Below are 115,343 nucleotides of genomic sequence, written 5' to 3' on the forward strand. Positions count from 1 at the left end.
ACCGGCGTCAGCGTCGCCGACTAAGCAAACTACTAACAGAAACTCACTGCCCTTTACCAAGGGCGGTGAGTATCACCGTTCCAGAAATTCGTTTTGTTAGCAGATGTATCCAAAAAAAACGGGGCAAAAAAAGCCTCATACAACCAGAGCCAGACCAAAAAAACTGGCAACTATAAAGTAGTAAAGGGAGCTTCAATCGTGAGAAAAGTCAGTACCGCAGCAGTCGCTTTGTCTATTGCTTCATTGAGCGCAATGGTCCAGGCAGAACCCGTCAGTCAGGCATTTGTGCCAACTCAACTGAGCTCGAAAAGTGCACAGGGTGAGGCGGGTGGTTTCATTGAGGATTCACACCTGACCGGTACGACTCGCAACTGGTATGCCAACGAACTGCGTCGCAGGGATAGCGAATACACTTACCAGAAGGACGGCGTTACCAAAACGACCCCGCGTCGTATCAACTGGCAACAAGGCACCATCGTCAACTACACCTCCGGTTTCACCCAGGGCGTTGTTGGCTTCTCCACTGAGCTGGCACTGTACAACGCGATTGCACTGGACCGGGATCAGGATCACTTCATCAGAAGCTCCAACCGTACTCTGGCTGACAGCGACGGTGACGCAGTGGGTCAATGGAGCAAGGCAGGTCTTGCCAACATCACAGCGCGTGTTTCCAACACCACGCTGACCGCAGGCCGCCAGTCAGTGAACACGCCCGTACTGGCGTTCATCGGTAACCGCGCATTGCCATCGAGCTTCAACGGTGTGACGCTGAAAAGCGACGAGTTCAACAACCTGTCCTTCCAGGCGGGTAGCTACGACCGCGTATCGCCTCGTATGGAACAGAGCATGACCAAGTTCAGCTCTTCATACGCCAGTAACGGTGCGACGGCAGATCGTGTTGACATGGCAGGCGTGGACTACAAACCGTTCGAGAGCCTGACCACCAGTCTGTATGCGTCCAACGTTGAAGACTTCTGGCACCAGTACTACTTCGCGTTCACCCATGAACTGGGCGACACCGACGTACTGGGCCTGAGCTCTAACCTGAACTACTACAAAACCAAAGATTCCGGCAGCCGCAAACTGGGCCCGATCGACAACGACACCTACAGTCTGTCGTTCACCGCGACTCACAAAGCGCACAGCTTTAGCGTTGCTTACCAGGATGTAAACGGCGACGAATACTTCGACTACGTCAACGAAACCAACGCCATCTTCCTGGCCAACTCCCTGCTGTCGGACTTCAACGGCCCGAACGAGAAATCCCTGCAGCTGAGCTATGTGTTGAACATGGCTGAATACGGCGTACCAGGCTTGAAGTTCAACATCTACCAGGCTCGCGGCTGGGACATCGACGGTACCAAATACAAAGGCACTGCTTATAGCGACGTGCTGGGTATGGACGGCGAAACCCACTATGAGTACGGCATCGGCACTTCGTACGCTGTACAGTCCGGCCCACTCAAGGCCACCGCGATCCGCGCGACCTACACTACGCACCGCGCCAGCGAAAATCAGGCTGATGGCAACATCAACGAATTCCGCCTGGTAACCACGATTCCATTCAACATCCTGTAATTCGTGACCTGACCGATCCGCCGTGGGGGCCAACACCGCGGCGGATCGGTCTTTGACGCTCAATCAACGGAGGTTTCCCATTGAAACTGCTATCGCTACGCAACTCTATCGCCCTGGCACTGTTCAGCGCGGCACTGAGCGTCTCGGCCAAGCCTTTGGTGGTGTGCACCGAAGCCAGCCCTGAAGGCTTCGATATCGTTCAATACACCACCGCTGTCACGGCTGATGCCACGGCAGAAACATTCCTCGACAAACTGGTCGGCTTCAAGCCCGGCACCACCGAGACTGAACCCAACCTCGCTGAAAGCTGGGACGTCAGTGACGACGGCCTGACCTACACGTTCCACCTGCGCAAAGGCGTCAAGTTCCAGACCACCGAGTATTTCAAACCAAGCCGCGAGATGAACGCCGATGACGTCCTTTGGAGCTTTCAGCGTCAGCTGGACCCGAAGCACCCATGGCATGAAAAATCTCTGACCGGTTACCCGTATTTCGAAAGCATGGGCTTCAATGACCTGCTTAAAAGCATTGAAAAAGTCGACGACCACACCGTCAAATTCACCCTGACGCGTCCTGAGTCGCCGTTCCTGCGTGACCTGGCCATGCCGTTCACCTCGATCTACTCCGCCGAGTACGCCGACCAGTTGCTCAAAGCCGGCAAAACCGCCGAACTGAACAGCAAGCCCATCGGCACAGGCCCGTTCATCCTGACTCGCTATGCCAAAGACGCTCAAGTTCGCTATAAAGCCAACCCGGATTACTGGAAGGGTGCAGTGCCCAGTGAAGCGCTGATTTTTGCGATCACACTGGACAGCAATGTGCGCCTGCAAAAGCTCAAGGCCAACGAGTGTCAGGTCGCGCTTTATCCAAAACCGGACGACATCGCAACCATCAAGGCTGACCCCAAGCTCAAGATCGACGAGATGGAAGCCATGATGACCAGCTACATCGCCATCAACACGACGCATAAGTACCTGAACGATGTGCGTGTGCGTGAAGCGATCAATCTGGCGTTCGACAAAAAGGCTTACATAAAGGCGCTGTTTGGTGAAGGCAAAGCAACTGAAGGGGTAAACCCGTATCCTCCAACCCTGCTCGGCTATGCCCACGACATCAAAAATCCGACACATGATCTGGAAAAAGCACGGGCACTGCTTAAAGAAGCAGGCGTGCCGGAAGGTCAGGAGTTCAGCCTGTTCCTGCGTAATGGCGGTGCAGTGACCAACCCGAACCCCGCGCTCGGTGCACAGATGCTGCAGGCAGACCTGGCGAAAATCGGGCTCAAGCTGAATCTTCGAGTGATGGAATGGGGCGAAATGCTAAAACGTGCCAAAGCAGGTGAACACGACATGGTGTTTGCAGGCTGGGCTGGCGACAATGGCGACCCGGATAACTTCCTGACACCCAACCTGAGTTGCGAAGCAGCGAAGAATGGTGAAAATTACGCCCGCTGGTGCAACAAGGCGTTTGAAGAAGCAATCTCCAAGGCCCGGGAAAAGACCGATCCAGCTGAACGGGCTGCGCTTTATGAACAAGCTCAGCAAATATTTGCCAAAGACGTGCCTTGGCTAAGCCTGGCTTATCCAAAACTGTTTACTGCAATGCGTAGCAACGTCGAAGGCTACCAAATTAGCCCGCTGACCAATAACAACTTCGCCACTACCAGGGTGAAGTAGAAAAATAATCCGGCGGGCTCTAACCAGAGCCCCGCTGGAATACGCCTAACCGGCTGATGAGGTACACACAAAGATGTTTAGTTTTATCGCCCGCCGAGTGGGGTTGTTGATACCCACGTTTTTCGGCATCACCTTGCTGACCTTTGCCTTGATCCGCCTGATTCCGGGCGACCCGGTTGAAGTCATGATGGGTGAACGCCGGGTCGATCCGGAAATGCACGCCCAGGCCATGGAACGTCTTGGCCTTAACAAACCCCTGTATGCGCAATACATCGACTACGTCGGCAAGCTCGCCCAAGGCGATCTCGGCGAATCTTTGCGCACGCGGACCAGCGTGTGGACCGAGTTCACCGCACTGTTCCCGGCCACTCTGGAACTGTCGATTGCAGCGCTGATCTTCGCGGGCATTCTCGGTCTGCTGGCCGGTGTCATCGCGGCGCTCAAACGGGGCTCGTTATTCGATCACGGGGTGATGGGTATTTCCCTGGCAGGCTATTCGATGCCGATCTTCTGGTGGGGCCTGATCCTGATCATGTTTTTCTCGGTGACGCTGGGCTGGACGCCGGTCTCCGGGCGTATCGACCTGCTGTATGACATCCCGCCAAGAACCGGTTTCATGCTGATCGATACATTGCTCAGTGATGAAGAAGGCGCCTTCCTTGATGCCCTGCATCACCTGATTCTGCCCGCCATCGTGCTCGGCACCATCCCGCTGGCGGTGATCGCGCGGATGACCCGTTCTTCGATGCTCGAAGTACTGCGTGAAGACTACGTACGGACCGCTCGTGCCAAGGGCCTGTCGCCTGCGCGCGTGGTGTTCGTTCATGGCCTGCGTAACGCGCTGATCCCGGTACTGACCGTGTTCGGCCTGCAAGTCGGCGCCCTGCTCGCCGGTGCGGTACTGACCGAAACGATCTTCTCCTGGCCGGGTATCGGCAAGTGGCTGATCGAGGCGATCGGTGCCCGTGACTACCCAGTGGTGCAAAACGGCATTCTGCTGATCGCCTGCCTGGTGATCCTGGTCAACTTCGTGGTGGACATCCTCTACGGCTTTGCCAACCCACGCATCCGTCACCAGCGCTGAGATCCTTACCTATGAGCACACCTACTCCTTCGGTAGCAGTCGATCAAAGCCTGCTTTACCCCTCGCCGTACAAAGAATTCTGGCAAGCCTTTGCAAAAAACAAAGGCGCTGTTGCTGGCCTGATGTTCATGACCCTGATCGTGTTCTGCGCGTTGTTCGCCCCTTGGGTCGCGCCGCATGACCCGAGCGAGCAATACCGCGACTTCCTGCTGACCCCTCCGGTCTGGCTTGAAGGCGGTCAATGGCAATTCCTGCTGGGCACCGACGAACTGGGCCGTGACCTGCTGTCGCGTCTGATCGAAGGTTCGCGCCTGTCGCTGCTGATCGGTTTGTCGTCGGTGGTGATGTCGTTGATTCCGGGCATTCTCATGGGCCTGATCGCCGGGTTCTTCCCGCGCATTCTCGGCCCGTCGATCATGCGCCTGATGGACATCATGCTCGCCCTGCCTTCGCTGCTGCTGGCTGTGGCGATTGTCGCTATCCTCGGCCCTGGCCTGATCAACACCGTGATCGCTATCGCCATTGTGTCGCTGCCTTCGTACGTTCGTCTGACCCGCGCTGCGGTGATGGGCGAACTGAACCGCGATTACGTGACGGCTGCACGTCTGGCTGGCGCTACCCTGCCGCGCCTGATGTTCATCACCGTGCTGCCAAACTGCATGGCGCCGCTGATCGTGCAGGCGACCTTGAGTTTCTCCTCGGCAATCCTCGACGCTGCAGCGTTGGGCTTCCTCGGTTTGGGCGTACAACCGCCAACACCTGAGTGGGGCACCATGCTTGCTTCGGCACGGGACTACATCGAACGCGCCTGGTGGGTAGTGAGCCTGCCGGGTCTGACCATTTTGCTCAGCGTGCTGGCAATTAACCTGATGGGCGACGGGCTGCGCGATGCGCTGGACCCGAAACTCAAAAATGCCGCCTGAGGAGATTCGCATGTCACTTCTGGAAATCAAGAATCTCAACGTCCGCTTCGGCGACTCAAGCGCTGTACCGGTTGTCGACGGTCTATCGTTGAGCGTCGAGAAAGGCGAAGTCATGGCCATCGTCGGCGAGTCGGGTTCGGGTAAATCCGTGACCATGATGGCGTTGATGGGCCTCATCGATCACCCTGGTGTGATCACCGCTGACTCACTGAACTTCGACGGCCATGAGCTGCTCAAGCTCAACTCCCGGCAGCGTCGCAAGATCATCGGCAAAGACCTGGCGATGGTCTTCCAGGACCCGATGACCGCGCTGAACCCCAGCTACACCGTGGGCTTCCAGATCGAAGAGGTTCTGCGTCAGCACTTGAACCTGTCTGGCAAAGCGGCGCGTCAACGTGCCCTTGAACTGCTGCAGAAAGTTGAAATCCCGGGCGCGGCATCGCGTCTCAATGCGTACCCGCATCAACTGTCGGGCGGCATGAGCCAGCGTGTGGCGATTGCCATGGCGATTGCGGGCGAACCTAAACTGCTGATCGCTGACGAACCCACCACCGCGCTGGACGTCACCATTCAGGCGCAGATCATGGACCTGCTGCTGAGCCTGCAAAAAGAGCAGGACATGGCGCTGGTGCTGATTACTCACGACCTGGCGGTTGTGGCTGAAACCGCACAGCGTGTCTGCGTGATGTACGCAGGCCAGGCCGTTGAAGTGGGTCAGGTACCGGGCTTGTTCGACGTGCCGGGACACCCCTACAGCGAAGCCCTGCTGGCGGCGATTCCGGAGCACAGTATGGGCGCCGAACGTCTGGCGACATTGCCGGGCATGGTTCCAGGCCGTTATGACCGCCCGCAAGGCTGCCTGCTTTCGCCGCGCTGCCCTTACGTGCAGGACAAATGCCGCACCCAGCGCCCAGGGCTTGATCCGAAAGCTCACAGCCTGGCGCGTTGCTTCTATCCGCTGAATCAGGAGGTGGCGTAATGAGCGTCGTTCTTACCGCCCGCGACCTTACCCGTCACTACGAAGTCTCCCGCGGCCTGTTCAAGGGTCACGCACTGGTGCGCGCCCTTAACGGCGTGTCTTTCGAACTTGAGGCAGGCAAGACTCTGGCTGTGGTCGGCGAGTCCGGCTGCGGCAAGTCGACCCTGGCCCGCGCCTTGACCCTGATTGAAGAGCCGTCTTCCGGCTCGTTGAAAATCGCCGGTCAGGAAGTCAACGGCGCCACCAAGGATCAACGCAAGCAACTGCGCAAAGACGTGCAGATGGTTTTCCAGAGCCCTTATGCGTCGCTCAATCCACGGCAGAAAATCGGTGATCAGCTCGGCGAGCCGTTACTGATCAATACCAATCTGTCTGCCAAGGAACGTCGCGAGAAAGTGCAGGCGATGATGGCTCAGGTCGGTTTGCGCCCTGAGCACTATCAGCGCTATCCGCACATGTTCTCCGGTGGCCAGCGCCAGCGTATTGCCCTGGCTCGCGCCATGATGCTGCAACCGAAAGTACTGGTGGCAGACGAACCGACTTCCGCGCTGGACGTGTCGATTCAGGCACAGGTGCTGAACCTGTTCATGGACCTGCAGCAGGAGTTCAACACCGCTTACGTGTTCATCTCCCACAACCTGTCGGTGGTGCGTCACGTCGCTGATACGGTGCTGGTGATGTACCTGGGTCGCCCGGCGGAAATGGGTCCCAAGGAAGAGATCTATAACCGTCCACTGCACCCGTACACCCAGGCATTGTTGTCGGCGACCCCGACGATTCACCCGGACCCGCTGAAGCCGAAGATCAAGATCGTCGGTGAACTGCCCAACCCGCTCAACCCGCCAAGCGGCTGCGCCTTCCACAAGCGCTGCCCGTACGCGACCGAGCGATGCTCCACCGAAGAACCGGCCCTGCGTCTGGTCGACAACCGTCAGGTTGCCTGCCATTACGCTGAGCAGTTTGTGGCGGCGTAGGTAGAGCCTCGCTCCAACAGGTGACGGTGAATCCTGTGGGAGCGGTGCTTGCCCGCGATAAGGCTGGACGCGGTTCACTTTAGATCTCGTCCAGCCTTATCGCGGGCAAGCACCGCTCCCACAATAAACCGTACTCCAACTCAGTATCTGCGGCTCAATAAACATCCCTTCGATACCGGCCTTCCTCAATCAACTCCCCCACCATCTGCGCGCCAAGGATTTCGATCAACGCGGCGTCCACGCCTGCCGCCATGCCTTCCAGGCTGCCGCAGATGTAAATCGATGCACCCTCAGCCAGCCACGCTTTTAACTCGTCAGCGGCTTGCAGCAAGCGATCCTGCACATAAATTTTTTCTGCCTGATCACGGGAGAACGCCAGGTCCAGCCGCGTGAGTTGCCCTGCTTCCAGCCACGCCTGTAATTCGTCGCCGCAATGAAAGTCATAGGCCTGATGACGCTCGCCAAACAGCAGCCAGTTACGCACTTGCCCCTGCGCAATGCGCGCCCTGAGCAAGCTGCGCAATCCGGCCAGGCCGGTTCCGTTGCCCAACAAAATCAACGGGCGCGGCTCGGCGGGCAAATGGAAGCTACTATTGCGCCGAACCCGCAGGCTGACTGAGTCATCGAGCGCTACATGCTCGGTCAACCAGCCAGAAGCCAGCCCGAGGCTGCCATCGGGATGCAGCTCCTGACGCACGATCAACTCCAGCACGCCATCCTCGACAATCGACGCGATGGAGTATTCGCGCGGAGCCAACGGCACCAGCGCATCAATCAATGCTTGAGCATGCAGCCCTACCAGATGCGCACGGTGGTGAGGCAATTGACGACTGGCCAGCGCCACCTCGATGGGCTCCTCCAGCCCGCCGACACTCACCGGGGAGTTCACCACAATGCCCAACCCGGTGAGAAAGTCCTCTACGGCCTGCCGACTGTTGCGTGGCATCACCTCCACCAGATCACCGGCCGCCCATGCCATTGAAGAGGGAGGCGTCAGACCGAGCAAAAACACCTTCGAACCGCTGCTGCCCGGATTGAGCAGTTCGCGCTGCGAGAGAACCCAGTTGTCATAAGCGGGCGCCTGCCAGAGAACCGCAGGCGTGCTGCCGGTCAACTGCCCCAACTGTTGCTGCCAATGCTGCAGGGCGACCGGGTCGGCACTGTCCACTTCAACGGGGGCGAACAGCGACTGACCGCCCTGCTGTTGCAGCCAGTCCTGCAAGCGATGGGCAAACGCGCAGAAGTGCTGATACTGGCGATCACCAAGACCCAGCACCGCGTAATTGAGATTGTTCAGCGACAAGCCGCTGCCCAGCAGTTTGCGCTCGAACCCCCGGGCGCTGTCCGGTGCTTCGCCATCGCCAAAGGTACTGACGACAAACAGCGCGTTGCGGCTCTGGCTCAGATCCTGTTCGGTTACGTCAGCCAGGCGCTGAACGTTCACCGGCATTCCCGCAGCCTGCAATTGCCCCGCCGTCTGCCAGGCCAACTGTTCGGCAAACCCGCTCTGGCTGGCAAAACCAATCAGCCATGCAGGCCCTTCAATGTTGCTGGCAACCCCCGCACGGGCGTTGCGCACATCGCGTTTCTTGCGCCGACGGTCCAGATACAGCAGCCAGCCCGTGATGAAGAACAGCGGCATCATCAGCGATGCGACGGTCATGATGATGCGCCCTGGCAGGCCGAAGTAACTGCCAACGTGCAGGCTGTAATTGCTGACCAGCAACTGCGCGCCGAAGCTCTTCTCGGCATAGCGGGACACCGCACTGATGTCGCCGGTGGCAGGGTCGAGGGTGATCTGGTTGAGCGCCCGAGGATGGGGCGAATCCTTGAGCAGATAGAAGATCGTCGCGGGCTGACCAGCCGTGTTGGGCAGGCGGATATTGTACGAGGCCAAGCCTGGGCCAGCCGCCGACTGAATGCTGCTCCAGATCGCAACGTAATCCGCCTTCGGGGCCGGCTCGCTTTTACCGACAGGACGCATACCCCCGCCCCGTCGCTGCTCGCCGATGGGCGCATCGCCCAGCAAGGCGTGCATGCCATTACTGAACCAGTCGTAAGACCAGTTCAAGCCGGTGACGGCGAACAACAGATAGAACAGCAGGCACCAGGTGCCAAACACTGAATGCAGGTCCCAGTTGAAACTGCGACCCTTCTTGGCCCAGTCCATGGTCAGCCAGATGCGCCAGTTCAGGGCCTTGCGCGGCCAGCGCAGATAGAGCCCGGACAGACAGAAGAAAATCAGAATCAGCGTGCAGGCAGCGGTCACCTGCTTGCCGTATTCACCCATGGCCAGAAAGCGGTGCAGTCTCAGTACAAAATCAAAAAAACCGGCACCGGCGGCGTCGCCCGTGACTTCACCGGTGTACGGGTTGAAATTGCGCATCGGCCCGCGCCGCTCGCCGGGTGGCGGAGTGAAATACACCTGTGCAGCTTTTTCACCCACGACCTGTACCCGCAAGATCGCCACGGTAAGCCCCGTTTCGGCTTCCAGTTTGCGCACCAGCTCTACCGGTGGCAAAGGTGTGCCACGCGCCTCGACGATCAACGCGTCAGGGTTGATCCATTCAAGAATCTCATCCTCGAACGAATAAAGAGCCCCGGTTATACCCATCAACGCCAGCACCAGCCCGGCCGTGATACCGAAGAACCAGTGAACTTGAAACAGAATCTTCGTCAGCACCCTTACGACCTCATGGACCCGCAATGCGGCGCATTATGCCTGTAAACGACAAAAATTCTCATTCGCTATTCGACTGAGGGTGAGAACGTCGCATAGCGGCCCTCCCTTTTCCGCTTTGCCCTGGTCACTAACTGCAAAGGATATGCCGCTCTTATCGTGAACTATTTCAGGCTTTTTCAAGGTCTATTGAAAATGCCCCGAAAACTATAAGCCCTCTCCGTAAAAGTAATTCTCCTACATTCACGGACTACTTTTCCACTTTGACAGTAACGCGACATCCACCCTAATCTCAAAGCGTGCAAAAGGATTTATACATCGCGCACAAAAATACTTATTAGAGGCACCTACTTGTAACTGAACATCATTAAAGGATTAATGATATGTCAATTTATGAAAACCTCCCTGTCAGTACTGACACGGTTGTCGATGAAGCCGCCCGGGCTCCTATTTTACTGTTCGACTACTCTGCAGCTAATCATAATGATTCCGCGCGAGAGCCAGGGCTCTTTCTCACCAAGGAGCAACTCAAGAACATTAAACGTTACGAGATTGCCGGGCTGGCCTTGCCCGTCGAACTCAACAACGTCATCCATTATCTGGGGTATGCGACCGGCGCGGGTAAAGGGCTTGAAGCGGTAGACTTCCAAAAGACCTTCACGTTGATCCATAACCATGCCAGCAGCTGGAACCCGCTGCGGGTCGATCTTATATCTGTAGGGCAGAAACTGGAGGTATTTGCGGGCGAAATGCAAAGCCATGGAAGATCCATGGAAGAAGTTGTCACAGATATCAGGGCGCTTGACAGGCTCGATGAGTACAACATTAAAACCCTCGAAGATGTCCGCAAGCTTGAAGTCAGCATGGGCCATAAATTTCCTGGAATAGCCCTCGACGACTGGGATAAAGAAGCCGTTAGCGACTTCGGCTATATCCTCGATAAAATTCTTGACAGCGTAAAGCAGCAGGAGGCCGAAGCGAACAGTATCAAGGTTCGTCTTGATACGTTCGCCATCATATTGGCTGAGCAGGTACGTCCAGCACTCCAGTTAAAACTTCGACTGATAGATAACTCTACCTTGTCCGACGATATCAAAGCGCTTAACGTCATCATCAATCGCCGTGCCACCCATATTGATGACAAGGTAAAAGAGTACAAAGATCTGGTTAAACAGGCGATAGGTTCCGCAGGCTCTTTTAATATTGTAGGTCTCGCCATGTCGATCTACACCGGTGTAGACGCTGAAAGAGTTCGTAAAGAGCGTGACAGACTTCGGGCCGAACAAGCTCGCGATATCGCTGAGATGCAGACCAAAAATCGTATTCTGGGTTCGCTCAACAAAGTACGCCTCGACTTGCAAGATCTCGATCTGATCGTCATTGATGCCGACATCGCCACTAAAAACCTTGTCACCGTCTGGAACAGATTGTCCATCTTTATCAAGCAGTCCTCGGACAGGGTTGATGAGATAGATGATGCACTTTCAGTTCGCAGGTTCATTGGTGCGTTCCGTTTGGTCGTCGATCCTTGGGATGCGATTAAAAAAGATGCAGGTCTTCTATTAGCCGTGTTCGCCGAAGCGGACAAAGAGTTCAGAGCAGAATATCAAAGCCAGCCCAACCGTCTGGGCAGTGGAGCATAAACATGAATGTCACCTTCGAACCAACCGACTACCTGCAATCAGAAGCCCTCGATCTGACCGCTCTTCGACAGTCCAAGCAATCCTGCAACGACAAGATGATCGACATCGAAGTGTTTTATACCCAAACTTCTTATTTACCAAGCCTGTACGACAAGTTCAACCGTTTGAATTCAACGCTGAACCAAAGTCATGTCCGACTGCGCGACGTTACTCAGCGGCTGCAACATAATCTGGATTCGCAAGCCAGAATCATAGGTGGCTATCTGACGGAATTCGAGGAATCTTCCGATGACACCGAGCGCCTGGAAATTCTTGCCGATGTGGCCAGGGAATTGAACACCGTTCTAAAAACCACCCGCAGCGAAGCCAGTATTCTGGCCTCCTCGCTGCTTTCAATCAGTGAACCGTTCGAGCGCACCTCTACCTTGCGTAATCTCTTGGGGTTCGATACCGAGCTGGAACGCCTGCCCTTGGAAATACAGGAGATCGAAGCCAGCCAGGCGAAGGTTGAGGCTGAGCGCGCCACCTTAACGGCAGCGATCAATGCAATCGAAAGCAAAGGCTTTGGCGAAATTGCCCAAGACGCCATCCTGACCGGCGAAAAGGTTGCTGCACTGGGTCCTACCCCACCCCAAGCGGCCGCGATAGCACTGGCGCTGGATCTGCTCAAGCAGTCCCTTGACAAGCTGGATGCCAGCCTGAATTACATGGGTTTGATCCGCCTGCGAGATGTACTGCGCGACCGCAGCAAAGAGTACGCCACCACCCTACGCGGCAAACAACTGGATCTTGGCGCCGCAGGACGTCGCATCAGCATGATTCAGGCCGTGCACGCCTTTGATGATGAACTCCTGGCCTACAAACGCGAATACAGCAAAGTGGTTGAGACCGTTCGGGCTTACGAGGCCCGATTCAACCGCATGTCCACGGTGGACGAAGGTGTAGCGCACGATTTTATTGCTGAAACAACAGCACTGACTAGTTACTTGCGGCCAATACGCTAAGTCAAGTCAGCGACAGCGTTCGTCGCATTCTACAATAGCAATCGCAGGGGCGGTTTTGAACGCTCCTGCACGACGCCATCACTACCAGAAAGCTGATGATAACGCTGTTTATCACCCCAGCCCTTGGGCGACTAAATGATGAATTACTTTACTGCGCTAGATGTTAATCAACTCGACAACTACGCGTTCTTTTCAGATAAGCTCCCCACCTCGCTGCTTCTATCCAGAACCACGCTCAACTTGGGGTTTACTGTAGATTCGCGTCAGTACACATTGTTTGAATTAGACAAACTGATTAACCGGGCCAAGGCGGATGCGAATACCTGGCGCGGCACCCTGGACGCTTTTACATCGCTACATAAGGAGCTTCAGCTTTTTATTGATGAGTTCATACTCATTTCTCAGCAGGCACTAGAGGCCCCAGGCACACCCGATACCGCCAGACTTTTCGAGCTTGCCACTTCCAAAACGTTTCAACTCACAAAAGCGTTCAATCAGCAGCAGGGGACCGCGATACACCTTGCAACAGGAACTTACACTGTACTGCCACGACTGATCGACTATACGTACAGTAATATTTACCTCTTTGCACAACGCGAAAATATGCTTTCAAACGCCACTTCGATCAAGGTCGGCCCTGCATGGGGACGTATATCTGGCAGCATCAGCGTTGCGCCAAACCCCACTTCAGCCTACCGCTATGCACAGGCAATGAAGTTTATCGACGCCTACCTAAGAGAATACGCACTCAGTCACATGGCCTATAGCAATCTGACCGCACATCTCACAGGCTTGAAAGAGATGACAGCTCATTGTGTCTGGCAGTCACTACAACTGAGAACCATCACCAAAGCTTCCCGCCTCAAGGCCAGTGTCGGCATTCTGCTGGTCTCGCTAAGAGAAATACAACGTACATCCGCTGAGGCCATTTCGTTGTTTCAAAAGCGGAGATAACTTCTCGCATAAAAAAGCCCGTGACTCGTCACGGGCTTTTTATGCGCATCAGATCAATCAGACGTAGAACGATTTCAGCGGCGGGAAGCCATTGAATTCTACGGCGCTGTAGCTGGTGGTGTAAGCACCGGTGGACAGCCAGTACAGGCGGTCACCGATGGCCAGGTTCAGCGGCAGGCCATACTTGTAGTTCTCGTACATGATGTCGGCGCTGTCGCAGGTTGGGCCGGCGATAACCACTTCTTCCATCTCACCTTTCTTCTCGGTCCAGATCGGGAACTTGATGGCTTCGTCCATGGTTTCGATCAGGCCGGAGAACTTGCCCACATCCGTGTACACCCAACGCTCTACTGCGGTGCGGGATTTACGCGAGACCAGCACCACTTCGCTGACCAGAATACCGGCGTTGGCGATCAGCGAACGACCCGGTTCCAGGATGATTTCCGGCAGGTCATCACCGAAATCTTCTTTCAGGTAGCGAATGATTTCTTCAGCGTAGGTTTCCAGGCTGTTGGTGCGGGTGATGTAGTTAGCCGGGAAGCCGCCGCCCATGTTGATCAGCTTGAGGACGATGCCGTCTTCTTCTTTCAGACGTTCGAAGATCACTTTGACCTTGGCAATCGCTGCGTCCCAGACGCTGATGTCGCGCTGTTGCGAACCGACGTGGAACGAGAGGCCGTAAGGCACCAGGCCCAGATCACGCGCCAGGATCAGCAGATCCATGGCCATGTCGGTCTGGCAGCCGAATTTACGCGACAGCGGCCAGTCAGCCGTGGTCGAGCCTTCGGTCAGGATACGCACGTAGACTTTCGAACCCGGCGCTGCCTTGGCGATGTTGCGCAGGTCGGCTTCGGAGTCGGTGGAGAACAGACGCACGCCCTTCTCGTAGAAGTAGCGGATGTCCTTGGATTTCTTGATGGTGTTGCCATAGCTGATGCGGTCTGGAGTGACGCCGCGGTCCATGACCTTGTCCAGCTCATAGATCGACGCGATGTCGAAGCTTGAACCTTTGTCCTTGAGCAGATCGATGATCTCGACCGCCGGGTTGGCTTTGACGGCGTAGTACACCTTGGCGAATTCGAAACCTGCGCGCAGGTCATCGTAAGCCTGGCTGATCATCGCGGTATCGATAACCACGAACGGGGTTTCTTGCTTGTCGGCAAACGCCTTCATTTTGTTGAAGGTGTCGCGCTGGAAATAGTCTTCGACCTGGATCGGCATGCGGAAACTCCTACTGGCAAACTGCATTAATCAATGGGTGCAAATGAACGCCCTCCGTATCCCCACTTTGGTTCGCCTACTTCCCAAGGCATGTCCGCCGAAAGCAAAAAAGGCCATCTGGAGGTCGCCTCCCGTGGCCTTGCTGTCTCGTCGTCAGTACTTGAGCCGGATGGATCGTTTCCAGCTTGGACGTTCGGCGCGAACTTTAGGACCTGAGGGGTTAGAGATCAACAAAAAATGTCGCATTTGCAGACGTTTCTGCCGGATCGACACGTATGCCCCATTGTAGTAACGGACCCGTGTGACAGCTTGATGTTCATTTTTGAGGTAAATGGGTGGCAGACAGAGGGTGATGGGTTGCCTGGATCCCGTGGGAGCGAATTCATTCGCGAAGGGGCCCGACCGGAAACGAAGCATTGCCTGACCCACCGCTTTCGCGAATAAATTCGCTCCCACAGGGATCTCGGTGGCAGTTGGGCAAAGAGCAGCCTGCCCCATCGCTTCGCCAACAAGTTGGCTCCTACAGGGTCCGGGATGTCGACGAGCCCGTGAATTCCTACAAAAAATGTGACGATTGCGCAGGTCTCGTCCGTATCTCCGGTGTGAAGTTTCCTAGAAACTCAAACCCGCTTGCGTCTGCCATTTCCCGGAACTAGCCTGCGCTCCGCCACTGTAAATCAGTGGCCGGGTGTGAGAACTCGGTCTTCTAATAGGCGCATGATCCGTCAGTTATGGCGGCTGTGTGCAGGCAGACTTTTGTCTGGCCGGGTGCCTATGACCGGTTTCTCACCCTGTTCGCAGCTGCCACCCTTTTCGCGTGAGAACGATTAAGGCTGGTACTTAAATCTATAGGAACCAAGATATGACCCAGCCAACCGCCACGCTAGAACAAGACCTCCAACGCATCAGCGACCTTCTCCGTTGCGCAGCCGCCACCGCCTACGAATCCAGCGACCATCTCACCGGCCAGAAACGCGACCTGGCGTTTTCGGTGGTGCATCTGGTCGAGATTGCGCAGGGGCTGGTTGAGCGGTCTATGATGGCCATGGAATCCCGTTAAGCGAAACACGTCCTCTGTAGAAGCTGCCATAGGCTGCGAAAGCGCCTTATCTGACGCACCGCAATTCGCAGCCTTCGGCAGCGCCTGCAGTAAAAAGCATTTTCCTGTAGGTGCGTTATTGTCAGCTCGTCACACCGAGGCCAACGCCAAACTTGCGCTTGTGCAGCCTCCAATTCCGCCAGCGAATGCCGAAACTTTATTAATTCAGACTAAAAAAACCACTTTTTATTCATACATATTCCAAACACTGTCATTTATATCAGGTTACTCCTCAAAAAAAAGACCCGAAAATAACCTTTTCCCGAGGAGCGTCCGACCATGAAAAAGATAAGAAACAATGACAGACTTGTTAATTCGGATGTACCTACCTGGGGGCCTGCCATTAGCTCCGTATTCGAAGAGGTCGAAGCAGAGCTCTCCTACATTGAGCAGTACGTGCCTCGAGCCGGAGACAATATTCACATTTACTGGTCGGGCTGTGACTTCTGGTTTGGACCGCGTGGTGGTTACGCGGGTATCCAGCACCTGGATGATGCTGTCGTCGACGGGCAGATATTTACCTACAACAACATCTGTTCAATCTGGGACCTTGTGGATAATCCAGACGAATCCGAGGTACGTCTCGACTATGGGATCGAGGGCCTGCATTCAAGTCACTTTGGAGGAGAAGGCACTGGCCTGCATACGTCGCACCCTATGCCTTGGTCACCGGATCAGTGGTATGCGATCGTGATTAGAAGGTGGTACATACCAGGCGAAGAGGTGACTCGCATGGCGATGTTTATGTACTCCTACGCCGACGAAAGATGGACACACTACATGTCGGCATCAGTGCCTGAGCCAGACGTTCCTCTCTCCGGCACCACATGCACGGGATTTCTGGAGCGCTTTTACGGTGACGCACTGGGTTACTACGGTGTTTACGGTCAACATTTTAGAATGAATAAAGATGGCACTTGGCAAAAGCCTCTTTACTATGTGGCAGGAGCAGGCGGAGAGCCAAGTAAATGGAATGCAACACTCACCTACAATGGAGGTGATGGGGGCGACACAAATATCAAACTGATTGCAGGTGGGACGCATGAAAATACGGAGCCCTCCCTACGCCTGGAACCCAACCAATTTGATGACAAACCCAAACCTGTCACCCCACCCAGAATAGACTTCTTTAGAGCAGCCTATAATCCGCAGATGAACGAAATACATCTTCAGTGGGCAATTCCCGTCAACTCACCTCCCCAACTCAGTTTCCACATCGTCATACGTGAAGAAATGCACAGCGCCCCGCTAACCTACACTTCGGAGGCAATACCTCACCAACGAGAATATACGTTCTATCTGGTACTACCGGCTGGATCCTATGTAGCGACTCTAATAATCACCGATATTTTTAATCAGGACTCGGTGGGCCTTATTGCGCCATTCATAGTGTACTGAACTGACGGTCAGATCGACGAGCCCGCCGCGATTACAGCGGCGGGCTTATATCGTCAGCTGGCCGCGTCAGCCGCAATCTCAGCCGGCGAAACGATGCTGGTCTTGCCACCACGGGAACGACCCGAGCTCAGGTATTCCGCAATCGATTCCTGTGTCACTTCACCCAGGAACACGTTCTCGGCATCCAGCACCGGCAGCCATGAGCGGTTGAACTCGTACATGCGCGACAGCAGGATGCGCAAGTGTTCGTCGTAGGCCGCGGTGGCGTTGAACTGACGCAGGAACGGCAGGCAGGTGCCGGTCTGGCGATGCAGATCGCGACGGCGCACGTAGCCCATGGCCTTGTTCTCGGCATCGGTGACGACGATGTAGCGACGGTCGTTTTCGTCCATCACTTCCAGTGCATCGGCCACCGGGGTTTCCGGGCTGACCGATGGTGCGTTGTCGGCAGCATCTTCGGCTTTGACCAACAGCAGACGCTTGAGGGTGCTGTCCTGGCCGACGAAGCTCGACACGAACTCGTCTGCCGGGTGTGCCAGCAAAGTATCCGGATGGTCGATCTGCAGCAGTTTGCCTGCGCGGAAGATCGCGATCTTGTCGCCCAGCTTGATCGCTTCGTCAATGTCGTGACTGACCATGATCACGGTCTTGTTCAGCGCGCGTTGCATCTCGAAGAATTCGTTCTGGATCATCTCGCGGTTGATCGGGTCGACCGCACCGAACGGTTCGTCCATCAACAGCAAAGGCGCGTCAGCGGCTAAGGCGCGGATGACGCCGATACGCTGCTGCTGACCACCGGACAGTTCACGCGGGTAACGATGCAGGTACTGCTTGGGCTCCAGCTTGATCATGCTCATCAGTTCACGAGCACGGTCGTGGCAACGCTTAGCGTCCCAGCCCAACAGTTTTGGCACCACTACGATGTTTTCTTCGATGGTCATGTTCGGGAACAGACCGATCTGCTGAATCACGTAGCCGATGTTGCGACGCAGGGTCACTTCGTCCAGATCAGTGGTGTCTTCACCATTGATCAGCACCTTGCCGGAGGTCGGCATGATCAAGCGGTTGATCATTTTCAGGGTAGTGGACTTGCCGCAACCAGACGGGCCAAGGAAGACGCAGATCTCGCCTTCGTTAACGGTGAGGCTGACCGAATCGACAGCCTTCACTTCTTTGCCGTTGCTCTGGAAAGTCTTGGACAGGTTCTGTAGTTCGATCATTTCAGTAATCCTTTTGGAGTCAGCGCACGTTGCAGCCATTGCAGGAGAAGGTCAGCGATGATGGCCAGAATACTGACTAGTACCGCGCCGACGATCAGCATCGACATATCGCTGCGGCTGATTGAAGCAAGAATAAGTACACCCAGACCGCCAGCACCGATGGTGGCGGCGATGGTCATGACACCGATGTTCATCACCACGGCAGTACGCACGCCAGCGAGAATCACCGGTACGGCGATAGGCAGTTCAACCATGCGCAGGCGCTGGCCGAAGGTCATGCCGATGCCTTTGGCGGCCTCGCGAATACCCGGTTCCACGCCTGTCAGTGCCAGATACGTGTTGCGCATGATCGGCAACAACGAATACAGGAATACGGCAGTGATCGCGGGCATCGGGCCAAGGCCCTGGCCGAACTTGGAGTAGAACGGCAGCAGCAGGCCGAACAGTGCAATCGATGGCACGGTCAGCAACACGGTGGCGCTGGCTTGCAGCGGGCCAGCGAGCGCCGGGAAGCGGGTCATCAACACACCCAGTGGAACGCCGACAACAATGGCCAGTGTCACGGCAATGCCGACCAGCGTGATGTGCTGCCAGGTCAGTTGAATGACCTGTGCCCAATCCAGGTGGGAGAAGGCGCTAAAAATACTCATATCGTCTCCTTCCTTAGTTAAGTGGGTGCTGACGCAGGAAATCTGCGGCAACCGTGGATGGGCTTTCATGACCAACGTCGATGCGAGCGTTGAGGTCGATCATGGTCTGGTTGTCCAGCAGATCAGCCAGCGGCTTGAGCAACGTGGCGATTTCCGGATGCTTGTCCAGATACTCCTGACGGATCACCGGCGCAGCGGTGTAGTCCGGGAAGTAATGCTTGTCGTCTTCCAGCACTTTGAGCTTGAAGGCGTTTAAGCGGCCGTCGGTGGTGTAGACGAGCCCGGCAAATACCTGGCCGTTACGCAGCGCGGTGTACACCAGGCCTGCGTCCATCTGCCGAGTGTTTTCACGACCGAGATTCATGTCGTAATGCTTGACCATGCCGATCAGACCGTCGGAACGGTTGGCGAACTCGGTGTCCAGCGCTACGACATGACCCTCTTTGGCTTCGTCTTTGAGGACTTTGGTCAGGTCGGTCATGGTGTTGACCTGCGGATATTTGTCCGCCACTTTCTGCGGCAACGCCAAGGCGTAGGTGTTATTGAATTTCGACGGCGAAAGCCAGACCAGGCCTTTCTTCGCGTCGACTTCTTTCACCCGTGCGTAGGTTTGTTCGCTGTCGAGCTTTTCATCGATGTGGTTGTAAGCCACGAGAGAAACGCCGGTGTATTCCCACAGCAAATCGAGCTGACCGCTTTCCTGTGCGCTGCGGGCAAGGTTACTGCCCAGACCGCCAGTGATTTGCACGTCATAGTTTTTGGTACGCAGGTATTGCGCGGTGAGTTCAGCCAGCATGGTCTGCTCGGTAAACACACGAGCGCCAATGCGCAGCAGCGGTTTGTCCGCTGCCTGGGCAAATGCCGGGAACAGCATGGCAAAGCCTAGAAACAAGCATAATTTTTTCATCGGTAATCCTTTCGCTCAGCGAGTCAGGCCACGTTCCAGCCAGGTACGACTGGCGAGTGTCACCAGACCATCAAGCAGCAATGCCAGCAGAGCGGTACACGCCGCGCCCAGCACCAGTTGCGGCTGATTGTTCAAGGCGATGCCCGGGAAGATCAGGCTGCCGAGGCTGTTGGCGCCGATCAGGAAGGCCAGAGGCGCAGTACCGACGTTGATCGCCAGCGCCACACGCACACCGCCGACGATGATCGGCACCGCGTTGGGCAATTCGACCCGCCACAGAACCTGACGCGGCGTCATGCCGATACCGACTGCGGCTTCCTTGAGTGAACCCTGAACGTTTTTGAGGCCTTCGTAGGTGTTGCGCACGATGGGCAACAGCGAGGCGAGGAACAGCGCGAAGATCGCAGGCCCACTACCAATCCCGAGAATCCCGAGGGCAATGGCCAGAACGGCGAGAGGCGGAACGGTGTTGCCAATGTTGAAGATCTGCATGAAGCGTTCGGCGCGGCCAACCATGCTGGGTCGGCTAAGGGCAATGCCCGCCGGGATCCCGACCACAAGGGCCGCCAACATTGAAACCAGAACCAGAACCAGATGAGCTTGCAGATAGAAGAGCAGGTCATCCTGGTATTGCTTGATAGTACTGATGCCGATCCAGTGGATCAGCAGGGCCAGGAGTGCGATAACAACCGCACCTCCAATCAGCCCCTTGCCATAGCGATTAGCCACAGGCGGACTCCTTATTTCAGTCGGCGAACGCGTTGCCGTTGACCGACCCTTGCAGGTGATCAGGAATAACGTTCGCGAAGAGCAGCGGGTGGGTCGCCATTGAGGTTGCCCTCGGCGAAAACACAAGCCATTAGCGCAGCTTCGTCAAGCCAACAATGCTGATGAATCAGCCCCTGACGTTGGCCGTTTTACTGGCCTTGACGGGGGAATGGACGTCTCCACGATCTGAAAGGTTCCCATGAAAGATGCTAATTGGCCACCGCGCATCTACTCAACGGTACGGTTATTGCCTCGACTTAGGCTATAATCTGCGCCCTTTTTTGACTCACCTGCCAGGCGATTTCCCATGACCCAACAGGCCGCCGAAGTCGCGAAACGCCGCACTTTCGCCATTATTTCCCACCCGGATGCGGGTAAAACCACCATCACAGAAAAACTGCTGTTGATGGGCAAGGCCATTTCCGTCGCCGGCACGGTGAAATCTCGCAAGTCCGATCGTCACGCGACATCCGACTGGATGGAAATGGAGAAGCAACGCGGCATCTCCATCACCACCTCGGTCATGCAGTTCCCGTATCGCGATCACATGATCAACCTGCTCGACACCCCGGGCCACGAAGACTTCTCCGAAGATACCTATCGCACCCTCACTGCCGTCGACTCGGCGCTGATGGTGCTCGATGGTGGTAAAGGGGTTGAGCCTCGGACCATCGCGCTGATGGACGTGTGCCGTCTGCGTGACACGCCGATCGTCAGCTTCATCAACAAACTCGACCGCGATATTCGCGACCCGATCGAGTTGCTGGACGAGATCGAAGCGGTCCTGAAAATCAAGGCTGCGCCAGTTACCTGGCCGATTGGGTGCTACCGCGACTTCAAGGGTGTTTACCACCTGGCTGACGACTACATCATTGTCTACACCGCAGGCCATGGCCACGAGCGAACTGAAACCAAGATCATCCAGAAGCTGGATTCGGACGAAGCCCGCGCTCATTTGGGCGACGAGTACGACCGCTTCGTTGAGCAACTGGAGCTGGTGCAAGGCGCCTGCCACGAGTTCAATCAGGAAGAGTTCATCAACGGTCAACTGACCCCGGTGTTCTTCGGTACGGCTCTGGGCAACTTCGGTGTTGACCACGTACTGGATGCGGTCGTGAACTGGGCACCCAAGCCTTTGGCCCGTGTTGCCAACGAACGTACCGTTGAACCGGTTGAAGAGAAATTCAGCGGCTTCGTGTTCAAGATCCAGGCAAACATGGACCCGAAACACCGCGACCGTATCGCGTTCATGCGTATCTGTTCGGGCCGCTACGACAAGGGCATGAAAATGCGCCATGTGCGTCTGGGCAAGGACGTGCGGATCGGCGACGCGCTGACGTTCTTCTCCTCCGAGCGTGAAATGCTTGAAGAGGCTTACGCGGGCGACATCATCGGTTTGCACAACCACGGCACGATTCAGATCGGCGATACCTTCACCGAAGGCGAAAGCCTGGGTTTCACCGGTATCCCGCACTTCGCCCCGGAACTGTTCCGCCGCGTGCGTCTGAAGGATCCGCTCAAGTCCAAGCAATTGCGTCAAGGCTTGCAGCAACTGGCCGAAGAAGGCGCCACGCAGGTGTTCTTCCCGCTGCGCAGCAACGACATCATTCTTGGCGCCGTCGGTGTGCTGCAGTTCGATGTGGTCGCCAGCCGCCTGAAGGAAGAATACAAAGTCGAATGCGCCTACGAGCCGATCACTGTGTATTCAGCCCGCTGGATCGATTGCGCGGACAAGAAGAAGCTCGAAGAGTTTGAAGTCAAAGCGGTGGAAAACCTGGCAATGGACGGCGGCGGTCACCTGACCTACCTCGCGCCAACGCGGGTTAACCTGGCCTTGATGGAAGAGCGCTGGGCTGACGTGAAATTCCGCGCGACGCGTGAACATCATTAAGTAAAAGATGCGCGGTGTAGCTGACACCGCGCCGCGCCGCTTGAACATTGCATGAGTGCCCGGACTGAAACCGGATTTACTGTGGGAGCGAATTCATTCGCGAAGAGGGCAGACCTGAATAAAATCCGGGTCTGACACACCACTTTCGCGAATAAATTCGCTCCCACAGGGAACTGCACCACATCCAGATCGGTAACTAACGCACCACCATCCCCACTCCCCTGCCCCTCGGATCCGAGGCAGTTTCCAGCTTCGTGCCGTCCACTTTGATCGCCTGCACGTTACCCATCTCCCAGCCCTGATCTTCGAGCATGTAACCCATGGCTTTGAGTTCGTCGGCAACCTTGCCGGTCAGCGGTGCGTGGGAGTCGTAGTAAATGGTGTCCTTGGGCAGTAACTGGTGATGCACACGTTGCGCGCCCACGGCTTCCTTCAGCGGGAGCTTGTAGTCGTAGATGTTGTTCAGCACCTGAAAGATCGAGGTGAAAATCCGCGAGCCACCGGGTGTGCCCAACACCAGCGTTACCTGACCGTCACGCGTCACCAGGCTTGGGCTCATCGACGACAGCATGCGCTTGCCCGGCTCGATGGCATTGGCGCTACCGCCCACCACACCAAACGCATTGGCGACCCCCGGCTTGGAGCTGAAGTCGTCCATCTCATCGTTGAGCAGGAAGCCCGCGCCCTTCACCACCACGCCACTGCCGTAATCCCAGTTCAACGTATAGGTGTTGCTGACCGCATTGCCCTGCTTGTCGACAATTGAAAAATGCGTGGTCTGATGTGGCTCCAACCCCGGTTTGACGTTTTCGGTCGGCGAGATCGCGGTCGGATTGATCTCATGTGCCCGCTTGGCCAGATAACTCGGGTCGATCAACTCTGCAACGGGTGCTTTGGTGAAGTTCGGATCGCCCAGGTAATCAGCCCGGTCAGCAAACACGCGCTTTTCGATCTCCGCCAGCAGATGAATGTACTTGGCGGAATTGAGCGCCACGCCTTTGAAGTCATCAGCCCGCTGCTCTTTGATGCCGATCAGTTGCGCCAACGCAACACCACCTGAGCTGGGCAGCGGCGCTGTGTACAACGTGTTGCCCTGCCAGTTGACGTGCAGCGGCTTGCGCCAAAGGGCTTTGTAATCAGCAAGGTCCTGTTTGGTCACCAGCCCCTTGTCATGCTCCATCTGCTTGACCAATAGATCAGCGGTTTCGCCTGTATAGAACTCATCGGCACCTTTGTTGGCGATGCGTTCCAGCGTCTTGGCCAGTTCTGGCTGACGCAAGGTTTCACCCACTTTCATGCTGCCAAAATAATCGTTGAAGTTGGTCGTGCCTTTGAACAGCTCCAGGGCCTCCTGACGGTACATGTATTGTTTTTCAGCCACCTTGAAGCCGTTCTGCGCATAGCCAATCGCGGGGGTCAGCAACTCAGCCCACTTCAGCTTGCCGAATTTCTGATGCGCCTCCCAAAGCCCCATCACCGTACCCGGCACGCCCACTGCACGAGCGCCAACCAGGCTCATGTTTTCAATGACCTCGCCTTTTTCGTTGAGGTACATGTTGCGGCTGGCAGCTTTAGGTGCAGTCTCGCGGTAATCGAGGAAATACGGTTTGCCGTCCATGAACAAGGTCATGAAACCACCGCCACCAATGTTGCCAGCCTCGGGGTAGGTGACGGCGAGCGTGAACGCAGTAGCGACTGCCGCGTCCACCGCGTTGCCGCCTTTGCGCAGCACATCCGCCGCTACCTTGGCGCCGTACTCATCAGGCGACGCCACCGCACCGCCCTCCAGCGTGACGGCGAATACTGAAGAGGAACTGATGATTGCCACTGACAAAGCCAGTGTCTTGAACATAACCACTCGCATGAGGCTTCCTTATCGTGAAGGTCAGACGAGATTGATTAATGACCAGAGAGGCCGTAAACGCAAATTTTAGACCTGTAGGAGCTGCCGAAGGCTGCGATGGGGGTGTGTCAGAATTAATGCTTCGCAGCCTTCGGCAGCTCCTACAGAGAATGCATTCACAGTCTTGTTGAATCGTCGCGGTCTAGTCGCAAGAGGCCCGCTACACCACATACCCCGCCATCTTCTCCTGAATGAAATCCAGGAAGCATTGAATCCTCAGCGCAAGCTGTGAGTTGCGGTAGTACACCGCGTGAATCGGCTGGCGATGACCGCTGTTGGCGGTCGGCAGGATGATTTTCAGGCGGCCCAGACGGATGTCTTCGTGGGTCATGAAATGCGACAGACAGACGATGCCCTCACCCGCGAGCGCCAAGTGGCGCAAGGTCTCGCCACTGGAGGCGGAAATCGCAGGTTTGATAAGCAACCGATCACCTTCTGCGTGGCGCAACGGCCAATGGTTGAGGGTTTCGGTGTGGGTAAAGCCCAGCAGTGTATGGCTGGCCAGAGCGGCCACTGTTTTCGGGTGACCATGACGCTCAAGATAGGCCGGGCTGGCCAGAATATTCAGCGGGCTACTGCCCAGAAAACGGGCATGCAGGGTTGAATCAGCAAGGGTGCCGATCCGGATGGCAACATCAGTACTCTGTTCCAGCAGATCAATGATCAGATCGTTGCTGTTCAGCTCCAGCTGAATTTCCGGGTAACGCTGACGAAACTCGGCCACATAGGGCACGACCGAATGCAGCATGAATGGCGATGCCGCGTTAATTCGCAGGCGCCCGGCCGGGGTCTGGTGACGCAGGGTCAGACGCTCTTCGAGGTCTTCCATTTGCGCGAGGATCTGCCGGGCCTGCTCCAGGAAGTACTTGCCCTCTTCCGTCAGGTCCATACGTCGCGTGGTGCGGTTGATCAGGGTGGTTTCCAGCTTGGCTTCAAGGCGCGACAGCGTGCGGCTGATGGCCGATGGCGTCTGCCCGATCTGTTCGGCCGCTGCAGAAATTGAACCGCTTTCGATGACTGAAACAAATACCTGTAATTCGTCAGACCGGGCTTTCATCCTTGTAACTCCGCTCGAAAATACGCGGGATAGTAGCGCTAATTTGAGCAAGAGTTGAAAACCAATACTGAGGGCCGAACCTGTGGGAGCGAATTCATCCGCGAAGAGATCAGTACACCCAATACATATCTATTGTCTGTGCCGCCGCTTTCGCGAATGAATTCGCTCCCTCAGGGGGCTGTGTCGCCCCTCAAACCTGCGATTGAACCCCAAACACCTGCGCCAAGTGCGCTTCGTAACGCTTCACGTCGTTCTCGATGTTCGGCATCTTCATGACATCCACCGCCAGGAAAGTCGGCAAGCCGGTCATGTCGAGGAACTCGTTGGCTTTGTGGAACGGGAAGTACACCGCATCCACACCCTTGCCTTCGAAGAAGTCAGTTGGGTCTTCAAAAGCTTGCTGTGGGGCATTCCAGGTGGCGGAAATCATGTACTGCTTGCCCTTGAGCAACCCACCGCTGCCGTACTTCTGCGACGCATCGGATCGGGTACGGCCGTCGTTGGCGTAAAGCGAACCATGCCCCTCAGTGAAGACCTCATCGATGTACTTCTTGACGGTCCAGGGTGCGCCCATCCACCAGCCTGGCATTTGATAGATGATCACGTCTGCCCACAGGTACTTCTGCACTTCATCAATGATGTTGTAGCCGCCATCAATGAAGGTTTCTTTGACGTCGAACCCGGAGCGATCCAGGTAAGCCACCGCCGCTTCGTGCAGGGTCGCGTTGTAACGGCCATCGGAGTGAGCGAATTGTTTGCCGCCGTTCAATAACAGAATCTTTTTCATGTGTTACCCCATCAAGTAAAAGGGAGGGTCATTAAATTTGATGGGCGAAAGATACAGGCTGAGGCCTGTCAGAATAAGGCCGACGAGATCAAATGACTTTTGATCCACAAGCACGAATAGACCTTCAATTATTGAAATCGACTAGCTAAGCATGAGATGCAAACCCAACATTCCCATGCCGATAAAGAACACCCGCCTGAACGTCTGCGCACTGATCCGTTGACGCAGCCATTGCCCGAACCACATGCCCAGCAGCGCGGGGATCAGCGCCAGAACAGAGGCCCCCAGCTCACCGCCACCCAGTGCGCCATTCCAGAACAGCCCCCCCGCCAAAGCCAGCGTCGAGACCGTGAACGACAGACCCAACGCCTGCACCAACGCGTTGCGCTCCAGACCCAATGCTTGCAGGTACGGTACCGCCGGGATCACAAACACCCCCGTGGCCGAGGTAATGATGCCGGTGATAAAACCACACGCGGGGCCGAGCCAGGCTTCATGGCGTGGCGCAATGCGCAGCGTCGGTAAAAACAGACCGCTCAAGGCGTAAAGCAACAAGGCCGCACCCAACGCCCGAGTCATCAATGGGCCGCTGCTGATGCCGATGAGCATGGACCCCAAGCCCGTCCCCAGAGCGATCATCAGCAACATAGGCCAAAGCCGCTTGAGCAGCGGTATCAGATGCCCACCCGTCATCAACTGCCAGACATTGGTCACGGTCGAAGGGATGATCAACAGGGCGGCAGCCTGCGCCGGAAGCATAGCCATCCCAAGCAAGCCCATGGCGACCGTCGGCAAGCCGAGGCCAATCACACCCTTCACGGTCCCGGCGAGTAGAAATGCCCCCAGCACCAATGTTGATAGGGCCCAGCCGAGTGTTTGATAGTGCTCGATAATGTCGTTCATGGGCGTATATTGGCAGCGCAGACCGTATTGGAAAATTCGCCATATACTGAGCCAGCCTCAGGCAGAGACAGAGGCTGTATTTACTTGCCGCTGTCTGAATACCTGTAGGAGCTGCCGAAGGCTGCGATGGCTTCGTGTCAGGGTCAACGCTTCGCAGCCTTCGGCAGCTCCTACAGAAAAATGTATTTCCATGCGGTGGTTTGCTTTGTTTTGAGATGAACCACACCGGAAACCCACATGCACTTCGATCTGATTGATCTACGCCTGTTTTTGAATGTGCTGGAAAGCGGCAACATCACCGCCGGAGCAGCGAGCAGTCATTTGTCGCTGGCGTCTGCGAGCGCGCGGATTCGCGGCCTTGAAGCTTCGCTGAATATCCCGCTGCTCGAACGCGGTCGGCGCGGCGTTACGCCCACGCCTGCTGGCAAGGCACTGGCGCAGCACGCACGGCTGATTCTGCAACAGGTCGAGCGCATGCAGTTTGATCTGGCGGACTACGCCAAAGGCTTTAAAGGTCAGGTACGCCTGCTGTGCAACAGCTCGACCCTCAGCGAACATTTACCTGAGCGACTCGCAGACTTTCTGGTCAGCCATCCAAACATCGACATTGATGTCGAAGAACAACCCAGCCTGCGCATCCTCCAGGCGCTGCGCCACGGTACCGCCGACATTGGCATTATTTCCGACGCCGTCGACGCCAGTGACCTGCAAACCCGACCGTTTCGAGCGGACCCCTTAAGCCTGATCATGCCGCAGGATCATCCATTGGCCCGCGAAAAACGCCTGTATTTCAGCCAGGCGCTGGATTACGAATTCGTCGGCCTGTCGGCCAACAGTGCGCTGGCCCTGCACCTGGAAGCTCAAGCGTTGCACGTCGGCAAACGGCTGCGCATCAGGGTGCGAGCTGAAGGCTTTGATGCAGCGATCCGAATGGCCAGCCACGGCGCAGGATTGAGTATCGTGCCGCAAGCAGCAGTGCAACGCTGGCAAGGGCAGCATGACTTCAAAAGTGTGCCGTTGAGCGACGCATGGGCCGATCGGCAATTGCTCCTGTGCGCAGTGGATTTCGATGCATTGCCCGGGTATGCGGCGGCATTGCTGGAGGCGTTGAGCATGAAAGGCCTGAGCGCCGGAAATTGAAATACGCCACCGCTACACATTTGGCAACGGGTCTGTGCCGCCAACAATCAGCATTACCCAACCCCCCCGACTATTCTGCTTCCAGCTATTGCCAATGACCTATCAGGAAGATCATGAAAATTCTCGTCACAGGCGCAACAGGTTTTATCGGAAAAGCGCTGCTGCACAGGCTTGCCACGGAGTCTGAATACCAAGTGACAGGTTCAACCCGCCAGGAAAATCCAGAGCCATCAATGGCTTCCCTGATTCAAGTAGGCACCGCCAATGCAGCGACCGACTGGTCCGCCGCTCTGCAAGACGTAGATGCCGTCATTCATGTTGCAGCCCATCTCGCCACGCCTGGCAGTTCGCTTAAAGAACTCAGAAGCACCAATGTCGATGGCACACTGGCCTTGGCACGGCAGGCGTTATCGGCAGGCACCCGACGTTTCATTTTCATCAGTTCGGTCGGCGTCAATGGCTCGACAACCCACCATGCCGCGTTTAACGAAATATCCCTGCCCGCCCCGGCGGATGACTACGCACAGTCAAAACTTGAAGCTGAGCAAGCGTTGCAAAAGCTATTAAAAGGCACCGAAATGGAATGGGTAATCATCCGCCCACCGCTGGTGTACGCAGGACACGCACCGAGAAATTTTTCTCGATTGATGCAATGGGTAAGTTCGGGCGTGCCCATGCCGTTTGCCGCCATTCATAACCGGCGCAGCATGATTGCCCTGGATAATCTGGTGGATTTCATTGCGCTGTGTATCAAGCACCCGGCGGCTGCCAACGAGCTTTTTCTGATATCCGACGGCACTGACATGTCTACTGCCCAACTGGTGACGCACCTGGCGAACGGCATGGGTTCCAGCGCCCGACTAGTGCCTGTGCCCAAGTCGTTATTGCGCCATGGGGCCAGGTTGCTCGGTAAAGGCCCGATGTATTCAACGCTGTGTGCGTCATTGGCGGTTGATTCGGACAAAGCCCGTCGAGTGCTCGGCTGGACGCCGCCCTTGGCAACCATTGATGCGTTGATACAAAGCGGTCGTGACTACCGCAGGTTGAACACCTGAAAACGCGCCAATAAAAAACCCGCTCCGGAGGATGAATCCGGAGCGGGTTACATCTCGATGGGGATCGAAACGGGTTACAGGATGCTGATCGGGTACTCGATGATCAGACGCGTGTCATCGATTTTACCGGCACCATCAGAGGACGGGCTACGGTAGCTGGCAGCACGAACTCGCAGGCTCAGATCCTTGGCAGGGCCGGACTGGAAGACATACTTCGCTTCGATGTCGCGTTCCCAGGCCTTGGCATCATCACTGGTCGCGGTTTTGAAGTCGGTGCCTTTCACATACCGCGTCATGAAGCTCAGACCCGGCACGCCATAGGTCGCCATGTTCAGGTCGTAACGAGCCTGCCAGGACTTCTCGTCTTCATGGTTGAAGTCGGAATACTGAACCGAGTTACCGAGGAAGATGGTGCTATTACCGTCGATACCGTAGTCGTAGCCTTTGGTGCCGTTGACCACCTGACGACCCACCTGGAAGGTGTGCGCGCCAATGCTGTACGACGCCGTGAGGCTCCAGATGGTGTTGTCGTATTTGCCCAACTCTTCTTTGCCAATGCTCTTGGTGTCGTAAGCGTTGAGGTCAAACTTCACGGCATCTTGCGGCGTCAGCGCGAGCGCATAGGTCAGGCTGCCGTAGTATTTGCGCCAGACATCTTCGACGTTGGAGTAGTACGCGCTGGTCGACAGGTTCTTGTTGAACTTGTACGCGCCGCCACCGAAGTTGATGACGTCCAGGCCCGCATTATCGTGGGAACTCTGGTTACGGTTTCTCAGTGCTGTGAAGTGACCGCCTTGCAGCGTGAGGTTATCGATCTCATTGCTGGTGACCAAAAGACCTTGGGCAGTTTCCGGCAACAGACGGCTGTCAGAGGTGGCGAACACCGGGTTGTTGACAACCTGATCACCAAACTTGAGCACAGTTTTGGAGATGCGCATTTTTACTGCTGCGCCCGCATAGCCGTAGTCGTCTTTAACGCCTTGGCCATCTTTGGTGGGTTGCAGCAAACCGGTGCCGCCGCCGAAGCGACCACCGCCGGTGTCCAGCTTCATGCCGTACAGGCCAATGGCATCAAGACCGAAACCTACAGTGCCTTGGGTGAAGCCGGATTCGAAGTTACCGATGAAGCCCTGAGCCCACTCTTCGCCGTAAGCTTTGGTCGCGTTAGTCGCGCGGTTATCACGGTTCATGTACATGTTGCGCGCCTTGACGTTCAACTTGGCGCCTTCCATAAAACCCTTGGCGTCTGCCTGAGAATCAGCGAAAACCGGCTGCACAGATCCCGCTGCCACTGCCAAGGCAATGACACTCAATTTACTGACATTCATTACTGCTGCTCCGTTGGTTATCGCATCCGCTCTCCTTCGTTGGGCGAGCGGATATTTATTGGCAGATTCAGAAGGGAATGTTTCTTTCGCCAATACATTCGCGATGGCTTTCTTATTATCAAGAAGCTCATTGGATAAGCAGCTTGTAGACACACACAGCCAGCCCCGGCTTCTTCTCCCCAAGAAGCCCCCACCCCAGGTCTGGCTTGTTACTACTCTCCCTAGTAGCCCTGTTCCGAGTTCACCTGATTCGCCAAGGGTAGCTCCGCATCAAGGCGTTTCAGGTTCCCCAGAATCTGTTCAGCTATCACTTCGTAGGAAGCGGATGAAGCAATGTGCGGCGTCACGCATATCTGCGGATGGCGCCAGAATGGATCTTCCTTGGGTAACGGTTCCTGCTCGAATACATCCAGCAAAGCGCCACGCAACTGACCGCTGTCCAGCGCTGCCAGCAAGTCATCGCAACGCAGATGTTCGCCACGACCACAGTTAATAACCACCGAGCCTTTCGTCATGAGTGCGAAGGTCTCGCGATTCAGAATGCCGACTGTCTCTGTGGTAAGAGGCAATAAACAGACCAGGATGTCCAGACCGCTCAAAAATTCATTGAATTCAGCTAATTGGAAGGTTTTTACACCTTCAACCTGCTGCGGACGCCGTGCCCAGCCACGCGTGTCGAAACCCAGCCCCGCCAGCTGCACCGCAACGGCGCGCCCCAACTCGCCAAGCCCCATAACGCCCACCCGGGTTTGCTTGGCAGGTTGCTGTCCTGGGCGGTTCCACAGCACACGGGCCTGATTTTTCAGCATCTGATCAAAGCCGCGGTGGTAATGCAAAACACCCCACAACACGTACTCGATCATGCCCAGCCGATGGTCTGGATCGATGATGCGGCAGACAGGAACGTGTGCTGGCCGACTCGGGTCTTTGAAGATCTGGTCAGCACCGGCAGCGATGGAATGAATCAGGCGCAGGTGAGGGAACATCCCCAGATCGCCCGCTGACGGATTCCAGCAAAGTGCAACTTTAGCTTCCTGCGCACCCGCTTCGCCCGGCCGCAAAATGGTCAGCGATGAGTCCAGCGCCAGGAGATTTTCACGAACCCGACCCAGGCCGCCGCCTGATCCAAGCAGTACCAGAGGCTTCATGAGCAATACTCGTGACGCTGGCTGGCGATCAGTTCCAGTGCAGCCTCCCAGGCCAGTTCGGTGATGCCATCGCTGTCATCGGCCTCGAACTGCTGCGCAGTGTGCTCGCAGACCTGCGGGTCGGGCTGTATCAATTCGGTGCCGCCAGCCAATGCCTGAACCTGCGCCTGGCAGGCACGCTCCAGAAAGTAAATATTGGAGAACGCTTCAGCGGCTGAACCGCCTGCTACCAACAAGCCGTGATTACGCAAAATCATCGCATTGGTACTGCCCAGATCGGCCACCAGACGCTCGCGCTCGGCGAGGTCCAGCGCGATGCCTTCATAGGTGTGATAACTCAAACGGTTGTAGAACTTCAGCGCATGTTGACTCAGTGGCAGCAGCCCGCCTTTTTGCGCCGCCACCGCCATACCGGCCGCCGTGTGGGTATGAATCACACAGTGCGCATCAGGGCGTGCTGCATGGATCGCCGAATGAATGACAAAGCCCGCACGGTTGACGCGATGCTCGGGGTAGAACTCATCGACGACGTTGCCCTCGCTGTCGATCTTCACCAGTGTGCTGGCGCTCATGCGCTCGAACAACGTGCCATAGCGATTGATCAGAAAGTGCCCGCTGTCGCCCGGCAGCCGCAAGGAAATATGCGTATCGATCAGGTCGGTCATGCGGTAGTAAGCCAGCAAACGGTAGAGCGCGGCGAGCTCGCAACGGGCGGCGCGCTCGGTCTCGGGCATGTGCAGCGGTAGCCGATTGTGGCTGGCAGGAGCGGACATCGTGGGTTCCATCAAAAAGGTCATGGCGCAATTTGTGCAGCCTTTTTAAGAGCAAAGGGCAACGCAGTTCAATTCGCCATTACTTATATTCATTATTTTTTTCACCAATAAAGGCTGTGCAGTGACTCAATCAACTAGCCCGGTAGCCATTCCCCGCCCCTCTTCGCGACCATTGGGCGAGCGACTGGACTGGAATCTGTTGCGTACATTTCAGGTCGTGGCACAGGAACTGAGTATCAGCCGCGCCGCAGTGCGTCTGCACCTCTCCCAGCCTGCGGTGAGCCAGGCGATCAAGCGTCTGGAAGAGCAACTCGGCGCGGCGCTGATCGAGCGCCGTGGACCACGCTTTCTGCTCACCCAATCAGGTATCGAAACCCTGCGCGTGGCGGCGGAAGTGCAAGGCCACTTCACGCAACTGGACGCGGCCCTTGAGCGCAGCAGCGATCAGGTGGTGGGGAAAGTTCGCCTGCTCACGGTGAGTGGCATTCGCTGCCCGGCCTACGACAGGTTTCTTTTGGAGCTGCATCGCGACTATCCCGGTATCACCCTGGAAATCGACGTGCAATCGAGCGATGCGATTCTCAGTTCCCTCGCCCAGAAGACCGCCAGTGTCGGCCTCGCGGTCAACCGTAGCGCCCCTGCCTGGCTCGGCCAGCAGTGCCTGACTCAAGAGCACTACGCGTTTTATTGCAGCGACGCGCACCCTTTATATGGACGTGAGGACCTGAGCCTCGCAGACCTGCGTAACGAGCCGTTGATTATTTTCACCGGGGATCTGCTGGGCGGCACACTGTCATCGCTGGCCGAGTTTCGCGACCTGCATCAGTTGACCGGGCAAATCGTCGCCTCGTCAGCCAATACTCAGGAGGTGTTACGTCTGGTGCTGGCGGGTTTCGGCATCGCTTGCCTGCCGCAGCACATCTGCCAGAAAGAATTGAGTGCCGGGCATCTGTGGCGCCTGCCGCCTGAAGAAGGCGTTGGCTCCGTGGACATCAGCCTGCTGTGGAATCAGGAGCAACGCCTGACAAAAGCCGAATCGGTTTTCCTGCAACGCCTGCGTGAAGCGTCGAGTAATAGCCAACCCACCCCATAATGTTCAGTTCAGGTGCACGATAAGCGGGTATTTACGTAACATGCACCGACAGCGCGCACTTAGTTAACGCTTATTAACTTTGGTTATTAGCCGCTGAACTTTCCTGCATTATCTGCAGAAAAGCATCCACTAACGGGTTACGTGGAACCTGTTGCCTGTACAACAATTTCACCGGTGTGGCGATGACAAATTTTTGCCTCTTTATGGAGCGCATCTCACCACGCTCAACATAACTTCTCGCCCAATGAACGGGCAAATAACCCAGGTAACGACCGGTTTTAATCAAGATCGCCACCGCCTCAACCTGAGTGGCCACCGCCGTCACTTCGCGGCTGCTCATTAGTTTCGGCTTGCCGGCATGAACAGCATAAGCGTGCTCAACGAACTCTGCCTGAGACAGGCACTGCTCATCGATACTTTCATCATTCATGGCAAAAAATGGATGACCGCTCGAACAGTAAAGCTCTGATATCTCGTCGTACAACGGCATCACCTGAAAGTCATCCTTGCCGCTGTAAACCGGGACAATGCCCACCGCAAAACGGCCCTTCAGAATACCTTGTTCGATTTCATCCAGCGGTGCCACATTGAGACGCACCTTGGCCTTGGGAGCCTTTATTTGCAAGGCTTTCAGGGCTTCAACCAAGGGCGATCCGGGGTCTGAAACGGTGTTATCAATCACCGCGATATTCAAATCGCCCAGTAATTCACCACGCACATTACCGAGGCGATCACGAAAGTTGTCCAGCGCCATGAACAGGTCAAGGCTGGCGTCATAAATGATCTTGCCTTGTTCGGTCAGGCAGAACTTTTCCCGCCCGCGCGTACATAGGCGCATGCCGAGTCTGATTTCAAGATCGGATATCTGTTTGCTGATTGCAGCCAGGCTGATATTCAGTTCTACCTGTGCCGCAGTAAAGCCTCCGGCTTCAACCACTGCCCTAAAAACCTTGAAGAGTTTCAAGTCCATGGCAGTGGCCATTGACATCGCCGCTTCACCACTTCTTTTTGGCAGGTTTCCAGTTTCAGTAAGTTGACTTGCCATTTAAAACATTTCCCCACGCGTTGGTTTTTTCTAGCATCCCTCTCAATTGATCGATTCAACGTTATGTGTAAGCCCACTTATTCCTTGCTCGCCCTGCGATCTTCACATCGCAGTTGATAACACACAAAAGGGTTTGAGCAATCAACGTGCCAACGGAGAATTTACATGTCTGACGCCACTGATCGCCTTTGGGGCGCACGTTTCAAGACCGGCCCGGCAGAAGCCATGGCCAACCTGTCCCGCTCGCCACGCGCTTACTTCCGTCTGACGCCGTACGACATTGCTGGCTCCAAGGCGCACGCCAATGAACTGAATCGCGCCGGGCTGCTGGACGCCGACGAAACCGCACGCATCATTGAAGCGCTGCGCACTATCGATGTGGACTTCGCTGCGGGCAGCATTGAACCGATCGCCGCCGACGAAGACGTGCACACGTTCATTGAGCGTCTGCTGACCGAACGCCTTGGCACACTGGGCGGCAAATTGCGTGCGGGCCGTTCACGCAATGATCAGTCAGCGAATGACATGCGCCTGTTCCTGCGCGATCAAGTGCGGGTCATGACCCTGGCCATTCTCGAACTGCAAAAGGCGCTGGTCTCGCAAGCCGAGCAGCACATCAACACCATTGCGCCGGGCTTTACTCACTTGCAGCAGGCGCAGCCGATCGTGTTCGCTCATCATTTGATGGCGCATGCTCAGGCCATTCACCGTGACGTTCAGCGCCTGCAAGACTGGGACAAACGCTTCAATCTGTCGCCACTCGGCGCGGCCGCTCTGGCAGGCTCGGCCATCGCCCGCGACCCGCAACGTTCGGCAGCAGAAATGGGCTACAGCGGCCCCTGCGAAAACTCCATCGACGCTGTCGCCAGCCGCGATCACGTCGCTGAATTCCTGTTCTGCAGCAGTATGCTCGGCATCAATATTTCGCGACTGGCCGAAGAGTTCTGCCTGTGGACGTCGCGTCAGTTCCGCTGGGTGGAACTGGACGACGGTTACGCCACCGGCAGTTCGATCATGCCGCAGAAAAAGAACCCGGATATCGCTGAACTGGCCCGCGGCAAATCAGGCCGATTGATCGGCAGCCTGACCGGCATTCTGGCCGTGCTCAAGGCTCAGCCACTGTCGTACAACCGTGATTTGAGCGAAGACAAACACGCGATTCTCGACAGCCTGGAAACCGTGCATCTGGTGCTACCCGCGTTCGCTGGCATGGTCCAGACCATGAAAGTTCGCGCTGACGAATTGCTGCGTCAGGCACCACTGGGCTTCACCCTCGCTACCGAAGTTGCCGACTGGCTGGCGGTGCGTGGCGTGCCGTTCAAAGAGGCCCACGAGATCACCGGCAAGCTGGTGCAACTCTGCGAGGAAAACAATATTGGCCTGGAAGAACTCAGCACCCAACAACTGGCCGCAACCGACTCACGCCTGACGCCGGAAGTGCTCGACGCGCTGACGCTGGAAGCCGCGTTGGCCGCGCGCAGTGGCTGGGGCGGTACGTCGCCCGTGCGGGTTGCCGAGCAGATCGAGCGCTTCAAGGCGCAACTGATCGCGCAGGAAAAATGGGCACTCGACTACGCGGGCCCGCGCGGCTGATTCATCGGAGGGTATTGCATCATGTCCAAGCCTCAAGCTTCTGCGAGCGCCGAGCGCGCTTCACTTGCAGCCAAGTACGACATTTCGACCTACAAGGTGGTACCGCGTCGTTACTACGGTCGCTACTTCGCCGCGACACTCATCGTGGTGATGTTGATCGGCCTGGCTAACGCCTTTATCAACGGCAATATCGAATGGAGTTTCGTGCGGCAGTTCCTGACCGCCGAATCGATCATGTTCGGCCTGCTGAACACCATCATCATGTCGATTCTGGCCATGGCGCTTGGAGTCGTGCTCGGGGTCATCGTGGCGGTGATGCGCATGTCGCAGAACCCGCTGCTGCGCTATGTCGCTCAGGGTTACACCTGGCTGTTCCGCGGGACGCCGCTGATCCTGCAACTGCTGCTGTGGTTCAACCTGGCGCTGATCTTCCCGACCCTGGGCATCCCCGGTCTGTTCGAGTTCAAGACCGTTGAAGTGATCACGCCGTTTGCCGCTGCGCTGTTGGGCCTGGGGATCAACCAAGGTGCCTACACCGCCGAAGTGGTGCGTGCCGGGCTGCTGTCGGTGGACAGCGGCCAGTATGAAGCCGCCAAGTCCATCGGCATGCCGCGCTTGCAGGCCTTGCGCCGGATCATCCTGCCGCAGGCCATGCGCATCATCATCCCGCCGGTCAGCAACGAGTTCATCGGCATGGTGAAGATGACCAGTCTGGCCAGCGTGATTCAGTACTCGGAACTGCTGCACAACGCCCAGAACATTTACTACGCCAACGCCCGCGTCATGGAGTTGTTGATCGTGGCCGGCATCTGGTATCTGGCGGTCGTGACCATCCTGACCCTGGGTCAGAGCCGACTGGAAAAACGCTTCGCCCGCGGCGCTGGCAAACGTAACTGAGCCTCAGGAGGCGCAATCATGCTGAACATCGTCAAGGCGGTAGACGTCAACAAGTTCTTCGGCGACTTCCAGGCGCTCAAGAACGTGAATCTGGAAATCCCTCACGGCGAGGTGCTGTGCATCATCGGCCCGTCAGGCTCGGGCAAAAGCACGTTGCTGCGGTGCATCAACCAGCTGGAAAAGGTCGATGCAGGCGGCTTGTGGGTGGATGACGAAATCCTCGGTTTCCGTACCGACGGCCACAAGCTGGTGGAACTGAGCGACGTACAAATCGCAAAGCAGCGGCTCAAGACCGGCATGGTGTTCCAGCGCTTCAACCTGTTCGCCCACATGACGGTGCTGGAAAACATCATCGAAGGGCCATCCCAGGTGCTGCGCCAGCCTGTTGAAGACTGCCGCGAACTGGCCATGGAACTGCTCAAGCGTGTCGGCCTGGAAGCCAAGGCCAATGCTTACCCCATCGAGCTTTCGGGTGGTCAACAGCAAAGGGTCGCCATCGCGCGTGCCTTGGCCATGCGCCCCAAGCTGATGCTGTTCGATGAGCCGACTTCGGCCCTCGACCCCGAGCTGGTCGGGGAAGTGCTGTCGGTCATGCGCGACCTGGCCAAAAGCGGCATGACCATGATCGTGGTCACTCACGAACTGGGCTTTGCCCGGGAAGTGGCCAACCGCGTGGTGTTCATGGATGCGGGGCAAATCATAGAGACGGGGGCACCGGAAGACGTGCTGATGAACCCGCGCAATCAACGCACCCAGGATTTTATTGCTGCCGTTCTGAATTGATCCCTAACCCTTGCTGAGGATGTCCAATTTGAAAACTTTCGCGCTTACCGCTACCGCTGTACTGTCCGCCCTGATTTCGGTTTCGAGCTGGGCAGCCGACACTCACGCACTGCCAAAATCCATCAAGGAAAAGGGCTTCATTGCTGCAGGCATTGCCCCGAATTATCCTCCGATGGATTTCAAGGACCCGGCAACCGGCAAACTGACCGGCGTCGATTACGACCTCGGTACCGAAATTGCCAAGCGTCTGGGTGTCGAGATCAAGTGGCAGGAAACCGCTTTCGAGCAAATGGTCAGCGGCTTGGCAACCAACCGTATCGACATCGTACTGTCGGGTATGACCGACACCCCTGAGCGTCAGCAGACGGTGGACTTCGTCGACTACTTCAGCACCGGCCCGCAGTTCTACACCCTTGAATCGCAGAAAGACCTGAAGACCGTTGAAGACATGTGCGGCAAGAAGATCGGCACCAGCCGCCGTACCACGTTCCCGGTAGAGATCGCTAAATGGAGTGACGTAAATTGCGTCGCCAAAGGCAAACCGGCGATCACGGTAGTCGGCACCGAAGGCAGCGCCGATGCTCGCGCCCAACTGCGCCAGTCGCGTCTGGACGCCGCTGTGCAAGGCAGCGAAACCCTGCCGTACATTCAGGGCCAGGAACCCGGTGTGTTCAAAGTGCTGGGTGAGCCATTGGCTCGTCAGCTCACCGGTCTGGGTGTTGCCAAACATAATCCGGAGCTGAGCGCAGCGATCATCGCCACCCTCAACGACATGATCAAAGACGGCACTTACGAGCAGATCCTCGGCAAGTGGCAGCTCCAGAACGGCGCAGTCAAAGAAGCTGTTCTGAACGGCGCCAAGTAAGCCAAACGACACTCGCCCATGGATCGGGCGGGTGATGCTCAACGGTTTGCAATGGAGACGCCCATGTTTGCCACCCACGATCTGCGCTGGCCCGATAACGCCCGCGCCAGTGTCGCCCTGGCGTTCGATCTGGACGGTCCGACCGGTGCTGCGATGCTCGACGGCTCGATCTGGCAGAAACCGGAATACTTCACTTTCGGCAGCTATGGCCCCTATCGCGCCTTGCCTCGCCTGCTGGACATGCTCAAGGCCCATGCCACACCAGCGACATTTTTTGTCCCGAGCTGGGTGGTGGAAAACTGGCCGCGCCAGTGCCAGGCAATCATCGAACACGGCCACGAAGTGGCTTATCACGGCTATCGCCACGAATCTTTTTTCGCCCTGGACCTGCAAGCCCAGCGCGACGTCATGAAGGTCAGCGCCGACATTTTCAAACGTTATCTGGGCATCACTGCCACAGGTTTCCGCACGCCTTCAGGCGATTGGCAAAAAGAAACACCCGCCCTGCTCATGGACTGCGGCGTGACCTACTCCAGCAGCATGCGCGGCGACGACCGCCCGTATTTCATTGAAGTGCCCGGTCAGCCAGACGGCTTAGTGGAAATTCCAGGCCGCTGGGAGCTGGACGATTACGCCTCGCTGGCTTACACCCGGGCGCCGAACTATCCCACCGGGCTGGACCGCATCGCCAGCTACGACCAGACGCTGGACAACTGGTGTCGCGAGTTCGATGGCACTTATCGCGAAGGCCTGTGCATGACCACGCTGTTCCACCCCAAGATCAGCGGCAAACCGGGGCGCATCGGCATACTCGAACGCTTTCTCGAACACATGCACAGTCATCCCGATGTCTGGTTTGCAACCTGCAACGATATCGCCAGGTTCTGGCTCAAGGAGCATCGGCATGACTGAATCCAGTTCCGTATGGCCCGCGCCGTATCGTTGCGCGGTGGTGATCACGTTCGATTACAACGATGTGCACGGCATCCTGACTCAAGTCCCGGCCATCGCAGGACGGGATAAAAGCCTTTCGGTATGGCGCTACGGCACCACGCGTGGCGTTGAACGCGTGCTGCAGATTCTGGCTGATCAGAACCTTCCTTCGACCTGGTGCATCCCCGGTATTGTCGCCGAGGAAAACCCGCAGGTGATTCAGGCCATCAACGCTGCCGGGCACGAAATCGCCTGTTCAGGTTATCGCCATGAAGACTTTTCAACACTGGATCTCGCCGCACAACACGCCTCGCTAAAACGAGGCTGCCAGGTGATTACCGAGATGACCGGTCAGCGGCCCAGCGGTTTTCGCGCACCCGCGGGCAGTTATGCACCGGGCTTCGTCGATGCCTTGCGTGAAGAAGGCATCGCCTGGTCGTCGTCGTGGGCAGGCGATGATCTGCCCTACCTGCATCCGGCAACCAACGCTGACAGCCAACCGCTGGTTGAACTGCCGCTGCACTGCGAGCTGGAAGACGAGCCTTACTTCGCCTTCAACCTTGCGCCTGCCGTGCCGGTCAGCCAGGCGCGAATCGGCTCCAGCGCCGAGGTGTTGAAAAACTGGCAGCATGACTTCAATGGCTTCCACCGTTTCGGCCTGTGTTACGTGCTGCGCCTGCATCCGGAAACCTTGGGCACTGTTGGCCGTAGCGGCTTGCTCCTGGAGTTGCTGAGCTGGCTCAAGGCGCAGCCGGATGTCTGGTTTGCCACTGCCGAGGAGGTTGCCGATTGGTGGAGCGGTAACCACAGCAGCCTGCCTGAAGATCACCCGGCTGCGGTGTTTGAGCGGCACAACAAAGTCCGGAACGCCTGACAATCTGACGCCTGACATTGATCCTGTAGGAGCTGCCGAAGGCTGCGAATGCGGTGGGTCAGGAAAAAGCCATCGCAGCCTTCGGCAGCTCCTACAGAAATCGCGGTACGTCCAATTTATGAGCCTCTCTTTATGACCAACGCCGTTGAAACCCTCAGCCAGTTCATCTGCCGCACTTCGTTCGATGAATTCCCCGAAGCGCTGGTGGTTAAAGCCAAACAGCATCTGCTCGATACCTTGGGCGCTGCGCTGGCCGGGTCGCAAACCCCGCTGACGCAAAATGCACTGCGCGCCATGGACGCCAGCGAAGCGGAAGGCGCATCGGTGATATGGGGTGCCGACTATGGTTTGTCAGCGCGAAACGCAGCGTTGATCAACGGCATCGCCGCGCATGCGCTGGAGCTGGATGATTCAGGCGGTTGTGATCATTCTGGCGCTGTGGTCGTGCCGGCCATGCTTGCAGTGCTGCCGCTGTGCGAGCCGATGCCGGACGGCAAAGAACTGATAACCGCCATGATCATCGGCTACGACGTGGCGCGCCGGGTGCTTGAAGCTTGCGGGGGCTATTCACCGCACAACGAAGCGGGATGGCACTCCACTGGAACCTGCGGTGTATTCGGCGCGGCTGCGGCATGCGCACGGTTGCTGAGGCTTGATGAGCAACAGACGGGATCGGCACTCGGCCTTTCAGCCAGCATGAGTGGCGGCTTGTGGGCGTTCATTCACGATGGCGCCGACAGCAAAAAGCTCCATGCCGGACGCCCGGCCGAAGGCGGCGTACTCGCAGCCTTGCTCGCCCGGGAAGGCATCACCGGGCCGACACAGGTATTCGACGACGTGTGGGGCGGATTTTTGCGCACACTCGCTCGCGACACGGCACAACCTCAAGCGCTGACCGAAGGCCTCGGCGAGGTCTGGAAACTGGCGCGCTGTTCGATCAAGCCGTATGCCGCGTGCCGTGGCACACATTCGGCCATCGATGCCATCGGTCAGTTGCTGAACGAGCTACAAATCACTGCAGAGCAGGTGAAATACATCGACGTGAACGCCAGCGCATTTCTGGTGGACATGTGTGCCGGGCTCGACACAAAAACCCTGGCGGCGGCGCAAATGAGCCTGCCATACGCCCTGACTGTGCGTTGCGTACTGGGCCATGCGGGGCTTGATGCATACGAAGAGAAAAAGCGCACATCACCGGCGTTGCTGGCGTTCATGCAGAAGATTCAAATACACGTCGATGCGTCGCTTGCGCCACTGGATGAGCCGCATGTCACCCTGTTGTGCGAAGACGGACGCAGCGCTTCATTACAAATCAAAACCCCGCTGGGTGGCCCACTGAACCCGATTGGCGACAGCGAGCTTTGGCAGAAATACAGCTCGCTGGCCAACCGCGCCCTCCCCGCCATGCAGGCCGAACACCTGGGCGAGTTGTGCCTGAATCTGCAGCACATCACTGACTTGCAGGAGTTGCTGGATCTGTTGCGCGCGCCTTAGGCGAAACAGGCGGCGCCCAACGATGAGAGGCTGGAATGCAATCATCTGTGGGAGCAGAGCTTGCTCGCGATAAGGCTTGATGCGATCTAAAGTGAACCGCGTTCAACCTTATCGCGAGCAAGCTCTGCTCCCACATTGAATTGCATCAGTTTCATACCTTCTTGCGATACCCCTCAACAATCGCCGAGAAGTCCTTGCCGCCCTCGCCACGCTGACTCATCGCCTGATACAGCTGTTGCGCCACTGCACCGAGGATCACCGGTTGGTGTGCGACCCGCGCCGCCTCTGTAGCCAGGCCAAGATCCTTGAGCATCAGCTCGGCACCAAAGCCGCCGGTATAACCTCGGGAAGCTGGCGCGGTGTCGACGATGCCCGGCCATGGGTTGTACATCTCGGAACTCCAGCAGCGCCCTGTCGAGGTGTTGATAATCTTCGCCAACACCTCAGTGTCGATGCCCAACGAATCGCCCAACGCCATGGCTTCGGCCACGCCGATCATGGAGATACCCAACAGCATGTTGTTGCAGATTTTGGCGATTTGCCCGGTGCCGATGCCACCGCAATGAACGATGTTCTTGCCCATCTGCGCCAGCACTGGCTTGAGCGTTTCGAAATGCTCGTCGCTGGCACCGACCATGAATGTCAGCGTACCTGCCTGCGCGCCCCCGGTACCGCCGGAAACCGGCGCATCGCCCAGGCTCACGCCTTGCTTCGCCGCTGCCGCAGCCACTTCGCGAATGGTTTGCGGGTCAATGGTGCTGCAATCCACTGCCGGTACACCTGAGCCGATCCCCGCAAGCACGCCATCCTCACTGAGATAGACGCTGCGCACATGAGCAGCCGCGGGCAGCATGGTGATGACCAGTTCAGCGCCTTGAGCTGCATGTCTGGGCGACTCACTGATGCGCCCGCCCAACGCTGCAAGCTCGTTGAGGATGGTGGTATTGAGGTCGAACAGATGCAGATGATGCCCGGCCTTGAGCAGATTACGGGCCATCGGCGCGCCCATGTTACCCAGGCCGATGAATGCGATTTTCATTGTTGTTCTCCTGATTCCGAAATCAATCCGATCTCCTGTGGGAGCTGAGTTTGGTCTGGGCGGCATTCCGACGATAAGGCTGGACACGGTTCACTCTAGAATTGCGGTGCACCTATCGCGAGCAAGCTCAGCTCCCACAGGATTGTTCTTCTACTTGAGGTTTATGGTGGTATTCACCCCGTCATTAACGCTGTCATCGTCAAACCAGCGGCTCGTGACGGTCTTGGTCTGAGTGTAGAACTGCACCACCTGTTTGCCGTATGGACCGAGGTCGCCGAGCTTGGACCCGCGTGAACCGGTGAAGCTGAAGAACGGCACGGGCACCGGAATCGGAATGTTGATGCCCACCTGGCCCACGTCAATTTCACTCTGGAATTTGCGAGCTGCCGCGCCGCTCTGGGTGAACAGGCCGGTGCCATTGCCATACGGATTGGCATTGACCAGCGCGATGGCCTGATCGAGCGTGTCGACTTCCAGCACCACCAGCACCGGACCGAAGATCTCCTGCGTGTAGATCTGCATGTCGGTGGTCACCCCGGAAAACAGCGTCGGCCCGACGAAATTGCCATCCTCAAAACCCGGTACCTTGATGTCGCGACCATCCAGTTCCAGCTTCGCACCTTCCTTCACTCCGCTTTCGATGAGGTCCAGAATCCTCTGCTTTGCGCGTCTGGAAATGACTGGGCCGACATCGGTACCCGCCTCGCTTCCGGCATTGACCTTGAGTTTCTGAGCAAGGGCTTTGAGGTCCGGCAGCCACTGTTTCGCCGCACCGACCAGGACGACGACCGACGTGGCCATACAACGCTGACCGGCAGCGCCAAAACCGGCCCCGACCAGCGCATTCAGGGTTTGCTGACGATTGGCGTCGGGCAGCACCACGGCATGGTTCTTCGCGCCCATCATCGATTGCACGCGTTTGCCATGCTGACCGGCAAGGTTGTAGACGTGAGTGCCGACGGCCGTGGAGCCAACAAAGGACACGGCTTTGATGTCCTTGTGGGTGCAGATGGCGTCCACCACCTCTTTGCCGCCATGCACCACGTTGAGTACACCGGGGGGAACGCCCGCCTCCACCGCCAACTCGACCAGCAACATGGTCGACATCGGGTCCTGTTCGGACGGCTTGAGGACAAAAGTATTACCGCAGGCGATGGCCATCGGAAACATCCACAGCGGGATCATTGCCGGGAAGTTGAATGGGGTGATACCGGCGCAGACGCCCAAGGGTTGGCGCAACGTATAAGTATCAACGCCGCCAGCCACGTTTTCAGAGAACTCGCCCATTTGCAGGCTGCCAATGGAGCAGGCGTGCTCGACGACCTCCAGGCCGCGAAAGATGTCACCCTCCGCATCCGCGATGGTCTTGCCCTGCTCCGCGCTCAGCACAGCTGCGATACGCGGCGAGTGCTCACGAATCAAGGCCTGCAGTTTCAACATGATGCGCATCCGCGCACCGATCGGCGTATGGCGCCAGGTCTGAAAAGCCTTCTGTGCGGCGGCCACGGCGGCATCCACTTCGCCGGAGGTGGCGAACGGCACCTGAGCCAGCACTTGCTGGGTCGCCGGGTTGATGATGTCGTGCCACTCGCTGCTCTGTGATTCAACCCACTCACCGTCGATCAGCAGTTTGACGCGATCCACGGCGTTACCGTTTTTGTTGTGCGAAGCGTTCATCGATATCTCCTGATCAACAGTTATTCAGAACTCGAGCTGGACGCCCGATGCCGAGGCGGATCGCGCTTCATCAGCGCGGTACAAACCAGAGCCACAACGCCCATACCCACCAGATAAACGATCACGTAATGCGGGCTGCCATCGGCGTAAGCCAGCAGCTTTGTGGCAATCATCGGCGCAAAACCGCCGCCTAATACGCCAGCCAGTTGCACTGAAACCGAAATCCCGCTGTAACGGATTTCTGCCGGAAACTGCCGGGCGAACAACAGAGATTCCGGGGCATACAGGATTGGAAAGACCACGCCCACCGCCAGCACCATCGCCCACCAGACCAACAGCGGCTCACGGGTGCCGAGCATGGCAAAGAACGGATAAGCAAATGCGCACAGCAGCAATAAACCGGCGAAGTACAAACGGCGTTGGCCGACTTTGTCCGAGAGGTAGCCGCAGAACGGCATCGTGACCAATGAAAGGGCTGCGCCCGCGGTGATCGCATTAAGCACATCGGCGCGCGGGATCTGTAGCTGATTGGCCGCATAGGCCAGAGCAAAGGTCACCGACATGTAGAACCAGGCGTTCTCTGCGGTGCGCGCGCCGATAATGGTCAGGGTCTCGCGTGGGTGTTCACGCAGCACTCTGAACAGCGGTACCTTGACGGCGATTTTGTCCTGCTTGAGTTTTTCGAAGTCCGGCGACTCCGGCACTTTCAGGCGGATCAGCCAACCCACGCCCAGCAACACGATGCTGGCAATGAACGGCAACCGCCAGCCCCAACTGAGCATGTCTTCTTCGGGGAGTTTGGCGACCATGCCCATGGCCAGCGTCGCCAGTACTAAACCTGCACCTACGCCGGTTTGCGGCAGGCTGCCGTAGAAGCCTTTTTTACCTTCGGGCGCATGTTCGACGGCCATCAATACGGCACCGCCCCATTCGCCGCCGACCGCCATGCCTTGTAGAAAGCGCATGACCACCAGAATCAGCGCCGCCCAATAGCCGATCTGCTCGTAGGTGGGTATCAGGCCAATGATGATGGTCGGAATCCCCATCATCATCAGGGTCATCAACAGCATGGACTTACGCCCGATGCGGTCGCCGAAATGCCCGAAAATAATCCCGCCCAAAGGCCGCCCGAGAAAGCCCACTGCATAGGTGGCGAATGCCGCCAATACGCCGGTGATCGGGTCCAGTGCCGGAAAGAAGATTTTGTTGAAGATCAGAGCGGCAGCAGTGCCGTACAGGAAAAAGTCGTACCACTCGATGGTAGTGCCCGCCATGCTCGCGGCACCGGCAAGGCGATAGGATTTGGCTTTTTTCGCGGGCCCGGCATCGAGTGCGCCAGCGTCCGCCGTCATTGCGTCCTTCATAAACTCCTCCGCTTATTTATTGTTGTGCAGGGTGTTATGTCGTGGGGTGTTGCCTGGGATTGTGAAGCCGCGTTTCAGGGCAGTTCGACCCTCCTGTAGAAGCCCGATCCATCCTTCGAATTGAAATCCACTCCCTGTAGGAGCTGCCGAAGGCTGCGAGACGTAAATCCTGACACACCGCCATCGCAGCCTTCGGCAGCTCCTACAGATCCAGCGCCAACCGGCTCTGTGTTTACTGGCTGCATTGGAGTATAGATGTGCAAACTTCTAACAAGAACGCACATATAAGCAGGACCAACATGCAAAAAAACATCACCTCCCTGAGCAGCCTGAACTGGGATGACCTGAAGTTTTTCCTTGAAGTGGCCCGCACCCGCAAGGCCAGCAGTGCAGCCAAACGTCTGGCGGTGGATTACACCACTGTGTCGCGACGCATTACTTCGCTGGAGGGCTCGCTCGGAACGCTATTGTTTGAGAAGTCCCGCAATAACGGTTTCGTCCTCACCGCCGAGGGGCAACGATTGCTGGGCTATGCCGAGTCCATCGAAAGCACCCTGCATTTGGCCTGCGAGCAGGTTTCGGGCTCAGGCCTGGCGTTATCCGGGCATATTCGCATCGGCTGTACCGAAGGCTTCGGCAGTTTTTTCATCACGCCGCAGCTCAGCCATTTTCTTGATAACTATCCCGACATCTCGGTGGACATCCTGCCGCTGCCGCACTTCATCAGCCTGTCCAAGCGAGAAGCCGATATCGTCATCGCCCTGGAACGCCCGGAGCACGGGCCTTATGTGTGCTGCAAACTGTGCGACTACAACCTGCGCCTGTACGCGACCCAGGATTATCTCGACGCCCATGCGCCGCTCAACAGCAGCGCTGACCTGACCGCGCATACGTTCATCAGCTACGTGGATGACCTGGCGTTCAGTTCTGAACTGCTTTACCTCAGCAATCTGCTGCCCGGCGCGCAGGCGCAACTGCGCAGCACCAGCGTCATTGCCCAATACCTGGCGGCGCTGCAAGGACGTGCACTGGCCATCTTGCCGTGCTTCCTTGCCGCTCAGGATTCACGACTGATACCGGTACTGCCGGAAGAAGTGAACATCACCCGACATTTCTGGATGTACTGCCGGGAGGATTTGCGCAAGTTGAAGCGCATTACAGTGTTGTGGGATTACATCCGGGAGGTGACGGAGTTGAATCAGGGATTGCTGCTGGGGCAATCGCGGGAGCTGAGGTTTGCGGGTCAGTCTCGCTAGGCATCTGTAGGAGCTGCCGAAGGCTGCGAAGCATTTGCCTGACACGCAGCCATCGCATTCAGCAGCTCCGGTCATCTCAGAGTGCGCAGACCAGGCTCACCTGCTCACTGTTGAACCACCGGTCAATGTCTTCCGGCGGCATCGGCCGCGAAAACAGGTAGCCCTGCGCCGACATGCAGCCCAGGCTTTTCAGCGCATCCAGCTCTGCCTCGGTTTCCACGCCTTCGACGATGCACTCAAGCTGCATGTCGTGACACAACGCAATCAGCGATTTGACGATTTTGAAGCTCGCCGGGTTGAGGTGAAGGTCGGTAACAAAGGTGCGATCGACCTTGAGCTTGGTCAGGGACAGGGCATGGATCTGACTCAGGCTCGAATAGCCAGTACCGAAGTCGTCCAGAGAAATGCCGCAGCCCAGGTTACGAAACAGGGCGATGGCGGCTTGAGTCTGGGCCAGGTCCTGAATGACCGCCGTTTCGGTGATCTCAAGGTCCAGGCACGCCGGGTCGAATCCGCTGTCCTTGATGACCTGCACGATAATCTGCGCGGCCTCTTCCGAACTACAGTCGTGCGCGGAAAGGTTGAACGAGAGATGAACCCCGGCTGGCCAGGACTTTGCAGTCTGTAGGGCCTTGGTCAGCAGCGGCACGGTGAGGCGGTTGACCATGCCGATGCGTTCGGCGATGGGGATGAATTCACTGGGCGGGACGTTACCCAATTCAGGGCTTTTCCAGCGAGCCAACGCTTCGAACGCTACGGTGCGTTGAGTGCAGATGTCCATGATCGGCTGGAAGACCACGTGAAATTCTTCGTGCAAGTCAGCCCTGCGCAATGCCTGCTCGGTGAGCCCTTGCCGATTGAGTTGCTGACGGTGCGCAGCGGAAAACATACACACCGTACCGGGTCTGTTGCGCTTGCTTTGGTAAAGCGCGTAATCGGCGTACTCGTAGACTTCGGTTTCACTGGCCGCCAGATCAGGAAATGTTGCGATGCCAAAGGAAGCACTGATCTGAATTGGAATATCCACAAGCATGAATGGCTCACGCATGCGCGCGCAGATCAACTCACCAAACGCACGCAATTGCTCGTCGCTTTTGGCATCGGTCATGATCAACGCAAACTCGTCGCCGCCCAGTCGGGCCAGATGCACGCCGTCATCGAGCAACCCGGTCAGACGTTGTCCGACCTGATAGAGCAATTTGTCGCCAATGCTATGGCCGTAAAGATCATTAACTGGTTTGAAACCGTCCAGGTCGATCAAGCCCACCGCCAGACGCACGTCCTGTGCGCGGGCATTCACCAGCAAGGACTCCAGTTGGGAAAAAAATTGTCGACGGTTTGCCAGCCCGGTCAGGCTGTCCATGTTGGCGAGCCGACGGTTCTCGTTGCTGAGCCTTTCAGTGCTGGCCTGCATGTTCACCAGCCGGGTGAAATCGCCGTACTGGGCTTTCAGAATGACGAGCATCGCAATGGAAACCAGCAGCACATCAATCGCGGTGGCAATAAAAGTGATGTTGTTGGTCGATGCGAAAAAAATCACAAACGCTGTGTTGACCACCACCGTGGTTGCCAGCGCTGCGGGGAGCAAATGCATCATGCAAAAGATGCAGCCGATGACCGTAATCGCCATGTAGAAGGCGACATGAGCCTGACCGTAGCTATCGCCATACGGAAACAGCGCCAGCGACCACGCGGTAAACCCGGCCGCGACAAAGGGCGCAAGACGATTCGTGCGTTTCAGCGCAGCCAGCATCTGTTCCGGGCTAGGTATGCGGTTGCGGGTACGCCACCATTCCGCGGCACGGATGACACCGAATGCCGTCATGATCAGCGGGCAATATACCGCCAGCCAGCGCGGCGCCGCTGAATAGTGGGTGCCCGCCAGCACCAGCGTATTGATGAGCAGAATGAAATACATCATCGGCAGTTGTCGGGACAACGCGATGTATTGGGCTTTGATCAAGCCGGGGTTGCCGTGAGGCACAGACATAAGCGCTCGCAAATTGGCGAGCAACGTTTTCTTCATGAGGCGCAGCTCTGAAATTTCAACCAGTTGTAAACCGACCGGATCTCCGTTCCAGTGTGGGCCAAGTGCATCAATGGACAGTGCGCTTACTCATTCGTGTCGGCAGGATTACAGGATTATGAAAACCTTCCGATGAATGGTGGCCATTTGATTGTAGATCACGTTTTCAAGTTGGGATGGGAACCCCCAGCCATTCCTCAAATTCGTCTACCGGCATCGGTCGACTGATCAAATAACCTTGGCCCGTATCACAACCGGCATTACGCAGGAAGGCCAGTTGTTCCGGGGTTTCGATACCCTCGGCGGTGACGGTGAAACCCAGTGCGTGACCCAATTCGATAACGGCCTGGGTAATCGCGACGTAGGCTTTGTCATGGGGCAGACCGGAAACGAACGTGCGATCTATCTTCAGGTTGTCGATGGGCAAGTCTTTCAGATAGGCCAGAGACGAGTAGCCCGTACCGAAATCATCGACGGCCACGGTCAGGCCCATACTGCGCAACTGACTCAGTACTGTGTGCGCCAACTCCTGGCGGTTCATGATCAGGCTTTCGGTGACTTCAATTTCCAGCGCCTGAGCCGGCAAGTCATAACGCTGCAACGCCAGCCGTACGTCTTCGACAAAGTTGCCGCGCTCGATTTGCAGCACGGCCACGTTGATCGCCACGTGACCGGTAAACAATCCACTCTCGCGCCAGCGCCGCGCCTGACGGCACACGTGCTCCAGTACCCACTGGCCAATAGAGACGATCAACCCGGTACGCTCTGCAAGCGGAATAAAATCGGCAGGCGACACCAGCCCAAGCGTCGGGCTACGCCATCTGATCAGTGCCTCTGCACCCTCAACCCGGCCCCTTTTCAGGTCCAGCTTGGATTGATACCAGACCTCGAACTCATTACGTTCGAGTGCCTGCCGCAGTGCAGCTTCCAGCGCGACTCGCGCCTGAATCAGCGTGGTCATGTGTGGCTGGTAGAAGCAGAAATCATTGCGCCCGCCTTCTTTGGCGGCGTACATCGCCGTATCGGCCTGGGTCAGCAGCGCCTGGGCGGTAGCGCCGTTCGCGGGGTACATCGTGACGCCGATACTGGCGGTCACGAGTGCGGCGGTCCCCTCAAGATCGAACGGTTGCTGCAACGATCTCAGGATCTTCCCCACCACAGGGACGGCGTCCGCCTCGCATTCAAGCCCGTCGAGAATGAAACCAAACTCATCGCCCCCCAAGCGGGCGACAACATCTCCAGACCTCACCGCATCGACAAACCGGTGAGTGGCATGTTGCAGCAGTAAATCACCCATGGGGTGGCCAAGACTGTCGTTGACCAGTTTGAAACCATCCAGATCCAGCATCAGCACGGCCATGCAGTTGTTTTGCCGCTTTGCCTGCTCAATGCCTTGATTCAGCTGTTTGTGGAATAGCACCCGATTAGGCAGGCCGGTCACCGAGTCAAAATGAGCCAGGCGCTCAAGGCCCCGCTCAGCCTCCTTGCGTGCGGTGATATCGCGGACGATCGCGTACGTCACCTGCTCGTGTGCAAGCTGCATGGTGCACAGCGTCACCTCGGTGGGGAAGACACTGCCATCCACACGCTTGTGGTCCCATTCAAAGCGCAATGAACCCTCACGCTCGACCTCGGCCCTCAGGGCTGCGGCTTTGTCTACCGAGGACTGCCCATCCGGCTGGAACTGCGGTGAGATATCGGCGACGGTGACGCTCGGGAACCCAGGCCCGTCGAACCCCAGTGCTTGAAGCCCTGCAGAGTTACCCAGATTGATTCGTCCGTCCTGGCCTCTGATCCAGATAGGATCGGGAGAGCGCTCGAACAAGGTGCGAAAGCGATCCTCACTTTGTACCAATGAAGACGAAATGTTCTCTCGCTCGGCGATCTCCTCGCGAAGCTCGGAGTTTCGTCGGCGAATCAATCGGTGATTCAGGCTGGCCTGCAGAATGAAGATGCTTAACAGCAGAGAGATCGATATGGCCAACAGGAAAAGCGAGGAGTCGATAATCGTGAGTTTTGCCCAGCCGGCTCTGGGCTGAGCCGCCAGTTGCCAGGTGCCACCGGGAATACTGACCTCGACGACAACGGGATCGCCATCAAAAAGCGCTGCATCGCCGTAAATCATCCCGCCCTCAGCCCCTCGACCATTCTGGCCGCGCAGCGCGACTCTCAGCCCTTCCTCTTCCTCAAGGCCCCCGGCTTTGAGCAACGCTTCAGTACCGGCAACCACGGAAACAAGGCCCCAGTAAGCATCATGTTCGTCATGGGCAGACAGGAAAACCGGACGCCGGTAGATCAATTCCCGGCCGCCCTGGTACAAGGTCACAGGCCCTGCCAACAACGCAGCGCCGGACAGGCGCGCTTTCACAATAAGGGGAAACTGTTCGGGCCGAGTCCTGTAGTTCAGACCGATAATGCCCTCGTTGCCTGCCAGGGGGTATGTATCCTGAATCACGTCACCAGGGGCAATGACAATGTGGCGAATGTAGGGCACAGCCTCGATTGCACTTTGAGCCATGCGCCTGAAATGCCGTGGCGAAATACTGCCGTCGATACTGATGAGCTGGGCGATACCCTCGGTGCCACTGAAAGCAAACCGAACGCGCTCCGCCAGTCGCGTACCCAGACTGCTGAGCTGCAACGTCACGCCATCCCGCTCGCTGTCGCGATAACGTGCGTTATCCAGTGCGCCCAGCCCGTAGGAAAGCACTGCGCCAATGAACAGCACTCCAAGAGGTAAAAGGAAGGTGCTGTAGGAGCCCTTATAACGGCTCGCTGTTGCCTGGGCTTCGTTCACATGCAGCTACCCATGTACGCCGATAAAAGAAATTCGAATGCATCTCGTCATCGACCTGAATCACCGTTCCTTGAGCGGCATTTTCAACTATCAATTTGGCCAATGATCGGTACCAATAGCATTGACTTCTTAATAAATCTGAGCGGCGTAGCATTGCCTCCATACCGAGTTAACAACTAACCCGATCTGGAGCAACTACCATGAAAACTTCAAAACTGATTTTCGGCCTGGCCTTCTCCGTACTGGCTTCAAGTGCTTTCGCTTCTCCACAGCTTCCAAGCCTTCCAGGCAACAACGACACCAACCTGATCGACCCTACTCCGGCGGTCATCGTTGTGGCTGAAGGCGGTGCAGTTCATACCAACGTCGGCGCAAACCGCATCGCTGCTGATGGCGCTGACCGCGTCGGTGCCAACCGTCTCACTTCTGATGGTGCTGACCACGTCGGTGCTAACCGTCTCGCCGCTGATGGCGCTGACCGCGTCGGTGCTAACCGTCTCACTTCTGATGGTGCTGACCACGTCGGCGCAAATCGTCTCGCTGCTGATGGTGCTGATCACGTCGGTGCAAATCGTCTGACTTCTGATGGTGCTGACCACGTCGGTGCAAATCGTCTCGCTGCTGATGGTGCTGACCACGTCGGTGCAAATCGTCTGAGCTGATTTTATTCTGCTCTTCAAACAGCCCGGCTTTGGCCGGGCTTAATTTTGTCTGCAATAAAGCCTTGTGATCATAGGGGTATATATAAAGCCGCCGGACCAACAAGCTCTGCTAAAGATAATTGGATCCAATTATCCGCGTGATAATTAGCCCAACAAATATGATGTCCGATATCTACTTAAAAACTTTTCCGCGATTAAAAACTGTTGATCAAACAACTGCTTGAAACTGTGCATTACTTTTTGACGATCGGTCATTCAGGTTCGTAAACCATTGCCGATAGGGTGTTGTACAGATGTCTCGCTGCCTTAAAAAAATAACGCTCCGGCTGTGATTGATCTTCCAAGCAAAAAAAACTCGTGGAGAAACACAATGAACAGCTGGTTCGCCAATATCAGCGTCAATATGAAGCTCGCCCTCGGTTTTGGGCTCGTGCTTATTTTTACTGCCATCCTTGCTCTGACTGGCTGGAACAGCCTGAGCAAACTCATTGACCGTAGCAACTGGATGAGTGACATCACCGAGCTCAACGCTCAGTTGACCAAATTGCGCGTGGCGCGCTTGCAATACATGGTGGCAGACGGTGACGACACCGTGGCTCAGACCGTTCAGGTGGCCCTGGATGGCTTCAAGGCTCAGCAGGAAAAACTGCTGAAAAGCTTCAAGAGCCCGGAAAACATTGCACTGTTGAAGCAACTGAGCACCGTAATCGCCGAATATGAAAAAGGCCTCGCCGAAATGCGCGCGGGCTACAAGGCCAGCAATAGCGCACGCGAGGCAATGGGCGTTCATGCCGACAAAGGCAATGCGCTGGTCGATCAACTCTACGCTGATGTATTGAACCTGGGTGCAGACGACGAACGCCGCTTCGAACAGTATCAAGCCATCAGCAAAGTCAAACAGGACCTGATGCTCGCGCGTTATGAAACTCGCGGTTATACCGGCAACACCACGCCTGAAAATGAGCAAAAGGCGCTGAACCAGATCGAGAACGCGATCAAAGGTCTGCAAGCCACTCAATCGACTTTCAGCGGCGTCCAAGCTGACCGTCTCAAACAGCTGGAAGCCGAGCTGGGCGAGTACCGCACCTCTTTGGTCGGGTTCAAAACCACCATTGGCAACCTCGCTGTACTGCGCAAGAACATGACGACCCAAGGTGCGACCATCGTCAAACTCAGCGATGACATGTACAAAATCCAGCTGGATCGTCGCGACATCGAAAGCGCCGACGCACGCAACATGCAATTGATCTGCACCCTGCTAGCGCTGGTACTCGGCGTACTGGCTGCCGTGATCATCACGCGCCAGATCACCCGTCCATTGAAAGACACCCTGGAAGTTGTAGAGCGCATTGGCTCCGGTGATCTGTCGCACACCATGGTCGTGACGCGTCGCGACGAATTGGGCGAACTGCAACAAGGTATCCAGCGTATGGGTACAACCTTGCGCGACCTGATCGGCAATATCCGTGACAGCGTTGTACAGATTGCCAGCGCAGCAGAAGAACTGTCCGCCGTCACCGAGCAGACCAGCGCGGGTGTTAACAGTCAGAAAGTCGAAACTGATCAAGTCGCAACGGCCATGCACGAAATGTCGGCCACGGTGCAGGAAGTTGCCCGTAATGCCGAGCAGGCTTCCCACGCGGCCTCGGTCGCCGATAAAGAAGCACGCAACGGTGACAAGGTTGTCGGCGAAGCCATCGTGCAGATTGAACGTCTGGCAGCCGAGGTCGTGCGCTCCACTGACGCAATGACTCAGCTTGAGCAGGAAAGCGACAAAATCGGCAAGGTCATGGACGTGATCAAGGCCGTCGCTGAGCAAACCAACCTGCTGGCCCTCAACGCGGCGATCGAAGCGGCGCGTGCCGGTGAAGCTGGTCGCGGTTTTGCGGTAGTCGCTGACGAAGTCCGCGGTCTGGCGCAGCGCACACAGAAATCCACCGAAGAAATCGAAGCGCTGGTTGCCGGTTTGCAGAACGGCACTCGTCAGGTGTCGAGCATTATGCTCAGCAGCCGCGAGTTGACAGAAAGCAGCGTGACGCTGACCCGCAAGGCCGGTACATCGCTGGAAAGCATCACCCTGACGGTTTCCAATATTCAGGCCATGAACCAGCAAATCGCTGCCGCAGCGGAAGAGCAAAGCGCAGTGGCCGAGGAAATCAGCCGCAGCATCATCAACGTGCGCGATGTTTCCGAGCAGACCGCTTCGGCTAGCGAAGAGACCGCCGCGTCCAGCGTTGAACTCGCCCGCCTGGGCAATCAGCTGCAAATGCTGGTGAGTCACTTCAAGGTCTGACCCTTTTCAGTCAGCACCTCGCAATACACCTCAAGCCCGGCTAAATGCCGGGCTTGAGCGTTTCTGAAGCACGTTTTTGCAAGATCATCCCAACGGCATCGATAAAATGACGCCAAAAAATTGATGGCCAAGCGCCACGATTTTTAGTATTCATACATTCATATATATCAATTTGTTTCAGGCTAGCGCCTCGATCAGTGATCAGCGTCGTCCGTTCATCTCTATCGCTGGCTCCCTTACTGCAGCTTTGGCAAGATTTCCAAGGAGTGTCATGAATACGTGGTTTGCAAATATCAGCGTCAAAATGAAACTGGCGCTGGGTTTCGGCGTAGTGCTGATTCTGACTGCCGTGCTAGCCGCTACTGGCTGGAGCAGCGTCAGCAAGCTGATTGAACGCAGCGACAGGATGGTCGACATCACCCAACTCAACGCCCTGCTGGACGACGTGAACTCCGCACGCCTTCAATACGTGGTGGATAAGGGCGACGAGAAAAGCGCGGCCGTGGCACAAACGGCACTGGATGAGTTCGATGCGCAACAAAAACGCCTCGCCACAGTGTTTGCCAGCGCAACCAATCTGGGCAGCCTGCAGAAGATCAGTAGCCTGACCGCTGATTATCAGAAGTCGCTGAGCAAGATGCGCGAGGCTTACAAAACCGACGCCGCGGTACGCAAAGAGATGGGTGTCTATGCCGTCAAAGGCGCAGAGCTGATTGGTCAGATCCTTGATGACGTGATGCAGATGCCTTCTGGTGATGAACGCTTCGCTGCCTATCAGGACATCATGAAGGCCAAGGAAAACCTGGCACTGGTGCGCTACGAAGTCCGCGGTTATACCGGCAACGCGACGACGACCACCAAGGACAACGCGTTTCGCCAGCTCGACGCAGCACTCAAGGGCATGGAGCAACTGTACACGACCTTCGGCACCAAACATGGCGACAAGCTCAAGCAGCTCGAAACGTCGCTGATCGGCTACCGCGCCGCCGTACAGCGCTTCACAGCAGCCAATGCGGATGTCATGGACGCCACGAAAGAAACCCTTGAACAAGGGCGCGCGATCACCCAGGCCAGTGACGCGATGTACGACTTCCAGCTCAATGCTCGCGAACAGAACACCAGTCAGGCACGCACCCTGCAAATCACCTGCACGCTGCTGGCACTGGTATTGGGCACACTTGCGGCAGCCGTCATCACCCAACAGATCAACCGTCCGCTGCGGGACACGCTGAATGTTGTCGAGCGCATTGCCTCCGGCGATCTCACACACAGTGCCGTGGTGACCCGCCGTGATGAACTGGGCGAATTGCAGCAAGGTATTCAGCGCATGGGCAGCACCCTGCGCGACTTGATCGGCGGCATTCGTGATGGCGTCACGCAGATCGCCAGCGCTGCCGAAGAACTTTCCGCAGTGACCGAGCAGACCAGCGCGGGGGTCAACAGCCAGAAAGTCGAGACTGACCAGGTTGCCACCGCCATGAATGAAATGTCGGCCACGGTTCAGGAAGTTGCCCGCAACGCAGAACAAGCATCCCAGGCCGCTTCGGCAGCCGACAGCGAAGCCCGCGCAGGCGACAAAGTCGTCGGTGAAGCCATCGCACAAATCGAGCGCTTGGCTTCTGAAGTGGTGCGCTCCGCCGATGCGATGACTCAGCTGGAACAGGAAAGCGACAAGATCGGCAAGGTCATGGACGTGATCAAGGCGGTTGCCGAGCAAACCAACCTGCTGGCCCTCAACGCCGCCATTGAAGCGGCGCGCGCAGGCGAAGCCGGTCGTGGATTTGCCGTCGTGGCAGATGAAGTGCGTGGCTTGGCGCAACGGACCCAGCAATCGACCGAAGAAATCGAAAGCCTGGTCAGCGGCCTGCAAAACGGCACGCGTCAGGTCTCGACCATCATGCTCAGCAGCCGCGAGCTGACCGACAGCAGCGTCGCCCTGACCCGCAAAGCCGGGACCTCGCTGGGTAGCATCACCCAGACAGTCTCCAGCATTCAGGCCATGAACCAACAAATCGCCGCAGCCGCCGAACAGCAAAGCTCTGTTGCTGAAGAAATCAGCCGCAGCATCATCAGCGTTCGCGACATCTCCGAACAGACTGCCTCAGCGAGCGAGGAAACCGCAGCGTCCAGCGTTGAGCTGGCGCGTTTGGGTAATCAATTGCAGACGATGGTGAGTCATTTCAGGATTTGATAACGGCTGGATACTGTCAGCTCTCGCTGATCGATACTAGGCGGATTTCATACTTCACTCTGCCCTTAAAGCCCGGCTTCCGCCGGGCTTATTTCGACTCAACAAAATACACCGCAGACACCTGCCCGAGCAGCGCAACATTTCGTCGCTCCAACAATGCCGATATCCCTTCTGTCGACTATATTGACGAACCTGTGTACTGACGCGATGAAGTATCCGCTTGATGACACTTTCATTCGTGGAGAAAAAAGTGCAGACAGAAAACGAAGATCAGGCGTGGATCGAATACAGAGCGCGCTTCTCGGAAGTTTACGATGACTCCAATTACGCCAGTCCCTTGCAGGCCTACGTGATGCGCGCCAGCCACCGGCTAGTAGAGAAAGACTTTACCTCGTCAGACTATTTCTCAAAGGTACTTGAGATCGGAGCCGGCACGGGGGAACACCTGGCGTTCGTCCAGCATGGATTCGGGGAGTACACGCTCAGTGATATGGATCAGAAAACCCTTGAGGTAGCAAAGGCAAAGATTTCAGGTACAGGCCGTGGAAAACTGCTGTTCGAAGTACAGACGGGCGGACGGTTAGACTACCCGGACAACACATTTGATCGTGTGATAGCCACCCATGTGCTAGAACATATTTATCACCCTCACCTTGCCCTGAAGGAGTGGATGAGAGTGCTGAAACCCGGAGGGACGCTGTCCATATTGATCCCTACCGACCCTGGTATGGCATGGCGGCTCGGTCGCCATCTAGGGCCTCGCAAAAACGCGATTGCCCAAGGGATTGCATACGATTACGTCATGGCACGCGAGCATGTGAACCCCTGCAACAATCTTATTGCAATACTGCGCCATTACTTCGATCACGCTCAGGAACATTGGTGGCCCCTCCCAGTCCCCTCCATTGACCTGAATCTATTCTTTTCATTCAACACCATCCTTGGCAAACCTGCTTCTCACACCTGACTGTAACGATGGACTAACACATTGAAAGTGTAAATAAAACTGACACCTTTGTTGTTAACTTTACATAGCACCCAGTGGCAGCATGCTTCTTTACGTATGATGTATAGTAAACAGGCACCCGCAGATTAGCGCTCCTTGGCATTAGCGTTTGTTTTTCTGAATCGATTAAACATGATTTTAGGAATAGAAGGCTGCCAATCAAATGACGTCAAATCTGCCGTATCTGGAACCCAAAGTCGCGGTTGTAATCCCGTGCTTCAAGGTATGTCGACACATACTCTCCGTCATTAAATTGATCGGCCGCGAAGTCACCCGCATTTATGTCGTCGATGATAAATGCCCTGAAGGCACGGGCCAATTCATCAACGAGCATTGTACGGATCCACGTGTGAAGGTCATTTTCAATCCCGAAAACAGGGGGGTTGGCGGTGCAGTGATGAGCGGATATGCAGCGGCGCTGGCGGACAATATGAACATCATTGTCAAAGTCGATGGCGACGGCCAGATGAATCCCGCCTTGATACCTGATTTCATCGCACCTCTTTTATCGGGTGAAGCGGACTACACCAAAGGGAACCGTTTCTACAATCTCGAAGAAATACGACAGATGCCTACCGCACGCCTGTTAGGGAACACTGCACTTTCTTTCATGACCAAATTATCCTCCGGCTATTGGGACCTGTTTGACCCCACAAACGGCTATACCGCGATTCATGCCGACGTGGCCAGAAATTTACCGTTGACTAAAATAAGCGCTCGTTATTTTTTCGAAACAGACATGTTATTTCGACTCAACACTCTGCGTGCTGTGGTCATTGATATTCCAATGGACGCCCAGTATGCCGACGAAATCAGCAACCTGAAAATTTCCCGAATCGCAGGTGAGTTCTTGGTTAAAAATACTCGTAACACCCTCAAGCGAATATTTTACAACTACTACTTACGCGACATGTCGCTGGCATCTTTTGAGCTACCGCTAGGTGTCCTGCTGCTGCTATTCGGTACTATTTTTGGCCTGTGGCACTGGCTGGATTCAATTCATACTGGAACCGTGACCTCTGCAGGAACCGTGATGCTTTCCGCGTTGCCTGTTTTGTTAGGCACTCAGTTCATCCTCGCCTTTATCGGTTACGACGTGCAGTCGATACCGAAACGCCCACGGCATCTAAGGCGCCCTTACATTAATAAATCCGACTCACAAAGAACGCTGAACTCATGACCTATTTAATTGCCTTGTTTTGCGTCCTTGGCCTAGCGGCGGGGCAAATACTTTTCAAACTCAGCGCCACATCACTGCACAGAGCAGGTACATTTTTCGATGTTTCCACGATGGCTTATTTTTTTATCGCATTGATGTTGTATGGGCTCACGACTGTCGGCTGGGTATGGGTCTTGCAAAAAGTAGAACTCGGAAAAATATACCCGCTGATGGCTATCGCCTTCGTCATTGTGCCTTTGGCCAGCCATCTACTGCTGGGTGAGAAATTTCAACCTCAATACTTCATCGGTGTAGCGTTGATCATCGCGGGTATTGTCATTGCGGTGAGATCATGAAGACAACTCATGAAAGGCGAACAATGACATTTTTAACTCGAATGGTTTTTAGGTATTACAAGCCTTTGCGCGGACTTATCGCCCTAGGCATCGTTGCATTTGCGTCCACCAGCGTGTGGGCTGCTCCACCACCCAACGGAGCGAACATTGAAGGACAGGGGCACGTAGACTCGATTACCTTCGATGGTCAACGCATCACCGCACTTGGATGGGCTGCTAAAAACCTGGCCAATAAACAACTCACTACGATCAGCATCTACTTCGATGAAAAAATCGTTTACGAAGGTGCATTTGAACACTTTGCCAGACCTGACGTCGCAAGCAGCACAGCCCGTGCCGACTGGCTGGATACCGGGTGGAAGGTATCCTTCGAGTTACCGGACGAGGTCAAGAAAGGACAATACAACGTCTCAGTTGATGCTCGAACAGGATCAGAAAGCCCAGTCAAGCTCGCAACCTCAGACACTTCGCAGATAGTCTCGATCACGACGTCTCCTCGAGACGAGAAAAACCTCATACGGAGCGTAAAGCTGACAATAGCCTGCGCGCTGATATTTCTGGTGACGTGCTTCATTAAGTCAACTCAACTGAATGGGCTGATCAGACGCAAATTCGGAATCAAGCTATCGGAGCCATCTTTTTTCAGCCTGGCGGTCCTGCTGGTGTCGTTCGTGTTTGTGAGCATTGGGCTAACAGGCTCCTCACTGCAACTAGGTCAAACCAGCGCGCCATTCATTAATGTCAATGGCACTAACATCATGGCCGGCTACCAGGCAATAAGAAGTGATGAGTGGTTAGTTATCACTCCGCTTGCAATTGCGCAATACGAGCATGAACCACGATTTCCCATTGTGAATAAAAACATAGGCGAAGATGGTCAGAATATGTTGGTCGTAGGAATGACGGGGGCTCCGGTCGCTCATATTTCAGCCCTTGCGAAACCCGCGACCTGGGGTTTTTTTCTGTTTGATCTGAAACGAGCACTTTCCTGGAATTGGTGCTTTTCGATTGTGGGCTGCTTTCTTGCTTTGGCCTATACGCTCAACAGGCTTTCAGCCGCTCACTGGAAACAAGGCTTTCTGTTTTCCGGACTCTTCTGCTGCGCCCCTTACATTGTGGGATGGTCAAATTGGCCGGCTTACACTGTCTTCTTCCCCTGCATTATCTTTCTGTGTGTTTTGCGAATATTAAATACCACCTCGGCCTACACATTATTGCTATCTGGTATTTTGCTAGGTATTGCAGGCGCCGGATTTGTCTTCGTGCTCTACCCTGCCTGGCAAATTACCGTAGGCTACGTCTTCGTCGCGCTGACGATTGGCATTCTGATAAAAGAGAAATTATACAGCGCGCTTACAGGCCGCAGAGTGATCACCTTTATCTGTGCAATGAGCATCGCCGGTGTAATGGTGGGCGCCTGGTGGATGGATGCCAATAATGCGATTCATACAATGGCTCAGACGGTCTATCCGGGACAACGTATGGCGACGGGTGGAGAGATGACGCTACCTGTCCTGCTGCGCGGCTTCACCAATATTTCAACACTGAACCATCTGAGCAGTACTTTTAGCAACCAAAGCGAGATCGCTTCATTTTATTACCTGCTGCTGCCACTGGGCGTGTTGCTGGTGCTTCGTGCTATCTATCAGCCGCTTGATGCTCTGGAATGGGCAGTCACGCTGATGACCGGATTTATCCTTTTTTATATGTTCGTCGGCCTACCTGCCGGCCTGTCGAAAATCTTGCTGTGGAGCCATGTCCCCGCGAGCCGTGCCGACCTTGCCTTGGGTCTTGCGACGTTAGTGCTTACGCACCTGCTATTTTCTAGCAGCAGGCAAGGTGAACCAAAGGCTCCCGGGGCTACAGTATCGGGAATAGCTGCCGCAACTGCTCTGCTTTGGGTATACATCATCTACCGAAACATCAGGCAATTAGACAACTCGCTGCTGACCGGCCTCACCCCGCCCATCATGACCGCAATGCTCTTTACTGTTGCCGCAATAAGTTACTTCCTGATCACACGAAACTTAAAAAGCTTCATCGTCACGAGCCTGGCGCTTTCACTGGCTACCACCGCGACTTTCAATCCAGTGAATATCGCGCCTCGCTCAATAGACATAGCGGGAACGGCCGGGAACAGCATGAATTTGGCTGATGTACTCAAACACAAAAAAGTCCTGATGATGGATAACCCTGTCAGCCCGATGTTTCTGGCTGCTGCTGGAGTACCTATCGTGAACGGTGTTTTTTATTACCCACAAAAGTCCCTGTGGTCACGACTTGATCCCTCAAACAGTCAGTCAAATACTCACAACCGGTATCAACATGTTTTATATACGGGGAAACAGGACGCTCGCGAGAACGTCGTAATCGATAACCCGAATCCCGATATAGTGAGGATTACTGTAAAACTCCAGGGCTTTGATTTCCGGCTGTCAGGTGCACAGGTGGTGCTTGCGACGGACGCTCAGAAAACAGCATTGGCTGCGAACGCAAGCTTGTCGTTTCTGACGTCGCTAAGTGGTTGGAGCGTCTTCACAGTCAACTAAACCCGCGGCGGCCACGCGAGGCCGAAGTCTTCATGGTCCAGGGTCAGGTTGGGGTTGTAGGCGTAATCCACCTTGATCTCTGGCCACCTGGCGAGCATGTAATCAATCTCGCGCTTGAAGCGCTTTTTCTTGCGGCGCGTGTCTTCCGCACCTCGAGTCGCTGACTCGTGGTGATACAGCTCGGCAAACGGCGTATACACATTCACGTAACCGGCTTCGCGGACGCGTAAACAGAAATCGACATCGTTGAAAGCGACTTTGAGGTTGACCTCATCCAGCCCGTTGACCTGCTCGAATACTGACTTTCTGATAACCATGCACGCAGCCGTGACAGCGGACATTTCCTGGATCAATGAAGCACGACAGAAATAGCCGTACTCTCCTTTGGGCAGGTATTTGTGTGAGTGCCCGGCGACTCCGCCTACCCCGACGATAACACCAGCATGCTGGAGGCGGTCGTCGGGATACCAGAGGCGAGCGCCCACGGCGCCCACTTCTGGCAGCACCGCCAGCGACACCATTTCTTCCAGCCAATCCGGACTGATGACTTCAATATCGTTATTGATCAGCCCCACTAATTCGCCGCGGGCCTGGCTTACCGCGAGATTATTCAGTGCTGAATAATTGAACGGACGCTCATCGCGCAACACGAGAACGTTGGCTTCGGTCTCAAGAGTTGCGAAATAACGAAGCGACGCTTCATCGTCTGAGCCGTTATCCACCAAAATGATTTCGTAGTTTTTATAGGTCGTCAGTTGTCGAATGCTGTCGATGCATTGTTTGACCAGCGCGTGCGCATTGCGCGTTGGAATGATGAGACTCACCAAGGGCAAAACATCAGGCAACCGATGACGAACCCGATACATGCCCATGGGCAGTAACTCTGCGTGAGCAGCCATGGATTGACGTTGCAGATGCTCGTTCAGCGCTTTGACTCCGGCCTCTGCCGCGTACGGCTTCTGATCTCCGCCTTGAGCGGTGCTGCCCTCGTGAATTCGCCAGTGATATAGCACTCGAGGGATGTGCACGATCTGGTCCGGCCTCAGCAATTCGATACAGCGCATGGCCAGGTCGTAATCCTGCGCGCCCTCGAACCCCAGACGGAAATCCCCGGCTTGCTCAACAATATCGCGCCGATAGACAGCAAGGTGGCAAATCATGTTCTGCGAGCGAAACAGGAACGCATTCCAGTCCGGCTTGAAATAAGCACTGCTGCGATTGCCCTGAAGATCAATCTTGTCTTCATCCGAATAGATCAGCCCGACCTCGGGATTTTCCACGACCGTGCGCGCCACCCAATACAAGGCGTGTTCTGCGATCAGATCGTCGTTGTCCATCAGCGCCAGATAGTCCCCGCTGGCGAGCTCCATCGCCGAGTTACTCGCTGCGCAGATGTGACCATTGTGTTCGCGAAAAACCACTTTGATCTGCTGGTCGTCGTGCTGGAGTTGCTCAAGGTAGTCTCGAACATCAGGGTTGGTAGAGCCGTCATCGGCAATACACAGCTCCCAATGGGGATATAGCTGATAACGCACGCTGTCGATGGCAGCCCGCAGTAAATCCAGGGGAGGATCGAACACCGGCATGATGATGGAAATCAGCGGTTGTTTATCCCAGGTGCGGATATGTTCGGTTATCTCCCAGCGCGACTGGACGCTCAACGTGTCATAGCGCTCGATCCAGGCCGCATAGTCGTGGCGGCTGGGTACTTCGGGAGCCAACAGGTTTTCGTTCTGACCATGATCGGTGCCGCTGAACCAGCGCACCCGATCGACGAGCCCCTTGACGCCGTACTGCCTGAGAACGCGAACGGTCCGACCGATAGTCTCCGTCAGCCCGCCACCACGCTGGACCATCATGGGGACCATTGCCGAGAGGCGTTTGACGCGTCTGATCGCACCGATCGATTTGCGCACGGGCGCTGCAAGCCTGCGACTGTATGAAGTTTCGAGCGCGATGATGTGCAGATTCAAACGATGAATAAGGGTGTCTTTGTCAATCTGTTGCGTCAGTAAGGCATGCTTGAGGAGCTCGATCTGCGCATCACGCTGACTGACAATTTCACTCTGATTGCCAAGCAGGCGTTCGATGGTCTCAAGAGTATGCTGATCGGTTTCAACAACGCTTTCGGCGGTGACCCGCCCCAGTTCCCCTACGCTCTTGTTCAGCGCCTGGATTTGTTCGGCCAGCGGCGCCAGCGAACTCTGAAATACCTGTTGATACTGGCTGATGGTATTGAGCTCGACACTGACCAGCCTGGCCATGACCTCATCGGTGTACAGCACCAGATCAAGGTGCAGACTGAGATGCTCGACGTCTTCAATGAAAGACAGATCAACCGGTAACTCCAGATAAGGATCATCATCCAGACTCAAAAAGAAGACCGGCACCCCGGACTTTTCGACCCTCATCACTCCAGAGGTCGCGATCAGGCTGTCGATATGCCGATCCCATGCCCAGACTTCGTTCTCGCCCCTGAGCAGCCGCACGTTATCCAGCGCAAATGATACTTTCTGGTCAACCGGATCCAGCCTTAAACGCCGGAGCCGCGTGGGGATCGTTGAAAATGAAAAATGCAGTTGTTGATGCCCTGGAATCAACGACTGTGCGATGCAGGCGGACTCTTTGAACTCACCATCGCCATTGCTGTAATACAGCTTGGCGTGCAGCGGTGCCGGCACAGGCACCACCTTCTGATTGATCGGCTCATTGGGCTTCCAATCAAGAAACTCACTGGCCGCACGTCCCGTTACAAAAGCTTGAAATTGTGCCTCACGGTCGATGTAGCGGGTCAGGTCATCGTCTGAAACCAGGATGCCCGCTTTGCGCAAACTATCCACGATAAAAAAACGGCGACTGGGCGGCATGATGCTCGGGTGAAATGGAGTTGCATTGGCAATCAGCAACAACAATGCGCGCAGCAGGAGATGCCCCAACTCCACGCCACCGGATACTTCCCATTCAACATCGATCAGTGATGGCGTGCCATTTTCAGCAATCAGGATATTGTGGGGAACGGCATCAATAAATGTATCCGGGAGCCTTTCAGATGCCTGAGTCAGTGCAAGCGGCTGGTTCTCTACGCCAAGCAGAGTTTTCAATACGCACAGGTATTGATTCAGAAACAGGCCAAAGTCATGAATATTCCAGTCAGGTGTGGTCGCAATGTTGAGGAATCGCTGACTCAACGGTTTGCCCTTGATGTACGCATCTACTTTGGAAAGGCGTTGGCGAAAATCGCCCCCATGCGCTTCCTCTGTTGCGCTGGCCAAGGCCACATGACTCACCTCAATGCCGGTTGTCGTTTTGACAAACCGTGTTTCCTTACAGAGGCCAGGCCTTCGACTGGTGTTGTAGTGGTACGCCAGAATATCGGGGTTCACCATCAGCGCAGCGGTGCGGCTGGCCGCGACCAAGAAGGAGTTGGCCAGCTCTGAACCCAGTCCGTTTTCAATCACCACAGGCCAGGTACGCTCCAGATTGAAGCCGGTCACACCCGGTAGCTGAGGATCTTTTTTGACGTTCTGCCATGCCAGCGCTGCTGCATCGAATGACTCCGACTCAAAAGCCTGTTCGGTGGTTATCGAGTTGGGGAGTTTGTAGTCGGGGGCCGGATAGAGAAACTCAGCATGATCAAAGCCCGCTATCCGCAGCAGGTTTTCCAGTCTTCTGCGCCCGAAGGTTTGCGGTTGACCCTTTATGTATCGGCCCTCAATGCCATACATAGGGACGTTGATATGGTCTTCTGGCGCACCCGCGAAATACTTCAGGCCCAATTGGTTCTCGATAGCCAGTATCAGCTTGCCCTCCGGCAGCAGAAAATCGCGAACACGTTTGAGCATACTGAGTGCGGCGTCTTCGTCGCGGCTGAACACACTGGCATATTCCAGTACGCCGATTAGCGTGACGACATCAAACTGCTCATCACTCATGAAATCATCGAAACGCTCGGCAAAAACCCTCACATTCGGCAGATCCCGAGTACGGCTGGCGGCAATCTGCGCACGGCGCAGACTGCCCTCCAGACTCAGAACCGAACCGCCACATTCTCCAAGGTAGCGAGTAATCGCACCGCAACCGGCACCAATTTCAAGCACGCGACCGCAAGAAAGAGACGCTTCGAAAGGACGAAGAATGTTACCCCGCGCCGTCCCCAGGTGATAAAGCGACGCCCAATCAGTGCAATGCTCGCTGAGCTCTGTGGATAACACTGAAAGGTCATCGGCATCGCGAATGATGTGTGCGAGACGCTCCTCGCTTTCGTCACCATCGCTATAAGCAAGCCCCTGATAATCTTCACGCACCCATATGCCGGTTTCAGGATTGAAGCGGTATCCCTTCTCTTGAAGCTTGATCATGTTCAGGCACCTGATCGATATCCATAGTGGCGGCCAGATCTATAAGGCCTAGCGCTTGCGGGGTTGAAGGCACGACGAAATGAATGGAGTCGTAACGACGATCATGAGGAATGACGTCCTCACCTTTACGAGAGGCAATGCCAACGGAGATGAAGTAGTCGCCGCTGGCGAGCCGATTGATGAACCGCAGGCAGGCAATGGCATCGGAACCAGGCGAACCCAGGCCCCGCGTCTCTGTGCACGTGAGCAGCACGGAGTTGGTGCCATAGACGGTTACGCCTTCCTTGGTTTTTATGGTGAAACCAAGGATCGGATTGATGACCATTCGGTGGAAACGAATGGCCAGATGCAAAGTCACTTCGGCCTGGGGTTCGATAAGCGAGGGGAACCGCTGACCATTGGCGATCAGTTGAAAATCCAGCACGCTGGCGGCGCCGTCACCCCACCGATATTCATGCGGGTTGAACCCGTCACGAGAGGCATAGGCGTTACGTTCAAAGAGCAGCGTCACGCAGGGTGCGCTGGCTAAGCTACGGTCAGGTACAGGCGACCCTTTCGGGGGGGAAATCTCAAGCACGTCTGCAGGTTTATCCCGGCCAAAGAGGATATCCAGATAACGATTGATCACCGGCCTCGCGGGCCCGAGCATCTCGACCCTCCCTTGCTCCAGTAGAACGGCACGGTCGCAGTGAGTGACCACCTGTTCGCTGGCATGAGTCACCAGCAAGATACTGGTGCCATTGCTCTTCAACTGCCGCAGCCGCTCGAAGCATTTGGCCTGGAATCGTGCGTCGCCTACTGAAAGCGCTTCGTCCACAACCAGAATGTCGGGATCGACCTGAGCCTGTACCGCGAATGCAAGACGAACCACCATGCCACTGGAATACGCCTTGACCGGCTGATCAATGAACTCACCAATATCCGCAAAGCTGGCAATGGCATCAAAACGCTGATCGACCTCGTCATGATCCAGACCGAGCAACGCAGCGTTCAGATAGACATTTTCCCGCCCGGTGAACTCCGGATTGAAGCCGGACCCCAACTCAAGCAACGCAGCGACCCGACCGTGGGTCTGTATGACCCCGGCCGAAGGCGTCAAAGTCCCGCAGATAATCTGCAGCAACGTGGATTTGCCTGAGCCATTGCGCCCGACGATGCCCACGGTTTCACCGCGCCGCACGTCAAAATCGATATTGCGCAGTGCCCAGAATTCTCTGCCATAGGACGTTACAGGGGATCCGAGTTTGCGTTGCAGGCGGGGAATGATGGAATGCTTCAGACGATCAAAAGGTTTTTCGTAGGTATGAAAGCATTTGGAAATGTCGCGCACGCTGATGACATTTTCTTCAGATGACATCGGCAAACCCCTTGCGGGTTTTCTGAAAAAACCAGAACCCGGCAGCGGCAATCGCCAACGCTATCAACATCGCTGTCGCCAGACTGTCCCATTGCGGAAATTTCCCCAGCAGTAATACATTGCGGCTTTCCTCAATGATGTACGTCAGCGGATTTAGTTTCAGCCAAGGCTGATAGGCTGCTGGCAATGCCGCCACGGGATACAGTACCGGTGATAAAAACAGCAATACGGTGGTGAGCACCACAATCACTTGCCCCACATCGCGCAGATAAACACCCAGTGCGGACAGGCCCCAACTGATACCTGAGGTGGCGATCACCAAGGGCAGTAATATCAACGGAAAAAACAGGGCGCTGACTTGCAACTGTTGCGTCAATAAAAACTGTGCAGCCAGCAGGACCACCAGGCTGATAAGTGTGTGAAACATTGCAGACCCCAAGGTCACCACGGTCAGAATTTCCAGCGGAAAGACGACTTTCTTTACGTAATTACTGTTTGAAATAATGAGGGTGGGTGAACGGTTGGCGCACTCGGAAAACAGGCCATGCACAATCATCCCCACGAAGAGAAGGATCGCAAAACCACCTTTGCCGGTCTCTTGACCGACCCAGCGCGCTTGAAAGATTTCCGAGAAAACAAAGGTATAAACAGCAAGCATCAGGACGGGGTTAAAGAAAGACCAGGCCAGGCCCATTATTGAGCCTCGATAACGGCCTATGACTTCTCGTTTGGTCATGACAGCGATAAGTTGACGATAATGCCACAGGCTGCGAATAAGACTCAGGGGGTCAGCCCCAGGCGTAAGATGGGGGTTCACGTTAATACGAAGCTCCTTATTGAAATGACCCTTGAAGCATCGCCGTCAGATTTCGTTAATCACACTGGCAAACAACAAGCCGAGATTACCGAGCAGCGTCTGGCGATAAACGCCGGAGCGGCGCAGACCCAATAGCCGACCGGGGAAATGCTGACCGCGCAGCGCTTTGAATTTTTCCAGGATGAGACGATTTTCGTCGGTAAGGCTATGCTGGATCGTTTCCAGACCTGCGATATTGGCAGCATTCCAATGCCTGAAACGGCCCTGAAACAACATGCGTATCCGAACCATTCGGGCTGACCAGCCGGAATTCGAGCCGACCAGATTGGCACCGTGCTGCCGGTAATGAACGTAAGGCGTGGCATCGTAGAAGACGTTGCCACCTACTCCGGTGATCAATAAATACGCCCACCAGTCATGGGAAACAATGTCCAGATTTTGTCCGGCCTTTTCCAGAAGCAAACGCGCGGCATGGTTCAACACCATGGTATTGCCGCCACCGATGTTCTGAACCAGAGCATTCGCAAACGAAGGGGGACGCCGAAACAGCGGCGAATAACCCAATGCCTCACCGCGCTGATCAACTAACTCTGTGCGGCCAAAATACAACGCGGGAACCTCTTCGGGAACGCTCTTCAACCACGTCAGCGCCGCCTGTAACTTGTGCACATCCCACACATCATCCTGATCACACCATGCGTAGTAACTTGCCGAGAGGTTTTTATTGCACACGGTTGAAATAAAATTACGTGCAAAGCCTCGTTCAGGCCCGCGCCACAGGCTGACTTTATCCTCTCCCCACAGGTAACGGTACCTGTTGATAATATTGACCGTTGCGTCCTCCGACCCATCGTCCGAAACAGCAACGTGCCAGTCGTGACAGGTTTGATCCTTGATGGACTGCAACTGTTTTTCCAGAAACGACTGCCCATTATAAGTACACATCAGTATCAGAACTGAAACACTAATAGACGGTTGCTCAACCGCGGCATGATCGCGATGGGTTATTGACGCCATCGCTACCGCCGCGCAAGTTTCAGATGCGCCAATTTTGTTCAGGGAACACTCAGAACTTTCATCTACACGCGAACTGCCATGAATACAGCACGAGGTTCCGGGCAAATGATCGTTGATCATTGTCGGATCACCTTGATAAAAGAATAGTGCCTAATTGTGTAAGCCAGTGTGGCAGTCAAAATAGATTTAAGTCTGACTGAGCGATGAGTGGTCGTTTGTTTTCCAAGTCGTTGACGGCACGACTAAAAAGGATAACGAATTAAACCCGAATGCCCTTAAGTGTTACAAACTTGAAACAGAAACTGTATCAGTTACTTAACTTCCCCTGCGTCTGGAATTGTCTTTCGTTCGAGATCCGGCTGCTCGATAACCGCGCAATGTTGTCGGCTTTGCCACATAATCGTCAGGTTTCTTACACTGCAAGGTCTATCTCCACATGCAAAAAATTCTTTCATGCTTCCTTGGCGCTGTCCTCTTCCTCTCTCCTGCGGCCTTCGTCAGCGCCGCGACACCTGCCAAACCCGTCTCTCTGATCGTTCTCAGCTCCGGTGGCATCATGGGCGCGCTCAACGCAATCAGCGGCGACTATGAGCAGCGTACCGGTGTGCGTCTGGTGGCCGAGGCAGCACCGTCCATGGGCGCCACAGCGCAAGCGATCCCCAATCGTCTGGCCCGCAATGAACCTGCCGATGTAGTTTTGATGGTGGGCTCGGCCCTGGACAAGCTCATCAAGAATGGTCAGATAGACCCCAAGAGTCGCGTCGACCTGGGTAAATCCTACATCGCCATGGCTGTGCAGCACGGCGCACCAAAGCCCGATATCAGCACCATGGAAGCGTTCAAAAAGACGTTGATTGATGCAACGTCCATCGCCTATTCAGACAGTGCCAGTGGCGTTTACCTGTCCCGGGTGCTGTTCAATCAGATGCATATAGGGGAGCTGATGCAAAGCAAAAGCCGCATGATCCCTGCGACGCCAGTCGGTGAGGTCGTGGCCCGTGGCGAAGCACAGATCGGTTTTCAGCAGCTGAGCGAGCTCAAGCAGGTTGAAGGGATCGACATCATTGGTTTGATTCCGGACCAGGCCCAGCAAATGACCTTGTATTCCGGCGCAGTGTCTTCGCGCAGCACGCATCCAGAGCAAGCCCGGCAACTGCTGGAATACCTGGGTTCAATGGCGGCAGCCGATGCGATCAAAAAAAGCGGACTGGATCCGGTGGCGAAGTAGCCACTCATGATGGTCTGAGCCCATTCAATTTGTAGGAGCTGCCGAAGGCTGCGATGGCGGCGAGTCAGAAAAAACACATCGCAGCCTTCGGCAGCTCCTACAAAGGTGTATTCCAGCTTCACACAGCCAATTCAATCAGCTCAGCCCTTACGCCTTGTTCATCAATGTGCAGCAAGGCAACCGAAATCGGCAATTTGAAACGCCGTGGCCCGGCGCTGCCCGGGTTGATGAACAGTACGCCGTCGCGTTGCTCGATCAGTGGTTTGTGGGAGTGTCCGACGACGACCACCTGGACATCATCGGGCAGCGGTTGCGGTACGTCGGCCAGAATGTGGGTCACGTAAATGCCTACGCCCTCCACCTGCAGTACACCTGAATAAGGCACATCGCTGGCCCAGGTGTCGTCCTCGTCATTGTTGCCACGCACAACGGTCAGCGGCGCGAGCTCACGCAAGGTATCGAGGATAGCGGGATTACCGATATCGCCCGCATGGATCAGGTGCTCACAGCCCTGAAGCGCATCCAGGGCTTGAGGGCGCAACAGGCCATGGGTGTCGGATATCAGGCCTATTTTCATGATAACGGCTCAAGGTTGATAAACACGGGCGTCGAAGCATATCGCGTATTCCTGCCTCTCGTCCGATGAGTACGCTCCCTTACTCAAACCCGTCCTAAAGGCTTATTGACAAAGGCAGGGCAGACTGCAAATATCGCCAAAAGTTGTACGACGACAGATAACAAAAATAAAAATAATCAGGGAAGCACACGTATGACGAACCTCGTTCGAACCCCGCAATGTCCGCGCTTTAGCAACCAGCACACCTCGTGTCCTGTAAGAGCTTGTATTCGCGCTCCCGATCAAGCCCGGGATAAATCCTCTTTTCATCGAATTCGCTAACGGTTTTTCCGTTTCGAAGTAAAGGCTCGTCCGCATTGCGGTTCAGGTCTTAAGCCCCGGCATGGGGGCGCCTTGCATTCTTCCACCGTACAGGCCGATCAACGGCCGTTGGAGGACTGCTTTGTCAAAAAAATGGGAGCACAACAATAATGAGATCTCAAAACAAACGTTCACTGGTCCTTCTTGGGCTGGGCACGATGGGCCTGACTTTCCCGTTAATGGGCATGGCCGAAGGGTTTGTAGACGACACCAAAGCCACACTGACTTTTCGTAACGCCTACTTCAACCGTAACTTTGTTGACCCGGCAAATGCGCAGAGCAAGGCTGAGGAGTGGACACAAAGCTTCATTCTTGATGCCAAATCCGGTTTTACCCAAGGCGTGGTCGGTTTCGGGGTTGATGTACTGGGCATGTACTCGGTGAAGCTCGATGGCGGCAGGGGTACGGGGGGCACACAGTTGCTGCCAATACATCAGGATGGCCGACCAGCCGATGACTTCGGGCGTCTGGGCGTTGCGGCCAAAGCCAAGATCTCCAAGACTGAATTGAAGGTCGGCGAATGGATGCCGGTATTACCCATCTTGCGCTCGGATGATGGTCGATCGCTGCCACAAACGTTCCGCGGTGGGCAGATTACCTCCAAAGAACTGGATGGCCTGACCTTGTATGGTGGCCAGTTCAGAGGCAACAGCCCGCGTAACGATGCAAGCATGGAAGACATGTCGCTCAATGGCCGGGGCGCTTTTCTTTCGGATCGCTTCAACTTTGGCGGCGGCGAATACGCCTTCAATGAAAAGCGCACTCAGATCGGGTTGTGGTACGCCCAACTGGAAGACATCTACAACCAGAAATTCATCAACGTCCTGCACAGCCAACCGATTGGCGACGTGACGCTCGGCGCCAACCTGGGTTACTTCTGGGGTGAAGAAGACGGCAACAAACTGGCCGGTGATCTGGACAACAAAACCGCCTACGCCTTGCTCTCGGCCAAATACAAAGGCAACACGCTGTATGTGGGCCTGCAGAAAGTCAGCGGTGATGACGGCTGGTTCCGGGTTAACGGCACCAGCGGCGGTACTCTGGCGAACGATAGCTACAACGCCAGTTATGACAACGCCAAGGAGAAATCCTGGCAGTTGCGTCACGACCTGGACTTCGCAATCCTCGGCGTGCCCGGCCTGACACTGATGAACCGCTACATCAGCGGTGACAATGTTCACGTCGGGGCGATTACTGATGGCAAGGAATGGGGCCGTGAGTCGGAACTGGCGTACACCGTCCAGAGTGGCACGTTCAAGAGCCTGAACTTCCGGTGGCGCAACTCCTCCATTCGTCGCGACTTCAGCACCAACGAGTTCGACGAAAACCGGATCTTCATCAGTTATCCGCTGTCGCTGCTTTAAGTAACAAACTCTACTCCCTGTAGGAGCTGCCGGAGGCTGCGAAGCTTTTATCCTGACACGCCCCATCGCAGCCTTCGGCAGCTCCTACAGGTCCAATGTTTGTCAAAGGACCGTGCGCGCCGTAAATACCAGGGCGGCCTATGCAGCCCAGTGACTACCAGCCATCATTTCGACCTAAGTCGCGTTGACAAAGCTGATGGCGACTGCAAATAATCCGCATAAGTCATACGACGACAGATGACAACTAATAAGAATTGCAAGGGACTCTCATGACAACGACTCATACCGCCCAAAATCCCTTCAATCGTCTGCTACTGACAGGCGCGGCAGGCGGTTTGGGCAAAGTTCTTCGGCAAAGCCTGCGCCCTTACGCCAAGGTTCTGCGCCTCTCCGACATCAGCGAAATGGCTCCCGCCATTGATGCCAGCGAAGAAGTCCACATCTGCGATCTTTCCGATAAAAACGCCGTTCACCAACTGGTCGAAGGTGTAGACGCGATTCTGCATTTTGGCGGCGTGTCGGTAGAACGCCCGTTCGAAGAAATCCTCGGCGCGAATATCAGCGGTGTCTTCCATATTTACGAAGCCGCCCGTCGTCACGGCGTAAAGCGCATTATTTTCGCCAGCTCCAACCACGTCATCGGTTTCTACAAGCAGGACGAAACCATTGACGCGCTCTCCCCGCGCCGTCCGGACAGCTATTACGGCCTGTCCAAATCCTATGGCGAGGACATGGCCAGCTTCTATTTCGATCGTTACGGCATCGAAACCGTGAGCATCCGTATCGGCTCATCATTCCCCGAACCACAAAACCGTCGAATGATGAGCACCTGGCTAAGCTTCGACGATTTGACGCAGCTGATCGAGCGCTCGCTGTATGCGCCGGATGTCGGCCACACCATCGTTTATGGCGCCTCCGCCAACCGCGATGTCTGGTGGGACAACCGTTACGCAGCCCACCTTGGCTACCACCCCAAGGATAGCTCGGAGCAGTTTCGCGCCAAAGTCGAAGCGCAACCGATGCCACCTGCCGACGACCCGGCCATGGTTTATCAAGGCGGCGCATTCGTCGCATCAGGTCCTTTTGGCGACGACTGAACAGCGATAAAAACAATAAAGAGGACAGGCCGACATGGATGCTGAATTGATTCTCGACGCACAGAACGCGACGGGTGAAAGCCCGGTGTGGAGCGCCAGGGAGCAGGCCCTTTATTGGGTCGACATCCCGGCGGGCACTCTGCATCGCTGGGATCCGGCCGATGACAGCAGCCAAAGCTGGAAAGCGCCGCAAATGCTCGCCTGTATCGCTCGTGCCGAGAACGGTGACTGGATAGCCGGCATGGAAGACGGTCTGTATCGCCTCACCGAACAAGCCGACGGCACCCTGAGCAGCATCGCTCTGGCCAGCGTTGAGCATGCGTTGCCTGGCATGCGCTTCAACGATGGACGCTGTGACCGTCAAGGTCGTTTCTGGGCGGGCACGATGTTGATGGACATGGCCGCAGGCGCACCTGTCGGCGCGATGTATCGTTACGGTGGCGGGCAGAGCGAAGCGCTCACGGCGCAACTCAGCGACTTCATCGTGCCCAACGGCCTGGCGTTCAGCCCGGACGGCAAGATCATGTACTTGTCCGACTCGCACCCGAGCGTGCAAAAAATCTGGGCATTCGATTACGACATCGACAGCGGCACGCCTCATAACCGTCGCTTGTTTGTCGACATGAACAATTACCTGGGCCGCCCCGATGGCGCAGCGGTAGACGCCGAAGGCTGTTACTGGATCTGCGGTAACGATGCCGGGCTGATCCATCGTTTCACGCCAACCGGGAAGCTTGATCAATCACTCAACGTTCCGGTGAAGAAACCCACTATGTGCGCCTTTGGTGGGCCGAATCTGGACACACTGTATGTAACCTCGATTCGCCCCGGTGGCGATATCAGCGACCAGCCACTGGCCGGTGGCGTCTTTGCCCTGAGACCCGGAGTCAAAGGCCTGGAGGAGCCTGCGTTCAAGGGCTGACGATTCACCCAACAAATCCACCAGCACCACAAAAACAACAAAACTGGAGTTATCCATGGATTTCAAACGCAAGCTTCTCATCGCAGCACTTCCGCTGGCCTTCTGCATGTCGGGCCTGGCCCAGGCTGAAGTCAAAATCAAATTCGCTGAAGTTCACCCTGCCGGCTATGCCCCGGTAGTGGCCGAACAGAACATGGGCAAAAAGCTCGAAGAGCAGTCCAAAGGCGAGATCAGCTTCAAGATGTACGCCGGTGGCGTGCTGGGCTCAGAGAAAGAAGTCGTTGAGCAAGTACAAAGCAACGCAATTCAGATGACCCGCGTCAGCCTCGGCATTGTCGGCCCGGTGGTGCCTGACGTGAACGTCTTCAACCTGCCATTCGTATTCCGCGATCAGGCGCATATGCGCACTATTATCGACGGTGAAATCGGTCAGGAAATTCTCGACAAGATCACCAACTCGAACTTCAACATGGTTGCACTGGCGTGGATGGATGGCGGTACTCGCAACCTCTACACCAAGAAACCGGTGCGTCAGATCTCTGACCTCAAAGGCATGAAAATCCGTGTTCAAGGCAACCCGGTGTTCATCGAAACCATCAACGACATGGGCGGCAACGGTATCGCCATGGCCACTGGCGAGATTTTCAGCGCCTTGCAGACTGGCGTAATCGATGGTGCAGAGAACAACCCGCCGACGTACTACCAGCACAACCACTATCAAAACGCCAAGTTCTTCACCATCACCGAGCACTTGATCCTGCCTGAGCCAATCGTGATGGCCAAAGACACCTGGAACAAGCTCACGCCTGAACAACAGGCACTGGTGAAAAAGCTCGCTAAAGAAGCTCAGGCCGAAGAGCGCGTGCTGTGGGACAAGTCTTCCGCTGATGCCGAAACCAAACTCAAGGCCGCAGGCGTGGAGTTCATCACCCTGACACCTGAGCAGAAGAAAGCCTTCTACGACGCTACCCAACCGGTACGCGACAAGTTCGGCGCGCCTTACAAAGACCTGATCAGCCGTATCGAAGCAGTCCAGACCAACCCGGCCCTGGCCGCAGCGAAAAACTAAGCAGCCCTATAAGCCAGTCCGATAACGCCGCGGGGGCGAGCGCAAGCTCGTTCGCCGCCGCTGTGGTGAGCCTCCATGAAAAATACGCTGCTGCGCTTCAACGATGTTCTTTATCGGGTCTGTGTCGGGATCGCCGGTATGTCGATTCTGATCATGACCCTGATTATCCCGTGGGGCATTTTCGCCCGCTACGTGCTGGGTACCGGCTCTAGCTGGCCGGAACCTACTGCGATTCTATTGATGGTGGTGTTCACCTTCTTCGGTGCCGCTGCCAGTTACCGGGCGGGCGCTCACATGGCAGTGTCCATGGCCATCGACCGTATGCAGCCGCAGGTACGCAAAATTGCCGCCGTGGCCGTGCAAGTGCTGATGGCAATCGTGGCGCTGTTCATGATTATCAAAGGCTTCAAGCTCTGCGGTACGACCTGGAATCAATACATCGGGGAGTTGCCCTTCCTGCGTGTTGGCATCTCTTACCTGCCGATTCCGATTGGCGGCATCGTGACCCTGATTTTCGTCCTCGAAAGACTCTTTCTGGGCGACCAAAGCCACCGGGCTGTCATGCGGTTCGACGTGATTGAAGAAAGTGAAGGTGCCGCATAAATGGACGCTCTTATACTGTTAGGCAGCTTTATCGCGCTGATCCTGATCGGCATGCCGGTCGCTTACGCGCTGGGTCTTTCAGCGCTGATCGGCGCATGGTGGATCGATATTCCCGCTGACGCCTTGATGATTCAAATCGCAGGCGGCGTGAACAAATTCTCGCTGCTGGCGATCCCGTTCTTCGTCCTCGCGGGGGCGATCATGGCCGAAGGCGGCATGTCACGAAGGCTGGTGGCGTTTGCCGCCGTGCTGGTCGGTTTCGTGCGCGGCGGTCTGTCTCTGGTAAACATCGTTGCTTCGACCTTTTTCGGCGCCATCTCCGGCTCCTCCGTGGCGGACACCGCCTCGGTGGGTTCGGTACTGATTCCGGAAATGGAGCGCGCTGGCTACCCGCGTGACTACTCAACGGCCGTGACGGTCAGCGGTTCGGTTCAAGCCTTGCTGACACCGCCAAGCCACAACTCGGTGCTGTACTCGCTGGCGGCCGGCGGCACGGTCTCCATTGCTTCGCTGTTCATGGCCGGGATTGGTCCAGGCCTGCTGCTCAGCGCGGTAATGATGGGTCTGTGCATGATCTTCGCCCGCAAGCGCAACTACCCGAAAGGTGAAGTAATCCCATTGCGCCAGGCGATCAAAATCGCGGGTGAGGCGCTTTGGGGCCTTATGGCGATGGTCATCATCCTCGGCGGTATCCTCTCGGGTATCTTCACCGCGACCGAGTCAGCAGCGATTGCCGTGGTCTGGTCGTTCTTCGTCACCATGTTCATCTACCGCGACTACAAATGGCGCGACCTGCCCAAGCTGATGCACCGGGCGGCGCGGACCATTTCCATCGTGATGATCCTGATCGGTTTCGCCGCCAGCTTCGGTTACATCCTGACGCTGATGGAAATCCCGATGAAGATCACGACGGCGTTCCTGACGCTGTCGGATAACCGTTACGTGATCCTGATGTGCATCAACGTCATGTTGCTGCTGCTGGGCACCGTGATGGACATGGCGCCGCTGATCCTGATCCTGACGCCGATCCTGCTGCCGGTGATCGTCGGTGTGGGCGTTGACCCTGTGCACTTCGGCATGATCATGCTGGTGAACCTGGGCATCGGCTTGATTACACCGCCGGTGGGTGCAGTGCTGTTCGTGGGCGCTGCGGTGGGTAAAGTCACCATCGAAGCCACCGTAAAAGCTCTGCTGCCGTTCTACCTGGCACTGTTCCTGGTACTGATGCTGGTGACCTACATCCCTGCAATCTCCCTGTGGTTGCCGAGTGTGGTGTTGTAAGAAGCACCGATAAAATAATGTCTAAATGATGATTTGTGGGAGCGGTGCTTGGTCTGGGCGGCATTCCGACGATAAGGCTGGACGCGATCTAAAGTGAATCGAGTCCAGCCTTATCGTCGGAATGCCGCCCAGACCAAGCACCGCTCCCACAGTTGTCTGTAGATCAGCGTCATCCCCCAGCCAAGGAGGCTGGTTGCTCATGTCTGCTCCTGCTTTGTTTCCCCGCCATATCGCTGTATTGCTCCTCGCCCTCCTCGCCTGTGCTTTCGCAGGCAATCACATCGCCGCGCGTATCGCCTTCGATCATGACACCGGCTTGCTGCTGGCTATTCTGTGTCGCTCGGGGGTGACCTTATTGGTGCTGACCGGGCTGGTGCTGTGGCAACGTGAACGCCCGAACCTGACCGCCCGAACCTGGCGCTGGCAATTGCTGCTGGGCTTGCTGATCGCGGCACAAAGCTTCTGCATTTACTCGGCTGTAGCCCGTATTCCGGTAGCGTTGGCGTTGTTGATCGCCAACGTTGCACCGATTCTGCTGGCATTGCTCACCTGGGCTTTAGGCGGTGCCAGGCCGACCGCCCGTGCCGCCCTGCTGATGGGCTTTATCCTGATCGGTCTGGTCTTCGCGCTGGACGTACCAGAGCGGTTGTCCAGCCAGCACAGCACCGAAGCTCAGTGGCTTGAAGGCATCGCCTTTGGCTTCGGCGCAGCAGGGGTTTTCGCCTGCGCATTGTGGATAACCGACCACAAACTCTCGTCCCTACGCGGCACCGTACGCAGCATGCTGACCATGTTGATTGTGTTTAGCGCCGCCGCACTGGCTGGTTTCAGCGGCATTCTGCCTGGTGGTGTTTCATTGCCTTCCACTTCCACCGGCTGGACCGCGCTGGCGTGTCTGGTCACGCTTTATGGCGTGGGGTTTTCCCTGCTGTTCATCTGCGTAAACCGGCTGGACATGGCCCGCAACGCGCCGGTGATGAACATCGAACCGGTGGCGAGTCTGTTGTTTGGCTGGTTAATCCTTGATCAATTGCTCAGTGGCGGCCAGATCATTGGCGGCCTGATTGTGGTAACCGGCATCGTGCTGCTGACCTGGCGTCGCAAAACGGCTTGAGCGCTTTAACCTCTACTCATACGGCAGATCATCATGCACCCGGCACTCCTGACGCTTGAAGATGGCATCACCCGACTGACTCTGGCCCCGCTGACCGGTGGCAGTATCGTTAACTGGAGCGTGATCGCCAGCGGTCAGCCACTGCTGCGTCCCAGCAATGACGAAGCCCTGAGTGCCGGGACCGCACGTAAACTGGCGTGCTATCCGTTAGCGCCCTGGTCGAACCGGATCAGCAACGGGGGTTTTGAGAGCCCTGATGGCTGGTTCGCGCTTGCGCCAAACAGCGCCAACGACGCCCTGCCCATTCATGGCAGTGCCTGGCAGCAGCCCTGGGAGGTCGTGGAGAAGAGTGCTCAACACGCTTGCCTCGAATTGAACAGCACCACGCCTTTTGCCTATCGCGCACAGCTACGTTTCAGCTTGCAGGACGGTACGCTGAGCATCACCTTGAAGGTCACTCATCTGGAACCCCGCGCTGCCTGGCACGGGCTGGGCCTGCACCCTTACCTGCCCCGCACCGCCAACACCCGGTTACGGGCCAAGGCTTCGCATGTCTGGCTGACCGATGAAGCAGGCTTGCCAACGCAACTTGAGAGCCTGCCTGCCGAGTGGGACTTCAATATATTGAACAGCTTGCCGCAAACCCGGCTGGATAACGGCTTTACCGAGTGGGATGGCAATGGCCTGATCAGCCAGCCAGATCTGGGTTATGAGCTGGAGTGCCGGGCAACGGGTAGTGAGTTTTTTCTGGTGTTCTGCCCACCCGGGCTGGATTTTTTCTGTTTCGAGCCTGTTAGCCATCCTGTGAATGCCCACCATCTGCCGGGGCATCCAGGGTTGCGGTTGTTAAAGCAGGGGGAGTCGGCTGAGTTGGGGTTCAGCCTGAGTTACCGGGCGATTTAAGGATAGGACAAAGATCTCCTGTGGGAGCGGTGCTTGCCCGCGATAAGAGCAACTCGGTCTCGGATAATGAGGTGTCCTTATCGCGGGCAAGCACCGCTCCCACAGTTCAGATCGCATTCCAACCCAATGCTTTAAGATGCCTGAAGTCAAACCACCACGTAGTACTTGCGCACATACACCGTGCTTTCCCACGCACAGCTCGCGCCTTGCGGGACGAACACCGTGTCGCCGGTGTTCACGATCAGCGCCTCGCCGTCTGCGCCGGTGAGCGTCACCTGCCCTTCGATCAGGTGCATCAACTCATGCACTTTGTGCGGCCGGCCACCACGTGCATAGGGCGTCGAATCCCAGACGCCGATGCGCAGGGAGCTGTTCGAGGCTTCATAGGCGTTGTGTGAGCGACACTGAGGTGCCGGACCAATCAGGATGCTGGCCTCGGGGGCTGCCGACGGTGCAAGCGCTACTCGCTTGTCAATCCAGGTCAATGCCGGTTGCGTCGACGGTGCGGAGCTACTAACAGCGCAAAAAGCCCACAGACTGCCATCTACGGCATCGATCTGACAGGCGCCCCCTTGCGCGACGACCACGCTTTCGCCGGGGCTGGCTTCGAGGGCTTCACCGTTAACGCGCAGGCTGACGCGCCCTTTGTGAACCACCAGCATTTCCGTGAACGGATAGGCCTCGGAGCGCCACGCCCCTCCGCCACTGACCACACCAGCACTCACACCATCGGGACCTGCGTAAGCAATTTTACGCGCATCGGCAAACGGATCAGCAGCGCTCAACGCTCCGCCGTTGAAGGGTGTGTCTGTTTGGCTGCCGTCAGCGCGGACCAGCAACAAAGTTTTTAGCTGTGACATTCAGAACTCTCCGGATTAACCAATAGCCTGCGTGACCAAGGCAAACTGTGTGACGCCAGCAGTGGCCTGCGGAGCCTTGCCTTTGGCCATTTGGGTAACGCTGTCGACGGCTTTCAAACCGGCCTGGTCCAGCCAACCCGCCAGGCCGCTGTTGGTCGGGATATCGATACGCACGAACGAATACGGCACTCGCGACAGCAACTGGCTGATCAGGTATTTGGCCTGATCAACGTTTTGAGCAATCACCGGGCCGATGCACAGCCCACGACCAAACGGACGTAACAGGGCGAACGCCTGGAGTTGCCCATTACGCTCAATGGCTGCCGAATGCTCGACACTCGGCAGCAGGTCCTTGAGCACCGAAGTGCGATCAAGCCCGCTGCCCGCGTTGGCCAACTCGAACAGGCGCGGGTAATCCGCTTCGCCCACTGAGCGGCAGCTTTCGCTGAACGCCAGCGAAGGTGCCGACGGTGCTTCGGCTGGAGCCTGTCCCTGACGTTGCTCGACACTGCCGAAATCAACGAACCCCATACTCGCGTAAAGCGGCGCTCCGGCAAGGGTTGCATTGAGAACCGCGGTACGCGGTGTCGCGGCATCGATAGCCCGGTTCATCAATTGGCGACCGATCCCCTTACCCTGATATTCATTGCTGACGATCACGAGGCCAATGGTCGAGAAATCCCCCTGATGACAGGTAAAGGCACTACCAATCAAGCGGCCCTGATCTTCGGCGATGAAGCCCTGACTGACACGCTGCAGCATCGCCCAGTCTTCGCGACGATGCGGCCACTTCAACTGCACTGAAAGTTGATGTGCAGCATCGACATCGTCTGCGGTCATCGGGCGATACGAGTATGAAGAACGTTGCGAATCGGCCATGAAAAAGCTCTCCGGTCAAAGGGGTGCGCAAGGGCAATAACGCCTGTATCCCATCTGTCTGCAGCTCATGGCAAGAGGCTCGGAACGATTCGGCAGATTGCATGAGGCAGGCCGCCGTTTACCACAGTAACTGCTTAAAACCCCATGAAGGTCGGCAGCAAATGCTTGGTCTTTTTTCCTAGCATGGAGGCTGGCTTTTTTATCCGCTGGAGTCCTTCATGGATAGCTTCGATCCTCGTCAAATTGCTGTTCGCAGCGCGCACTTCATCGGTGGTCGTTACCGCGATGCCCAGTCAGGCATGGACGTATCGCGCCCCTCCGACGGGCAGGTTTACGCCGGCCTGCCGATTGCCGACGCGGACATGGTGGACGAAGCGGTCAGCAATGCCTGGCAAGCGTTCAAGCACAGTGACTGGGCCAGCCGCCCACCTCGCGAGCGGGCCCGGGTCATGCGCCGCTGGGCAGATTTGATTGAAGCCGACGGCGCGATCCTGGGTCCACTGGAAGCAGTAGGTTCGACGCGCCCACATAAAGATGTGCTGGCCTGGGACATTCCTTACGTCGCCGAAGGGATCCGTTTTTTTGCCGAGCTGGCAGACAAGCATGGTGGTGAAGTAGCTGCGACTCAGAGCGATCGGCTGGGCATGCAGATCGCTGAACCTTATGGCGTTATCGCGGCGATCGCGCCGTGGAATTTCCCCTTGAGCATGGGCCACTGGAAAGTCGCACCGGCGCTCGCTGCGGGCAACGCGGTGGTGCTCAAGCCATCGGAACTGACGCCGTTTTCCAGCCTGCGTTTCGCGGAGCTGGCCGTACAGGCGGGTCTTCCAGCCGGGATGTTCAATGTGATTCAGGGGGATGGGCGCACCACGGGCGACGCACTGTGTCGCCATCCGCGTATATCCAAAGTGACGTTCACAGGCTCGACAGCGACGGGCTCAAGCATCATGTCCACCTGCGCATTGATAGGCCCTAAACCGGTCACCCTGGAGCTGGGCGGTAAAAGCCCGCAATTGGTATTTGCGGACGTTCCAGACCTGGCCAAAACCGCACGCACGGTTGCGCTGGCAATCACCGGCAATGCGGGACAGGTGTGTGTTTCGGGTTCGCGACTGTTGATCGAGCGCTCAATCATGGCGCCGTTCATCGAACATCTTCAGGGCTACTTCGCTTCTTTGCGCCCTGGCCCGACCTGGTCCCCGGACGCCACACTGCCGCCGATCATTTCGCATCTGCAGGGCAGTCGCATCGATAACATCGTGCAGCGTGCCCGCCAGGCCGGAGCAGAAGTGCTGGCCGGTGGCGGCCTGTTCGAAGGCATGGGCGGTGCTTATTACCAGCCGACATTGCTGACCGCAGTGGACAGCCAAAGCCCGGCAGTCTGCGAAGAGATCTTTGGCCCGGTGTTGACCATTCAGGCATTCGACACAGAGGAAGAGGCCCTGCAACTGGCCGAACACGACACCTATGGTTTGTGCGCGGGCGTACACACTGCCGACCTGAATCGGGCGCTGCGGCTGATTCGCAAGCTGGAAGTCGGCACCGTCTGGGTCAACCGCTATGGCCGTAGCAACGACTACATCCTGCCAACCGGTGGCTATAAACGCTCCGGCATTGGCAAGGATCTGGGCCGTGAAGCATTCGAGGCCAACCTGCGCTTTAAAAGCGTGCTTATTGACATCGCGCAGTAACAGCCTGTTGAGCTGGAATGCCAGCCCTGTGGACAACTCTATGCTGGCCTGTAATGCAACCCTGTGGGAGCGAATTCATTCGCGAAGGGGCCGGTACATCCGCAGTCTATGTATTGCCTGAAATACCGCCTTCCCGAATGAATTCGGTCCCACAGGATTTACGTCGCAAATAAGCTTGTGGCCAGACATGGAATTACCCACGGGGGCCGAGTTCTCTTCAAAAGGCATCTACAAAGCAACGGGAGCAGCCATCAGGATGCTCCTTTTTTTTTGGCCTGGCTCAACGCAGTTTCTGCCGTGCCACGTCGGGGTTTGCCCTGCATCAGCACCATAAATGCCCATAAAGACGCATAAACACGAGCCCCGCCCAAGGCTGGAGCGCCCCGCAAAGTGTGCTGAGGTCGCCCCTTAAAACGGCGTTTTCTATCAAGCAGCCGACGCTTTTAACGTCATCTGCTGATTTCACGGTGTTGTAATGAAGGTGTGGTGCAGCGTTGCATCACCTGCTTCAAACCTGAAGCACAGGCATACCCCGCCTCGACTTAACGAACCTCAGGACCGCACTCAATGAGCTTTCTTCGACCAAAATTCATTACGTTCGATTGCTACGGCACGTTGACCAACTTCCACATGGGCACCATGACACGCGAGCTGTTCGCTGACCGTGTTCCCGCAGAGCGAATGGATGAATTCGTCAAGGATTTCTCCTCCTACCGCCTGGATCAAGTCATGGGCGACTGGGTGCCTTACGACGAGATCATCAAGACTGCGCTGGAGCGCACCTGCAAACGCTGGGGTATCGAATACCGTCAGGAAGGCCAGATCTACTACGACGCCGTTCCAACCTGGGGTCCGCACGCCGATGTGCCAGCAGGTCTGGCAAAAATTGCCGACAAGATCCCTCTGGTGATTTTCTCCAACGCCAGCGACAGCCAGATCATGTCCAACGTCAACATGCTCGGCGCGCCGTTCCATAAAGTTTTCACCGCCGAACAGGCACAGGCCTACAAGCCTCGCCTGCGTGCGTTCGAGTTCATGCTCGACAACCTCGGTTGCGGCCCGCAGGACGTGCTGCACGTTTCGTCCAGCTTCCGTTACGACCTGTTCCCGGCCCACGACATGAAGATCAAGAACCGAGCATTCGTTGCCCGGGGTCATGACGTGCCTGCCAATGAGTCCTATGGCTACCACACCATCAAGGACATCGGTGGCTTGCCTGCGCTGGTCGGTCTGTAAACAGCAAAGCACGGTCAACCCGACAATTCCGGCAACGCCACAGGTAAGGACAGCAGCATGCGAAGTGAATCCTACTGGCTTGATACCGCACCGGCTTTTACCGGCGCACAGACCGGCGCGGTGGAGGGTCAGGTGGACGTCGCCATTGTCGGAGGCGGTTTCACCGGTCTCTCGGCAGCTCGTGCTCTGGCCATGAAGGGCGCGAGTGTGGTGGTGCTGGAGGCTGACCGGGTCATCGGCGAAGCCTCCGGCCGCAACGGTGGCCAGTGCAATACCGGCGTGGCTCAGGACTATTCCGCGCTGACCGCAAGCCTGGGTGCTGATCAGGCCCGCGAGTATTACCTGGCGTACGAAAGCGCCGTAAAGACGGTCGTCACGTTGGTCGAGCAGGAACAGATTGCGTGTGACATGACCCGTAACGGCAAGCTGAAACTGGCCGCCAAACCCATGCACTTCGAGGGAATGGCACGCACCTGCGAGCTGATTCGCCGCGAAGTGGATGCAAACGTGCAATTGCTGTCTGCCCAGGAAACACGCGCCGAAGTGGACTCTGCCGAATTCCACGGCGGCCTGCTGCAGCGCAATGGCGTGCAAATGCATGTCGGGAGTTTTGGCGTCGGGCTGGCCGACGCTGCAGTGCGCCACGGGGCACAGGTTTTCCAGAACGCCGCCGTCAAGAACTGGCAGGCCAACGCTTCAGGTTATCTGCTGAATACGGCCAAGGGCTCTGTTCAGGCCAAACAGATCCTGCTGGCGACCGGTGCTTGCCAGCATGGCGGCCCAGGCTGGTATCGGCGGCGCATCGTACCGGTGGGCAGCTTTGTGATTGTGACCGAGGTGCTGCCGCAGACCTTGATCGATCAACTGCTGCCACAACAGCGCGCCTACGTGACCAGCCGCATGATCGGCAATTACTTCCGCCTGACACCGGATAACCGTTTGCTGTTCGGCGGCCGGGCGCGCTTCGCCATGTCCAACGCAACCTCCGACGCCAAGAGCGGCAAGGTATTGCGTGCCGCCATGGTGCAGATGTTCCCGCAACTGGCCAGCGCCAAAGTGGATTACTGCTGGGGCGGCCTGGTGGACATGACCTCCGACCGCTTGCCGCGTGCGGGTGAACACGAAGGCGTTTTCTACTCCATGGGCTACAGCGGCCACGGGGTACAGATGTCTGTTCACATGGGCCAGGTCATGGCCGACGTCATGGATGGCAATCCGCAAGCCAACCCGTGGCGCGAGCTTGACTGGCCAGCCGTGCCGGGGCACTTCGGAACCCCGTGGTTCCTGCCGCTGGTGGGCGCGTGGTACCGCTTTCAGGATGCCCGGCACTAGATTTTTTGCTTCACCGTCGTTGTGTGCGTTTCAAGGACGCTCCGGTCAACCGCGAGCAACTCATGCATTCCCTTAATCGACAGGTAGAACTGATATGGCTGACAACAAAGACGATTCGCGATTGATCTCGGGCCAGGAAAGCCTGCGGGTATTCGAAGGGCTCAATCGCGGTCTTTCACGCCGTGACGCGTTACGAATGCTGGGCGTTGCGGGTGTCGTCGCCAGCGGTGCGACCAGTCTGTTTGGCGCAGCGGGCAAAGTCTTTGCCGACGAAACGGCAACGCCAGCCAAGGGCAAACCCGGCGGGCGAATTCGCGTCGCAGGCATGTCCAGTTCTACCGCTGACACACTCGACCCGGCCAAGGGCGCACTGTCCACCGACTATGTTCGGCACTTCATGTTCTACAACGGCCTGACCCGCTTCGACTCCCACCTGGTACCGCAGATGGAGCTGGCCGAGCGCATTGAAAGCGACGACGCTACCTTGTGGACCGTGACACTGCGCAAGGACGTGACGTTCCACAACGGCAAAGCCCTGACGCCTGCCGATGTGGTGTTCTCGCTGAACCGCCACAAGGACCCACTGACCGGCTCAAAAGTTATGCCCTTGATGGCTCAGGTCAGCGAAGTCAAAGCCTGCGGTCCGAATGAAGTACAAATCCGCCTCAGCGCCGCCAACGCCGAGCTGCCATCGATTCTGGCGGTATCGCACTTGTTGATCGTTCCGGAAGGCACCACTGATTTCAATCAGGGCATTGGCACCGGGCCGTTCAAGGTCAAGGAATTCAAACCGGGTGTGCGCTCGATCAGCGTACGCAACCCGAACTACTGGAAGCCAGGCCTGCCGTATCTGGACGAAATCGAATTCATCGCCATTGGCGACGAGCCTTCACGGGTCAACGCGCTGCTGTCCGGCGACGTTCATCTGATCAACGAGGTCAACCCGCGCTCCACCGCGCGTATTACCGCCAGCGCCAAGCACAGCGTGTTCGACGCACCGTCGGGCAACTACACCGACCTGATCATCCGCCAGGACCAGATGCCGGGGCAAAACCCGGACTTCACCCTGGCCATGAAGTACCTGCTGGATCGCGAACAAGTGAAATCGGCCGTGTTCCGCGGTTACGCCCGCGTCGGTAATGACACGCCGATTTCTCCAGGGTCGCGCTACTTCAACGCTGATTTGCCGCAGCGCGTATACGACCCGGAAAAAGCCCGCTTCCACCTGAAAAAAGCCGGCATGGAAAAAATTACGATGGCCGTGGCCGCCTCACCTGCGGCCACCGGTTCAGTGGACATTGCAGTGCTGCTGCAACAGTCCGCCAAAGAAGCCGGCCTGACGCTCAATGTCAACCGTCTGCCCAGTGACGGCTACTGGTCCAACCACTGGATGAAGCACCCGCTGAGTTTCGGCAACATCAACCCGCGCCCTAATGCCGACGTGATCTTCTCGCAGTTCTTCCAGTCTGCTGCACCGTGGAACGAATCCGCCTGGAAGAACGAGCAGTTCGATCAGTTGTTGATGCTGGCACGCGGCGAAACCGACGAAGCCAAGCGCGCCAAGATGTATGGCGACATGCAGACCCTTGTTCACGATCACTGCGGGATCGGTATTCCCGTTTTCATCAGCAACATTGACGGGGTCGACAAACGCATCAAAGGCTACGGCAGCAACCCGCTCGGCGGCTTCATGGGCTACATGTTCAGCGAGCAGATCTGGCTGGACGCTTGATAGCAGCTGGTTTTTCCTTTGCCGGAGCAATGCCATGAATAGCAACACACTCTGGTTGATCGGCAAGCGCTTCGGCGCTGCGATCCTGACCCTGCTGATCGTTTCCATGGTGGTCTTCGCCATTACGGCGGTGCTGCCAGGCGACGCGGCTCAAGCTGCCCTCGGGCAATTCGCGACGCCTGAACAGGTCGCGGCATTGCGGATAAAAATGGGCCTGGATCAACCGGGTGTGGTGCGCTACCTGAGCTGGTTGATGAACCTGCTCAGTGGCAATTTTGGCGAGTCGGCGTCCAACGCCATGTCGGTCGCCGAACTGGTCGGCGGGCGCTTTCCCAATACCCTGATGCTGGCCGGGGCGACCGCACTGGTTTCAGTTCCGGTGGCATTGGTGCTGGGCATCGGTTCGGCCATGGGACGTGGCGGCCGACTGGACAGCGCGTTGAGTTTCATCACGCTGGCGCTGGTTGCCGTTCCGGAGTTTCTGGTGGCGACCCTCGCGGTGTTGATCTTCGCGGTCAATCTGGGCTGGCTGTCGGCGTTGTCGTATGCCAGCGATACTCACTCCCCTCTGGAATTCATCCGCACTTATGCGCTGCCGGTGATGACCCTGTGCTGCGTCATCGTCGCGCAAATGGCCCGCATGACTCGCGCGGCAGTCATTGATCAATTGGACAGTCCGTATGTGGAAATGGCCCGCCTCAAAGGCGTCAGCCCGGTACGCATCGTATTACGCCATGCGCTGCCCAACGCCATCGGCCCGATCGCCAATGCCATTGCGCTGAGCCTGTCTTACCTGCTCGGCGGTGTCGTCATCGTCGAGACCATCTTCAACTATCCGGGTGTCGCCAGCCTGATGGTCGACGCCGTGACCAACCGCGACATGGCGTTGGTGCAAGCCTGCACCATGCTCTTCTGCTCCGCGTATCTGGGGCTGGTACTGATTGCCGACCTGTGCGCCATCCTCTCCAACCCGAGGCTGAGAACCCAATGAATAACCTCATTGTAAAATCGACGCCATCCTCTCCCGACCTGTCATTGGGCAAGGTCGCCCACAGCACATCCTGGCTGGGGCTGGCAGGGGCGTTCGTGTGCATCTTCTGGTTGTTGGTGGCGCTGTTCGGGCCATGGCTCGCGCCCCATCCGGTCGGTGAAGTCGTGTCCAACAATGTCTTTGACAGCATGAGTGGCGCTTACCCTTTCGGCACTGATTATCTGGGCCGCGACATGCTCAGCCGGGTGCTGGCCGGATCGCGCTTTACCGTCGGGCTGGCGCTGATTTCCGCAGTCCTGGCGAGCGGTCTGGGCACCAGCCTTGCCTTGCTCGCGGTGGTCGTGCCGAAATGGCTGGATGAAGTGATCAGCCGCCTGATGGATGCCTTCATCTCGATCCCCAGCAAGATGCTCGCGCTGATCATGGTCTCCGCATTTGGCTCATCGGTGACGCTGCTGATCACCACTGCGGTGCTGAGTTTTTCCCCTGGCGCATTCCGTATCGCCCGCAGCCTGGCGGTGAACATCGAAGCACTGGAATACGTGCAGGTGGCACGCACTCGTGGCGAACGTCGCCTGTACATAGCCTGCGTGGAAATCCTGCCCAACATGCTCAACCCGGTGCTGACCGATCTGGGCCTGCGCTTTGGTTTCATTGTGCTGCTGCTCAGCGGTATGAGTTTCCTCGGTCTCGGCGTCCAGCCACCCGACGCCGACCTTGGCTCACTGGTGCGTGAAAACATCGGCGGGCTTAATCAGGGCGCGCCCGCCATCGTGATTCCGGCGTTGGCTATCGGCACGCTGACTATCGGCGTAAACCTGTTCATCGACAGGCTTTCATCGCGGCGCAGCCGACGTTCAGGAGGACACTGAGATGAGCCAATTGATCAAGGTCCAGGACCTGCGAGTCGTCGCCAGCGCAGACAGCGGTGATATCGAAATCGTCAAAGGCGTGAGCTTTGCGCTGGAGAAAGGAGAAGTACTGGCGCTGATCGGTGAATCCGGGTCAGGCAAAACTACCATCGCTCTGGCCTTGCTCGGTTACGCCCGACGCGGCTGTCGCCTGGCCAGTGGCTCGGTGCAGATTGGCGAACACGACATGCTCGATTTGCCGGAAGGCATCCTGCAAGGGCTGCGCGGCAACCGGGTGTCGTACATCGCACAAAGCGCAGCGGCGGCGTTCAACCCTGCAAAACGGCTCATCGATCAAGTCATCGAAGGCGCGCTGATTCATGGGCTGGGCAAACGCGCAGAACTTGAAGCAAAAGCCGTCGAGCTGTTTCGTGACCTGTCATTGCCCAACCCGGAACACATTGGCCAGCGCTTCCCGCACCAGGTCTCCGGCGGCCAGTTGCAACGGGTCATGGCGGCGATGGCGCTGATCAGCGACCCGGTATTGGTGATCCTTGATGAGCCCACTACGGCGCTGGACGTCACGACGCAAATTGATGTGCTGCGGGCGTTCAAGCGCGTCGTGCGCGAACGTGGCGCGACGGCGGTCTACGTCTCGCATGACCTGGCGGTCGTGGCGCAAATGGCCGACCAGATTGTGGTGCTCAAGGGCGGCCAGATCGTCGAGCAGAGCAACACCGCAGCATTGCTCAAAGACCCGGAGCATCCCTACACCCGTAGCCTGCTGGCCGCAGCTCGCCCCGACGCGACACTGCGCCCGGCCAGTGAGGTCGCGCAGAATGTGCCGTTGCTGACCATCACCGAAATGTCAGCCGGTTACGGCAATAAAGACCTGCAAGGCATGCCCATGATTCGCGTGCTGGAAGACATAGACCTGACGATCAATCGGGGTCAGGCGATTGGCGTGATCGGCGAGTCGGGTTCGGGCAAATCCACTCTGGCCCGTGTCGTGGCGGGGCTGCTTGATCCGGCACGCGGCAGCTTGAAATTCGATGGGCAGCCCCTGTCCGGTGACCTGGCAGGACGCAGTGACGATCAATTCCGGCGCATTCAAATGGTCTTCCAGAATGCCGACACCGCGCTGAACCCGATGCACAGCATCAGCACCATTCTCAGCCGCCCGTTGAAGATGTACTTCAACCTCAAAGGGGCCGCCTTGCGTCAGCGCATCGACGAATTGCTCGATCTGGTACGCCTGCCTCGCGAGCTGGCTGAGCGTCGCCCCAGCGAACTGTCCGGTGGGCAAAAGCAGCGGGTCAATCTGGCCCGGGCACTGGCTGCCAAGCCGGACCTGATCCTCTGCGATGAAGTGACGTCGGCACTGGACACTGTGGTGGGCGCAGCGATTCTTGAATTGCTGGGCGATTTGCGCCGTGAACTGGGCGTTTCCTACCTTTTCATCAGCCACGACATTTCCACTGTGCGCGCGCTGTGCGACGACATTGTGGTGATGTACAGCGGCCACAAGGTCGAGGAAGGCAGCCGTGAGTCCTTCAGCCATACGCCGTTTCATCCCTACACCGACTTGCTGGTGCATTCGGTCCCTGAGCTGCGTCAGGGCTGGCTGGAAACCTGTGGCACGACCACGTGCGGCACGCTGCCGCCCATCAGCCCGCCAATCAACAGGCAGCAGTTGTGTACTTTTTTGAACCGCTGCCCGCAACGCGTCGAAGGCTTGTGCAATCGCACCGCGCCCGGCCGTCGTGAAATAGCCGGTGGCAGTGAAGTACTCTGCCACCTGGACAGCAGCGCGCTGCGCAAAAACCAACAGGATCTGGAAGACATAACCGTGGGAGCCTACGCATGAAAGGGCGTTTTGTAAGGCTGGGCGAGCGCGACCGGGCCACGGTGAGCCTGGTGGTGGACGGCGCACCGATTGAAGCGTTGCAGGGCGATACTTTGATGGTCGCACTGCTGACTCAAGGCGTATCGCTGCGCCAGTCGGAGTTCGATCCGGGACGTCGCGCAGGGTTCTGTCTGATGGGCGCGTGTCAGGACTGTTGGGTCTGGACTCGCTCCGGTGAGCGTTTGCGTGCCTGCTCCAGCGAGGCCCGCGAGGGTCTGGATATCGTCACCACACAACCGGAGGCGACATGGCCACTCCACGGGTAGTGATTGTAGGCGCCGGGCCAGCCGGTACGCGCTGTGCTCAGACGTTGATTGCAGCGGGGATCAAACCGATTCTGATCGATGAAAACCGTCGCGACGGCGGGCAAATCTATCGCCGCCAGCCCGAAGGTTTCAAACGCGATTACGCGGCGCTGTATGGCACCGAAGCCGACAAGGCCCGGGATCTGCACCAGACCTTTGACCGCCTGCGCGAGCACATCGATTACCGCCCCGACACACTGGTCTGGAACCTGAGTGAAGGCCAGTTGTGCTGCGTCCATCAGGGGCAGCACTCCGTACTGAACTATGACGCGCTGATTCTTTGCACCGGAGCCACCGACCGGCTGATGCCCATCAATGGCTGGCAACTGGCCGGGACTTACAGCCTGGGCGGCGCGCAGATAGCACTGAAGGCGCAATCCGTTTCCATCGGCCACAAAGTGGTGTTCATGGGCAGCGGTCCATTGCTGTACCTGGTCGCCAGCCAATACGTGAAAGCCGGGGCAGAAGTTGCTGCCGTACTGGACACCTCGCCGCTGAGCAAGCGGATCATGGCCACGCCCAAGCTGCTGGCGCGCCCCGGTGTGCTGCTCGAAGGCATGAAGCTACTCGCTCGCCTGCGCAGCGCCAAGGTGCCGGTCCATTTGGGTGTCGAGCCTTTGCAGGTACTGGGCAACGCTCAGACCGGTGTCAGCGGTGTGCGTTTCAAAGACGGCAAAGGTCACACGCAACAGCTGGACTGCGATGCCGTTGCACTGGGTTATCACCTGCGACCGGAAACCCAACTGGCTGATCTGGCTGGTTGTCGCCTGCGCTTTGACGAGGTTTCCAGCCAGTGGCTGCTGGATGTCGATGAGGTCGGCCGCACTTCGGTCAGCGGTGTATACGCGGCGGGTGACGGCGCGAAAATCCGTGGAGCGGACGCCGCCGAGCAGGCCGGGCGTCTGGCTGCACTGGCCGTTCTGCAAGACCTGAAACTCCCGGTAGATGTCAGCGTGATGCAAACGCAAACGCGCCAGTTGGCCGTCATGGATCGCTTCCGGGTCGGACTGGCCGAAGCCTTTCCCTGGCCGTCGGCGCAAGCCAAAGCGCTGCCCGACGACACGATTATTTGCCGCTGTGAAATGATCAGCGCAGGCGAACTACGTGGCGTAGTCCGGGAAAAAGGTGCCTGTGAAGTCAACCGCGCCAAAGCCTTCAGCCGGGTCGGCATGGGCCGCTGCCAAGGGCGTTACTGCTCGCAGGCCGGGGCAGAGGTCATCGCCGCCGAGGCCGGCGTCTCCGTGGAGCTGGTAGGCCGTCAACGAGGTCAGGCACCGATCAAGCCGTTGTCGATGCTCACTGATGAGGTCGCGTCATGAAACAGCAAAAATCCGATGTATTGATTGTCGGCGGCGGATTCATGGGTTCGGCCACCGCGTTTTTTCTGCGCCAGCGTGGCCAGTCAGTGACCCTTCTTGAGCGCGACATGATCGGCCAATACGCCAGCGGCGTTAACTTCGGCAACGTGCGGCGTCAGGGTCGTTTTCTCGGTCAACTGGAACTGGCCAACCGCTCCCGCGCCTTGTGGGGCCGCTTGCCGGAGCTGATTGGCGAAGATCTGGAGTTCCTGCCAAGCGGTCACATGCGCGTCTGCTATCGCGAGGATGAAATCGCCGAGCTGGAAGCTTACGCCGCAGCGCCGGAGGCCCGCGAACTGGACCTGCGTATCTACAGTGGCCGAGAACTGCATCAGCGCTTTCCATTTCTCGGCCCGGTGGTCAAAGGTGGTTCTTACGCACCCCATGATGGCCACGCCAACCCGCGTCTGGCGGCCCCCGCTTTTGCACGCGCGGCGATCCGTGCCGGGGCGCGCATTGAAGAACGCACTGAAGTCACCGAGGTACAAAAAGTCGGCAATCAGTTTGAAGTCACGACCAGTGATGGCCGGGTGTTCAGCGCCGATCAACTGCTGATTACCGCTGGAGCCTGGGGGCAGAAGCTGTCTGCGCAGTTTGGCGAACCGGTGCCGCTGGACACCTTCGGCCCGCAAATGGCCGTCACCGAACCGGTGCCCTACTCGCTGCCTACAGTGATCGGCGTCTATACCAAAATCGCCGAAGAGGTGATTTATTTCCGGCAGATCCCCCGTGGCAACATCATCATTGGCGGCGGCTTTCGCAGCAAACCGGACATGGTCAACAAACGGGTCGCAGTAGAGCCCCGCAGCACTATCAATCAATTGCAGCAGATGCGGCGTTTACTGCCGGGCGTCGCCAACCTGAACATCATTCGGGTCTGGAGCGGCATCGAAGGCTATCTGCCGGATTCATTACCAGTCATAGGCCGTAGCGGTACTGTCGACGGCCTGTTTTACGCGTTCGGCTTCTGCGGTCATGGCTTCCAGCTGGGTCCCGGCGTGGGGGATGTGATGGCCGAATTGCTCAGCACCGGCAGCACCAGTACCTCGATTGCGCCCTTCGATATCCGCCGCTTCGCCAATGCCGACACCCAACAGAGCAAAGCCTCATGAAGCCGCGTGTACGAGAGATACTCAGCCGCCTGCTGGCATTCGATACGGTGTCTTCTGAACCGAACATGGCACTGATTGAATACGTCCGGGATTTGCTGGCGACCAAGGGCATCGAGGCGCTGATCGTCAAGGATGAAACCGGGCACAAGGCCAATCTGTTCGCCAGCACCGGACCAACCGATCAGCCAGGGATCTTGCTTTCAGGCCACACCGATGTGGTTCCGGTCGCAGGGCAGGCATGGACCCTGCCACCGTTCAAGGCTACCGAGCGGGATGGACGGATTTACGGTCGCGGCAGTTGCGACATGAAGGGTTTCATAGCATTGGCTATCGATAGCATGCTGGATGCAGCAGAGCTGAATCTGAACCGTCCGCTGCAACTGGCGTTGTCGCACGACGAAGAGATCGGCTGCGTCGGTGTGCGACGTCTGCTCGACGTGCTGCATCTTGCGCCGCAACGGCCGTTTCTGTGCATCGTGGGAGAGCCCACCAACATGCAGTTCGCGCTGGGCCACAAAGGTAAAAGCTCGTTCCGGACGTTCTGTCGTGGTCAGGAAGCGCACTCCTCTCTCGCGCCGCTGGCGGTCAATGCAATTCATCTGGCCAGCGACTTCATTGCTTCATTGCGCCTCAGCCAAAAACAACTGCAACAACACGGCGCTCAGGATGCCGACTACGACATTCCGTACAGCACGGTACACGTCGGCAGAATCGACGGCGGCAAGGCGCTGAATATTGTGCCGAACCTGTGCACGCTGGATTTTGAGCTGCGCAACCTGACGGCAGATGATCCTGACCTGTTTCTCGATCAGTTGCGCGAACAGGCCGAGGCGATCGTCCGTGAAGCGCGCAAAGTCTCAGCCGTAGCAGCCATCGAGATCGAAACCCTGAACGAGTATCCCGGCCTGGACACCCATCCCAGCGTCGAAGCCGTGCGCATGCTGCAGGCGTTTGCACCTGCGGGCACCCGCAGCGTCAAAGTGTCCTACGGCACAGAGGGCGGCCTGTTCGCTCAGCGCCTGAACGTACCCGTGGTGGTCTGCGGCCCAGGCTCCATCGAGCAGGCACACAAGCCAGACGAATTCATCGAGGTGAGTCAGATGATTGCCGGGCAGAAATTTCTGGGCGGTTTGCTGGGGTCGCTGGTGCGCTGAGGGAGCCCTAATCCAAGGATCATGAAGAACCTGTAGGACCGAATTTATTCGGGAAAGCGGTATTTCAAGCTGCACACAAGCGGCGGTTGTACCCGCCTCTTCGCGAATGAATTCGCTCCCACAGGCATTTTATTTACAGGGCAAAATAGAATTCCCGCAATTTCAACGGTCTCCTCAATACCCCTGCCCGCGATCTACTTGCCCGAGCATCGGCTCGCCGCGCTCGAAGCGTCGGATGTTTTCCAGCAGGCCGGGAAATGCACTGTCGGGCTGGGTCATTGCCGCAATGTGCGGGGTGAGCAATATCTGTGGGTGGCTCCAGAACGGGTGCGCAGGATCAGCAGGCTCCTGTTGCAACACATCAAGCACTGCCGCGCTGACGTGACCGCTGTCCAGGGCTTGCAGCAGATCCTGTTCAATCAAATGCCCGCCCCGGCCCATGTTCACCAAGGCCGCCCCTTTGGGCAGTTGCTCGAACAATTCACGATTCAGAATGCCCGTGGTCTGTTCGGTCAATGGCAGCACGCACACCAAAATGTCGCACTGCCCAAGAAATGTCGGCAACTGTGCGGTGCCCGCATGGCACACGACGCCCTCGATCTGATGCTCGCTGCGCGCCCACCCCGATAACTCGAAGCCGAAGTTCTGCAAGCTGGCGAGAATCTGCTGCGCCTGTAACCCAAGCCCCATCACGCCAACGCGACGTTTGTTCGCTGGCACAAGGCGATGCGCCTGCCAGTGGTGTTCAAGCTGCTGTTGTCGATAACGCAGCATGTCCCGGTGCAAGCTCAACACGGCGAAGCACGCGTACTCGCACATGCCCCGGCCAATCCCGGGATCCAGCAACCGCACCACCGGCAACGCCTCGGGCAGCCGGCTCAAATCCAGTTGGTCGACACCTGCCGACAAGGCAAACACCACCTGCAAGTTCGGCAGCAGGGTTTGCAGATCATCCGGGGCAAGCCAGGCGGCAAGGTAAGTTATGTCCCGCGGATCGCCGATGTCAGGCCAGGCGCGCCACTCGATATCCGGAGCGTGTTCGGCAAACAGTGCTTTCCACTGTTCACCCCGTGCGGGATCAGCTTTGTAGAGCAGCGCCATGAATGAGTCCTGAACAGGTGGGGGTCATTCATGATGCCTGAGATGCAAAGCAGCATTGGCTGAAAGCACCGTGGCAACGGCGTAGCGTGCTGTTTATGGGAGGTGGCGCGAAAGATTCAATGGAGTTTGAGTCTGCTGCAGGTCCTGTGGGAGCGGTGCTTGGTCTGGGCGGCATTCCGACGATAAGGCTGGACGCGATTCACTTTTGACCGCGTCGCCTTTATCGTCGGAATGCCGCCCAGACCAAGCACCGCTCCCACAGGGGTGATGAGATCCTCGATAATTTGGCTTGCAGGCAAACATAAGATCACCCACAGGAAGAGAAATTCCAGCTCAATCCTGCCGCTGAACCTTGACCCCCAGCGATTGCAACGCATCCCAGTAACCCGGATAAGTCTTGCCGACGCAATCAGGGTCCTGAATCCGGATGCCTGCGATTTTCAGCCCGGCCAGCGCGAAGCACATGGCGATACGATGATCAGCATGGGTATCGATCAACGCGTCCACGGTGCTGCCTGCCAACTGGGGGTTCGCGTGAACGATCAGGTCGTCACCCTCTTCCACCGCCAGCCCCGGTGCAATCGCACACAGCCCATGGGACAACGCGGAAATGCGGTCGCATTCCTTGACCCGTAGATTCGCGATGCCGACGAAGCGCACTGGCTGATTGTTGAACGCAGCGAGCACGGCCAGGGTTGGAATCGCATCCTGCATTTGCGAACCATCGATCACGGGCGGCATGTTCGGGAAGCGCTCGATCAACTGGCTGGCCAAAGCGTCAGGCTGGGTGAAAGCCTCAGTCGCAACACCCAGATCGATATTACCGCTGGTGATTGCCTGGGCGGCCCACAAATAAGTCGCTGCCGAGGCATCCGGCTCGATGTGGAAATCAGTGGCTTTATAGCCCGTCGCCGAGACTTTCCAAGCGGTGTCGCTGACGGCTTCGACTTCAGCACCAAAGGCTTTCATCGCCGCCAGTGTCAGGTCAACATAACCGCGCGCGCCAATATCACTGCCGGTCAGCGCCACTTCAATCGGGCCTTTGCCGCAGGCTCCAGCCATCAATAGCGCGGAGACGTACTGACTGGACAGGTTGCCATCGATTTCGATACGTCCCGCAGCCAGACCACCCTGCCCCTTGATTGCCACAGGCGGACAGCCGGTCGGCGAACTGACGTCGACACCCATGCGCTGCAGAGCATCAACCAGCGGACCAATAGGACGCTTGCGCATGTACTCGTCGCCATCAACGACGAAATCACCCTGAAAGTTAGCCAGCGCCGCCGTCAGAAAACGCGTCGCCGTGCCGGCGTTGCCCAGGAACAGCGCTTGCGAAGGTGCAAGCCACTGGCCGTTGCTGGTGACCACGAAGGTGCTGTCATCCGGCTCGTCAACCTGCACGCCCATCAGGCGCAAGGCTTCGGACATCACACGCGTGTCGTCACTTTTGAGCGCACCGCTCAGACGACTGGTGCCTTTGGCCAGGCCCGCCAGCAACAGCGCACGATTGGTGATGGATTTCGAGCCAGGCGGGCTCACACGCCCGATCAATGGCTGGTCGACAGGGGTTACCGTGAGTGTGGATTGTGGTCGCATGATGTCCGTGATCGTCGCCGGAAAAACGTCGATCCTACCAGCAATCGGCGTCTTATTCGTCCACCGAAACCTGATTGCGACCGTTTTTCTTCGACAGATAAAGCGCCTGGTCGGCCCATTCAATCAGGGTTTTATATTCGCTGGTCGGTTTGGACAGGTCGGCAACGCCAAGGCTGATCGTGCACTTGATCGCATGCCCCTCGTGCTGCACGGTCTCGGCCTCTACCGCCAGGCGTAAACGCTCGCAGAACACTTTGGCACCGGCTTTATGGGTGTCAGGCAGTAGTACGGCGAACTCTTCGCCACCATAACGTCCGGCGATGTCAGCATCACGCACATGCTTGCGCATGACCTGAGCGACGCGCTGAATCACCTTGTCACCCGCTTGATGGCCAAACGTATCGTTAACCCGCTTGAAGTGATCGATATCGCACATCACCAGGGAGGACACGCCGCTGTAGCGCTTGTGCCGGGCGTATTCCAGTTTGAGCAACTCTTCCCAATGCCCACGGTTGAACAGGCCGGTAAGGTGATCGGTACTGGAAAGCTTTGCCAACTCGTGGTTGGCCGTCTGCAGCAGATGGCGGTTAGTGGCCACATCCGTCACGTCGTAGATCACCAGGCAGATGTGGGTGATCTCGCTGTTGGTCGAGCGCAGCGGGAACATCGTGGTGTTCTGGTACATGAAGTCTTCGCGGCCGGTGATCGGCTGGTAGTTCTTGAACCGCACCAGATAAGGCCGCTGCTCCCAAATGGTGAACGCAGGCGTGCCCAGGGTAATCACGTTATCGACTTTTTTGCTGAACCACTTAGGATTGAGCTCCGGGAACAACTTGAAGATCGACTGCCCGGCAGCATCATACGGCACGACGCCAGAGCGGTTCTCCATGAAGGTGTTCCAGACTTGCACACGATAATCGCGGTCGAGTACCACAATGCCGACGTCGATGTTCTGGGTGACGGTCAGCAGCCAATGAAGCTCTTTGATATCGATCTGATTACTCATGGGTCAGCTCATCAAGTACGCGAGTTTTTTTGTCAGGCGATCGACCGAATCTTCGGTGAACAACATCAGCAAGTCGAAGTTGATGCTATGCCCCTCAACGCTGTAACTGAGCTCAACGGCCAGGGTTTTCTGCCAGCGTGTCTGATTGATACTGATCAGTTGGTCAATGCCCACCTGTGAACCCAGCATCTGCGGATGCCCCTGGGAGAACTCCACGTCGATCTGCTCGGCAATCCCGCTCAGACACGCACCAATCAGGATCGCGGACAGATCGAGGAGCATTTCCTCGTCGGTGTAGTCCGCCGAGTCGCGGTGCATCAACGAGCCCATGTCGGCGATGTCCGAGTCATGGAAGATCAACAACGCTTCGCCCGCGATGCCGCCACCGATGTAGCCCTGGCAGATCGCGGTCAACCGGTCACTGCTGTGCGCGTCCGCCAACGCCATGTGCAACTCACCGACCTCGAACATGTTGACGGTCGGCACCGGCAACTGCACAAACACACCCAACACCTTGGCCAGCAGGGCTGCGGCGCGGCCCATGGCAACGTTGATGGTTTCGCGAAACGCGTCCTGAAAACTGATGATCGCGCCGGTCATGGCGGGCGCAATAGTCGGGACGGGAGCAGGCTCGCCCAGCAGACCCAGCCGGGTCAGCGTCTGCTTCAGTTCATCAGGGTCAGCCGGCTTTTTGATGAACGCCAGTGCGCCCAACTCCATGACCCGCCGCACGGCTTCGTCCTGAACGTCACCGGAAACGACAATGATCTTGGCGTCGAGGTTTTCAGCGCGAATGGCAGCAAGCGTCTGATAGCCATCCATGACCGGCATGGTCAGGTCCAGCAACATGACCTCACCCAACCCACGCCGCACCGCATCGAGGCCTTCAAGCCCATTGGTCGCCTGCGTGACAGACACGCCCCACTCTGCAGGCAAGGCCCTCAGCAACTGCTTGCGGGCCATGTTGGAGTCATCGCAAATCACCAAGGGAATCATCGGCATTGCATTGCTTCTCACTGCAAAAGTGTTCTGGCGCAAGTATCAGCGGGTTTCATTTCATAAGCGAGTGGTTCGAACGGTATTGAACACTTACCTTATTAAACAATCGTTTAGACCATTTAACTGGCGTCAAATAAATACGTTCACTCGCGTTCACAGCATTACAAACAATCACTGTCCGTGCTCATCTATTCATACATCGGCAGTGGCTGATAATTCTGCAATTAACTCGCCAACGAAACAGCATTCGTGAGAGTAGTTGAGTTCTATCGGGACCTTCATGCGTCGTTACCGCCTGCCCCATCGCAACCAAAAGCACAAACGTACCAAAAATAACCATTCTGGCTATAGGCTCTTTCACAGCCGGCCCTTAGAATCCTTGCCACACTGGCACGCGGTCGTTGTCGTTTGCACCGCTGCGCCCATTCAAGGATCAGATGCTGTTCAGTGCGATGTCGGGCAGCGTTCAAGGGCATGATGCGTTCAGTATGAATACACCCGTTACGTTGTCTGCCGGGCACACCGGCTCAGGGCTCAACGCCCGGTCCTCATCGTTTTTGCTTCGTCTGGTCGCGGTCGCCATTACCACGGTGGTGTTTATCATCGATACGGTGACGTCGCTGGACGTCGCGGTGGCGGTGCTTTATGTCGCGGTTATTTTGTTGTCGGTGAATATCTTCAGTCGGCACGGTTTGACGATCGTTGCCCTGAGTTGCCTGTCGCTGACGATCATTTCCTTTCTGCTGACTCACGGCCAGGACGCCGAGTTGCCTGCCGTTGCCCGTTGCCTGGTGAGCATTGCTGCAATCGGCATCACGACGGTGCTGGCGCGTAGCAACAAAGCGGTCAATGACCGGTTGCAGGAGCAAGTCTGTCTGCTCGCCGAAGCGCATCAGGCGTTGCGCCGCAGCGAAGCGTTTCTGATTGATGCTCAGCGCTTGAGCCGCACGGGCAGTATTGGTTTCCGTGTTCCGGACCTGGAGATGCACTGGTCGGAAGAGACCCAGCGGATCTTCGAGTATGAAGCGGGTTCTCACGCGTCCATTGATCGGGTCCTGCAAAGGACCCATCCCGATGACTTGTTACTGGTAGTGGATGCCATTGCCAAGGCCCGGGAGCTGACCCCGGACCTGAGTGTCGAACACCGTCTGCTCATGCCGGACGGCCGCATCAAATACCTGCACATGCTCGCGCACCTGACCCACGATCAGGATGGTCATTGCGAATACGTCGGGGCGCTGATGGACGTGACGGCCGCCAAGCAGGCCGAGGAAGCGCTGCACCGCTCGCAAACCGAACTGGCGCATGTGACCCGCGTCACAACCCTTGGCGAGCTGGCGGCGTCGATTGCTCATGAAGTGAATCAGCCACTGGCCGCGGTCACGACTAACGCTGAGGCCTCGCTACGCTGGCTCAATCGCCGGGAGCCGGATATCAATGAAGCAGCTCAGGCGCTGGAGCGCATCCTCAGCGAAACCTTCAGGGCCAGTGAAGTGATCCGTCGTATTCGCGCGCTGTCTCGCAAAACCGATCCACAACGGGCGCCGGTGGACTTGCGGGAAGTAATCGAAGAATCTGTGAGCCTGGTTGCCCGTGAAATCCAGCGAGCCCGGGTTGAGCTGGTGCAAGACATCGCCAGTGACGTGCCCTGTGTGATGGGCGACCGTATTCAGTTACAGCAAGTGCTGATCAACTTGCTGATCAATGGCATGCAGGCCATGAGTGGTCATCATGGTTCGTCGCGCAAGCTGAGTCTGCGTTTAAGCCATGAGTCAAAAAACGAAGTCGTCATAGAAGTGCGTGACAGCGGACCAGGAATTCAGCCGGATGATATGGGTCGTTTGTTCAACGCATTTTTCACCACAAAACCTGAAGGCATGGGTATGGGGTTGTCGATCTGCCGCTCGATTATCGATGCGCATGGCGGTCGGATCTGGGCCCAGAGCCAACCTGGCGAAGGGGCCGCGCTGCTCTTCGCCCTCCCCCAACAAGAAGAAACAGACGATGAATGACGATCACCCGATGAACAGAAGTGCGGTCAAAGTCAGCCACGATCCGATTGTGTTCATTGTCGATGACGACGCCGCCCTGCGTGATGCCTTGAGCAGCCTCCTGCGCTCTATTGGCCTGCGGGTCGAGACGTTTCCTTCGGTGGCAGACTTCACTCAATTTCAGCGGCCTGATGTGCCGAGTTGTCTGGTGCTCGATGTTCGCCTGCAAGGCACCAGTGGCCTGGACTTCCAGAACGAACTGGTACGCGCCAACGTCAACCTGCCCATCGTGTTCATGACTGGCCACGGCGATATCGCCATGACTGTCCGGGCGATGAAGGCCGGGGCGGTGGACTTTCTGGCGAAACCTTTCCGCGAGCAGGACTTGCTGGACGCGGTGACCTCGGCACTGGAAAAAGACAAAAGCGGTCGCCAGGCCAACAAGCACGCACATGAGGTACGCACGCGCTTCGAAACCCTGACGCCTCGAGAGAAAGAGATCATGGCCTTGGCGGCCTCTGGCTTGATGAACAAGCAGATCGCTGGAGAAATCGGCCTGAGTGAAATCACCGTCAAGATCCATCGCGGCCATGCCATGAAGAAGATGAACGCCAAGTCGTTTGCTGAGCTGGTGCGCATGGCCGAGGCGCTGGAGCTGGGGAAATGATTTGCCGGTGATAGGCGCAGAGGATGTGGGACCGGCTTCAGCCGGGAAGACACAGGGACAGCCAATGAATATTTGCCTACTGAATACCGCTTTCCCGGCTAAAGCCGGCCCCACGCCGGGCGCTGTCAGGTAAACCAGCGTAATAAGGAGCTTTTCAAATCAACAAATATGTCAGCTTTGATACTAACAACCCGCTCTTCTATACACCCGTATGATGTTGAAATGCCGCAATACCGAGTATCGTTAACTTATTAAATCGAGACAGTCGTTAACTTCATTCTCGATTTCCATCAGGTACTGCGGCATGTCTATTCCACTGACCATTTCAATTGTCGACGATGACGAATCCGTTCGAATCGCGATCGACAGCCTAGTGCGCTCTGTCGGCTACCACTCGGCCTTGTTTTCATCCCCACTGGAGTTCCTCGGTTCTGCCTCGCAGGCCAGCAGCGCCTGCTTGATTACTGACGTGCAGATGCCTGACATGAGCGGCCTGGATCTGCAGGACAGACTCAATGAACAGGGCAGTCAGATCCCGATCATTTTCATCACTGCCTTCCCGGAAAAGCCCATCGAAAAACGCGCACTGGATGCCGGGGCCAAGGCCTTCCTGACCAAACCGTTCTGCGGTAAAACCATGCTTGAACATATTGAGAATGCCGTGAACTCCAGATTGCACTAATCGTATGTATTTAACCCGCGATTAAACCCACGTATAAAAACCTGAACTCATGCATTAGATATTGCCCCTCATGTACGAGCGCATTTCTTGCGCACGTTAAGTAAAGTCATTACATGCCGGATTCATCTTCAGAGTGTTCATGGACCCGGCTCTATCGATCAGTCCATGCACAATGGCTTCGGCCCAGGTAGCAAATGCGATGAACAGATATGACGTGCCGGGCAATGACCACAATCCGTTGCGGGGGCTGGGTGCTTTCGAGCAAATGCACGGGGTGTTTTCGCAGTTCAATCAACCTGCCGCGTTTATCGCCGCCGCCAGCCAGGCGTCCATTCGGCTGGCCGTGTCCAGTGACGTCGAGTTTGCGCTGCTGCCCATGCTGTTGCGTCGCCTGCGGGTTGAAGCGCCGGGTGTTTGTTTGACCGTGTTGCGGGCCGAACCCGAGCACATGCCAGCGTTGTTGGCGTCCGGTGAAGTCAGCTTGAGTATTGGCCTCAGTGACGTATCTGATGACACTCATCACCGCGCATCGCTACGGCGGATAAGCCCGGTCGTACTGCGCACTGACACCATGCCTGATCAGGTCTGCCTGAGCGAATTGTGCCGACGCCCTCACGCACGGGTGTCCTTTGCATCGAAGATGGACCGGGATATCGATCAGGCACTCAGAGATGCCGGTTTACAGCGCAAAGTGCTGCTATCAGTCTCGCAATTCAATGTTCTGCCAACGTTGCTGGCTCAAACAGATATGCTCGCGCTGGTGCCCGATTATGTGGCGCAGGCGATGGTTGCTCAGGGTGGGCTGCGCAGCGATCCCCTGCCTTTGCCCGCGATGGATTTCGATCTGGTCATGAACTGGGGCGAACAGGCAAACAATGACCCGGCCGTGCGCTGGCTGCGTTCGCGGTGCAAGATGTTTTTGGGGGAATGAAGTCATCTGACCAGGTAGCGATCCACGCTGTTGGCATCAACGATAAGGCGGTATGGCTGCTAGCTGCGTCTCATGCATCGCGGGCAAGCCCTGCTCCCACATAGACCGCGCTAAGGCGCGGTGCCATGGACATCGAGGGCGCTGCTGCTCGTCATTTTGTCGGGAGACTCAAACCACCGGTAGCGCCGATTCGATGCATTCAATCAGCACGGTGGCATTGAAGGGTTTGCCAAAGAATCCGACGGCACTCCCGGTCATGGCGCGTTTGCGTACGGACTCTTCAGGGAAGGCAGTAATGAAGATGGTCGGGATCTGCACACCCTGACGGTTAAGTTGCTCATGCAGTTCAACGCCGCTCATGCCAGGCATTTGCACATCGGTAATGAGGCAATCTGCTTTTTTCAGGCAAGGGGAAATCAGGAACTCCTCGGCCGAAGCAAACAGGCAGGCGACGAAACCCAGGGAGCGAACAAGACTATCGAGGCCAGTGCGGACTGCAGTGTCGTCGTCGACGACCGCGATCACCGGGGATTTAGCCAAACCAGTTACCTTCAATACCAATGAGTAAAAGTGCCGATGATCTGCGCACTCATGGCCTGCACGGTAACCAGCCCGGGACGTTCCTGAAATCATACCGACGTATAAAGCACGGATTAAAACGACCGACGGGCAAAATATTGACCATTTGGACAGAATCCCTGGCTGTAAAAACCGCCCGCTTCCAGCCAGTCCCACGACATCGCGCCAAACACAAGACCTGTAGGAGCTGCCGAAGGCTGCGATCGCGGTGTGTCAGGAAAAATGCTTCGCAGCCTTCGGCAGCTCCTACAGAAAATGGATTTCAAACCGGTAGTTTGCATGCGTTCATCGCTTATCGCGAGCAAGCTCAACGCCTACAACCCGCTCTTGATGACCTCATACGTCGTCTGCAAATCACGCTCCGGGATTTCCCAGATCAGCAATTTAGGCGGAGTCTGCTTGAAGGCCGGGCTGTCGAAGTAGGCATTGGCGGCACCGGAGAACTCGCCGCCATCCTTACCGAAATTACCAATCGGTGCGCCCAGAGCCAGCTGCAGAAAGCCCGCGAAATTGGAGTTGCGCGAGAACGAAGTGCCGATCAGGGCGACGTTAGGCAGGTTGTCATCCCCGAACAGGTCGTCGAGGTTGTCACCGCCGCTCTGCACGGCTTGAGCTCGCTCGGTGATTTCACTGGCGGCGACGCTTTCCGGAGTCGGCTGCAACGAAACGGGCAGCCAGTCGATCCCGGCCAGACGCACCAGATCGCCAGGGCGCAGGGCCGGTGGCGCGTTGCGTACGTCGAAGCTTTTTTGCGGCATGGCTTGCATGCCTGAAGCCTGGACCTGGGCCGCGACCGCCTTGGCAGCAGCGTCGGCGCCGGTCTCGCTCCAGTGGGTGTCGGTACGCAGATAGGCTTTGGCGCCAATCGGTTGCAAGGTCGACGTGAGATCCAGCGCATTGACGCCTTTGCTGTGCAACGCGGCGGTCCAGTTGGAAACCCGGTCACGCAGTTGTGCCGGGCGACTCACACCGCACAGTTGCTCGCTAGCAATCCGGCTTTTATCCGGTACAACCGCCACCAGCAGTTTCACACCGCGCTTGGCCAACCGCTGCTGCAGGTCGATGACAGCTTGAGCCTTGGTATCGGCATTCGCCTGGGCGTGACGGTTGATCTTCATTTCGTCGGCAATGAACAACCAGCCTGGACATCCCTGCCGTACACGTGGGCCGGTATCGTTGAACACCAGCCAGCTGGCAGCGCGTTCCAGATTGGCAGCTTGTTGCGCCAACGTGGCACCGGAGAGCTGTTTGGCGATTTTGTGAGTGACATCGCCGTGCAGCACTTCATCAGTGGTGAGATCAGGTGGCAGCAGCTCGACCTTGCCGTTCCAGAAAAGCCATGCGCAGGACAACAGGCCGACGGCCATGAAAGCGGCGAGCGTGAAACCCGCCACCGGGCTGATCCGGGTCGCGAGCTCGCTAGGCGGTACGGGTGATACCGGGATCTTGGGCGAAACGATCTTTGGCGTAGTCATCAGAATTGGAAGTACAGAAAGGGTACGGCTTCGCGGCTGGCGATCAGAGCGAACGACAGCATGAAACCGGCCACGGGCCAAAGGGCGGCAGTCAGGGCAAAGAGCGCGCTGCCTCCGAATCGTTGTTCACAACGCGTTTGCAGCAGTGGCGCGACGATGCAGAACACGCCCAGCAATGCCGCCAGGCCGTGTACAGGACGCAGAGTCACGGCCAGCGCATCCCCCAGCGCCATGCCATGCAGACCGAATTGACCGGCGTACATGTTCATTGCCGAGTGGAAGTCCGGGGCGCGGAACAGCGTCCAGGCCAGGCACACGAACAGCAGCGTCAAGGTGTGTGACAACAACGGCGGAATGCTCGGCAGACTGGAGCGCGACCAGGCCCGGTCGACACACAGGGCAATGCCGTGTGCAGAACCCCACAGCAAGTAGTTCCAGCTGTCGCCGCCGTGCCACAAGCCTGCGATGGCCATGGTCAGGAACAGGTTGCGATAGGTTTTCCACACGCCGTTACGGTTGCCACCCAGGCCGATATACAAGTAATCACGCAGCCAGCTGGACAACGACAAATGCCAGCGCCGCCAGAAGTCCTGAATACTGCTGGCCAGATACGGCCGGTTGAAGTTTTCCGGAAAGTGGAAGCCCAGCATCAGGCCCAGACCGATGGCCATGGCGCTGTAACCGGCGAAGTCAAAAAACAGCTGCAGCGAATAGGCCAGGCAACCGATCCAGGCGTCGACAAACGACGGATTTTCCAGATGGAACGCCACGTCTACCAGCGGCGACAACGTATCGGCCACCAGCACCTTCATGCACATGCCGATCATGAAACGGCGCGCACCGAGGGAGAAATTCTGCCAGTCGAAATAACGCTCGCTCAGCTCACGACGTACCCAGTCATAACGAATGATCGGCCCCGCAATGGAATGACCAAACATCGAGATGTAGGTCGCGTAGTTAATGAAACTGCGCTCTACCGGCACGGTATGCCGATGCACATCCACCAGATAGGAAATCGCCTGCAACACGATGAACGACAGCCCGGCGGGTAACGCCACGCGCTGCCACTCAAGGGGCATCGCGCCGTAATAGGTGATCAGTTCACTCCAGGTCCCGGCGACAATATTGGCGTACTTGTACCAGCAGAGCACCGCCGTGTTGAGGACGATAAAGCCGATCAACAGACGCATGCGCCCGCGTGATCCTTCTTGCGCACGGTCAACCAGTAAACCGCCAACGAAGGCGACAATGGTCAGCACGATGTGCAAAGACAGGAACAACGGGCTCAACCAGCCGTAAAACAACCAACTGCCAATCAGCAGGATGACGTTACGCCAAGCCGGTCTGGCCAGCGAATACACCAGCAGGAAGGCGGGCAGGAATAACGTCAGGAACTCGAGTGAGGCGAAAACCATGGCGAATGCGCAATCCGATCAGTGGGCCAAAGCATCCGTGGCCGACAATAGTTGTGGGCCGTTGGCCGAAGGCACCAACAACACGCTGTAACGCTCGCCTGCTTTGAGCTCACCCAGCGCCAGCGGTGAACCGACATTGGCGTTGGCACACACCAGTTGCACCGAGAGGCTCACCGGGTTGATCGAACGTCGTTGCAGGGTGCCTTCCGGCACGGCCTTGAACAGATCGGCGGTACGTCCGGCAGGACGCAGGCTCGCATCGGCACAGCTCGCATCAAGGCTGAAAAAAGCCAGCGACGCCTTGAGGCCGTTGAAGTCATCCGGTTGCTCACGCACCGCAACTTGCTTCACGCCTTTGGCGCCGTCAGCAATCGCGACTACAGTGGCGAACTCGCCCGGTTCAACACTCAGTGTCAGCGGTATTTTTTGCGCACCACTGGCCAGGGTGCCTTTGATTGGGCTACTGGCCTGAACCGGGAAAAACGCCGATGCCGGTTTTGCGGCGTCCAGTTGCAAAGGCGCAGCCCCTTCCTGCGCAGTGACTTGCAGTGGTGCAGGCGCGGCATTGATGAAGCGGATGAAGGCCGAGTCCTCGGCAGGTCCGCTCGGGTACAGCGCGATTTCAGCGCTGGCCAGACTGCTCAGAGCAAGCGCAGGAAAAGCCAGAAATGCAGCCAGTGGCTTGATCATTTTTTAACGTCCTTCAAGGCTGGCGCTGCAAGCAGGGCTTTACTGATGTCTTCGCTCCAGGTCTTGTAACCTTGCGAGGTCAAATGCTGACCATCGACTGTGGCCCACTGGCCTGGCTTGGAGAAGGCGAGCGAATCGATGTAGCTGCACGGCGCAACGTTGCTGGCGAGGAACTTGGACATCATTTCAACGCGGGCAAAAGTCTTGCCGTACTTGCCGCCTTCAGTGCCCCAGTTAGGGCCGACCCACACGCACTGGGTGCCGGTGGCTGCGATAGCTTTGGTGAACGCAGTGGTTTGCTGCCACAACCAAGCCTTCGGAAAGGCCGGTTTCGGGTAGCTGGCCATGGTGTCGCCCAAGACGATCAGCACCAGATCCGGTTTGTCGCTGGCCAGCAATTCGCTGATCGGTTGGGTCGCAGCCTTGCCGCCCAGCACCACGGCTTTTTCAGTGCCACGACGCTCGGCGCCGCCACAGGTGCCCGGAGTGACTTTGAGCCAGTCACCGGCATTGGAACCACAGACGCCCAGGGTGTGGACTTTTGCGCCCTGCTGGACCAGGTCGTCATGCAAAGTGGAAATCAGGTAATCAGGCGTTGCCAGATGACTGTCGCCGATCATCAAGATCGTCATGCCTGCCAGAATCGATGCTGCCACGGTGAATCTCCTGTCGCTTAATTGGAATAAGGGGAACGGTAAGGGCTGACCGGCAAGGCCATCTGGCCGTTGAAGTCATCGAACATGTAGCGCAGGTACAAACCACCGGTGAACTGTTTGTAGTCACGTGCGTTATCGATGCCGAAGTTACCGCCCATAAAGAAGTTGCTGCCGAAGCGGTATTCGGCATTGGCGCCGAAGTTGTAGCCAACCCCGGTTTTGTTCTGTCCGCTGTATTGAGTCGGCACGCTGATACCGGACGCGGCGTAGACCTGCGAGACCTGCTCCAGCGCGGCCTGCAAAGCGTTGTCGTTCGGGAAGTACGGTGCAGCGTCCTGCTCGATGTGTTGCAGGCCGACCGACCCGCGCAGGGAATAGCTCAAGCGATCCGTGCGTTGCGACCAGCTCACCGGCACACCAATGGCGAAGAAGTTCTGCGGACTGAAGTAGCCGCCGTTGCCGTAGGTGAAGTTGCTCTGGTTCTTGTCGTAGCTGATGCCGGTCAGGCTCAGGCCTGCGGTCAACTGCTTGCTGTCGTTGTTTTGCAGATACCAGTAAACCCCGGTACCGCCTTCCAGACGGCTGTTGGACTCAACGTTATTGCCCACCAGCTTGTGCACCGAACCGTAACCGTATGCACCGACATCACCGTCGTCATAACCCAGTTGCAGACGCCCGCCATTGGCGGTCACGCCGCCCCACTTCAAGCCACTGCGACGGTCTTCAGCACCTGCGAACGATGCCAGGCTGTCGGTGACCGACCGCCGCGACAAGCTGATGCCATAACGGAAATCACTGCCATCGGTAAACGAACGATCCAGGCTGATGCCGCCAACTACGGTGCTGTACAGGAAGCCCATCGGGCTGGTGCCCAGATCGGTTTTCAGACCCAGCGACGGGTTTTCATAGGCCAGGGCCAGGCCGATACCGTTGTCTTGCTGGCGACCAATCGAGCCACCTGTGGAGCCCGCCAGCGAGTTCAGCACTGCGCTGCCAGGGCTGGCATTCAGAGCCGTTTGCAAGTTGGCAGCATCGGTAGCGCTAAGACCTGAAGTCAACTGAGCGCCAGGAATCGCAGGGCCACTGCCGAAGCGGTTTTCCGAATCGGAACCCACACTCCCGGCATTCAGCCAAACCGGCGTGACACGCAAGGCGATGCGGTTGTCGTCCAGCGGCCAGCTGATTTCCAGCGGCGTTTGTACTTCGGTCATTTTGCTCAGACCGGACTCGCTGTCGTTGCCGCGATACGTGACGCCCTGCGTTACGCGTGGGCTACGTTCTTGCTGGATCTGATCCAGCGCGCGCTGCATCGACTGACGCGGGTCGGGCGAGTCTGCCGTGCTTTTACCCGGCAAGACCCGACCATTGCCATCAGTGCGAGGCGATAGCTGCGAATAGGCGGCCGTCTGATTGAACGTACGGCCATTGGATGCCACCGGCGCAGCAGCCGTTTCTTCAGCCGCAGCGACTTGTACTTCAGCCGGCTCGGGAATCTGATTGATGCTGCTTTCGCTCAGGCGCGATTCGCTGCGTTGACCGCGAGCGCCCACGAAGGGGTTGGCGGCTACTACGCCCGCGAACGGGTTGGCATCCGCCTTCTTCACCGGTTCCTGCAACGCCAGCGCACGGCTATACAGCTCAGACGCCTTGGCGTTCTTGCCTTGCGCGCGGTACAAGCTCGCTGCTGTGGCCAGGATCTGTGGGTTATTCGGGGCCAGTGCCAATGCTTTATCGATGGCGGCTTCTGCACCGCGATAATCACCAGACTTGTTCAGGGCCTGCGCCATACCGATTTGCAGTTCCGGGTCCTGAGGCTTTTTCGCCAGCAGCGGTTTGTATAGCTCGATAGCTTTTTTGGCATCGTTGTTGGCGAGGAACATGCGCGCCAACGAAGCAACGGCCAGCGCGTCATCAGGCCGTTGCGCGAGGGCAGGAGCCAGCGTGTCATAAGCGGCTACCAGGTCACCCTTCTCGCGCAACAGATCGGCTTGACGCACGGTGTACAGGAACAGCAAATCGTCGTAGCTACGCTGTTCGGATGCCTGCAGTTTCTGGTTCCGCAGGTCACGCAGGATCTGGTTCACCTGCACATCATCACCGGTCTTCAGCAGGATCCCGGCATAGGCCAGTTGCAGCGCCGGGGATGGAGAACTGCTTTGTGCAATAGCACTGCGCAAGATCGCCAGACCGTGATCGGTATCACCCGCATCGGCAAAACCGCCAGCGACCGCGCTGAGCAGATCGGGCTTACCGCCGACGTTGAGTTCCGCCTGGCGGAGCACACTCAATGCCTGGGCACGATTACCCTGTTTGGTCAGCGTCGAAGCCTGGCTGATCAGCGCCTGCACTTGCACGTCCTTGGCCAGTTGCTGCATGGCCGAGGAACGTTGTCCGGCAGGTATACGATCCAGCGTAGTTTGCGCTGCTGACCATTCGCCAAGCTGGCTCGAAATCAGCGCGCTGACGTACAACGCCTCGGGCTTTTGCGGATTGTTTTTGACCAGTTCCGCCACGGTCTGACGCGCCTTGTCAGGCGCATCAGTCAATACATACAAACGCGCCAGATCGAAGCTTACCCATGGGTCTTGCGGGTCATTACGCACCGCGTCCTGTTGGGCGACAACGGCGCCCTTGAGGTCGCCCGAGCGCTCGGCGTTTTTCGCCTGGCCCACAGCAACGGCGGCACGCAGCGGACGCAAATCGCCAATGCGCTTTTGCTGATCAGCATTGAGCCCTTCGATCAAGCGCAGCCCCTGGCTGGCCTTGCCGCCCTGCGACAAAACAGTGACCAGGCCCGCCAGCGCATCAGGATTATCCGCGTCCAGCGTCAGGGCCTGGCGGTAACTGGCTTCGGCGCTGTCCAGTTGATCCAGGTCGGCCTGAACACCGCCCAGCGCCACATAACCTTCAACCTGACGCGGCTTGCTGGCGATGGCCTGCTGCAGCAAACGACGTGCGCCCTGCAAATCCTGTTCGGCTCGCGCACGACTGGCCTGAGTCAGCAGATCCCAGTAGCGATTACTGTCCAGCGCGGCTTGCCAGCGGGCATTCTTTCCACCCGCAGCAGCGCGCTTGAGCAGTTCATTGGCATCGTTGGTACGCCCTTGTTTTTGACGCACCAGCCCCAGGCCACCTAGCGCATCGCTGTCTTGAGGCTCGTCTTTGAGTCGCGTCAGAAATGCCTGCTCTGCCACACCCAGCTGGTTGTTCTGCAGCGCTTTGAAAGCTCTGCTCAGGTTGGAGTTTTCTGCGGCTACGCCTTCGCTGCGCAGCGTGTTCAAGTGCTCGCGAACTTCACTGTCATCCGGGTAAGCCTTGAGATAACTCTCGTACAGCGGCCCTTCGACAGCACCCGCCGAGCCCATCCACAGCAACGCCTGACGCCAGCTCTCGGTCGCTTCGCCGCCCAGTTCCTGCACGGTGGACAGCTGCGCCAAACGCTTGATGCCTTCGATGCGGGTCGACTCGTCCAGCGTCAGAATTCTTGCCAGTGCCAGTTTGATACGCGGGTTATTGGGCGTTTGTTGCAGCAGGCGCTCAAGGCCCTGACGCGCTTCTTTCTGACCGTCTTTCGAATAGCCGAGGTACGAGTAGTACCTCAAACCCAGTTCACCTTGCGGCGGTTTGCCCGCGAACAACTGACGGTACAGGCTGATCGCCTTGTCTTGCTCGTCAGAAGCCATGGCCATCTGGATCTGGTCCAGCAGTTGCTCGTTGGAGTCGCCTTGCAGGTTGATCGCCTGCTCCAGTTGCAGGGTCAGCGGTGCATCAGGATGAAACTTGCGCATGAGCTGTAAATACTGCTCGGCCTGAGCCGGGCGCTTGGTAGTAACCCCAAGCATGCCCAGACCATGCAACGCATCAGCCTGCTGCGGATCAATCAGCAATAGCTTGTTCCACACCTCGGTCGCACGGGCTGTGTCGTCATGCTCCTGCCAGTATCGCCCCTGCTGCAGCAAGGCCTGCCCGGCACTGTCGAGTGCGGCAAAACTGTTGCTGCTGAGCAGGGCGGCGAACACCCCTGAGATTACTGCGTGGCGGTGCGAGAGCATGTCTTCTCCCAGAAAGTCTGTAACTTTCCGTCGTCGAGAAAGTGGTAGCGCTGATCCATGTAACCGAGGGCAAACAGACCCAGCACGAAGTGGTAGTACGGCGGTTGTGCGATCTTGACGGCATCAGGCGTGAGGCTTTGCGCCATGAGCGTCTGGACGCGCTTTGCCTGACGGTTGCGTTCAGAACCTTCATCCAGCGCATCGAGGTATGGCAGCAAGGCAGCAGAGAAGCCCCAAGGGCCGTCGCCGCTGAGTTTTGCACTGCTGACCTGGACTTTTTCGGGAGGCACGCCATTGGTTGCAATGGCGCGCTGCATGCCGTGGAGGTGCTTGAGAATAGGCCGTGCCAGTGGATCCTTGCTCGGCGTAATGCCCGCCCACAAGTAAACGCGAATAGCGTCGTAACTGCCCTGCTCGCCCTTGATCGGGTCGACAATGAACTCGCCCTTACCCGGCCCTGTGGCGCGATAGCTGACCCAGTCAGCCACAAAGCCCTTGTGGCTGACGGCCTTGATCAGGGTCGCGGTGTTGGCGGCAATTTCAGCCCACGGACCGTTGCGGTCGAACTCGGCAAAACGCCGCAGCAACGGGATCGGCATATAGCTGGGGTTGAGCATCCATTGATCAGGCTTCACGAAACCGCGAAAACCCGGCAAGAGCATTTTGCCCAGGCCGGGTAGATCGGCAACTTCCTGAGTGACCACGTTGTTCAGGATCTTGCGGGCGGCCTCGGTATATTCGTCGTTGTCCCACAAGCGCCCGGCTTCAAGCAGCGCGTAGGCAAACCACAAATCCGCGTCGGACGCCGAATTGTCGTCCAGCACACGCCACGCACCCGCTTCATCCCTGCCCCAGAGCCATGCAGGCAGATGCGTGCTGATATCGCCAGCCGCCAGATTGTTCTGCGCCCAGTGCCACAACAGATCAAAACTGGCCCGATCATTAGCGACCAGGGCAAAGAACATGCTGTAGGACATGCCTTCCGAGGAGCTGTTTAGCTGCGGGGTGCTGGCGTCGAGCACACGGCCATCGGCCTGCACGAAGTGCTTATCGAAGGTCTGCCACAACGGCCAGGTCGTGACTTCGCAGGTACGTGCCTGGGCTAGCGTTGGTAGCAGCATCGATAGTCCCAGGGCAAGAACACGGAAGGACCTCTGAAGCCCGGAAGGCTTGCTCGTATCAAACAACCCGGAATTCACTGATGAATGCGACGTTATGTGGGAGCGGTGCTTGCCCGCGATAAGAACACCGCGACTTATCCTGGACCGAGTCGCCCTTATCGCGGGCAAGCACCGCTCCCACAGGGAATGGTGTTGGCTGCACGATTGAGCAGT

At 57.0% G+C, this 115,343-nt stretch carries 92 protein-coding genes and 1 pseudogene (1 of these 93 cut by a window edge); 56 read left to right on the forward strand and 37 right to left on the reverse strand.

Going from position 1 to position 115,343, the window contains the following annotated elements:
* The 7 genes from EE949_RS25130 to EE949_RS25160 all read left to right on the forward strand — a co-directional run.
* Positions 1-24, forward strand: the end of a protein-coding gene (locus EE949_RS25130; protein WP_122666775.1) for an ABC transporter substrate-binding protein. 1,575 nt of this gene lie to the left of the window's left edge; the window shows 24 of its 1,599 coding nt (coding positions 1,576-1,599); its start codon lies beyond the left edge, outside the window; its stop codon occupies positions 22-24.
* Between the two features lie 174 nt (positions 25-198).
* Positions 199-1,578, forward strand: a complete 1,380-nt coding sequence (locus EE949_RS25135; protein WP_122666776.1) for an OprD family porin — start codon at positions 199-201, stop codon at positions 1,576-1,578.
* An 80-nt stretch (positions 1,579-1,658) separates the two neighbouring features.
* Positions 1,659-3,254, forward strand: a complete 1,596-nt coding sequence (locus EE949_RS25140; protein ID WP_122666777.1) for an ABC transporter substrate-binding protein — start codon at positions 1,659-1,661, stop codon at positions 3,252-3,254.
* 73 nt (positions 3,255-3,327) lie between these two features.
* A complete protein-coding gene (locus EE949_RS25145) occupies positions 3,328-4,338 on the forward strand; it encodes an ABC transporter permease subunit (protein ID WP_032624860.1) in 1,011 nt (336 codons plus the stop codon).
* An 11-nt stretch (positions 4,339-4,349) separates the two neighbouring features.
* Positions 4,350-5,261 carry an ABC transporter permease subunit gene (locus tag EE949_RS25150; RefSeq protein WP_122666778.1) on the forward strand — a complete coding sequence of 304 codons (912 nt, stop codon included), beginning with the start codon at positions 4,350-4,352 and terminating at the stop codon, positions 5,259-5,261.
* Between the two features lie 10 nt (positions 5,262-5,271).
* The gene (locus EE949_RS25155) at positions 5,272-6,240 is read left to right on the forward strand and encodes an ABC transporter ATP-binding protein (protein ID WP_122666779.1); all 969 of its coding nucleotides are present in this window, start codon (positions 5,272-5,274) and stop codon (positions 6,238-6,240) included.
* Entirely contained in the window at positions 6,240-7,214 is a 975-nt protein-coding gene (locus EE949_RS25160; protein WP_122666780.1) for a peptide ABC transporter ATP-binding protein, read from the forward strand. The genes EE949_RS25155 and EE949_RS25160 overlap by 1 nt, the downstream gene beginning before the upstream one ends.
* A 154-nt stretch (positions 7,215-7,368) precedes the next feature.
* Here EE949_RS25160 and EE949_RS25165 read toward each other — a convergent pair whose 3' ends face one another.
* Positions 7,369-9,894 carry a sulfite reductase flavoprotein subunit alpha gene (locus EE949_RS25165; RefSeq protein WP_162874011.1) on the reverse strand — a complete coding sequence of 842 codons (2,526 nt, stop codon included), beginning with the start codon at positions 9,892-9,894 and terminating at the stop codon, positions 7,369-7,371.
* Between the two features lie 383 nt (positions 9,895-10,277).
* Between EE949_RS25165 and EE949_RS25170 the strand changes: the two genes are divergently transcribed.
* The 3 genes from EE949_RS25170 (at position 10,278) to EE949_RS25180 (ending at position 13,495) form a co-directional block, all read left to right on the forward strand.
* Positions 10,278-11,537 carry an alpha-xenorhabdolysin family binary toxin subunit A gene (locus EE949_RS25170; protein ID WP_240350482.1) on the forward strand — a complete coding sequence of 420 codons (1,260 nt, stop codon included), beginning with the start codon at positions 10,278-10,280 and terminating at the stop codon, positions 11,535-11,537.
* 2 nt (positions 11,538-11,539) lie between these two features.
* Positions 11,540-12,541, forward strand: coding sequence for an alpha-xenorhabdolysin family binary toxin subunit B (locus tag EE949_RS25175; RefSeq protein WP_122666783.1), 1,002 nt, complete (start codon positions 11,540-11,542; stop codon positions 12,539-12,541).
* Positions 12,542-12,676: 135 nt separating this feature from the next.
* Positions 12,677-13,495, forward strand: coding sequence for a hypothetical protein (locus tag EE949_RS25180; protein ID WP_122666784.1), 819 nt, complete (start codon positions 12,677-12,679; stop codon positions 13,493-13,495).
* 57 nt (positions 13,496-13,552) lie between these two features.
* Here EE949_RS25180 and EE949_RS25185 read toward each other — a convergent pair whose 3' ends face one another.
* Entirely contained in the window at positions 13,553-14,716 is a 1,164-nt protein-coding gene (locus tag EE949_RS25185) for a type III PLP-dependent enzyme (protein ID WP_027901326.1), read from the reverse strand.
* Between the two features lie 862 nt (positions 14,717-15,578).
* On the opposite strand from EE949_RS25185, the gene EE949_RS25190 reads away from it, so the two are divergent.
* A complete protein-coding gene (locus tag EE949_RS25190) occupies positions 15,579-15,776 on the forward strand; it encodes a DUF6124 family protein (protein WP_122666785.1) in 198 nt (65 codons plus the stop codon).
* Positions 15,777-16,094: 318 nt separating this feature from the next.
* Positions 16,095-17,213, forward strand: a complete 1,119-nt coding sequence (locus tag EE949_RS25195; RefSeq protein ID WP_122666786.1) for a DUF3472 domain-containing protein — start codon at positions 16,095-16,097, stop codon at positions 17,211-17,213.
* Positions 17,214-17,266: 53 nt separating this feature from the next.
* On the opposite strand, the gene EE949_RS25200 is transcribed toward EE949_RS25195, so the two are convergent.
* The 4 genes from EE949_RS25200 to EE949_RS25215 are packed head-to-tail and all read right to left on the reverse strand — an operon-like array spanning position 17,267 to position 20,719.
* Complete coding sequence (locus EE949_RS25200; RefSeq protein ID WP_122666787.1) at positions 17,267-18,433, reverse strand: osmoprotectant ABC transporter ATP-binding protein OsmV; 1,167 nt, start codon at positions 18,431-18,433, stop codon at positions 17,267-17,269.
* Positions 18,430-19,083: an ABC transporter permease gene (locus EE949_RS25205; RefSeq protein WP_087266619.1), complete on the reverse strand. Its 654-nt coding sequence runs from the start codon at positions 19,081-19,083 to the stop codon at positions 18,430-18,432. The genes EE949_RS25200 and EE949_RS25205 overlap by 4 nt, the downstream gene beginning before the upstream one ends.
* Positions 19,084-19,096: 13 nt before the next feature.
* Positions 19,097-19,990 carry a glycine betaine ABC transporter substrate-binding protein gene (locus EE949_RS25210; protein ID WP_122666788.1) on the reverse strand — a complete coding sequence of 298 codons (894 nt, stop codon included), beginning with the start codon at positions 19,988-19,990 and terminating at the stop codon, positions 19,097-19,099.
* A 15-nt stretch (positions 19,991-20,005) separates the two neighbouring features.
* Entirely contained in the window at positions 20,006-20,719 is a 714-nt protein-coding gene (locus EE949_RS25215) for an ABC transporter permease (protein WP_122666789.1), read from the reverse strand.
* 346 nt (positions 20,720-21,065) lie between these two features.
* Between EE949_RS25215 and EE949_RS25225 the strand changes: the two genes are divergently transcribed.
* Positions 21,066-22,649: a peptide chain release factor 3 gene (locus EE949_RS25225; RefSeq protein WP_122666790.1), complete on the forward strand. Its 1,584-nt coding sequence runs from the start codon at positions 21,066-21,068 to the stop codon at positions 22,647-22,649.
* Positions 22,650-22,845: 196 nt separating this feature from the next.
* On the opposite strand, the gene ggt is transcribed toward EE949_RS25225, so the two are convergent.
* The 4 genes from ggt to EE949_RS25245 form a co-directional block, all read right to left on the reverse strand.
* Complete coding sequence (ggt, locus tag EE949_RS25230) at positions 22,846-24,513, reverse strand: gamma-glutamyltransferase (protein WP_122666791.1); 1,668 nt, start codon at positions 24,511-24,513, stop codon at positions 22,846-22,848.
* 199 nt (positions 24,514-24,712) lie between these two features.
* Complete coding sequence (locus tag EE949_RS25235) at positions 24,713-25,609, reverse strand: LysR family transcriptional regulator (RefSeq protein ID WP_122666792.1); 897 nt, start codon at positions 25,607-25,609, stop codon at positions 24,713-24,715.
* A gap of 190 nt (positions 25,610-25,799) precedes the next feature.
* Positions 25,800-26,396, reverse strand: a complete 597-nt coding sequence (locus EE949_RS25240) for an NAD(P)H-dependent oxidoreductase (protein ID WP_122666793.1) — start codon at positions 26,394-26,396, stop codon at positions 25,800-25,802.
* Between the two features lie 141 nt (positions 26,397-26,537).
* Positions 26,538-27,299 (reverse strand): sulfite exporter TauE/SafE family protein, encoded by a 762-nt coding sequence (locus EE949_RS25245; protein ID WP_122666794.1) that lies wholly within the window; start codon positions 27,297-27,299, stop codon positions 26,538-26,540.
* A gap of 237 nt (positions 27,300-27,536) precedes the next feature.
* Here EE949_RS25245 and EE949_RS25250 point away from each other — a divergent pair, with 237 nt between their 5' ends.
* Together EE949_RS25250 and EE949_RS25255 are read left to right on the forward strand one after the other, a co-directional pair.
* Positions 27,537-28,439, forward strand: a complete 903-nt coding sequence (locus tag EE949_RS25250; RefSeq protein ID WP_122666795.1) for a LysR substrate-binding domain-containing protein — start codon at positions 27,537-27,539, stop codon at positions 28,437-28,439.
* Between the two features lie 113 nt (positions 28,440-28,552).
* Entirely contained in the window at positions 28,553-29,494 is a 942-nt protein-coding gene (locus EE949_RS25255) for an NAD-dependent epimerase/dehydratase family protein (RefSeq protein WP_122666796.1), read from the forward strand.
* 74 nt (positions 29,495-29,568) lie between these two features.
* On the opposite strand, the gene EE949_RS25260 is transcribed toward EE949_RS25255, so the two are convergent.
* The 3 genes from EE949_RS25260 to EE949_RS25270 form a co-directional block, all read right to left on the reverse strand.
* The gene (locus EE949_RS25260) at positions 29,569-30,822 is read right to left on the reverse strand and encodes an OprD family porin (RefSeq protein WP_122666797.1); all 1,254 of its coding nucleotides are present in this window, start codon (positions 30,820-30,822) and stop codon (positions 29,569-29,571) included.
* Between the two features lie 221 nt (positions 30,823-31,043).
* Entirely contained in the window at positions 31,044-31,970 is a 927-nt protein-coding gene (locus tag EE949_RS25265; RefSeq protein WP_122666798.1) for a 2-hydroxyacid dehydrogenase, read from the reverse strand.
* On the reverse strand, positions 31,967-32,743 hold the full coding sequence (locus EE949_RS25270) for a class II aldolase/adducin family protein (RefSeq protein ID WP_122666799.1): 777 nt from the start codon (positions 32,741-32,743) through the stop codon (positions 31,967-31,969). Before EE949_RS25270 ends, EE949_RS25265 begins: the two co-directional genes overlap by 4 nt.
* 121 nt (positions 32,744-32,864) lie before the next feature.
* Here EE949_RS25270 and EE949_RS25275 point away from each other — a divergent pair, with 121 nt between their 5' ends.
* The gene (locus tag EE949_RS25275; protein WP_122666800.1) at positions 32,865-33,836 is read left to right on the forward strand and encodes a LysR family transcriptional regulator; all 972 of its coding nucleotides are present in this window, start codon (positions 32,865-32,867) and stop codon (positions 33,834-33,836) included.
* 73 nt (positions 33,837-33,909) lie between these two features.
* Here the strand turns inward: EE949_RS25275 and EE949_RS25280 are convergent, their stop codons facing one another.
* Entirely contained in the window at positions 33,910-34,881 is a 972-nt protein-coding gene (locus tag EE949_RS25280) for a LysR family transcriptional regulator (protein ID WP_162873997.1), read from the reverse strand.
* A gap of 165 nt (positions 34,882-35,046) precedes the next feature.
* On the opposite strand from EE949_RS25280, the gene argH reads away from it, so the two are divergent.
* From argH to EE949_RS25315, 7 genes are all read left to right on the forward strand, one after another.
* A complete protein-coding gene (gene argH, locus EE949_RS25285) occupies positions 35,047-36,474 on the forward strand; it encodes an argininosuccinate lyase (RefSeq protein ID WP_122666802.1) in 1,428 nt (475 codons plus the stop codon).
* Between the two features lie 21 nt (positions 36,475-36,495).
* Positions 36,496-37,371 (forward strand): amino acid ABC transporter permease, encoded by an 876-nt coding sequence (locus tag EE949_RS25290; RefSeq protein ID WP_122666803.1) that lies wholly within the window; start codon positions 36,496-36,498, stop codon positions 37,369-37,371.
* Between the two features lie 18 nt (positions 37,372-37,389).
* Complete coding sequence (locus tag EE949_RS25295) at positions 37,390-38,154, forward strand: amino acid ABC transporter ATP-binding protein (protein WP_122666804.1); 765 nt, start codon at positions 37,390-37,392, stop codon at positions 38,152-38,154.
* Between the two features lie 19 nt (positions 38,155-38,173).
* On the forward strand, positions 38,174-39,019 hold the full coding sequence (locus tag EE949_RS25300) for an ABC transporter substrate-binding protein (RefSeq protein ID WP_122666805.1): 846 nt from the start codon (positions 38,174-38,176) through the stop codon (positions 39,017-39,019).
* A gap of 63 nt (positions 39,020-39,082) precedes the next feature.
* Positions 39,083-39,931 (forward strand): polysaccharide deacetylase family protein, encoded by an 849-nt coding sequence (locus EE949_RS25305; protein ID WP_122666806.1) that lies wholly within the window; start codon positions 39,083-39,085, stop codon positions 39,929-39,931.
* Positions 39,924-40,826, forward strand: coding sequence for a polysaccharide deacetylase family protein (locus EE949_RS25310; RefSeq protein WP_122666807.1), 903 nt, complete (start codon positions 39,924-39,926; stop codon positions 40,824-40,826). Before EE949_RS25305 ends, EE949_RS25310 begins: the two co-directional genes overlap by 8 nt.
* Positions 40,827-40,958: 132 nt before the next feature.
* Positions 40,959-42,320: an MmgE/PrpD family protein gene (locus tag EE949_RS25315; RefSeq protein WP_122666808.1), complete on the forward strand. Its 1,362-nt coding sequence runs from the start codon at positions 40,959-40,961 to the stop codon at positions 42,318-42,320.
* 151 nt (positions 42,321-42,471) lie between these two features.
* On the opposite strand, the gene mmsB is transcribed toward EE949_RS25315, so the two are convergent.
* From mmsB to EE949_RS25330, 3 genes are all read right to left on the reverse strand, one after another.
* Complete coding sequence (gene mmsB, locus EE949_RS25320) at positions 42,472-43,359, reverse strand: 3-hydroxyisobutyrate dehydrogenase (RefSeq protein ID WP_122666809.1); 888 nt, start codon at positions 43,357-43,359, stop codon at positions 42,472-42,474.
* 150 nt (positions 43,360-43,509) lie between these two features.
* Positions 43,510-45,036 (reverse strand): CoA-acylating methylmalonate-semialdehyde dehydrogenase, encoded by a 1,527-nt coding sequence (locus EE949_RS25325; RefSeq protein WP_122666810.1) that lies wholly within the window; start codon positions 45,034-45,036, stop codon positions 43,510-43,512.
* Positions 45,037-45,056: 20 nt separating this feature from the next.
* Positions 45,057-46,400 carry an MFS transporter gene (locus EE949_RS25330; RefSeq protein ID WP_122666811.1) on the reverse strand — a complete coding sequence of 448 codons (1,344 nt, stop codon included), beginning with the start codon at positions 46,398-46,400 and terminating at the stop codon, positions 45,057-45,059.
* Between the two features lie 299 nt (positions 46,401-46,699).
* On the opposite strand from EE949_RS25330, the gene EE949_RS25335 reads away from it, so the two are divergent.
* Positions 46,700-47,656 (forward strand): LysR family transcriptional regulator, encoded by a 957-nt coding sequence (locus EE949_RS25335; RefSeq protein WP_122666812.1) that lies wholly within the window; start codon positions 46,700-46,702, stop codon positions 47,654-47,656.
* Between the two features lie 76 nt (positions 47,657-47,732).
* On the opposite strand, the gene EE949_RS25340 is transcribed toward EE949_RS25335, so the two are convergent.
* Positions 47,733-49,682 (reverse strand): putative bifunctional diguanylate cyclase/phosphodiesterase, encoded by a 1,950-nt coding sequence (locus EE949_RS25340; protein WP_122666813.1) that lies wholly within the window; start codon positions 49,680-49,682, stop codon positions 47,733-47,735.
* 166 nt (positions 49,683-49,848) lie between these two features.
* The gene (locus tag EE949_RS25345) at positions 49,849-52,479 is read right to left on the reverse strand and encodes a bifunctional diguanylate cyclase/phosphodiesterase (protein ID WP_240350479.1); all 2,631 of its coding nucleotides are present in this window, start codon (positions 52,477-52,479) and stop codon (positions 49,849-49,851) included.
* Positions 52,480-52,679: 200 nt separating this feature from the next.
* Between EE949_RS25345 and EE949_RS25350 the strand changes: the two genes are divergently transcribed.
* The 8 genes and pseudogenes from EE949_RS25350 (at position 52,680) to EE949_RS25380 (ending at position 62,695) form a co-directional block, all read left to right on the forward strand.
* Positions 52,680-53,141 carry a hypothetical protein gene (locus tag EE949_RS25350; protein ID WP_122666814.1) on the forward strand — a complete coding sequence of 154 codons (462 nt, stop codon included), beginning with the start codon at positions 52,680-52,682 and terminating at the stop codon, positions 53,139-53,141.
* Positions 53,142-53,544: 403 nt separating this feature from the next.
* A complete protein-coding gene (locus tag EE949_RS25355; protein ID WP_430735915.1) occupies positions 53,545-55,434 on the forward strand; it encodes a HAMP domain-containing methyl-accepting chemotaxis protein in 1,890 nt (629 codons plus the stop codon).
* A 304-nt stretch (positions 55,435-55,738) separates the two neighbouring features.
* Positions 55,739-56,770: pseudogene (locus tag EE949_RS30385) on the forward strand (methyl-accepting chemotaxis protein); the annotation flags it as partial.
* A gap of 141 nt (positions 56,771-56,911) precedes the next feature.
* Entirely contained in the window at positions 56,912-57,625 is a 714-nt protein-coding gene (locus EE949_RS30390) for a methyl-accepting chemotaxis protein (RefSeq protein ID WP_431194227.1), read from the forward strand.
* A 223-nt stretch (positions 57,626-57,848) separates the two neighbouring features.
* The gene (locus EE949_RS25365; RefSeq protein WP_122666817.1) at positions 57,849-58,592 is read left to right on the forward strand and encodes a class I SAM-dependent methyltransferase; all 744 of its coding nucleotides are present in this window, start codon (positions 57,849-57,851) and stop codon (positions 58,590-58,592) included.
* Between the two features lie 202 nt (positions 58,593-58,794).
* Positions 58,795-59,811, forward strand: a complete 1,017-nt coding sequence (locus EE949_RS25370; protein WP_122666818.1) for a glycosyltransferase family 2 protein — start codon at positions 58,795-58,797, stop codon at positions 59,809-59,811.
* Complete coding sequence (locus EE949_RS25375; RefSeq protein ID WP_122666819.1) at positions 59,808-60,146, forward strand: EamA family transporter; 339 nt, start codon at positions 59,808-59,810, stop codon at positions 60,144-60,146. The genes EE949_RS25370 and EE949_RS25375 overlap by 4 nt, the downstream gene beginning before the upstream one ends.
* Positions 60,143-62,695 carry a DUF7657 domain-containing protein gene (locus tag EE949_RS25380; RefSeq protein WP_162873996.1) on the forward strand — a complete coding sequence of 851 codons (2,553 nt, stop codon included), beginning with the start codon at positions 60,143-60,145 and terminating at the stop codon, positions 62,693-62,695. The genes EE949_RS25375 and EE949_RS25380 overlap by 4 nt, the downstream gene beginning before the upstream one ends.
* On the opposite strand, the gene EE949_RS25385 is transcribed toward EE949_RS25380, so the two are convergent.
* Genes EE949_RS25385 through EE949_RS25400 form a run of 4 tightly spaced genes read right to left on the reverse strand, consistent with a single transcriptional unit; the run spans position 62,692 to position 70,364 of the window.
* The gene (locus EE949_RS25385) at positions 62,692-67,053 is read right to left on the reverse strand and encodes a glycosyltransferase (protein WP_122666821.1); all 4,362 of its coding nucleotides are present in this window, start codon (positions 67,051-67,053) and stop codon (positions 62,692-62,694) included. The genes EE949_RS25380 and EE949_RS25385 overlap by 4 nt on opposite strands.
* Positions 67,013-68,410 (reverse strand): ABC transporter ATP-binding protein, encoded by a 1,398-nt coding sequence (locus EE949_RS25390; RefSeq protein WP_122666822.1) that lies wholly within the window; start codon positions 68,408-68,410, stop codon positions 67,013-67,015. The genes EE949_RS25385 and EE949_RS25390 overlap by 41 nt, the downstream gene beginning before the upstream one ends.
* Positions 68,400-69,227, reverse strand: coding sequence for an ABC transporter permease (locus EE949_RS25395; protein ID WP_122666823.1), 828 nt, complete (start codon positions 69,225-69,227; stop codon positions 68,400-68,402). The genes EE949_RS25390 and EE949_RS25395 overlap by 11 nt, the downstream gene beginning before the upstream one ends.
* 45 nt (positions 69,228-69,272) lie before the next feature.
* Positions 69,273-70,364, reverse strand: a complete 1,092-nt coding sequence (locus tag EE949_RS25400; RefSeq protein WP_240350478.1) for a glycosyltransferase family 2 protein — start codon at positions 70,362-70,364, stop codon at positions 69,273-69,275.
* 316 nt (positions 70,365-70,680) lie between these two features.
* Here EE949_RS25400 and EE949_RS25405 point away from each other — a divergent pair, with 316 nt between their 5' ends.
* On the forward strand, positions 70,681-71,472 hold the full coding sequence (locus tag EE949_RS25405; RefSeq protein ID WP_122666824.1) for a substrate-binding domain-containing protein: 792 nt from the start codon (positions 70,681-70,683) through the stop codon (positions 71,470-71,472).
* 118 nt (positions 71,473-71,590) lie between these two features.
* Here the strand turns inward: EE949_RS25405 and EE949_RS25410 are convergent, their stop codons facing one another.
* Entirely contained in the window at positions 71,591-72,049 is a 459-nt protein-coding gene (locus tag EE949_RS25410) for a metallophosphoesterase family protein (RefSeq protein ID WP_122666825.1), read from the reverse strand.
* Positions 72,050-72,519: 470 nt separating this feature from the next.
* On the opposite strand from EE949_RS25410, the gene EE949_RS25415 reads away from it, so the two are divergent.
* The 8 genes from EE949_RS25415 to EE949_RS25450 all read left to right on the forward strand — a co-directional run bounded on the left by EE949_RS25415 (position 72,520) and on the right by EE949_RS25450 (position 80,762).
* Positions 72,520-73,773, forward strand: coding sequence for an OprD family porin (locus EE949_RS25415; protein ID WP_122666826.1), 1,254 nt, complete (start codon positions 72,520-72,522; stop codon positions 73,771-73,773).
* Positions 73,774-74,042: 269 nt separating this feature from the next.
* On the forward strand, positions 74,043-74,870 hold the full coding sequence (locus tag EE949_RS25420; RefSeq protein ID WP_122666827.1) for an NAD-dependent epimerase/dehydratase family protein: 828 nt from the start codon (positions 74,043-74,045) through the stop codon (positions 74,868-74,870).
* A gap of 34 nt (positions 74,871-74,904) precedes the next feature.
* Positions 74,905-75,792: a glucurono-1,5-lactonase gene (locus EE949_RS25425; protein ID WP_122666828.1), complete on the forward strand. Its 888-nt coding sequence runs from the start codon at positions 74,905-74,907 to the stop codon at positions 75,790-75,792.
* Between the two features lie 55 nt (positions 75,793-75,847).
* Positions 75,848-76,861: a TRAP transporter substrate-binding protein gene (locus EE949_RS25430; protein WP_122666829.1), complete on the forward strand. Its 1,014-nt coding sequence runs from the start codon at positions 75,848-75,850 to the stop codon at positions 76,859-76,861.
* Positions 76,862-76,936: 75 nt separating this feature from the next.
* Complete coding sequence (locus EE949_RS25435) at positions 76,937-77,464, forward strand: TRAP transporter small permease (RefSeq protein ID WP_122666830.1); 528 nt, start codon at positions 76,937-76,939, stop codon at positions 77,462-77,464.
* On the forward strand, positions 77,465-78,745 hold the full coding sequence (locus EE949_RS25440; RefSeq protein WP_087266729.1) for a TRAP transporter large permease: 1,281 nt from the start codon (positions 77,465-77,467) through the stop codon (positions 78,743-78,745).
* A 199-nt stretch (positions 78,746-78,944) separates the two neighbouring features.
* Positions 78,945-79,859 (forward strand): EamA family transporter, encoded by a 915-nt coding sequence (locus tag EE949_RS25445; RefSeq protein WP_122666831.1) that lies wholly within the window; start codon positions 78,945-78,947, stop codon positions 79,857-79,859.
* A gap of 33 nt (positions 79,860-79,892) precedes the next feature.
* Positions 79,893-80,762 (forward strand): aldose 1-epimerase, encoded by an 870-nt coding sequence (locus tag EE949_RS25450; protein WP_122666832.1) that lies wholly within the window; start codon positions 79,893-79,895, stop codon positions 80,760-80,762.
* Between the two features lie 146 nt (positions 80,763-80,908).
* Here the strand turns inward: EE949_RS25450 and EE949_RS25455 are convergent, their stop codons facing one another.
* A complete protein-coding gene (locus EE949_RS25455) occupies positions 80,909-81,622 on the reverse strand; it encodes a cupin domain-containing protein (RefSeq protein WP_122666833.1) in 714 nt (237 codons plus the stop codon).
* Positions 81,623-81,637: 15 nt separating this feature from the next.
* The gene (locus EE949_RS25460; protein WP_122666834.1) at positions 81,638-82,501 is read right to left on the reverse strand and encodes a GNAT family N-acetyltransferase; all 864 of its coding nucleotides are present in this window, start codon (positions 82,499-82,501) and stop codon (positions 81,638-81,640) included.
* A gap of 218 nt (positions 82,502-82,719) precedes the next feature.
* Here EE949_RS25460 and EE949_RS25465 point away from each other — a divergent pair, with 218 nt between their 5' ends.
* From EE949_RS25465 to argE, 11 genes are all read left to right on the forward strand, one after another.
* Positions 82,720-84,192 carry an aldehyde dehydrogenase family protein gene (locus tag EE949_RS25465; protein ID WP_122666835.1) on the forward strand — a complete coding sequence of 491 codons (1,473 nt, stop codon included), beginning with the start codon at positions 82,720-82,722 and terminating at the stop codon, positions 84,190-84,192.
* Between the two features lie 567 nt (positions 84,193-84,759).
* Positions 84,760-85,428 carry a haloacid dehalogenase type II gene (locus EE949_RS25470; protein ID WP_122666836.1) on the forward strand — a complete coding sequence of 223 codons (669 nt, stop codon included), beginning with the start codon at positions 84,760-84,762 and terminating at the stop codon, positions 85,426-85,428.
* Positions 85,429-85,485: 57 nt separating this feature from the next.
* Positions 85,486-86,760 carry an NAD(P)/FAD-dependent oxidoreductase gene (locus tag EE949_RS25475; RefSeq protein WP_122666837.1) on the forward strand — a complete coding sequence of 425 codons (1,275 nt, stop codon included), beginning with the start codon at positions 85,486-85,488 and terminating at the stop codon, positions 86,758-86,760.
* A 94-nt stretch (positions 86,761-86,854) separates the two neighbouring features.
* Positions 86,855-88,492: an ABC transporter substrate-binding protein gene (locus EE949_RS25480; RefSeq protein ID WP_122666838.1), complete on the forward strand. Its 1,638-nt coding sequence runs from the start codon at positions 86,855-86,857 to the stop codon at positions 88,490-88,492.
* A gap of 34 nt (positions 88,493-88,526) precedes the next feature.
* Positions 88,527-89,483, forward strand: a complete 957-nt coding sequence (locus EE949_RS25485) for an ABC transporter permease (RefSeq protein ID WP_122666839.1) — start codon at positions 88,527-88,529, stop codon at positions 89,481-89,483.
* The gene (locus EE949_RS25490) at positions 89,480-90,355 is read left to right on the forward strand and encodes an ABC transporter permease (protein ID WP_122666840.1); all 876 of its coding nucleotides are present in this window, start codon (positions 89,480-89,482) and stop codon (positions 90,353-90,355) included. The genes EE949_RS25485 and EE949_RS25490 overlap by 4 nt, the downstream gene beginning before the upstream one ends.
* A 1-nt stretch (position 90,356) precedes the next feature.
* Positions 90,357-92,201, forward strand: a complete 1,845-nt coding sequence (locus tag EE949_RS25495; protein WP_122666841.1) for an ABC transporter ATP-binding protein — start codon at positions 90,357-90,359, stop codon at positions 92,199-92,201.
* Positions 92,198-92,506 (forward strand): (2Fe-2S)-binding protein, encoded by a 309-nt coding sequence (locus tag EE949_RS25500; RefSeq protein WP_122666842.1) that lies wholly within the window; start codon positions 92,198-92,200, stop codon positions 92,504-92,506. The genes EE949_RS25495 and EE949_RS25500 overlap by 4 nt, the downstream gene beginning before the upstream one ends.
* On the forward strand, positions 92,488-93,864 hold the full coding sequence (locus tag EE949_RS25505) for an NAD(P)/FAD-dependent oxidoreductase (RefSeq protein ID WP_122666843.1): 1,377 nt from the start codon (positions 92,488-92,490) through the stop codon (positions 93,862-93,864). The genes EE949_RS25500 and EE949_RS25505 overlap by 19 nt, the downstream gene beginning before the upstream one ends.
* The gene (locus EE949_RS25510; protein ID WP_122666844.1) at positions 93,861-95,015 is read left to right on the forward strand and encodes an NAD(P)/FAD-dependent oxidoreductase; all 1,155 of its coding nucleotides are present in this window, start codon (positions 93,861-93,863) and stop codon (positions 95,013-95,015) included. The genes EE949_RS25505 and EE949_RS25510 overlap by 4 nt, the downstream gene beginning before the upstream one ends.
* Entirely contained in the window at positions 95,012-96,169 is a 1,158-nt protein-coding gene (gene argE, locus EE949_RS25515) for an acetylornithine deacetylase (RefSeq protein ID WP_122666845.1), read from the forward strand. Before EE949_RS25510 ends, argE begins: the two co-directional genes overlap by 4 nt.
* A 174-nt stretch (positions 96,170-96,343) precedes the next feature.
* Here the strand turns inward: argE and EE949_RS25520 are convergent, their stop codons facing one another.
* The 4 genes from EE949_RS25520 to EE949_RS25535 all read right to left on the reverse strand — a co-directional run bounded on the left by EE949_RS25520 (position 96,344) and on the right by EE949_RS25535 (position 100,874).
* Positions 96,344-97,270, reverse strand: coding sequence for a 2-hydroxyacid dehydrogenase (locus EE949_RS25520; RefSeq protein WP_122666846.1), 927 nt, complete (start codon positions 97,268-97,270; stop codon positions 96,344-96,346).
* A gap of 333 nt (positions 97,271-97,603) precedes the next feature.
* Entirely contained in the window at positions 97,604-98,866 is a 1,263-nt protein-coding gene (aroA, locus tag EE949_RS25525; protein ID WP_122666847.1) for a 3-phosphoshikimate 1-carboxyvinyltransferase, read from the reverse strand.
* 52 nt (positions 98,867-98,918) lie between these two features.
* Entirely contained in the window at positions 98,919-99,872 is a 954-nt protein-coding gene (locus tag EE949_RS25530; protein WP_122666848.1) for a sensor domain-containing diguanylate cyclase, read from the reverse strand.
* A gap of 3 nt (positions 99,873-99,875) precedes the next feature.
* Positions 99,876-100,874, reverse strand: coding sequence for a response regulator (locus tag EE949_RS25535; RefSeq protein ID WP_122666849.1), 999 nt, complete (start codon positions 100,872-100,874; stop codon positions 99,876-99,878).
* Positions 100,875-101,359: 485 nt separating this feature from the next.
* Between EE949_RS25535 and EE949_RS25540 the strand changes: the two genes are divergently transcribed.
* The 4 genes from EE949_RS25540 to EE949_RS25555 all read left to right on the forward strand — a co-directional run bounded on the left by EE949_RS25540 (position 101,360) and on the right by EE949_RS25555 (position 105,142).
* Positions 101,360-102,883 carry a sensor histidine kinase gene (locus tag EE949_RS25540; RefSeq protein WP_122666877.1) on the forward strand — a complete coding sequence of 508 codons (1,524 nt, stop codon included), beginning with the start codon at positions 101,360-101,362 and terminating at the stop codon, positions 102,881-102,883.
* The gene (locus EE949_RS25545) at positions 102,876-103,529 is read left to right on the forward strand and encodes a response regulator transcription factor (RefSeq protein ID WP_122666850.1); all 654 of its coding nucleotides are present in this window, start codon (positions 102,876-102,878) and stop codon (positions 103,527-103,529) included. Before EE949_RS25540 ends, EE949_RS25545 begins: the two co-directional genes overlap by 8 nt.
* Before the next feature lie 304 nt (positions 103,530-103,833).
* Positions 103,834-104,211, forward strand: a complete 378-nt coding sequence (locus EE949_RS25550; RefSeq protein WP_122666851.1) for a response regulator transcription factor — start codon at positions 103,834-103,836, stop codon at positions 104,209-104,211.
* 199 nt (positions 104,212-104,410) lie between these two features.
* On the forward strand, positions 104,411-105,142 hold the full coding sequence (locus EE949_RS25555) for a LysR substrate-binding domain-containing protein (protein ID WP_162873994.1): 732 nt from the start codon (positions 104,411-104,413) through the stop codon (positions 105,140-105,142).
* A gap of 168 nt (positions 105,143-105,310) precedes the next feature.
* On the opposite strand, the gene EE949_RS25560 is transcribed toward EE949_RS25555, so the two are convergent.
* The 7 genes from EE949_RS25560 to bcsZ all read right to left on the reverse strand — a co-directional run bounded on the left by EE949_RS25560 (position 105,311) and on the right by bcsZ (position 115,130).
* Complete coding sequence (locus EE949_RS25560; RefSeq protein ID WP_240350476.1) at positions 105,311-105,682, reverse strand: response regulator transcription factor; 372 nt, start codon at positions 105,680-105,682, stop codon at positions 105,311-105,313.
* Between the two features lie 353 nt (positions 105,683-106,035).
* On the reverse strand, positions 106,036-107,196 hold the full coding sequence (locus tag EE949_RS25565; protein WP_122666854.1) for an alginate O-acetyltransferase AlgX-related protein: 1,161 nt from the start codon (positions 107,194-107,196) through the stop codon (positions 106,036-106,038).
* Positions 107,196-108,611, reverse strand: a complete 1,416-nt coding sequence (locus EE949_RS25570) for an MBOAT family O-acyltransferase (protein WP_122666855.1) — start codon at positions 108,609-108,611, stop codon at positions 107,196-107,198. Before EE949_RS25570 ends, EE949_RS25565 begins: the two co-directional genes overlap by 1 nt.
* 18 nt (positions 108,612-108,629) lie before the next feature.
* Positions 108,630-109,301, reverse strand: coding sequence for an alginate O-acetyltransferase AlgF (locus tag EE949_RS25575; protein WP_122666856.1), 672 nt, complete (start codon positions 109,299-109,301; stop codon positions 108,630-108,632).
* Positions 109,298-109,921, reverse strand: coding sequence for an SGNH/GDSL hydrolase family protein (locus EE949_RS25580; RefSeq protein ID WP_162874010.1), 624 nt, complete (start codon positions 109,919-109,921; stop codon positions 109,298-109,300). Before EE949_RS25580 ends, EE949_RS25575 begins: the two co-directional genes overlap by 4 nt.
* A gap of 53 nt (positions 109,922-109,974) precedes the next feature.
* Entirely contained in the window at positions 109,975-114,009 is a 4,035-nt protein-coding gene (locus tag EE949_RS25585; RefSeq protein WP_122666858.1) for a cellulose biosynthesis protein BcsC, read from the reverse strand.
* The gene (gene bcsZ, locus EE949_RS25590; protein ID WP_122666859.1) at positions 113,985-115,130 is read right to left on the reverse strand and encodes a cellulose synthase complex periplasmic endoglucanase BcsZ; all 1,146 of its coding nucleotides are present in this window, start codon (positions 115,128-115,130) and stop codon (positions 113,985-113,987) included. The genes EE949_RS25585 and bcsZ overlap by 25 nt, the downstream gene beginning before the upstream one ends.
* Between the last annotated feature and the right edge of the window lie 213 nt (positions 115,131-115,343).

The sequence above is a fragment of the Pseudomonas viridiflava genome (assembly GCF_900602065.1).
Taxonomy (GTDB): domain Bacteria; phylum Pseudomonadota; class Gammaproteobacteria; order Pseudomonadales; family Pseudomonadaceae; genus Aquipseudomonas.

What these genes read in the sequence shown, in the direction of transcription:
- EE949_RS25145 (WP_032624860.1), top strand. Translation starts at nt 3,328, where the DNA reads ATGTTTAGTTTTATCGCCCGCCGAGTGGGGTTGTTGATACCCACGTTT.
- EE949_RS25150 (WP_122666778.1), top strand. Translation starts at nt 4,350, where the DNA reads ATGAGCACACCTACTCCTTCGGTAGCAGTCGATCAAAGCCTGCTTTAC.
- EE949_RS25155 (WP_122666779.1), top strand. Translation starts at nt 5,272, where the DNA reads ATGTCACTTCTGGAAATCAAGAATCTCAACGTCCGCTTCGGCGACTCA.
- EE949_RS25160 (WP_122666780.1), top strand. Translation starts at nt 6,240, where the DNA reads ATGAGCGTCGTTCTTACCGCCCGCGACCTTACCCGTCACTACGAAGTC.
- EE949_RS25170 (WP_240350482.1), top strand. Translation starts at nt 10,278, where the DNA reads ATGTCAATTTATGAAAACCTCCCTGTCAGTACTGACACGGTTGTCGAT.
- EE949_RS25175 (WP_122666783.1), top strand. Translation starts at nt 11,540, where the DNA reads ATGAATGTCACCTTCGAACCAACCGACTACCTGCAATCAGAAGCCCTC.
- EE949_RS25180 (WP_122666784.1), top strand. Translation starts at nt 12,677, where the DNA reads ATGATGAATTACTTTACTGCGCTAGATGTTAATCAACTCGACAACTAC.
- EE949_RS25185 (WP_027901326.1), bottom strand. Translation starts at nt 14,716, where the DNA reads ATGCCGATCCAGGTCGAAGACTATTTCCAGCGCGACACCTTCAACAAA.
- EE949_RS25190 (WP_122666785.1), top strand. Translation starts at nt 15,579, where the DNA reads ATGACCCAGCCAACCGCCACGCTAGAACAAGACCTCCAACGCATCAGC.
- EE949_RS25195 (WP_122666786.1), top strand. Translation starts at nt 16,095, where the DNA reads ATGAAAAAGATAAGAAACAATGACAGACTTGTTAATTCGGATGTACCT.
- EE949_RS25200 (WP_122666787.1), bottom strand. Translation starts at nt 18,433, where the DNA reads ATGATCGAACTACAGAACCTGTCCAAGACTTTCCAGAGCAACGGCAAA.
- EE949_RS25205 (WP_087266619.1), bottom strand. Translation starts at nt 19,083, where the DNA reads ATGAGTATTTTTAGCGCCTTCTCCCACCTGGATTGGGCACAGGTCATT.
- EE949_RS25210 (WP_122666788.1), bottom strand. Translation starts at nt 19,990, where the DNA reads ATGAAAAAATTATGCTTGTTTCTAGGCTTTGCCATGCTGTTCCCGGCA.
- EE949_RS25225 (WP_122666790.1), top strand. Translation starts at nt 21,066, where the DNA reads ATGACCCAACAGGCCGCCGAAGTCGCGAAACGCCGCACTTTCGCCATT.
- ggt (WP_122666791.1), bottom strand. Translation starts at nt 24,513, where the DNA reads ATGCGAGTGGTTATGTTCAAGACACTGGCTTTGTCAGTGGCAATCATC.
- EE949_RS25235 (WP_122666792.1), bottom strand. Translation starts at nt 25,609, where the DNA reads ATGAAAGCCCGGTCTGACGAATTACAGGTATTTGTTTCAGTCATCGAA.
- EE949_RS25240 (WP_122666793.1), bottom strand. Translation starts at nt 26,396, where the DNA reads ATGAAAAAGATTCTGTTATTGAACGGCGGCAAACAATTCGCTCACTCC.
- EE949_RS25245 (WP_122666794.1), bottom strand. Translation starts at nt 27,299, where the DNA reads ATGAACGACATTATCGAGCACTATCAAACACTCGGCTGGGCCCTATCA.
- EE949_RS25250 (WP_122666795.1), top strand. Translation starts at nt 27,537, where the DNA reads ATGCACTTCGATCTGATTGATCTACGCCTGTTTTTGAATGTGCTGGAA.
- EE949_RS25255 (WP_122666796.1), top strand. Translation starts at nt 28,553, where the DNA reads ATGAAAATTCTCGTCACAGGCGCAACAGGTTTTATCGGAAAAGCGCTG.
- EE949_RS25260 (WP_122666797.1), bottom strand. Translation starts at nt 30,822, where the DNA reads ATGAATGTCAGTAAATTGAGTGTCATTGCCTTGGCAGTGGCAGCGGGA.
- EE949_RS25265 (WP_122666798.1), bottom strand. Translation starts at nt 31,970, where the DNA reads ATGAAGCCTCTGGTACTGCTTGGATCAGGCGGCGGCCTGGGTCGGGTT.
- EE949_RS25270 (WP_122666799.1), bottom strand. Translation starts at nt 32,743, where the DNA reads ATGTCCGCTCCTGCCAGCCACAATCGGCTACCGCTGCACATGCCCGAG.
- EE949_RS25280 (WP_162873997.1), bottom strand. Translation starts at nt 34,881, where the DNA reads ATGGCAAGTCAACTTACTGAAACTGGAAACCTGCCAAAAAGAAGTGGT.
- argH (WP_122666802.1), top strand. Translation starts at nt 35,047, where the DNA reads ATGTCTGACGCCACTGATCGCCTTTGGGGCGCACGTTTCAAGACCGGC.
- EE949_RS25290 (WP_122666803.1), top strand. Translation starts at nt 36,496, where the DNA reads ATGTCCAAGCCTCAAGCTTCTGCGAGCGCCGAGCGCGCTTCACTTGCA.
- EE949_RS25295 (WP_122666804.1), top strand. Translation starts at nt 37,390, where the DNA reads ATGCTGAACATCGTCAAGGCGGTAGACGTCAACAAGTTCTTCGGCGAC.
- EE949_RS25300 (WP_122666805.1), top strand. Translation starts at nt 38,174, where the DNA reads ATGTCCAATTTGAAAACTTTCGCGCTTACCGCTACCGCTGTACTGTCC.
- EE949_RS25305 (WP_122666806.1), top strand. Translation starts at nt 39,083, where the DNA reads ATGTTTGCCACCCACGATCTGCGCTGGCCCGATAACGCCCGCGCCAGT.
- EE949_RS25310 (WP_122666807.1), top strand. Translation starts at nt 39,924, where the DNA reads ATGACTGAATCCAGTTCCGTATGGCCCGCGCCGTATCGTTGCGCGGTG.
- EE949_RS25315 (WP_122666808.1), top strand. Translation starts at nt 40,959, where the DNA reads ATGACCAACGCCGTTGAAACCCTCAGCCAGTTCATCTGCCGCACTTCG.
- mmsB (WP_122666809.1), bottom strand. Translation starts at nt 43,359, where the DNA reads ATGAAAATCGCATTCATCGGCCTGGGTAACATGGGCGCGCCGATGGCC.
- EE949_RS25325 (WP_122666810.1), bottom strand. Translation starts at nt 45,036, where the DNA reads ATGAACGCTTCGCACAACAAAAACGGTAACGCCGTGGATCGCGTCAAA.
- EE949_RS25330 (WP_122666811.1), bottom strand. Translation starts at nt 46,400, where the DNA reads ATGAAGGACGCAATGACGGCGGACGCTGGCGCACTCGATGCCGGGCCC.
- EE949_RS25335 (WP_122666812.1), top strand. Translation starts at nt 46,700, where the DNA reads ATGCAAAAAAACATCACCTCCCTGAGCAGCCTGAACTGGGATGACCTG.
- EE949_RS25340 (WP_122666813.1), bottom strand. Translation starts at nt 49,682, where the DNA reads ATGAAGAAAACGTTGCTCGCCAATTTGCGAGCGCTTATGTCTGTGCCT.
- EE949_RS25350 (WP_122666814.1), top strand. Translation starts at nt 52,680, where the DNA reads ATGAAAACTTCAAAACTGATTTTCGGCCTGGCCTTCTCCGTACTGGCT.
- EE949_RS25355 (WP_430735915.1), top strand. Translation starts at nt 53,545, where the DNA reads ATGAAGCTCGCCCTCGGTTTTGGGCTCGTGCTTATTTTTACTGCCATC.
- EE949_RS30390 (WP_431194227.1), top strand. Translation starts at nt 56,912, where the DNA reads ATGAATGAAATGTCGGCCACGGTTCAGGAAGTTGCCCGCAACGCAGAA.
- EE949_RS25365 (WP_122666817.1), top strand. Translation starts at nt 57,849, where the DNA reads ATGACACTTTCATTCGTGGAGAAAAAAGTGCAGACAGAAAACGAAGAT.
- EE949_RS25370 (WP_122666818.1), top strand. Translation starts at nt 58,795, where the DNA reads ATGACGTCAAATCTGCCGTATCTGGAACCCAAAGTCGCGGTTGTAATC.
- EE949_RS25375 (WP_122666819.1), top strand. Translation starts at nt 59,808, where the DNA reads ATGACCTATTTAATTGCCTTGTTTTGCGTCCTTGGCCTAGCGGCGGGG.
- EE949_RS25380 (WP_162873996.1), top strand. Translation starts at nt 60,143, where the DNA reads ATGAAGACAACTCATGAAAGGCGAACAATGACATTTTTAACTCGAATG.
- EE949_RS25385 (WP_122666821.1), bottom strand. Translation starts at nt 67,053, where the DNA reads ATGATCAAGCTTCAAGAGAAGGGATACCGCTTCAATCCTGAAACCGGC.
- EE949_RS25390 (WP_122666822.1), bottom strand. Translation starts at nt 68,410, where the DNA reads ATGTCATCTGAAGAAAATGTCATCAGCGTGCGCGACATTTCCAAATGC.
- EE949_RS25400 (WP_240350478.1), bottom strand. Translation starts at nt 70,364, where the DNA reads ATGATCAACGATCATTTGCCCGGAACCTCGTGCTGTATTCATGGCAGT.
- EE949_RS25405 (WP_122666824.1), top strand. Translation starts at nt 70,681, where the DNA reads ATGCAAAAAATTCTTTCATGCTTCCTTGGCGCTGTCCTCTTCCTCTCT.
- EE949_RS25410 (WP_122666825.1), bottom strand. Translation starts at nt 72,049, where the DNA reads ATGAAAATAGGCCTGATATCCGACACCCATGGCCTGTTGCGCCCTCAA.
- EE949_RS25415 (WP_122666826.1), top strand. Translation starts at nt 72,520, where the DNA reads ATGAGATCTCAAAACAAACGTTCACTGGTCCTTCTTGGGCTGGGCACG.
- EE949_RS25420 (WP_122666827.1), top strand. Translation starts at nt 74,043, where the DNA reads ATGACAACGACTCATACCGCCCAAAATCCCTTCAATCGTCTGCTACTG.
- EE949_RS25425 (WP_122666828.1), top strand. Translation starts at nt 74,905, where the DNA reads ATGGATGCTGAATTGATTCTCGACGCACAGAACGCGACGGGTGAAAGC.
- EE949_RS25430 (WP_122666829.1), top strand. Translation starts at nt 75,848, where the DNA reads ATGGATTTCAAACGCAAGCTTCTCATCGCAGCACTTCCGCTGGCCTTC.
- EE949_RS25435 (WP_122666830.1), top strand. Translation starts at nt 76,937, where the DNA reads ATGAAAAATACGCTGCTGCGCTTCAACGATGTTCTTTATCGGGTCTGT.
- EE949_RS25440 (WP_087266729.1), top strand. Translation starts at nt 77,465, where the DNA reads ATGGACGCTCTTATACTGTTAGGCAGCTTTATCGCGCTGATCCTGATC.
- EE949_RS25445 (WP_122666831.1), top strand. Translation starts at nt 78,945, where the DNA reads ATGTCTGCTCCTGCTTTGTTTCCCCGCCATATCGCTGTATTGCTCCTC.
- EE949_RS25450 (WP_122666832.1), top strand. Translation starts at nt 79,893, where the DNA reads ATGCACCCGGCACTCCTGACGCTTGAAGATGGCATCACCCGACTGACT.
- EE949_RS25455 (WP_122666833.1), bottom strand. Translation starts at nt 81,622, where the DNA reads ATGTCACAGCTAAAAACTTTGTTGCTGGTCCGCGCTGACGGCAGCCAA.
- EE949_RS25460 (WP_122666834.1), bottom strand. Translation starts at nt 82,501, where the DNA reads ATGGCCGATTCGCAACGTTCTTCATACTCGTATCGCCCGATGACCGCA.
- EE949_RS25465 (WP_122666835.1), top strand. Translation starts at nt 82,720, where the DNA reads ATGGATAGCTTCGATCCTCGTCAAATTGCTGTTCGCAGCGCGCACTTC.
- EE949_RS25470 (WP_122666836.1), top strand. Translation starts at nt 84,760, where the DNA reads ATGAGCTTTCTTCGACCAAAATTCATTACGTTCGATTGCTACGGCACG.
- EE949_RS25475 (WP_122666837.1), top strand. Translation starts at nt 85,486, where the DNA reads ATGCGAAGTGAATCCTACTGGCTTGATACCGCACCGGCTTTTACCGGC.
- EE949_RS25480 (WP_122666838.1), top strand. Translation starts at nt 86,855, where the DNA reads ATGGCTGACAACAAAGACGATTCGCGATTGATCTCGGGCCAGGAAAGC.
- EE949_RS25485 (WP_122666839.1), top strand. Translation starts at nt 88,527, where the DNA reads ATGAATAGCAACACACTCTGGTTGATCGGCAAGCGCTTCGGCGCTGCG.
- EE949_RS25490 (WP_122666840.1), top strand. Translation starts at nt 89,480, where the DNA reads ATGAATAACCTCATTGTAAAATCGACGCCATCCTCTCCCGACCTGTCA.
- EE949_RS25495 (WP_122666841.1), top strand. Translation starts at nt 90,357, where the DNA reads ATGAGCCAATTGATCAAGGTCCAGGACCTGCGAGTCGTCGCCAGCGCA.
- EE949_RS25500 (WP_122666842.1), top strand. Translation starts at nt 92,198, where the DNA reads ATGAAAGGGCGTTTTGTAAGGCTGGGCGAGCGCGACCGGGCCACGGTG.
- EE949_RS25505 (WP_122666843.1), top strand. Translation starts at nt 92,488, where the DNA reads ATGGCCACTCCACGGGTAGTGATTGTAGGCGCCGGGCCAGCCGGTACG.
- EE949_RS25510 (WP_122666844.1), top strand. Translation starts at nt 93,861, where the DNA reads ATGAAACAGCAAAAATCCGATGTATTGATTGTCGGCGGCGGATTCATG.
- argE (WP_122666845.1), top strand. Translation starts at nt 95,012, where the DNA reads ATGAAGCCGCGTGTACGAGAGATACTCAGCCGCCTGCTGGCATTCGAT.
- EE949_RS25520 (WP_122666846.1), bottom strand. Translation starts at nt 97,270, where the DNA reads ATGGCGCTGCTCTACAAAGCTGATCCCGCACGGGGTGAACAGTGGAAA.
- aroA (WP_122666847.1), bottom strand. Translation starts at nt 98,866, where the DNA reads ATGCGACCACAATCCACACTCACGGTAACCCCTGTCGACCAGCCATTG.
- EE949_RS25530 (WP_122666848.1), bottom strand. Translation starts at nt 99,872, where the DNA reads ATGAGTAATCAGATCGATATCAAAGAGCTTCATTGGCTGCTGACCGTC.
- EE949_RS25535 (WP_122666849.1), bottom strand. Translation starts at nt 100,874, where the DNA reads ATGCCGATGATTCCCTTGGTGATTTGCGATGACTCCAACATGGCCCGC.
- EE949_RS25540 (WP_122666877.1), top strand. Translation starts at nt 101,360, where the DNA reads ATGAATACACCCGTTACGTTGTCTGCCGGGCACACCGGCTCAGGGCTC.
- EE949_RS25545 (WP_122666850.1), top strand. Translation starts at nt 102,876, where the DNA reads ATGAATGACGATCACCCGATGAACAGAAGTGCGGTCAAAGTCAGCCAC.
- EE949_RS25550 (WP_122666851.1), top strand. Translation starts at nt 103,834, where the DNA reads ATGTCTATTCCACTGACCATTTCAATTGTCGACGATGACGAATCCGTT.
- EE949_RS25555 (WP_162873994.1), top strand. Translation starts at nt 104,411, where the DNA reads ATGAACAGATATGACGTGCCGGGCAATGACCACAATCCGTTGCGGGGG.
- EE949_RS25565 (WP_122666854.1), bottom strand. Translation starts at nt 107,196, where the DNA reads ATGACTACGCCAAAGATCGTTTCGCCCAAGATCCCGGTATCACCCGTA.
- EE949_RS25570 (WP_122666855.1), bottom strand. Translation starts at nt 108,611, where the DNA reads ATGGTTTTCGCCTCACTCGAGTTCCTGACGTTATTCCTGCCCGCCTTC.
- EE949_RS25575 (WP_122666856.1), bottom strand. Translation starts at nt 109,301, where the DNA reads ATGATCAAGCCACTGGCTGCATTTCTGGCTTTTCCTGCGCTTGCTCTG.
- EE949_RS25580 (WP_162874010.1), bottom strand. Translation starts at nt 109,921, where the DNA reads ATGATCGGCGACAGTCATCTGGCAACGCCTGATTACCTGATTTCCACT.
- EE949_RS25585 (WP_122666858.1), bottom strand. Translation starts at nt 114,009, where the DNA reads ATGCTCTCGCACCGCCACGCAGTAATCTCAGGGGTGTTCGCCGCCCTG.
- bcsZ (WP_122666859.1), bottom strand. Translation starts at nt 115,130, where the DNA reads ATGCTGCTACCAACGCTAGCCCAGGCACGTACCTGCGAAGTCACGACC.